This is a genomic window from Kitasatospora sp. GAS204B, assembly GCF_029892155.1.
Lineage (GTDB): Bacteria > Actinomycetota > Actinomycetes > Streptomycetales > Streptomycetaceae > Kitasatospora.
The window spans coordinates 1-115343 of sequence record NZ_JARZAG010000014.1 but is presented as its reverse complement, the minus strand read 5'-3'; the positions used below and the strand labels follow the sequence as shown (position 1 = coordinate 115343).

The window sequence follows — 115343 nt, the reverse complement described above, 5'->3', positions numbered from 1 at the left end:
CGGCACACCCGTGCCCGTCGCCCGCCGCCCCAGTGACCGCAACGGCACCAGCGCCTACGGCAGCGAAAGTGGCCGCACCGCCCTCGAAGCCCGCCCAGCCATCAGCGCCGGCCTCACCGTCGTCCATCGCGGATCCGGCCCCCTCCGCCGATGCGTCGGCGCCGGCCTCACCGTCGTCCGTCGCGGATCCGGCCCCCTCTGCCGATGCGTCGGCGCCGGCAGCCCCTTTGGAACAGCCTTCGGCGCCGGCCTCATCCTCGGCGGCGCCCGCGCCAACCGCGCCATCGCCAGGGCCGGCCGAACAGCTGTCACCGATCCCGGCGCCGGCCGTTCCCTCGCTCGAGGCCGGCGCCCTCGCCTCACTCGATCCCGGTGCCGCTCCCTCAGCGGAGGCCATTGCTGGCCCCGACGCTCCAGCGGAGCAGGTCATCGCCTCGGCGAACCCCTCGGTGGCCGCGCAGAGCCCGCTGCCATCGGCAGCGCCTACTACAGCTCCCGCGGTACCGCCCGCGGCGGTGCCCTCCGCAGCCCCGACCGCTGTGCCCCCCTCTCCCCCCGTCCCCCCCACTATGCCGACAGCACCGTCCACTTCGGCCACCACAGCGAACCCTCAGCCCATGCCCGGCGGGAGCAAGGCCACCAACGGCAGCGTCCTTGCGCGACCGGCACGGCCCCTGGTCTCCTTCGACCGGGCGGTGGTGATGCGCCGCGCGGAGGACTGGGTCCGCGAACAGGTCCCCTACAGCCAGACCAAGTGGTGGACCGACGCCAACGGCACCTACCGCCAGGACTGCTCCGGCTACGTGTCCATGGCCTGGGGACTCGATCCCGCGGCGAACGACTGGACCGGCTCCCTGCCGACCGTCGCGTACAAGATCCCCAACTCGTGGCTGCAGCCGGGCGACATCCTGCTGTCCAAGGAGCACGTGGTCCTCTTTGCAGGATGGGCCGATCCGCTGCGCCGCACGTTCAACCTCTTCGAAGAGGCCCACACCGGTACCACGGCACGCTACGTCACGGGCGCCTCACTGCAGGATTTCAGCGACGGCGGCTTCCTGGCATACCGCTACGAGGGCGCCTCGGCCGTGTTGCTGCCGTACTCGCCCTTCACTTCGGGCACGGCCGCTGGGACGGCGCCGACCATGGCGCCGTTCGGCACCCCGCCTCCCATGATGTTCCCCCTCACCCCTACGCCTCCCGCAACGTCCCCCCTCGCGGCTAAGCCTGCCGCACCGGGAACTTCACTCCTCCCGTCCAGCCCGCCGAAGACGCCCTTCGCGCGTCCCCAGAGCGCCGTCGAGCAGAAGCCGGAGTATGCGGCTGCGCAGCTGGTGCGCGACGACGTTGCGAACAAGCCCGGCGACGACCGATCGGAGTTGGACACCGCCCTGCTCCTGGCGGTGGCCGCGCTCTGCGGCGGAAACGCCTACCGGGTTCTCGCCGGCAGAGCGCGTCGAGGCACCGGGTCGGCGAATCGTCGGTGATTTCGGGGGATGCCCCGATTACCGTGCCCCCTGCGGTTGCCAGACTTTTGGCCACGATGGAGCCACCATAGGGGCGGTCGCGCGCGGAGCCATGACACATCCCCTCCCACTACTCCGGGGAGGGGCCCCGCACAGCCGCTCCCGCCTTCGAAGCTGGCCGGTGCGTGCTCGTCACGGTGCCGAATTGCCCAGGGCCGGGCCCGCCTTGGAATCGGGAGCACCCTGGGCAAGCGTGCCGGAGGTTCGACAGGCTGTGCGCTGCGTCGCGGCCGCAGGGGACCTCGTCGGCGTGGGTTTCCTGCACCGGTGAGCGTATTCGACGGCGCCCTGGCGTCACGATCTGGAAAGCACGTCATGTCATGGAATGAACAGCAGAGGCGGCGGGAGCTCCGGGAGCTCGAGGAGCGCCGCGTGACGCAGCATCGGCTGGAGCAGCAGCGAGAGCGGGAACAGCTCCACCAGCACGAGTTGAGAAGACGCGAGCACGAGGAACTTCAAAGGGAGGGAGCTCGCAGGCGCCACGAGGAGGCAGCGCGCCAGGAGACAGCTCGCCTGGAGGCGCAACGCGATCAGGAGGAGCGCTTTCGCCTGAGCGAGGAGCGGACACGACGGCGCCACGGCGGGTATGACGGCGAGCGCGGGTACGGCTACTACGGCGACACCTATGACGGGAGCGAGGGCTACGGCTACCCGGACGATGGCTACGGCGGTGGGTATTCGGGCATGGGGGCCTGGGCCTACCGGCAGATGCGGGAGCAACGCCACGCCGAACAGCCGGAGTTGTTCAGGCAGGAGCAGCACAAGCAGGAGCTGTTCCGGCAGGAACAATGGGAGCAGCAGCAGCTCCTGGAGCAGGAGGAGCGGCTACAGCGGTTCTTGAACGCCCAGAGCCAGGAGGGCGGCCTGAGCGAGGAGTGGGAGCGCAGAGCCACCCAGTTGCAGCGGGAGATCTCTCAGCGGCAGGCGCAGCTGGACCAGGACGCCGCCCTGCCCGGCGCCTCGTCTGAGCGCAGCTATGACGGATATCTGCTCGAAGCGGTGCCGCAGTTCGCCGCACCTCCGGACCCCCTGGGCCTGCCGGATCCCAATCAGTTCACCCCCGTGCCCCTCGTGGTGGACATCGAGCGCGCGCCGCAGATGCTCTCCACGGACCGGAGGTCCGCGCCGCAGGACTCGCAGAATACGGCGGAGAACTGGAACCAGGAAGAGCAGCTCAGGATCCAGAGGGCCGCGGCCGGGCTGGACGTCCTGGACGAAGAGGACCGCCGGCAGCACGATATCGGGCGCCGCAGGTCGCCCGACAGAAGAGTGAGCGAGGCGGAGGCGGAGAGCAGGAAGGCCGAGCAGATGGCCGCCGAGGCCGAAAGCGCCCAGCGGGAGGAGGCCGCGCGTGCCCGGCGGGAGGAACTGGAGGAGTCCGTACGCCAGCAGCGCCTGGCGGAGACATTCTGGGGCGAGGCGGCGCAGAAGATCGGGCAGAAGAAGGAGGCCGTGCGCCTGGCCGAGCAGGAGGCCGCCGCCAGGGATCTGGATCGGCAGGAGAAGGAGATGTGGCTGAAGGAGAACGCTCTGCGGGAGGAGGCCGAGCAGATCCGCGCGAACCTGCAACGCCAGCTCGCCGACCTCGAGAACGAACTCCGTCTGCTGCTCAACGCGCTCGAACTGGAGCGGCCGGGCTCCGACATGCACGGCAAACTCGAGCAGAAGGTGCATGAGCGGGAAGAGGCCAGAGGCGTCCTCGAAAGTGAACTCGAGCAGTGGAGCCGCCCGATTCCCGACAGGCAGTCCCTGGAACTCCAACTGATGGGCGGGCAGTCCCAGGACGACACCCGGGCCTCGGCCGGCACCGGAGCCCCCGACGCCGACTGACCGCGACAGAAGGGCAAGCCTGTGGAACCGTTTCTCATCCCGTTCATCGTCTTGCTCGTGGTGGCGGTCGGCGTGCTGTTCAGGGCAATCCGCGTGGTTCCGCAGGCGAGTGCGGTGATCGTGGAGCGGTTCGGCCGATACACCCGCACGCTGAACGCGGGCCTGCACCTTCTCACGCCGTTCATGGACAACGTCCGCAACCGGATCGACCTGCGTGAGCAGGTGGTGCCGTTCCCACCGCAGCCGGTGATCACCCAGGACAACCTGGTGGTGAACATCGACACCGTCATCTACTACCAGGTGACCGACGCCCGAGCGGCCACCTACGAGGTGGCCAGTTTCATCCAGGCCATCGAGCAGCTCACGGTCACCACGTTGCGCAACATCATCGGCTCGATGGACCTGGAGTTCACCCTGACTTCCCGTGAGGTGATCAACGCGGGGCTGCGCGGGGTGCTGGACGAGGCCACCGGCAAGTGGGGGATCCGGGTCAACCGGGTCGAGCTGAAGGCGATCGATCCGCCGACCTCCATCCAGGACTCGATGGAGAAGCAGATGCGTGCCGAGCGGGACAAGCGCGCGGCCGTGCTCACCGCCGAGGGCCAGCGGCAGGCGGCGATCCTGCGCGCCGAGGGTGAGAAGCAGGCCGCGGTGCTCAGTGCCGAAGGTGAGGCGCAGGCCGCGGTGCTCAAGGCCGATGGTGAGGCGGCGGCGATCCGCACCGTCTTCGAGGCGATCCACGACGGCGAGGTGGACCAGAAGTTGCTCGCCTACCAGTACCTGCAGACGCTGCCGCAGCTGGCCCAGGGCGACGCCAACAAGCTCTGGATCATCCCCAATGAGGTGGGTGATGCGCTCAGGGGCATCGGCGCCGCCTTCGGCACGATGGCCGACGCCCCCCCGCCCGCCGCCCGGCTGCCGGTGTCGGGCGGCAGCCCGCCCGACACACCAAGTGGTGACCATCGCGCCATCGAGCCCGAGCCCGAGCCCGAGCCCGAGCCCGAGTGAGAGCGTGAGGCCGTGGCCTGTCTTCCTCACGCGCAGTTCGGCAACACCGTGCCCTCCTCCATGGCCCAGTCGAGAGCGCACAACTGATCCAGAGTCAGAGGAACATTGACTGCGTCGACATCCTCTTCGAGGTGGTCGACGCGTGTGGTCCCCGGGATCGGCACGATGTCCTCGCCCTGGGCCAGCAGCCAGGCCAGGGCCAGTTGAACAGGCGTGCACCCCGCGTTCTGGGCCGCGCTGCTCACCCGGGTGGCGAGCCGCAGGTTGAGTTCCAGGTTCGCCGCGCGCAGCCGGCCATCCTCGTCCCGGCTGCCGCCTGCGGCCAGCTCCTGCCAGTTGGTGACCGCCCCAGTGAGGACGCCACGCCCCAGCGGTGAGTGCGCCACGATGCCTACGCCCAGTTCCCGGGCCGCTGACATCACCTCCAGCACCGATCGCTGCTCCCACAGGGAGAACTCGCTCTGCACAGCAGCGATCGGATGGACGGCGCAGGCGGTGCGCAGCCCTGCCGCAGTGGCCTGCGACAAGCCCAGGTGGCGGACCTTGCCCTGGGTGACCAGCTCGGCCATGGCGTGGACGATGTCCTCGATGAAGGCGCCGTGGGGTTCGTGGTAGTAGAACAGGTCGATGGCTTCCACGTTGAGCCGGCGCAGACTCGCCTCGCACGCGAGCCGCGGATGTGTCATCACGAGGCCGAGCGCCGGTGAACCGCCAGGCCGAAAGCTGAACTTGGTCGTGATCACCGCTTGATCGCGCCGGTCGGCCACCGCCTTGCCGATCAGTTTCTCGTTGTGGCCCGCCCCGTAGCCCTCGGAGGTGTCCAGCAGGTTGATGCCCAGCTCCAGGGCGCGCTGGATGGTCGCGATCGACTCCTGCTCATCGCGGCGCCCGTCCTGGCTCGACATCCCCATGCAACCCAGCCCGAGGGCGGAGACCTCAGGGCCGCCCAGGCCCAGCCGGCGTGTCTTCATCGCGGACATGTCTTCACTCCTTTTTCCAATCAGAGAGGGGGACTGCGCGGAGACCGTCGGCCACCCTGAAGCGCAAGTCGTGTCGAAACCGATGCGATCGGGGTGAGAAGGCTGGCGGGTGCTCGTCTCTCGGTTGAAGAGGCCCTGCGGCGGCCCTCATGACGTCCGGTGCCACGCCTTGGGCGGCAAGGCCGGCCGCTGGTACTTCGATCGAACGACAACGCGCCGACATGCGGACCAACGGGCATCAGGCCCGGGGGGCAGGGCCGTCAGAAAGCGTGAGGGCGGCGCCCTCCGGATGCCACAGACACAGTGGGGTCCGAATACGAATGGAGCAGTCATGAAGACGATTCTCAGGACCGTGGCACTGTCGGCGGGTGCGGCGGGCATGTTCGTGTTTGCCGGCGCCGGCCTCGCGGCCGCCGACGCGCAGGCCGACGGGCTGGCGTCGAACTCGCCCGGCATCCTCTCCGGCAACGTGATCCAGGTGCCCATCCACCTTCCGATCAACGCGTGCGGCAACTCGGTCGACATCATCGGCTTGCTCAACCCGGCCCTCGGTAACACCTGTGTCAACGGCGCCGCCGCGTCCTGAGGGAGCCGTGGGCACAGGTCGTCTTCCCCAAAGCGCCGATCACGGGCTTTCGGCTGTCGACCGCCTCCTGCTTGCCCCTGTCGTCCCCGGCCGGGTTCCCCTGGACGAACTAAGCCCTGCCCCGCAGCGTCATCGGCCGGCACCGGAGCGCTCTTCTTCCTATGGAGGGCCCGCAACCGGTCAGTGCAAGACACCCGGGGACGCCTCTGTGACAGGTCCTTGCGCTCGCGAACCGTCGGCTCCGCTCAGGAAGTTCCGGCAGGCATGATCTCGCCCTGAAAACGGTGATTCAGACCGGAGCTGCCTTGGCTTCACAACGGCAGCCGCAGACAGGTGAGAATCAGAATTTCCGAGCGCACACGTGCAATGAAAAGAAAAGGAAGGCGCAAATGTCCAAGCTGATCAAGCGGGGCTTGCTGGGCCTGGCAACGACTGCCATGGCTGCCTCGGCGGTCGTCGCCGGCTCCGGGAACGCCATGGCTTCCAACGGGGACTGGGGTTTCTCCTACACGGGAAACTTCCAGGCGGCTCACGGCGTCACCGGCGTAGACCCCGCCCATGGCGCAACGCTGAACTGCCTCACGCAGCCTGGCTGCACCTACACCCCCGGCATGACCTTCGTCGCCACCGCGGTCACGGGAGGCACGTTCGCACTGCCCGGAGGTAGCGCTCCCTTCCAGGTGGTCGACGCCTTGGGGAACTTCGGAGCGGTGGCGGGAACCTGTGTCGGCACCACCGTAGTCACCTGCACCGTGTCCTCGACGGGAAACGCTCCGGTCAACGGCGGACTTCGCATCAACGCCAACTACACCCTCACCGTGCCGACCTACGTCCCCATCGGAGCGGTGGCAGTCGACTACACCTGGCACGACCCCTCGGGCATGGCCCAGAACAACGACAGCAACGACCACTTCTACACCTACGTGGCGCCCTGACCCGCACTCGCAGTACAGAGCGGATGATTCCCGCAGCTCCACCCGGCCCGCCCCCACGCTCCGGCTCGACGGTACTTGACGACACCTGGCACGACCCCTCGGGGACGGCCCAGAACGTCGAGAGCAACGACCACATCTCCAGCTGAATGGCGAACCGGCCGGTCAATAGTGCACAGCGGCACCGGTACTGCCGGACGGCCCAGGGTTAAGGCCCTGAGCCGTCCGGCAGTTCGCATGTGCGGGGCCTGGCGGGCGGTGGCCGGGACTCCTCGCTCCGGCGGATAGCGGCGCGACGCGACCTGGGCGGTGGGTTCCGGCCGTAGTCGGGTGTCCGGTTCGATGCGGTGGCGTTGCCGCGAACGGGCTCGGTGGTGTGCGAGCGGCGGCGGACAGGGGGGCTGTGCTCCCGGGTGGGGCCGCACGGTTCTCGTGGGGCCCCACCCGCACAGAGGCCGCGAGCCAGGAAGCCTCAAAGCCAGCCGTTTGGCATGCACAAACCATGCCCAGTTGCTGTAGGCCCGGGCTGCGCGCCGAGGGCGGAGGTGCCATTGTCTCCACCGGCACCGTCCGACCGTTCGGTTGCCCCCGACGACAAAGGAGTAGCCATGGGTCGCTTCGTCTCACTGCCGGCTGCCGCAACCGCTCTGGCCGCCGTGGCCTGCACGGTCGCACTGGCCGGACCCCAGGCGCAGGCCGCCGCCCCCTCAGCGGGCCAGTCCGCGCCCTCGGTCCTGGTCATGACCGTGACGGAGGGCGCCTGGAACCCGCAGGCCCCGGTCGATCGCGCGGTCGACCTGCGCTGCGCCCCGGTCCCCGGAGGTGACCACCCGGCAGCTGCGGCCAGCTGCGCCAGTCTGCGCGTCACCGACGGTTCGATCAGCGCCCAGCCCACCCTCCAGACCTTCTGCGCCGATACCTACCAGCCGGTGACCGTCACGGCCCAGGGGATCTGGCAGGGGCAGCCGATCTCCTACCTGCACACCTTCCCCAACCGCTGCATGCTGCACCGTGCCACCGGCGAACTGTTCGACTTCTGACCGCCGCTCCACCCCCATGTGCCTTGCGATGATCTCCCGGCGATGAGCGGGCCAGGCTGGGCCGGCCGAGCACGCGACCCGTGCCGGCAGTGCCCGCAGGACGGTCACACCCCCTGTCCTGCCAGACTCAGTCAGCTGGGGCGCCGAGCCTCACCGGCCCAGGCGCCCGCGCGGTCGCCAGAGCTCAATTGACACACGGGATTCCGCCCATCGTGACCGGTGGGCCCTGCATGGCAGGCATCGAGGCCGACGAAGGCGCGCCAGGGTCGTCCTCGACACCGGCGGGCGGGCTGTAGTTGCTCCCGAGAGTGACCACGATGTGCCCGGCCACCACCCGCGAGGAGGGCTCGGCGGCGGCCCCGTAGCGGGCGGCGATGTCCTTGGCGCCCTCCTGCGCGCCGGAACCGTAGGCCACGGTGGTCCTCGAGCGCGGGCTAGCGGTGCCGACCCGCCCGCCTTGGTAGCCCGCCGCCACCAGGGCTTGGGACTCCCGCGAGGCGGCCCCGGCAACAGCGGAGGCGTTGTAGACGTCCACTGTGTCCGAGGTGGTGCGGGTGATGGGCGCGGTGGTCGGCGCAGCCGTGGGGGAGGCGCCGACCACCGGCGCGGAAGCGGGGGCACGGCCGAAGAGCCCGCGCACGATCTCCTGGACCTGAGCGGTGTCAACGGTGTTGACGTCCTCCTTGCCGATGGTGGCAAAGCCGGTGATCGGCAAGGTGTTGAACTCGACGTTACCGCCGGTCAGGTCACTCGCCCGCAGGGCGAAGTCCAGGACGTCCCACCGGTTGTCGATGACCACGTCCTTCTTCATGACGCCGAGCAGCGACTGCATCCTGTTCAGATCGTTGAAGACACCCTCGTGCTTGAGCTTGTCCTCGACCGAGGCGAGGAACGCCTGCTGGCGGTGGGTTCGATCCAGGTCGCCGTCGGCGAGGTTGTGCCGCTGGCGGACGAAGGCGAGCGCCTGGGAAGCGTTGAGGGTGTTGAGGCCGGCGTGGCCCAAGAAGCCGGAGCCCTGACCCTGCACGGCCGGGTCACTGGTGGCATGGTTCAGGCAGACCTGGATGGGGCCAAGGGCCTTGGCGATGTCGTAGAAGCCGAGCAGGTTGACCTCGGCGAAGTGGTCGATCGGGATCCCGAGAAAGTTCTGCACAGTGGCCAGCGTCGCCTCCCGGCCCGCCTCCCGGCTCTGTTGCTCCAGCTGTCCCTGGTCCAGGCCTGTGTCGGCGAGCCGGTCCTCGGCGGCAGCCTTGGCGTAGCCGTAGGCCTCCTTGATCTTGTGCTTCCTGCCGTCGGCACCGTAGGTCCGGACGTAGTCGTCGCGCGGAATGGACAGCGCGCTGACCTTGCCGCCGCCTGCCGGGATGTGCAGCACGATCAGGGTGTTGGTGTTGTACCCGCCTACCTCACTGCTGGCGCCGGCGTGCAGCTCGTCCTGGACGAACTGCGGCGGCAGATCATTGCCGTCCATGTCCTTGCGGCTGTCCAGGCCGATCAGCAGCACGTTCACCGAACTGTCCAGAGGCATCGCCGTGCTGCTGCGGGCGTGGTCCAGGGCGTTGGAGGTGCTCAGCCCGGCGGCCAGCGAATGGTATTCGTACCAGCCTAAGCCGCTGGTGGCGAGCACCGCCAGACCGCTGCCGCAGGCGAGCAGGCGCCCGGCGGCGGCCAGCACCCCCAGGCGCACGCCACGCTCAGCCACGGCGCCTCCTTCCGCCGTGCGCCAGCCGCACGACCACGACTGCCGCGGCGCAGCTGAGCGCCATCACCATCACGGGAAATCCGGTGACGCTCCATCGCAGCGCACTGACGGCTAGTGCCTTGGAGTTCTGGTACCCGGCGGGATCGCTGAGCGCGGTGCCGAGGGCCGACGCGGCCAGTACGACGGTTGGCGTCACCGGCATGACCCACCACCAGTCCGAGCGGTTGGCCATGGCAGCCGCACAGGCCGCACCGAGGGCGGTGGAGAAGGTGAAGGCCATGCCCAGCCCCGGGCCGGTCGCCTCGTCGACGCACACGCCGATCAGCGGCAGCCCGAGTAATAACAGGGCGACTGTGGCGGCGTGGCGCCGGGATCCGGCCGGCGGGTGTCGCTGGTGCGGCCCGCGGCCACTGCCGCCCGGTGCCTGCTGGCCCTCGGATCCCTCAACTCCCGCACGCGCGGGGGGAACAGTCCGGTCCCGCCACATTTCAAGCTCCTCGTCGGGCGCGAACGCCCACTGCTGCTCTGCCATGCGCTTGCCTCACAGGTCGGCCGGAAAGGGTCCGGAGATCTCGGGTCCGGCGGTCCGCTCGACGGGGCTGTCCCCACAGCCACGAAGATGGGTGCGGACGTCAACAGATCCCGGGTGAACGCAATTTAGCAATTATACGTGGGATTGCAATGACCGGTCGACCCTCGGCGACGCTGATGCGGAAAATGCAATGGCGTGGGAGCAGCTGGAATTGCCGCTTTCCTCTGCCGTCTTCGGGAAGGCGAGGCCGGGATGGAGATCTATTGCGGGTCGAGGACGATCCACACCTGGCCGGGGTGGAACCTCATGGCCCCGCCCTGGTAGGTGAAGGTGGTGCCGCTGCCGGCGTCGGTGCGCGACCAGGACCCTTGGTAGGCCTTCCCATCGCGCAGGAACACCGCATCGCCGCTGCCGATGGTCGGCGCGTACGGCGAGGGGACTCCGGGGGAGTCCATGAATCCTCTGGGCGATGTCGTCTCCGCTACCTTCTGGATCACGATCGTCGCAGCTCCGATCGGCCCCTCGTCCGTGGTGTCGGCGGGCGTGCCGTCCATCGCCACCAGGTACTTGCCCTGCTCGGCGGACCACGTGAAGGTGAAGGAGGCGGAGGGCATCGTTGCCGTGTAGGAATCCGTCGGGTCGCCGCCGTCGGGTGCGTCGCCGAACCGGAAGCCCACGTCCTGCGCGGGGGCCGAGCCGGGAAAATCACGCAGGATGTCCGAGGGCGTGGTGTATAGGTTGGAGGGCGGTGCGTTGGACGTTCCTCGGAAGAAGGAGCCGTCCTGGTCCGGGGAGCAGTTGAACACGTTGGCGTCGGCCAGCACCGGCAGGAACTTGCTCAGCGCACCCGAGTACACGAAGTCGACCTTCCCGTACTGCTGGAGGATCGGCAGGTCGCTCTCCCGGGCGCTGCGTACGGGGCCGATAGCGTCGCCTTGGGGCAGGTGGTTCGAGTCGTAGATCGCCAGGAATCGGGACAGGCCCCCCTCGACCTCGATCGCGTAGACCACGTCTGCGGAGTTCACCCCGGTCTGGGGCCGCGCGGTGACGATGTTGTCGATCTTGACGGCGAGGATGCGACCCGCGGCGCCGGGAAGGCCGGTCAGCGGCGAGATGGGACCCTGGGGCCCCCGTGCCGGGGAGGCGACGGACGACGGAGTCGTATGCGCTGTCGGCCTGGGCGGGGAAGGCACCGGCGTGGGGGATGCGGGCGCCGTAGTCGGAGTTGGGGGAGTGGGGATGGCGGGCGGACGAGATGTGGCTGGTGGCCGCATGGTCGTTGCAGGCGCCGGCACCTGTATGGAGGCGGGGCTGGGCCTGGCCGAGGCCAAGGGGGCGAAGAGCCCGGCGTTGGCCGCTGTTGCGGCAAGGAGTCCGGCGAGGGCGCATGAAGGGATGGCGACAGCGGCCACCTTGGCGGTCGGCGAGGAAGCCCTCCACCGCGCGCGTAATCGTTCAACTGGTCGCATGGACACGAGAATTCCTCCGCATCTGCTCGGGTCTTCCTGCTGGCAGTGTCCCAGAGACAGTTGGATCCTGCGGAGCCCCAGGCATCAAGCCCCAAGCTCGACGGCCGCGGTGGGAAGGTTCACGCCCAGTACCTGGGGCCGGAAGCAGACACCTCCGCTCGCCCCGTGAAGCGCCGCAGGAGCGGCAGGGACATTCCCCCATTCGGTGGATGCTCTCGCTGAAGCGCCCCGCGGGGCCCTGAGTGTGAGGTCGTGGGTCAGTGTGGGTGGGGAGTGCAGGTCGCATGGTTGCCCGTACTTCTACGGACGCGGCGCTCGCGTGGCCAGAGCGAGCATGGGTGCGAGGTGAGGCGGTGGCCTTCGGTGTCGGCCACCCTTAGCCCTTGGCAGGGGGCGATGCACACTGGCGAGTCCTTGGGTGGTGACATCGCAGGTGGATGGCTCAGGGCCGGGCTCATCTTGGCGGCGGCCGGGCGGGGCTTCTGGCCGCCGCGCCGCCCTCCTGCCAACGGTGCACCGACAGGGAACACCGCCACAGCAGTTGGGCCAACGCCACAACCGCGGCCAAGAGAGCTCACAGGCAAGAGCCGCCTCAGACAAGGACGAGCCGATGATCGAAGCGCGTCAACTGACCAAGCTCTACGGGGACAAGACAGCGGTCGACCACTTGGACTTCACGATCCGCCCGGGCACGGTCACCGGATTTCTTGGCCCCAACGGTGCCGGCAAGTCCACGACCATGCGTCTGATCGTGGGCCTGGACACCCCCACCAGCGGTACCGTCACCGTCAACGGCCGCCGCTACGCCCAGCACACCGCGCCCTTGCAGGAGGTCGGCACGCTGCTGGAAGCCACATCGGTCCATCCCGGACGCTCCGCCTACAACCACCTGATGGCCCAGGCCTACACTCACGGCATCCCGCGCCGGCGGGTGGAGGAGGTCATCGAGCTGACCGGGCTCCAGGCGGTGGCGAGGAAACGCGCCGGTGCCTTCTCCCTTGGCATGGGCCAGCGCCTGGGCATCGCCGCGGCGCTGCTCGGCGATCCGGCCACACTCATGCTCGACGAGCCTGTCAACGGCCTCGATCCCGAAGGTGTCCTGTGGATCCGCAACCTGCTCACCGCCCTGGCGGCCGAAGGCCGCACCATCTTCATCTCCTCGCACCTGATGAGCGAGATGGCCCAGGTCGCCGACCACCTCGTGATCATCGGCAGGGGAAAGCTGCTCGCGGACACCACCGTCCACGACCTGGTCCACCGAGTCGGCGGCGACACTGTGAAGGTCGCCTGCGCCGACCCCGCCCGGCTGCGCGAGCTCCTGGGTCCCGACGTCCAGGTTGCCGCCGGGCCCGGCCCCGAGGACCTGCAGGTGACCGGCGTGTCAGCGCGCTCCATCGGGCTGGCGGCGGCCGCGGCGGGAATCGCCTTGTTCGAGCTCACCACCACCGCGCTTCCCCTGGAGGCGGTGTTCCTGGACCTCACCCGGGAGACCGTCGAGTACCACGGCTCCGTCTCCCTGGGCGAGAGCGCAGTCGAGAGGACCGGAGCATGACTCCCGCTGCCCAAACCCCCGCCCCCCGCGCGACCTTCGCCAGGCCCGCGCGCCCCGTGTACCGCGTGACCGCACGGCGGGTCCTGCGCTCGGAGTGGGCCAAGCTCTGGTCCCTGCGCTCCACCTGGATCACTCTGGGCCTGGCGGCGCTCTTCGTGGTGGCCTTTGGCCTGATCGCATCGTTCCGATACAAAACCATGATCGATTCGGGGCGCGGAGTGGACCTGGAGTTTGCGGACGCCACCGCGGTCAGCCTCTCCGCGTTTGGGACCGCCCCCGGCCTGCTGGCCGTCGGCGTCCTTGGCGTCCTGGTCACCGGGGGCGAATACTCCACCGGCATGATCCGCTCGACACTGACCGCGGTCCCCCGCCGCCTGCCAGTGCTGTGGTCCAAAGTCGCGGTCTACGGCCTGGTGGCCTTCACCGTGGGCACAGGTGCCGTCTTCATCACGTTCGTGTTCGCCAGCGCCATCGTCTCCTCCACCCCCGCAGCGCTTTCGCTCTCCAGCGCCGGCGTCGTGCGCAGCCTGCTGGGGGCAGGGCTCTACCTCGCCCTGGTCGGTGTCATCGGCACCGCGCTGGGGGCACTGCTGCGCTCGATCGCCGGCGGTATCGCCATGCTGGTCGGCGTGATGATGCTGGTGCCGGGACTGGCGCTGCTGCTGCCGACGTCCTGGCACAACGACATCGGACCGTTTCTGCCCAGCAACGCCGGAGCGTCGATGTTCGCTGTGGACCGCCAACCGCACACCCTGTCACCTGGGATCGGCCTCGCCGTGATCGTCGGTTGGACCGCGCTGGTGCTGGCCGCGGCCGCCTACCGGCTGGTGCGAAGCGATGCCTGACCAGGAGCGCTCACCCGTGGCCGTGGGCTTGTGAGGCCAGCACATGGACGTCCACGGAGCCCAGCAGCAGGGCCTGGGCGACTTCGGTGAGCCCCCGGCCGGTTTCGTGGGCGTGCCGTCGGATCCCAGAGAAGGCCTCATCCATATCCAGGCCGCCGGCCTCGGCCAGCATCCCTTTCGCCCGTTCGATCGCCGACCTGCTCTGCAGGGCCCGGGTGATGCGCTCTGCGACGGTGCGACGTCCCGGCGCCTGGTCCTGAAGCACCGCCAGGATCGCCAGGTCGGCAAAGATCTGAGCTGCGCTCAGGGCGTCAGGGGTAGGGGAGAGGGGAGCGCTGCTGAACAGGCTCAGGACGCCGACCGTCGCCTGCCGCACGCGAAGTGGCAGTGCCCGCACGGATGTGTAGCCGGCCAGCCGGGCATGCGGCGCGAATCGGGGCCAGCGCGTGCCGGCGCCGGTGAGATCAGTCTCGCCCACCGCCCGGCCCTCGCGCACACACTCCACGCAAGGCCCTTCATTCCAGCTGAGTTGTGCACTTCCGAGCTGCCGCACGCCCTCGTCCGAATAGGCGAGGTCGCGCAGCGAGCCTCGCGAGTCGGCGATCACCAGGCCGGCACCGTCTGCCACGCCGAGGATGATGCAGTACTCGGTGATCCGGTGCAGCAGATCGGCCAGGTCGTAGTCCCCGATCAGCGATTCGGTAAGGCTCGCGTACGCCTCGTTCAGCTCTGCCTGGCCGCGGCTCATGGCACTTCTCCTTGTCCGATGCCCGCAACACCGCGCCGTTCATACCTTAGCTCTCGCGCGCCATCAGTCCTCGCTGAAGCGTAGCCGTCTGGCGATCACGTCACGGGCGACCGCCGTCATCGGCCGACCCTGGGCGAAAGCGTGACCACGGAGCCTGGACAGCGCGACATCGGCCGGGGCGCGCAGTTGCACCATGACCATGCCGATCGCCTGATCCACCTCGATGCCGTCCACGTCGAGTTGCTCGAGCCACGACGGTAGGCGATCCGCAGCGCCCTCGGCACCGACCTCACCATGAAACGAGGCGATCAGCGCCAGCCGGATCGCGTCTAACGCCACACCCACCCGAGTCATCGCCGCCGGCTCAAGGTGCCCAGGACGGGACCGGTAGACCGTCAGCATGCCCAAAGGCAGCTCACCGATCCGCAAGGGGAAGGAGAAGACTCCGCGGACGGGGCCCAGCCCGTGCGCCGTCGACGACAGAACAGGCCACCGCTCCCCCTCCGGCCCGGTCAGATCACCGACTGGCACAGGCTGGCCCGTGGCGAACGCGTCCAGGGCCGGGCCCTCGCCCAAGGTGTGCTGGAGCTCCTCCAGTTCCGCAGCTGTGTTGTCGCTCGCATAGGAGACCGCTCGGTACTTCGGATCCCCCATCAAGGTCATCGCCGCGCCGTGGACCTCCAGGGCCTCGACGCAAGCCAGGCACAGCAGCTGCGGCAGCCTGCTGGAGTCATGGCCCGCCTCCTGCACCGCCTGGGCCATGAGCTGCGCCACTCGGGCCAGATCATGCATGCGATCGCCCCGTCCTACCGCTCGCGGATGCTCTGCCCTGGAGCCGCACGGGGAATGCTAACGCGGCTGACGGCAGGTCACCTACCGTTGCCGCTACGTACGTCGCCCCTGCGGGTCCCAGGGGATCCGTGCCGTCCTGCCGCCGGTGCACTGGTCCACCAGTGCGGGGCGCTCCCGGCGCACCGCTACCTGGTGGGCAGCTGCTGCCCTTCCTCGGACCGGCCCGAAGATCGCCAGCCCGCTTTCGGAATCGGCTCGTTGGATAGAATGTGATCGAGGGAAGGGGCAGCCGTGGCCGATAACGCGCAATCGAGAATGCCTGAGGGCCAAGAGCTGCCGGACAATACCATGCACCCCGCTCAGCCCTGCGGTACCGACGAGGCCTCCACAAGTCGTCGTCTGGCGGAGGCGCTGACCGAGCGTCATCATGTGGCGCGTGCTACTGGCTACCTGGCCGAGTATCTTGGCTCCACGCTCCCCATGGCGCGGGAGGCGCTCAGCCGTGCTGCCGACGCACGCATAACCGAGCCTCGTGAGCTGGCTGAGCTGATTTTGCCGCCGTCGGGTTCTTCGGTGTGCGAGACGACAGCTCTTGATGGCGCCGCCGCACTGCTCCACGTCCTGGACGAGCACATCCGGCAACTCGAGACCGGTCTCGTTGGCCAGGTCACGACGATGGCTTCCAAAGACTGGGCCGTACAGCACCTGGAGCACCTCGACCATTGCGTTGTCCTGCGACGACGTCTGAGCGGCAGCTTTGCCAGGCAGGCGTACACCTGCCTGGCAAAGGTCCTAGGCGATACGGGAGAGGCCGGAAACGAGGCAGGAGGACCGTTTTGGCGCACGCCTCCGGCGGTTCGCACGGGCTGTTCCCGCGCCGACGGCCTCCTGGATGCCGCGCGTCGTGATGTCCTGCGCGCCGTGCGCGCCCAGGATCACCTGTCGGGCCCGACCGCGATCGCCTGTCAGCAGGAGGCCGACGACGAAGTCGAGTTGGAGGAGCTGGCATGGCAACTGCCCGCGCGGTTACGCGCTTACGGAGACACCGTCCGTGCTGTCCTGCGCGAGCGCTCGGTCCGGTCGGCGCAGCCAGCCACGCGGCACTGCTGACCTCTGCTGAGATACGCGCACCGTTCCACGCCGCACTGGTCCGGCCGCCGTCAACCCGGGGGATCGTCCACTGTGCTGCCGCCCGGCTCGGTTTCGTCCTCGGGCTCCGTGCCGCGCATGCGGCGCATGCTGCGCAGGCTGGCGGCCAGGGACAGCTTGGCGGGAACTGCTTGCCCACGGCTGCTTCGCAGCCGGCGGTGGCGCCGCGCCCAGGACGACCAGTCGCTCGCGTCCGCCAGCGATGCAGCCAACGTCTGGATGACGAGGATGACGATTTCATGGTACCGGTCGGAGCGATGTGGCCGAGTGGTGTTTTTCACGGGTCTGATGCGTGTGCCGAATCCAGGCAAAGGTCCTCCAGTCCATGTGGCGCCCTCGGGCCGGGCGGCTCTTGGAGAATGCGGCCTTCCACCACTGGCTCGACGGTCAGTGGTGGAAGGCCGGCGACTGCTCCGTGGTTGTGGGCGGTGAGGGATGCGGGTGCTTGAGCAGCGTCGAGGTGTGAAGACGCAGATGTTCGACGAGCATCTCGGCAAGGTCGGTCGTGAAGCCATGGCGCACCACGATGCGGCAGATGGGCAGCTCCTCCCGGCCGAGGTGGAGCGGATACGCGGGGATCTGCCAGCCGTTGGCGCGCAGCCTGTCGGTGAGGTCGTAGACGCTGAAGTTCGTGATGTCTTCGCGCAGGGTGAAAGCGACGACGGGAAGGTCGCTCCCGTCGGAGAGCAGTTCGAAGGCGCTCATGGCGTCGATCTCACGGGCGAGGTACCGCGCGACGTCCTGGCAGTTCTGCTGGATCATGCGGTAGCCGTTGTGCCCCAGACGCAGCAGGTTGTAGTACTGCGCGGCGATGGGTGCCCCGGAACGGGAGAAGTTGAGGGTGAAGGTCTCGAGCTCCCCGCCCAGGTAGTTGACCCGGAAGACCAGGTCATCGGGAAGGTGCAGGCTGTCGCGCCAGATCATCCATCCGATGTTGGGATACACCAGGCCGTACTTGTGCCCCGATGTGTTGATCGACCCCACCCGCGGAAGGCGGAAGTCCCATAGGGTGTCGGGCTGCAGGAAGGGGGCGACGAATCCCCCGGACGCCCCGTCCACGTGAATGGGGATGTTGAGCCCGGTCTCCGCCTGCAGCATGTCGAGTCTTGCGGCGATCTCCGCGATGGGGTCGTAGCGGCCGTCCTCGGTGGAGCCCATGACGGCGACGACACCGATGGTGTTGGAATCGCAAGCCTCCGCGACCAGATCAGGGTCCAGAGTGGTGCGGTTGCGGCTCATCGGGATCACACGGTGCTTGACGTCCCAGTAACGGCAGAACTTCGGCCAGCAGACATGGACATTGCCGCCGGTGACGAGATTGGGCCGCTCAACGCCCGGCGCACCGCCGTGCGCCCCCATTCGCTGGCGCCAGCGCCACTTGAGGGCCAGGCCGGCCAGCATGGCTGCCTCACTGGAACCAGCCGTGGAGCAGCCGGTGGCCTCCGGTCGCGCATGCCACAGATGGGCGAGGATGTTCACACAGCGGTGCTCGAGTTCAGTGGTCTGCGGATACTCATCCTTGTCGATCATGTTGCGATCGATGCAATCGGCCATCAGCTCACGGGCCTGTGGTTCCATCCAACTGGTGCAGAACGTGGCCAGGTTCTGGCGAGCGTTGCCGTCCAGGAGCAGTTCGTCACGGATCACCGCCAAGGCGGTGTCGGGCGGCATCGGATGCTGGCCGAGCTGATACCGCGGAACCACGGTGGAGTCCAGGGTCTGCGCGTACAGGGGCCGTACACACAGCTCCTGCTCGACGTCTTCGTCATCGACCTTGCGGTGGAGTACTGACATTTGTGACCTGCCTTCTGAGCGGACCGTGCCGTACGAGAGGGCGGCGCACCATGCACCTCCGGCAGTCCCGGGGCAGATGGGCCTGGGACGCCACACCTTCGATGTCTGAGAAGAAGGGGGAGGACGCTGGTCGTGATGCGGTATCGGCCAGCCTGTTCGAACGAGGCCTAGCAGGCCACGCCGCCACAGGCCGCATCGAACTGGGCGAGTCGGTGGACCGCCACGGACCGACCGCAACGCTGACACTGCTGCGCACACCTGGAGCGCGGCAGAACCTCCCAGTTGGCCGGCGGGCTGACACCAGCGGGCTGACCCCCGGCACCTTTCGGCCGCCGAGAGCACACACCCCCCGGCAGGAGACGCAAGGAAGGAGCCCGCGTCACCGGGTCCTATGCTCAACACTCCTGCCCCGGCGTCGTCTGGCGAACCGGACCTTCCTGGGCTGGCACCACGGGCAGGAATGGACCTTCACGGTCATGGGCCACGTGCTGTGAGCCCTCGAGGTCGATCTCACCGTGGGCAGGATTCGGCTCACGGGCCTTGATATCTTCGCTTTCCGCATGTTCAGATCCAGGCTTCTGCTCTTTCGCCCGCGATAGCTCGCTCCTCCCCTCGCTTGCGGGCCGTTCGCCCAGCTGTGGGACATCCAGCGGACGGCCCGTGCCCGTGTACCAGCACATGCCGAATATCTGGCCGAAGCAACGGCCCAACTACCGAAAGCGCTGCGTAGGTTGGCCCGTGAGCTCGTTCCCTGATGCGGTCGGGCGCGACCGGGAGCAGCCAACTGGGGGATCTGGAGCGTCACGTCGTGCAGCCACCGCCCTCCTCAAGGTCAGCCGGTCTCGCCGCTGGCTAGCCCTCCGGCGTTGGACGCATTTGGAGGGTCGTCGGACGCCTTCCGGGCCGTGCCCTTGTGGGCGCTGGGTCGCGGTTCGGAAGGGGTTCGGGGGGCTGCGAGCGGGGCGCCCTCGCGTGCGTGGGTGCCCCGGAGCCACCAGCCGTAGTTCTGATTCGTGGTCCGCGCGAATCCATCGGCACCGCGTGTTGTGAGCGCAGAAACGAGAGGAGAACGGTGGCGAACCCGCGGCCACAACCGGGCGGACAGCGTGGTGCTAGGTACTGGAGGTTCACCGGTGGATGATGGCCTGCGGCCCGATGGCCGTGGTCGCGCGCCACGGCGACCCCCACGAGTACGCGGGGCTCACTTCGCTGCATCGAGCCGACGAATCGTGCTCGGCCCAGGCCGGCACCCTGACGCGCTACCAGTCGTGCCTGGGTTGGCGCTGGCGGCGGGGTACGCGTGGCGCCTGCTGGTCATCAGTCTGTGCGGCTATGTCGCACTTGTGATCCTGGAACGCCTGCAGCTCATCGCGATCGCCCTGTTTCTGGCCCTCGTCGTGACCTCCGTCTTGCGCCCCGCGGCTGAACTCGTGGCGCGGGTGTTGCCTCGCGGGGTGGCGGTGTCGATCACCGTCCTGGGCGCGCTGCTGCTTCTGGTGGGCCTCCTGAGCCTGGTAGGCGAGGCGGTGATGGGCGAATCGGCCACGCTGAAGAGCCAGTTCCACGACGGCCTGATCCATGTCGAGCATTGGCTGGAGGGAACTCCGCTCCACCTCAGGTCGGCCAAGCTCACGAACCTGCAGGGCAGGATCGGGTCCTTCCTGTCCACGCACCGCTCCGCACTCATCAGCACGGCCCTGAACGGGGCAGGCCACCTGGTGGTGGTGGTCGCGGTAGCTGCGCTGGCGCTGTTCTGCTCGATCTTCTTCATCCACTCGGGGGACAGCATGTGGCACTGGCTGCGGCGGCAACTGCCCCGCAGCGCCCGCTCACGATGGGACCGCGCCGGTCACGCGGCTTGGCGTACGTTCGCCGGCTACACCCGCGGGATCGTGATCGTCGCCGCCAGCAACGCAGTCCTGGTCGGCATCGCCCTGGTCGTGCTGCGCGTGCCGCTGGCCCTGCCGCTGACGCTACTGGAGTTCTTCGCCACGCTGGTGCCCCTGGTCGGCTCGCCCATCGCGATGGGCATCGCATCGGTGGTGGCACTGGCGGCCCGCGGTCCTCTCACTGCTCTGGTCATCTTGGTGCTCATCGTGGTCATCGGGCAGGTTGAGGGCCACATCCTGCATCCCTTCGTCATGGGCTGGGCGGTTCGAGTCCATCCCGTGGCGGTGGCCCTCTCGGTCACTGCCGGCGAGATCGTCGCAGGAGTGATCGGCGCCGTCGTGGCTGTGCCGATGGTGGCGGTGGCGTGGTCGGTGATCTGCGACCTGCGCGCTTCGGGGACGAAGCAGCCCGCCGCCTCGGGCACGGACGCGGTGTCGTGAGCCGCGCCGTGCTGCCGGAACGCGCATGCTCCCGCGGCAGCGCACCGGTGGTTGCGCCGGCCGAGCGTTCACCCATTCGAGCTGCTCAACCCGCTCTCCCGCCAGGACCGTGGCTTCCGGCGCTCTTCGCTGGTGCCGGGACCGCCCAAAAGGTGGCTCCCTCGAACCGAGAGGAAAAAGAGATGGCGTCGAGGTCAATGATCCGGAAGTCCCTGCTGGTGGCCTGTGCCGCGGTGACGTTGGTCGCGAGCCCTGCTTGGGCCGCCACACGCTCGCACTCCGATCTCGAAGCGCTCCCTGATGTGGTGACCGCCAAGCCTGGCGGCACCACCACGGTGCACGGGACGGTCGCCAACACCGGGCCTGACAGGACCACGTCGCCGTTCACCGTGACCGTCACCCTGCCGGCGGGCGTCACCGCTGAGGGGCCGTTCTTCCCGACCTCCTGCGTGGTCGGCTTCGCCGGGCACATGGTGCGTTGCCAGTACCCGGCCGGGCTCGGCCTGCACACTGCCACTGCGCTGGTGCCCGTGCGGATCGCTAAGAGCCTCAGGGTCTCGGTAGACCTGGTGGGCTGGGTCACAGTCACGAGCCCCGATGACTCGAATCCGAAGAACAACATGGCCACCGTGACGATCCACGTGCGGCCGTGAGCGCTGCTCAGCCGAAGACCCGGATGTAGTCGACGGAGAACGTGATCGGGCTGTTGCCCTGCGGCGCCGGGTGGTAATGCCCGGCGCTGATCGACAGGTTGAGGATGAGGTAGGCCGACCAGTTCGCCCCCACGCCCTGGCCGTCCGAGAAGACCTTCGCACCGTTGACGTACCAGTCAACTGAGGTGGCGCCGTAGTGGGTGCCGATGGTCACCCACTGGCCCGGCGCCACATCCGCCGGGTCGGAGAGGTAGCGCTGGGCGGGCAGGACGTGGTTGGTCATCTCCAGCAGGCTCGGATTGTCGGGGTGGTATTCGAAGGAGTCGACCTCGTTGTTGCCGTTCTTCCAGGTCCACAGGGCGGGCCAGGCGCCGAGGGCATTAGGCATCTGGACCCGGGTCTCCACATAGTCACCCGTCTTCACCTGGAAGCCTTCTTGGGAACCCTCTGTCGTCAGGAACCCGGTGGTCCAGGCCTGCAGTCCGTTCTCGAGGATGTGTGCGCTGGGCTGGGCAGTGAAGGTCGCCGCCCCGTTGGAGACGCTGACGTTGCTGTCGCTGAGCCAGTCGAGCTTGTCGTCATTCGGGTTGTGGTTGCCGTACTGGTACGCGCTGGTCTTGTCGCCCACCCACCGTGTGCCCCAGGCGATGGGGCCGTTGAACTCGTCGGACCAGATCAGGCTCTGCCCCGGCACGGGCGAGGCCGGGGTGGACGGTGCTGGTGGCTGCGCGGCGGCGACCTGCAGCGTCAGGGATGTCAGGTTGTGCCACTGGCCGGACTGGTCCTGGTAGAAGCCGAACTCGGTGTACGTGCCGGCCGCGAACGCGCGCGCCCCGGTCGTGATCGTTAGACCGGTTGGGCAGATCTGGACCTGGTGGGCCTCGCCAGGGAAGTCGAGATTGTCTCCGAAGGCGTCGCGGACGCCGACCCCAAGAGCCTGCGCGGTGAAGCAGGACGAGGATCTCACTGTCAGTGAGGCCGTACCGGCGACACCCGCGGTCATCGAGACAGGGCTGAGCCTGAGCTCACCCACCGTGGGAGTGCCGCCCACCGGCCAACCGATCAGGGCTGGAACGCCGAGGATCCCTGCAGTGACTGCCGCAACTGCGCGATTAGGGTAGATCATAGTGGCCCCAGGGGAGTAGCAAACTCATCCCGTTCAGTGCACACCGGCGTCCGGGAGGCAGCGTCGTGAGAACCTCGTATCTCGCTGCGGCCGACCCCACTGCCGTCCAGCAACCCACGGACATGCACGCGTGCGCCCGAGCCACGAGCAGCCCCCGCCGTTCGGGTCGTCTCAGCACCGTCCGTCGTCATGACGAATCGCGTCCGCTATCTCATCACATGAGCGTGTTCGTGGCTCGGCGATGGGTACCAGTTTCCGCGGCGCCTAGAAGAGCGGCACGCATTCCTGCCAGGACTCGCATACCCTGGCAGGCCAGCCGGTCAGGGAAAGACAGCACCTTTCCCTGACCGGCTCTCTCGCACCGACGGGTGGTTTCGCCCCCGGGCGGCGCCAGAAAGAGTATGGGCGGGAGCCGAGCGGCGCGTCGCCGAATGAACGGCCAAGCACCACCTCTCCCGCAAGGAAGTCCGAGACATCATCGGTCTCGGCAAACTCCGCTACGTCATCGGGCAGACTTCCGCCCAGCTCCACCGGAGCTGTACCGGAATACTCGGCGTCAGTTCTGGGAAGGTCCCGCATGGGAGGAGTGCGGGGGAGTGTTGTGCTGTTCATACGACGGGATACCGTTTCGCCTCGGCGACTGACCGAGGCCCGGCGATGCGGCTTGTCCAGCCAGTTTGGCCAGTTCGGCTAGGCGCAATTCGTTTTCAGCCGTTATGCCGCCTCGACTTCGGTTGGCTCGATAGTCAAGCATATCCTTCTTCTGTGCCACTGTCCCCAGTTCAGATAGTTGGCTGAACGTGTCCACTCTTCCCCTCCTGTCATTTCTCCATGCTCCGACATCCTGCGCCGTGGGTCCCTTATCGGCGGCGATGCTGGCAGTAGTGTCTTCCCGTCTAAAGTTTGTCAGATCCGCTGTGATCTTACTTTCCTCCACCCGGTGAGACGCTGCGGAGCGGTCGGCTAAAGTCTTTTTGATCTCCGGAAAAGGATCCTTTTGCAATGCCGTCAAGAAGGCATAAGAAAGGCTTCCATCGTCCCCTGCAGTCCTGATTGCCAGCTTGGTGCGCAGGCGGGTGATTCCGCCGCGCTCGGCCGTCTTTTTCGGATTCTTCTCTGCTGCGGCTGTGAGCTTTTCGTATTTTTCGTCGTATTCCTTTATTCGGCTGCTCTTGCTTCCTGGGACTCTGGCCTTCAAGTCGACATGCAGAGAGTTGAATTTCGTTGTCACGTAGTCTGCGGTCGCCTCCACTTCACTGAAGCCGTAGAAAGATTCTTTCGCGATCGGAATCCTGTTGCCCCCCTGGGTCAGATCGCGGTAGTCGGCCTTGCCTTCTATTGGCCTGCTGAAAAGTTGATCTGCGGCCTGTACGACTTTGGAGAGCAGGTTACTGTTCACTGGCACGCCCTGCTCGACGGCGGTTCGGAGGGATGTATTTGCTAGTTGAAGCTTTAAAATTTGCGTTCGCTCGTACTGGTCGCCTTTCAGATTTTCCATGCTTTGTCTGAGGATTTCTCCATCTGGCGCCGGGTACTGCTTCAAGAGTTCCCTGTTTTCTGTGATAAGCTGATCCGGCTTGGGCATTTGAGGCTCCAGGGGTCGGTATGATCGGCGCCTCGGAAGAGAACGCTCCTGAAAGAAGCCTCCGCCCGAAGTGAGAAGCCTGCTTCGGGAACAATGCCGAGACGTGTACTGAGATGGCACTTGTGGGTCTGTGCAGCCAGATCGGTGACGGGCAGGTATGTAGACGCACTGAGTTGGGGCCGTGTTGTGGGGGGTGCCTGCGGGCGCAGATGGTATTGAGTGGGATGGGGTAACGGATAACGGCACTGGGGAACGTGCCGGCGCCGTTGCCGGTTTACAGTCGGGTGGTTGCTGCCGTAATCAGGGCGGAAATGCCGGTCTGAAGGGTCAGACGCATGTGGGGGCGGAAGGCGGGGGAGTGGTTGGGGGGCAGAGCGGCTAGTTTCTCAGCCGTGCTGCGGCCGGGGGCGGCGGCCCACTGTGCTGGGCCGACCATGCCGAGCATCCAGTACGCGGTCCGGATGCCGGGCACTCCGTGGATGTCTGCTCCGGCTTCGCCGAAGAGCGGGAAGTCCTCGGTGGCCAGGGAGGGTGGCCAGAGGGCGACCCGCTCGGTACCAAAGGCGATCTGGTGGGCGCGGCGTACCGCTGTGGTGATGTCCCGCTCGGGAGTGTTCACGCCGGAGAGGGAGAGGGTCCTGATCGAAGGCTCCCGGGGACATCCCGAGGCCTGCGATTCCGCGCGGGCGATGCGCTCCACCGCCGCGACGGCCCGGTCCAGCACATGCTGGGAGAAGCCGCGCACAGTGACCCGCACGGTGGCGTGCTCGGGGATGAGATTGCCCGGGCCCGCGCTTCCCGCCTCCAGCGATCCGACCGTGACGGTCACGTGCTCCCATGGGCTGGTCTCCTGGGACACGATCGTCTGCACGCGCAGGGCTGTGGCGGCTGCGGCTCCTATCGGGTCCACGGCCAGGTGGGGGGTTGCGGCGTGCCCGCCACGGCCGTGGATCACGATCTCCAAGGTCGTGCTCGCGGCAGTCACCGGGCCCTCGGCGTGGGCGACCATTCCGGCGGGCAACGGTGCGGTGTGCTGGGCGAGGACGATCGCGGGCGGTTCGAACCGGTGGTAAAGCCCGTCCTCCAGCATGGCCCGCGCTCCCCGTAGGGTCTCCTCGGCCGGCTGGCCCACCACCAGGACGGTTCCTCGCCACTGCGCGGTGTTCTGGGCCAGGGCGCTGGCGGCGCCGGCCGCGCAGGCCAGGTGGATGTCGTGCCCGCAGGCGTGCATCACCGCCACCGTGGCACCGCCAGGTGCGGTGGCAGTCTTGGTACTGGCGTAGGGCAGGCCGGTCTGCTCCCGGACGGGAAGCGCGTCCAGTTCCGCGCGCAGCATCACCACCGGACCGGGGCCGTTGGACAGCACACCGGCCACGCCGTGGCCGCCGATTCCTGTCTCCACGCGGTAGCCCGCAGCGGTCAGCCAGCGGGCCAGCCGGGCCGCGGTGCGCTCCTCGGCACCGGAGAGTTCGGGGTTGCGGTGCAGGTCCAGGTAGAACTCGGCGGCCTGGCGCAGGATGCTGTCCTGCGGGGGGCCGCCGAATACCGGGGATAAGGACGGGGACATCGGGGACTCCTGATTCTGAGGACGGCGGGCAGGTGCGGCGCAAGCCGCCGGCCGGTGGGTGCAGGGCATCCGACCTGCGGTGTCGGTGAGACGCAGGTGGGTAGCAGGGTAAACGGCCAGCGCTGCGCCGTAGAACTGGTCGGGCAGGCGGAGCACGGCGCCTCCCGAGCGCCGTGCTCCGCCTGACGGGCGGCCGCCGTGGCTGCTCGTTGGCCCAGCGCAAAAGGAGAGACGCCATGGCCGTGCCCGACAGCCCCGCGCACCCCCTCGCCTCCCTGGCCCAGGAGATCCTGGACCTGGAGTCGGAGACCTTCGAGATCAGCGACTACTCGGACGCCAGTGAGGTCATGCTGGGTTCGTCCACCAGCTGCTCCAGCACCAGCACGTGCTCCAGCACCACCAGCACCACCAGTTGCTGCGCCTGATCTGGTTGGGGGCCGGCTGCCTTGCTGCTCGTCATCGGACGGCAAGGCAGCCGGCCCCAAACCGCGGGCTCTCGGCGGTTGCGGCCATCAGGGGAAGGGATGCGGGACCCAGCGCAGTTCCTGACCTCGACCTCGCGGGAGCAGCCCGCCGCGCCGAAGCGCAGTGTGAAGCCGCGGCATGTGCAGGGCCCGCTGGCGTGACCAGCCGAAGTCGATCGGCAGGAGCCCGGGGACCAGGGTGCAGACGGTGCGCAGTCCCAACTGCCGCTGCTCGGGCGTGCTCTGGTCGATGGCAATGACATCGAATCCGGCCTGGACCAGTTCGTCGCGGCAGAACAGCAGGTCGTCGAGCAGGTTGTGCGAGCGCGGCCGCGCCTGCTGCCAGCCGTTGTAGAGAGCGCTGAGCGGGCGCACAGCGACCGGGTTCAGATAGCTTTCGGCGTGCCGAGCCATCTGGGGCAGGCCGAACAGAGCCGCGTGGTCGGGCAGGCGGCGTACCAGGGTGTAGTCCTCGGCCATGGCGGCCAGTTCGTCAGGGCGCTCGTTGACCTGACGGGGCAGGTGGGGCAGGTAGGTAAGGATCTCGCACAGCGCCGACTCGACGGCGGCTTCGGGGTCGAAACCGGCGCCTGCCGCGAAGGCCAGGGTGCCCGGCCCGTTGTCGCGTCGTACCGCCAGTGCGGTGACGACAGGGACGCGGAGATCCACCCGATTGTCGAACGCGTGGACGGCGTAGCCCTGTAGGGCGGCGCGTGCGGTCATGGACCGCACCGCGGGACTCGCGCATGACGCGAGATCGATCTCGATGAGCTGGGCGTTGCCGTACCAGCCGAGCAGGAACGCGTCACGTTCGATCAGTTCGAGCAGGCCGAAGAGGATCGCCTCCTCCAGGCAGCTGCCGGTGGCGCAGCCGTTGGAGCAGGCGAAGATGAAGTTGTCGGCCGCGGTGCCGGCGCCGTAGTGGCACAGGCGGGCCGGGACCAGGATTGGCCGGTCATCGCGCAGCGAGTGGCCTTGCACCCAGGGGATTGGCGTTCGGGGGTCGAAGGGGCTCAGCATCGGGTCGTCCCGGTAAGTCTGGGCCGGATAGAGACCGCAGTCGCGGGGATCCAGTGCGCCGGGGGCCAGGTTCTCGTAGGAGTCCACCAGCAGGCCTGTGGGGTGGCGGCGGTGCACACCGGCATAGCGCTCCAAGCCTTCCAGGAAGGCCAGGGCCCGGCTCGTGCCGAAGGAGTTGGCCTGGCCGCTCCAGGTCACGTCGTTGAGGCCGGCGCTGCCGCGCACGAAGACGCTGCCGGCCACCGGGGCGGTGGTCGGTGAGGTGATGTCGGCCCAGGTGCCGGTGCCGAGCACACCACAGACGGGGTTGGCCAGCGCCGCCACCGGCAGCTCGTAGGATTCGGGCGGGCGCAGCCGGTAGCGGTCGAGGGCGGGTTTGGCGCGGGCGGCCAGTACCAGGGGCGGTTGGGGTGAGGGCACGCCGGGCGGGGCGCAGTGCGGGCACAGCGGTTCGGCCAGTAACGGCACCGTGTCGATCTGGAGGGTCTCCAGGTCGATGCGCGATACGCGCGGCAGGTGGATGTCGCCAGTGCCGTGCGCGCTGCTGGGGTGCTGGGTGGGGCGGGTGGTGTCGGCGCCGGCGGTGAGCTGGTACAGGGACCAGACGCTGTCCATGAGGTGGTCGCTGAGCGGCGGCCAGTTGATGTTCACCGCAGTGGGGGCGCCACCGGTCTCCAGCGCCTCGCGTTCGGTGCGGCTGCGCAACCGCTGCCAGCGCATGGCCAGGCACAGTCCGCAGGCCGCCGCGGCCTGCGGGCCTGCGCCCCAGGGGCCGATCAGGACGGCTTGCGCGGTTAGGTGGATGGTGGCCCGGGTCTGCGGCCGGTTGCCGAGGCTCTGGGCGCCGCTGAGCAGGTTGGTGGTCCCCAGGGTGGCGACACGGGGCGGGCGGGTGCCGGCGGTGGCGGCTTGTCGGGCCAGGTGGCGCTCCAGGCATTGCCGGGCCGCTTCCAGGGGTAGTGAGTCCGCTAGCTGGGCGGGTGGGGCGGTAGTGGTCACGTGAGTCCTTTCGTGGATGCCCCTGGCTTCAGCCGGGGGAGGAAATGAACTCCCGCGATGGGGGTAAGGCGGACTGCTGGCCCTGGGTGATCAGCTGGTGGATCGTGCTGCACCGCTGGAAGTGGAAGGACGTCCGTCGACGCTTCACCGACCACAACGGCCGGTGGCTCAGACCGTCGGTGGACGGGATCGAACTGTTTGACCTCCAGGCGGTGACGGCCACCCGTTACCGCTACCGAGGGAACACAATGTCCCATCCTTGGAGCCTCCTTAACCACGTTTGAACGGCAGAGCCGTGGAGAGCCCGGTGCGGTGAGAGCCGCACGCCAGGGTTCGGCGAGTGGCACGGAGAGACGGACCGGTGGCAACACCGGCACCGCGCTCCGTGCCGACTCAACAGACCTCGACGGAGCACTCCGGGCGGGCGGTCGTCGGTGAAGCAGGAAGTTGTCCCAGCGCCGCGCTCACGCGCAGCGGCTCGGCCGCGAGGCTGAGGGGAATCCCCCTCGTCCACGAGGGGAGGAAGTCAAGGCCGGTTGCTCCAGCGGAAGAACCGGGCGGCCGTCAAGGCGAACAGGACTGCGAAGACGCTCAGCGCGGCGCAGGCCAGGAGCGGGCCGGCGGAGCCGTGGCGCCCGCCGAAGGCGTCGGTCAGCCCCTCGTCGAAGTAGCGCAGCGGCAGCACCTGGGAAACGGTCCGCAGCCAGCCCGGCATCAGGTCGATGGGGTAGAAGGCTCCGGAGAGGAAGGCCATCGGGATCATCACGCAGTTAGCGGTGGCGGCCACCGCCTCCGGTGTGTCCGCCAGGCAGCCCACCAACAGGCCCAGCGCGGCGAAGGAGGTGATCCCGAAGAGCAGGACCGGCAGCGCCAAGGGCCAGGAGGAGGCGATGTGCAGGCCGAACACGGGCAGCAGGGCGACGGTGGTGAACAGCGCGGCCTGCAGGAGGCCGGTGAGCAGGGCCACCGCGTAGCGGGAGGTGAGGACGGCCATGAGCGGGGTGGGGGTGCGCCGGATGAGCCGCAGCAGGTCGTCACGGCGCCAGTGCATCAGGGTGAAGGCGACGCCGAACACGGTCGCGTTGCCGATGCCCCAGGCGAGCACGCCCGGGGCGGTGTAGTTGATGTAGGCCATCGCGCCGTTGACGGACTGGCCGCGAAAGAGGAGCCCGAAGACGACGAGGAACAGCAGCGGGAAGGCGAAGGTGAAGAAGACCGAGGTTCGGTCACGAAAGTAGGCCACGGCGGCGGCCCGGGCCATGGCGGTGTAGGGACTCATGGTTGGCGCTCCGTTGCGGTCAGGTGCAGGTAGGCGTCCTCGAGGGTCGGGTTGCGGGTGCGCACGAGGGCCAGGTCGAGCGTGGCGGCGAGGGCGAGGAACACCTTGCTGATCTGCCTGGTCTCGATCATCACTTCGCCGTCCTGGAAGTCGGCCTTGTCAATGCCTTCCAGAGCGCGGGCCTGCTCGAGTGACAGCAGGCGGGCGGGGACAAACAGCTGCGTCGGTGCACCCATGGACCGGATCAGGTTGGCGGGGCTGTCCATGGCGATCAGCCTGCCGTGTTCGAGGATGGCCACCCGATCGCACAACAGCTCGGCCTCGTCCATGTGGTGGGTGGTGCAGATGATCGTCAGACCTTTGCGGCGCAGCGTGAGCAGCAGGCCCCAGAGCTCGTGCCGGGCCTGGGGGTCGAGGGCGGCAGTCGGTTCGTCGAGGAACACCAGGCTGGGTCCGTGGACGAGCGCTCCGGCCACGGCGAGTCGTTGCCGCTGCCCTCCTGACAGCGTGTCGACCCGGCTACGGGCCTTGTGCGACAGACCGACCAGCTCCAGGGCGAGCTGGGCCGCGGCGCGGTCCAGGCCGTAGAGAGCGGCGACGGTCTCCAGGTGCTCGCCGGCGGTCAGGCGGGTGAAGAAGGACGACGCCTGGCTCTGGACGCCCAGGCGGCGCAGCAGGGCGGTGTTGCGGGGCCATGAGCGCTGGCCCAGGACGGTGACGGTGCCGCTGTCCGGCTGGCGCAGCCCTTCCGCGATCTCGACCAGGGTGGTCTTGCCGGCGCCGTTGGGACCCAGGACCGCGAAGAACTCGCCCCGGCCGACAGTCAAGGACACCTGGTCCAGTGCCTGCACCGCCCCGTATCGCTTGCTCACGTTCCTGAACTCCACGGCGGGATCCGTGGTGGTTGCTACTGGTTTCAACTCGCTCTCCTCACTTCGCTGTGTTCACGCTTGTGGTGGGCCGGGGCCGGGGCCGGGGCCGGGGCCGGCGGCTCCTCGGCTCTGGGCGTCGAGGGACGCCGGTGGGTCCTGAGGCGTCGGCCGGCCGCCCGCAGGACCAGTGCGGCCGCGGCCGCCACCGTGGGCGACCAGAGAGCGGCAAAGGCGTAGCGGCCCGGCAGGAGGTGGGTGGCCAGCAGGCCGCACGCCGCCAGTGCCGCTGCCGCCAGCGCCGCGCAGCCCAGTGCGTAGCCGCCGTAGAGCAGGCGAAGCCGCACGGGGTAGGCGTGCAGGGCGCTGTTGTCGCGCCGGCGCACCGCTTTGGCCGCCAGGGCGGCGAAACGGCGGCTGTCGGTGGCCAGTTGGAGGCAGCCGGCCGCGTGGCCGAGGATCTTGTAGCCGTCCAGCGGTGGCAGCGGCACCAGGTTGGCCAGGGCGGTTGCGCTGCCGAGCAGCAGCAGGGCGGCCAGGAAGGGGCGGGCCTGGGCGTGGTCGGGCAGCAGCGCCCACACGGGGTAGCAGGGTAGGAGTAGGACGAGATTCATGAACGCTCCCGCAGCCGCTGTGGCGATCTGCTGGCGGCGTCGTGCGAAGAACTGGAGGCCCTCCACCTGGCAGTAGAGGTAGGTGATCGGCAGCCGCCAGCGCAGGCCGATCTCGGTGGTGTGACCGCCGTAGGCCTGGGCGGCCAGTCCGTGCGCCAGCTCGTGCAGGGCCAGGCTCACCCACAGCAGTGAGCCGACCGCCAGCAGCGCCACCGGCTCGTGCAGGAGCTGGGCGCTCTGCTCACGCAGCGGGCCCAGCTCGGCGCCGATGGCGCCGAGCAGCGCTGCCACCAGCGCTGACAGGAGCACCAGGAACCAGGGGCGGCGTGCGAAGCCGGTGGCACGGTGCAGTCGCTCCAGCAGGGCAGGCGCGTCGGCGACCAGTCGGATCCGGCCGCTGAGCAGGCTCGGTGCGGCGCCGGGCGGTGCACTGGCGCATCGCCCGGCGCCGGCGTCCGGGGGGCTGGCTCGTTCGAGCAGGCCCCGGGCGTGCAGCAGGTGGAGCAACTGCCGCCAGTGTGTCTGCCCTAGCCGTACCCCGTAGTGCTGCGCGTACTGCTCCCCGATCTCCTGGAGCGATCGCGTGCCGTCCAGACGGGCGATGACGAAGTGTTCCTTCACGCCGATCTCGAGCAGCTTGTCGCTGCCGGGAGCCTTGAGCAGGTGGACCGGGGCGGTGCCGCGCAGCAGCGGGCGGCTGATCCGAAGGCCGGGAAGCAGTCTCGGGCGCAGGCCCGACAGGGCGGTGGCCATCACGGCCTGTCTTCCCTACGTGCTGGCTCGCGCAGGGCGCGGGCCAGCACGTAGGACAGGTAGGCCTCGTCCCCTACGGTCACCCCGAGCCGGTTGTTGGTCATGTGCGCGTATGGGGAGAGCAGCATGGGCAGTGCCTGGGAAGGATCGGTGACCCGCAGGTCGCGCTTGCCGTCCTGCGAGCGAAAGAGTAGTTCGCCGCGATCGGTGAGCTCCAGAACCCGCGCGCGCAGTTCCAGGCAGTGCCGTGCCCAGAGGCCCAGCAGGCCCGGCAGCCGCTCCAGGGCGTCGGCGGCGACGGCTTCGCGGATCATCTGGAAGCGCTTGGGCAGCGAGGCGTCGGTGGCCTGGTAGGCGCGGTCGTAGCCGTCGCGAGCCGTGTAGTTGGTTCCCTCGAACGCCCCGTTCCAGAAGGCGTGGTAGCGATCGAGGAAGGCCAGCAGGTCCTCGCGCTCGGGCAGGAAGCAGCTTGCCGTGGTCATCATCAGCTGCCCGGCCAGACCCAGCACCACCGTGCGAAGGTGCAGGTTCATGGCCTGGGCGACCTCGATGACCAGGTTGCTGGAGTGCTGGAAGTGCCACTGTGCCAGGGCGACGCCGCTGGGCCCCCCGTATTTGCCGAACTCCGGCTCGTACGGCTCAAGGCTGAAGGAGTTGTTCTTCCGCAGTCGCATCCGCCCGTGCGCGTCCAGCAGGTGGGCGGGCCGTTCACCGGGGTACTCGAATGCGAACAGCGTGTCGTAGAGCTCGGCGAGGAAGCCGCCTTTCACCTCGTAGAGGGCGGGGCGCCGGGCGAGGAAGGCGCTGATCGCCTCCTCGGCGCGCAGGCGCACCTGCGGGGCCGCCTGGGGGCGTGCGGGCCGCAGCCGCAGCCGCAGGTGCGGGCCTTCGAGCCAGTAGTTGATGAAGAAGTAGCCGGCCAGCAGGCCTTCGTCGGTCAGTGCCTCGGTCAGCGGCCGCACGCACTGCGTCAGCAGGGGACGGGGACTGGCGGCGTAGAAGATGTGGAAGGCCAGCCAGGCCTCGGGGTCGGCCTCGGCGGGGTCGGGCAGGGCATGGGCCGCCTGGGAGCAGGTGCTGGTGTCGGTCACGGCCTTGTGCTCCTAGCTTGGGCTGGGGTGCGTGCGTGCTCGCTCGCGCGGGGGATGAGTTCGATTGCCAGCTCGGCGACGTGGTGCCCGCGTACGGAGCGCACGTGCAGCGCCTGCTCGCCCGGCAGCATCTCCTCGAAGACGACCTGGCCGGTGGGGTGGGTGAGCATGTGGTCCAGGGCGAGCAGGGACAACGGGCTGTCGAAGTCCACGTAGTGGGGTTTGGCCGGGCCGGTCCAGGTGTTTGCCTCGTCGCTGGGGGAGTGTGGGTGGATGCGGGCGAAGACCTGGTCGGGCAGGGCGTGGCGGCGCCGCCAGCGCTGCCATCGCAGATAGTGCTCGCCCTGGCTGTCCCCGGGGCGGGGCACGGGCAGTGAGGTGGCGTCGGCGCACCAGCTGCGCCGGCTGAGGACCAGGGCGCCATGGCGTACCCGCGGGCGCCGGGTGACGCCCTGGAGGGCGGGGGCGGCCGGGATGCCGCGCCACGGGTCGGGGGTGATCCGGGAGGTGGGGGAGAACAGCAGCAGGGTGCGGGGGACCTCGGGCAGCAGCATCGGGACCAGGTAGCCCAGGTAGAGGGGGATCACCTCGCGGCCCAGCCGCCGTGAGCGCAGGGTCAGGCGGTCCGTCTTGATGTCGTGCTCCACGCACAGGTCCTCGAGAGGGATGCGGGCGGAGTGGGCAGCGGTGCTGCTCTCGCCCGGGCAGACGATCTCGTAGTCCGTCAGCCGGGAGTGCAGGTTGAGGTTGGTGGTGGCTGCGCCCGCTGTGACCTCGGCGAAGACCGCTCCGGGCGGTTGCGCGTCGCGCAGGCTGTCGCGCAGGTCCTCGCCGAGGCCGGGGCCGTCGGCGGCCTCGAAGCAGTGGGTGAAGCGGGTGAAGGGGAAGCAGAGGCCGCCGTAGGAGTTGTTGAGTACCGCCAGGGGGCCGCTTGCTCCGTCGGCCAGTTGCAGGAAGTGGCTGCTTGGCTCGAACCGGCCGCCCAGTGGCGCCAGTTCGCTGGCCACTGAACGCAGGGCCGCGGCGTCCAGCTCCAGCTCCTCGGCGCCGTGCGGCAGGGCCTGCCACAGCCGGTGCATCCGCCGGGTGAACCGGGCCCGGGCGCGGTCCAGCGCGGTGACCTCCGCCAGACCCAGCCAGTTCTCCTCCGGGAGCCAGCTGCGGTCCTCGCCGTGGGTCGGTGCCTTCGCGGTGAACTCCACGTACTGGCGGAAGATGTCCTCGTGGAAGTCGTGGACCAGACGCAGCAGGTCCTGGCAGCGTCCGCCGCGGCCGTAGCGAATGAGGAAGAAGCCTTTCAGGGTCAGGCGCTGAGCCAGTGCCACGTCGAAGATCGGCAGGACGGCGGCCAGCTGGCGCAGTGGTTCGACGGCGCACTCCAGCCACACCCGCGGGTCGGCCTGTACTGGCTTCGTGGTGACGTCTTCGTACAGCAGGGTCTGGGGAAGCGAGGGCGCCTGTGCGCCCAATTCGCTTTGGAGGGACAGTAGTTCTTGGCGCAGATGGGCCAGCAGGGCGCGCCGGGTCGGCACGTCGGCCCCGGGATAGGCGGCCAGGCATGCGGCCGGCGCTTGGAGTCGGTCAGCGATCTGCTCGGCCCACGCGGCCCCCAGACGGCGCAAGGCGTCCTGGAAGGAGCGCAGCGGGTCGGGGCTGTGCACATCGGTGGCCAGGTGGTCCAGTTGCAGGATGTCAAGGCCTAGCAGCACGCTCAGGTAGTGCTCGGCCTCTGCGGGCGTGGCGTTCGTTGCCCGGCACAGCAGGGCCGTCAGCTCCCGGTAGCGGATCGGCGCAGTGGTGTCGACCAGTTCCAGGAGGTGCTCCAGCGCATTGCTGAGCCGTAGGAAGAAGATCCGGTCCTGGACGGCGTCGAAGCTCACCGCGGCGCTGTCGTCGCCGGCGGACACCGAACGCCGCACGTAACGCACACGGTTCTCCTCCAGCACCCAGCCGCCGGCCAGGGTGACCGGCAGGTCCTGGCGGCGCTGGGGGTCGGTGGTGATCAGTTCGGCCAGCCGTGCCAGCACGACGACATTCAGGCGTGGGTGGCTGCGCTGGCCCTGACCGAGTACGAGGTCTGCGCTGGCACCCCGGCTGTGCGTCACCTTCGGGTGCGCCTCGACTGGTTGTCCGTCGTGCGGTGTTGCGCCGAACGTGCCGGCCGCCACCGTGGTCAGGGTGCTGAACGGGCTGGTCTTGCTGGCCGTGCGGTACACGTAGGACAGCAGTGCGCGTTCCAGCTTGCGGGTGCGCTTGTCCGGTGCGCCGGGTGCGCAGGCGGCGTCGAGTCTGCTGTCCAGGGTTGCGGAGGCCAGCAGCAGACCGTGGCGCAGTTCTGGGCGCTCGGCCAGGTGGCGCAGTGCGCTGCGGGTCCTGCGCAGTTCGCTGTCGAAGGTAGCGGTGCCCGCCTGGTGCAGGTGGGCGAGCCTGCTGTGGGCGTGCAGCCATTGTGTGAGCAGGGTTGCGGTGGCGTTGTCGAGCGTCGCGGCAAGTTTCAGGACCGGCTGGGGGTCGTGGGGCAGCCGGTTGTTGAAGACGTCCCTGCGTAGGGCGAGCGCCCGGTGTCGTGCGCTCGCGGGCGCGGCGCTCTTGACCAGCGCCGCCAGCGGCTCACTGAGCAGGGCTCCCAGGTCGGCCAACCGCTCCTGCTCGTCCAGGAGTTCATCGGCCCAGCGGCGCAGGTCGGTACTGCGCAGGGCGTGGATGGCCTCGAGGGGCAGGCCTGCTGCCCTGAGGACGAACCGGGGGGCCAGGTCGAGGGCCGGCGCTTGTGCGCTGCCCGTGCGCTGCCCGGGGCTGTTGGCGGATTTCTTCATGTTCACGGTTCCCCCGGGGCTTCAGACGATCTGGTACTGGAAGTCGGCGGGGTGGGGCCGTTCGTGACCGACCATCATGATCAGCAGCGGCACCTCGCCGGTTTCCGCAAGCCCGAGCTTTTCGGCGTAGGCGACGCAGTCGAAGCCGAGTGCCACGCCGCAGCCCAGGCCGGCCGCGGCCGAGGAGGTGTAGAACGCCTGGGAGGCCGCCCCGACTGCGGCGTTGACCAGCCGCAAGCCCCGGTCGCCGACGGCGTCCAGGACGGCGTGCGTGGGGGCGGCAACCATGATCACCGCGCCGGCTTGCTCCAGGTTGTAGTTGGACAGGAAGTAGGCCTCCTGCAGGAACGCCCCCGGCGCCTCGGTGCTGATCAGCTCCAGCGAGCCGGCCTCGTGGTCGTAGGCGTAGGTCCCGGCGGGCACGTCGTCGACGTGGTTGGCGAAGACGTACAGCCGGGTCAGCGCCGGCCCGTCGGGGAGTTCGACATCGCTGTCCAGGTGTGCGGCCGAGGCAGTTGCCGCAAGGACGGTCGACAACTGCTCGGCGCGCAGCGGGGGCTGGGCCGAGAACCGGCCGAAGCTGCTGCGCCGGGCCCGCAGGGCCTGACCTATACCGGTGGCCAGTGGCTGCGGCCGGGGCAGGAGCACCTTCTTGGCGACCGTGCGTGCCGGTGCGCTGGAGGTCAGGGCCGCGGCCAGCGCGGCGGGCGCCGGCCGCCGCGCGCTGTGACGTGCGGTCGCCGCGTGGACACGCTGGACCGTTTTGAAGGTGAGCACGCGTTGGGAGCGTTCCTCGTCCGCTATGCGTACTCGCGCCGGCGCTGCGGTGTCGGCGGGGCCCGCAGGCGGGGTGGGTGCGCCGGTGGCCGCGGGTTGCCAGGGCAGCGGGACGACGGCGAAGACCCCCTCCTGCTCGGGCTGGAAGCCGAGCAGTCGGCCCAGTCGCTCCTCGTCGAACCACAGGGCGGCACTGATGTGCAGGCCGTGGGCGCGGGCCCAGATCCGCCAGGTCTGCAGGAGCGCGCCGATGTCCATGGTGACGACGTGGTAGGAGAAGCTGTTGTACTTGAACGCGTTCTGCCAGAAATTGACGCCGAGGATCAGGAACTGGTCGGTGTCACCCAGCAGGGCGTCGTCGCCCACCGCTGCCCGGACCTGGGCGCTGACGTCTCCGGTCAGCAGCCGCTGCATCGTGTGGTGGCCCGTCGCGTAATGGTAGACACCTGGGGTGAGGGGGGTGGCGGGGCCGCTGATCCAGTGGATGCCGATCGGGTAGAGGCCGCCGCCGGAGGCGGTGCCGCGTGACCAGTTGGCCTGCGTGTAGTGCGGCAGAGCGGGCAGGTCGGAGTTGGCCTGCACCGCCAGTCGGCGCCCGGTCAGGCCGTAGGAGTCCTGGAGCATGGCGCCCAGCAGCGCGAGGTCGAAGGTGCCGTCACCGCGGGGCCCGGTCAGACCGCGTTGCGTGGTGGCTGCCGCCTGCGTGTGGCCGGTCGGCAGCGGGAAGTGCTCCGCGTGGGGGAAGAACTTGCCTTTCCTGGGCCGGTCCTGCCAGTTGGGGACGAAGTCCGCCGGTTCCATCGGGACCCGGCCACGGCGCATCACCGCGGTCGCATAGAGGTGGGCGTAGCTCATGGTGTCCCTACCTTCTTGATCGGGTTGTGCCGGGGCGCCGCGCGGATGGGCAGGCAGTGAGCGGTGGTCAAGGGAAGGGGTGCGGGGCCTGGTTGAGTTCGTCGTCCCTCAGGTCGTGCTCACGCAGACCTGCGAGCCGGGGCGCGGCGCGCAGCCGGGGCATGGCCAGGGCGCGCTGGCGGCGCCAGCCGAAGTCCAGGGGGAGTAGACCCGGGACGATCACCTTCGCCGTGCGCAGGCCGAGGGCACGCTGCTCGGGTGTGCTCTGGTCGACCACGACGACATCGAATCCGGCGCCGGTCACCGCCTGCACGCAGCGGTCGAGGTCCTCGCGCAGGTCGCCGCAGGTCGCCGAAGCCCACGGCCCGTGGCCACGGCCGCCTGCGGCGAGCGTGCTCAGCGGCCGGCGCGGGCCGCTGTCCGCGGCGCGCAGCAGGAAGTCGGCATGGCGGGCCATCTCGGGTAGCCCGTACACCATGGGATGGTCGTGCAGGACTTTGATCCGCTCGAAGTCGGTTGCCATCGCCCGCAGCCGCTCCAACTGGCGCGCGGTGCGCCGGCGCAGGTGCACCGCGTCGGTGGCGATCTCGCACAGGCCGGCCCGCAGAGCCGTTTCGGCATCCAGGCTCGCCCCCGCGCCGAAGCACAGCCGGCCCAGGGCGCCGTCCGTACGCTCGGCGACGGCGGCCACCACCGGGATGGGGAAGGTGATCCGCAGGTCGAAGAAGCGGGCCCGGTAGCCGTACATCTCAAGCCTCTCGACCATGCTGCGGGTCTCACGGCCGGTGCCCTGGTGCGGGTCGAGTTCGGGCAGGGCGAGCTGGCCGTACCAGGCGATCAGGAATGCATCACGTTCGATGACCTCCATCAGCGCGAAGTAGATGGCCTCCTCCAGGCAACTGCCCGACGCACAGCCGTTGGAGCTCTCCTGGACGAACCTGTTCCCCACCCCGCCGGGTGCGTGGTAATAGGCCAGGACCTCGGGCACCAGGATCGGCTCCTGGTCGCGCAGCGAGTGGCCCCACACCCAGGGGATCGCCCGCCTTGGGCAGAAGGGGCGCACCGTCGGGTCGGCGCGGTGGAAATCCTCGCTGTACAGTCCGCAGACGCGCGGGTCCACCGCCCGATCGAGGTCCGCGAAGGCGGCCACCAGGCGGGTGCGCCGTGCGCGTGGCCGCATCCCGGCGAAACGCTCCAGGCCTTCCAGCAGGCCCACCCGGGCACTGCTGCGGTAGCTGCTGGTGTGCCCGCCCCAGAAGCACTCGCGCAGGTACGTGCCCGAGCGCATCGTGAAGCAGCCGGTGGTGGAAGACGTGGAGGTGGAGGTGAGGTCGGGCACCACCCCGGGACCCAGCATCCCGGCGACCGGGTTCACCAGCGCCTGCAGGGGCAGGTCGTAGTCTTCGACGGTGCGCAGCCGAAACGTCCCCGGCGCCGGCTTGGGCCGGCTCCCCAGGACGATCCGCGCCTGCTCGGCGTTGTCGTCCTCGCGGCGTCCGCACTGCGGGCACTGCGCGTCCGCCAGCAGAGGAAAGCCGCTGACCCGCAGCGTCTCCAGGTCGAGCAGGTGGACGGTGGCAGAGCGCAGCGAACCGGCGCCGCCATGGCTGTCCTTGGCCTGGCGACGGGCGGCGAGCAGCGCGGCGAGGGCGTCGGTGACGAACGGCATGGCCCATGGCGGGCTGCCCGCCGCCGCGGTGCCCGAGCCCAGCTCCAAGGCCTCCCGCAGTCCGCGCGGGCGCACTGCCTGCCAGCGCCGGGCCAGGCAGCGCGCGCACGGGGCCCCGGGGCAGGTGCCGGGGTCGCCCGGGCCGACGATCGCGTGGTGCCCGTACAGATGTAGCGCAGTAGCCTGCGCACGCGGGTCTGCTGCGGTGGTGGTGAGTTCGTCGTGTACGCCCAGCACCGACACCCGCACGTCGGGGACGGCGCCTTGGGCTGGCCGGTGGCGCTCCAGGCTCTGCGTCAACTGTGCCGCCAGGCTGTGGCAGGCCTTCGCCCAGGGGCCGGCGTACCCGAGAGCCACACGTGGCCCCGGTCTGTGGTGGCGGCCCGGGGCAGAGGCCAAGACGTCACTGGACATCCGGGTCTCCGTTCGCCAGCAGCACCCGCACCGCGTGGATCCGCCCTGCCTGCAGGTCGGCGGCAGCCACCGGCACCACCAGGACATCGCGCCCCTGGGCGTGCAGCCGCTCCAGGACTGTGCGCGGACCCAACGGCCTTCCTGTGCCCACGGTTGCGGCCCGGGCCGCCGCCAGGGTGCTCGCCTCCAGCGCCCCAAGGACAGGGTCGCCCGTATCGACGCGGCGGCCCTGCTCGCGGCCCAGTTGGACCTGGCCCAGCAGGTCGCGCACGGCCTCCAGCGCGGCCTGGCGCCGGTGCAGTGCGCCGGCGAGCGCCCAGTGGCCCAGGCCTGTCTCCGGGTCGGTGGTGCGGGCCAGGACCACCGGGAGCGGCTGCTGGAGGGTGTCGCCCAACTCCAGGAGCTCCAGGCCCAGGCCGAGGTTCTCGGCCGAGCGGGCGAGGAAGGTGAGTTCGGGATCGTCCCCGAAGATGTCCAGGGCGAACAGCGCCGCATCGCCCTGGCCTCGCAGGTTCTGGCGCAGCGCGTCGAAGGCCAGCGCCGACTGCAGCCCCCGCACGGTTGCCTCCTGCATCGATGCTCCAGCCGCCATGCCTGTGCTGGTGGCTTCGAAGGTCCGCTGATGGTTGTACGGGCCGAAGGGGCGCGCTGCGCCGGCGGGGATCAGGGCCGTGCCGCCCGTGCGAAGGCAGGTGGCGGCACACCAGGTGCGGACCTGGGCCGGGGAGGCCTCGGTGCCGCTCCAGGTGCTCAGCTGCGCGGGGCCGATCCGCATCTCGCCCTGGGACCACGTCAGCGAAGCCGCGACGCGCACGTCGCTCAGCGGTACGACGTGCTCGGCATAGACCTCGGCGGCCCGGTACAGCGCGCGCAGTCGCGCACCGGCGACGTGGTGCACATCGAATGCGGAGATCTCCCGCCGGATCCCATGGGCGACCCCCAGCTTCACCGTGGCGATCTTGAGGGGTGTCTGGGTCCAGCCGTCGTCGGCGAAGCCCGCGAAGACCCCGGTGTGCGGCTGGAGCAGGACCGAGCGCGTCTCTAAGGCCAAGAGCGCCGCCTGCGCGGCCTCCTCTTCCTCGATCCCGGAGCCGCCCAGTGGCGGCTGGTGGGCGGGTGCGATGGAGGAGGCGGGGTCGCTGCCTTGCGGGAGCAGGTCGCTCACCGGGCCCACCGGCTCCTCGTCCAGGCGGGCACAGCGCAGGCAACACGGATGGGGGAGCAGCGGTTCGCAGACGGTGTCCAGCGAGTTCAGGTCCTGGATGACCAGGCGCCCTGCTGTCTCGGCCGGCAGCGCTCCGGTGGTGAGACGGAAGACCTCGAAGCCGAGCAGGTTACCCAGCATCGCGGCCAGCGGGCTGCTCAGCGGCTGCCCGCCTGGGTGTGCCGGCGCGAACGCTGTCATACCGCTCCACAGGTCCGCCAAGGCGCCCGGGTCCGTGTTGGCGCCCAGACGAAGCGCGGCGCACACCCAGCATCCGGTCGAGTCCGCGGTCATGACCGGCCCGATCACCTGGCGCTCACCCAGGCGCCAGGCGGGCAGCACGTGCTGCCCTGGCGGTATGCCCGCCTCCAGCAGTTGGAGCACCTGCTGATCGCGGGTGGCCACGACCAGGTCGAATCCCTCGAGATCCGCCCAGGTGAGCCCGCTGCCGCTCTGGGCGGCACCGGTCAGCCAGCGCACCGACACCGGGCAGCCGCTGTCGGCCAGTGCCCGCTCCTCTGCAGCGACCTCGGCCAGGCTGTCACCGCGCCAGTCCAGACTCGGCAGGACCCCGATGGCGCAGCAGCCGTTGCGTATCAAGCTCAGAACGCACCACAACGCGAGCGGATCGTCACCGAGCACCGCCACCCGGGTCTGCCGGAACCGCTGAAAGCGTTCCTCGGCGTCTCCCACGTAGTGGTCGATGTACTCCAGTTGGGCGGCGAATCGCGTGGCGACCTGCGCGGGCAGGGCTGAGACGCCCACCGCGGGGGGACCGGCGTCGCGGGCGAAACCGCGCTTGTACAGCGCCGCGATGAGTTCCACCACCATGCTCTGCTGCCGCTCGGTGAGTCCCAGGCAGAGCTCGGCCACACTGCGGTCCCCGTTCAGGTGAGGGACGATCAGTGAGGCGAACCGGTAGGCGTCCTTGGTGGCCAGGGTGAAACCGCCGTGCGCGTTGTGGAAGAGCACCCCGGCCGGCGCGCTGGTGAACAGCACGTCCCCTCGGATCCGCGGACGGGTGTCGGCGATCTCCTCGTACACTGCCATGTCTCACACCCTTGTTTTCTGCCGCGCGGCGGCTGTGTGCCGGAGCGAACGCACCGGCCGCTCCATAGGGCTCTGGCCGCACGCCGCTTGCTGGCGCTCACCTGCCGCGCAGGTGAAAACGCGCAGCAGTGCGTGCATGCGGTACGAACCCCGTTGCTCCTCCTGCAGGAGCCCGGCGCGTACCAGGGCGGCCAGGACCAGTTCCCCGCTGACACGGTCACCGGGCGGCAGCTGGCCCGCCTCAGCTTCGTACCGCCCATCGGGCGGATCGTCATATGTCTCGGGCGAGAACACCGGTGACCGGTCGGCCGTGTTGGACTCGCCACGCAGGATGGCCATCTCCAGCCGCTGCAGACCCAGCCCAGGATCGACACCGAGCTCCTCCAGCAGGTGCTTCTTCACCCGGCGGTACTCGCACAGCGCCTCCGCACGCCTTCCAGCTCCCCACAGCGCCTCGATGAGCTGCTCCCAGAACCGCTCGTGCATTGGGTACGCGCGCGCGACCGGCCGCAGCTCGACCACCGCCTCGCGGTAATGGCCCAGGGAGAGTTCGATGTCGAAGACGCGTTCCGCGGTCTGCAGCCACTCATCCTCGAGCTGGGGCACCTCGTCCCGGTGCAGTACCGCGGAGCCGACGTTGACCAGCAGCGGGAACTGCCACAGATCCAGGGCCGAGTGCAGCAGCTCCAACTCGGTGTCCACGTCGTCCGCGGCCGCCGCCCGGTCCCGTATCTCGCGAAACCGCAGCAGATCCAGGCCTTGCGCATCGGTGAGCAGCCGGTAGCCGCCCGGTACCGCCTCGATGACCGTGCCGGAGATCCCGTAGGTGCCGAAGAGCCTGCGCAGGCGTACGACACAGCTCTGCAGCGCGGCCTTCGCGCTCGCCGGGTGCTCTTGGCCCCAGATGACCTGCTGCAGGCGCTCGAGGGACACCACAGCGTTGGGGCGGACCAGGAGCGCGGCCAGCAGGACGGCTGGTTTCGAGGGCTGGAGCACCGCCACGCCCTCGGCGTCCGTGATGGACAGCAGGCCCAGTACCGTGAACCGTGCCGTGCCTGCGTCGTGGGACGGCCGGACCGCCATGGCGGGTGCGCTGTGATTCTCCTCGGACTCGCTCACAGTTACCTCCTCGTACTGAAGACGAGCTGCAAGATTCGGCCTGGACACCTCGGCCCGATGGACACAGTCACGCTAAGAGGCACGGGATACGTCCGTATACCTACGAAAGACGGTCATCGTCAGCGACCTTTGTCGTAGACGGCGACTTGCGATCCACCACCCGCAGCTTCGGCGCGTTCGGGCTCCGTTGGGGGGCGTGTTCGCGTGAACGGTGTCATCCCCTGGGCAGTCGGCTGTCTCCCCCAGGAGGGCACGCCGGTGCAGAACCGGTCGTTCACGACAGCGACGATGCGAGGCGGAACATGGAGCCCACGAGCCCGGAGCCGACCGGCGCGAGCCCAAGCCAAGAGCCCGCGGCCCAGGAACTGGACCGCCTGACGGTTCCTCAGGGCCTGGCCGCGCTCTCGCTGGACGCGCTCGCCTCGGTCGCCTACGGGCCGGAGGCGATCGTGGTGGTGCTGGCCGCGGCAGGCAGCCACGGGCTGGGCTTCACCTTGCCAGTGACACTCGCCATCGTGCTGTTGCTGGCGGCGCTCACCTTCTCCTACCGGCAGGTCATCGCGGCCTTCCCCAGCGGCGGCGGCGCCTACGCGGTGGCCGCTCGGCACCTGGGCCGGCGGGTGAGCCTGGTCGCCGCGGCCTCGCTGATCATCGACTACGTGCTGAACGTCGCGGTCTCGGTCTCCGCCGGGATCGCCGCGCTCACCTCCGCCTTCCCCTCGCTGTACCCAGAGCGGGTCTGGCTCTGCGTGCTGGTTCTCGCGCTGATCACCGGCGTCAACCTGTACGGCGTCGCCGAGTCCGCCAAGGTACTGATCCTGCCGACCGTGCTCTTCGTGATCGCGGTCCTCACCGTGATCGTGGTCGGCCTGCTGCGAGCCCACCCGGTCACCGAGCCGACCCACGCGGCGACCGCCACCGAGAGCGTGGGGCTCCTGCTCCTCCTCAAGGCCTTCGCCTCCGGCTGCTCAGCGCTCACCGGTGTGGAGGCCATCGCCAACGCCGTGCCGACCTTCCGCAAGCCCCGGGTGCGCCGCGCCCAGCGCACCGAGATCGCGCTGGGCGCCCTGCTCGGCACGATGCTGATCGGACTGTCGGTCCTGATCGGCCGCTTCCACGTCGCCCCGAACAACACCAAGACCGTGCTGGCCCAGCTCACCGAAGCCGCGCTCGGCCACAACGCCGGCTTCTACATCGTGCAGTTCACCACCATGGCACTGCTGGCCCTGGCGGCGAACACCTCGTTCGGCGGCATGCCCGTGCTGACCTCGCTGCTGGCCCGAGACCACCACGTGCCGCACGTCTTCGCACTGCGCGCGGACCGGCAGGTCTACCGGCACGGCGTCCTGGTACTGGCCGGCGCCGCGCTGGTGCTGCTGATCGGCGCCCAGGGCGACACTCAGGCCTTGGTGCCGGTCTTCGCGATCGGCGTCTTCATCGGCTTCTCCATCTCCCAGATCGGCATGGTCCGGCACTGGCGGATCGAACGCGGGCCCAGCTGGCGGGCGCGCGCCCTGCTGAACGGATTCGGAGCGGCGCTGACGACGGTGGCGACCGTGATCGAGCTGATCGCGAAGTTCGGCGAGGGCGGCTGGCTGGTGTTCCTCGCTGTCGCCGTGTTGGTCGCCCTGTTCGAGGCGATCCACCGCACCTATCAGCGGATCGGCCAAGGTCTGCACATCGGTGAGGTGCCCGCACCACCCCAGCAGAGGCGCTCGCTGGTCGTCGTCCCGGTCGGCGCGGTCAACCGGCTCACCCAGGAGGCGATCGGCGCCGCCCTCTCGCTGGGCGACGAGGTGCGGGCGGTCACCGTCGCCAACCCGGAGGACCAGGACACGCCCGGCGAGGACGAGATCCAGGAGGCGTGGAGCGCCTGGAACCCGCACGTCCCGCTGACCGTGCTCACCAGCCCGTCGCGGTCGCTGACCCGGCCCATCGTCGACCACCTGCGCGTGCTGGCCGCTGAGGAGGGGCACGACCGGCTGGTGGTCCTGATCCCCGAGATGTACCTGCCCAGGCCCTGGCAGCGGCTGCTGCAGAACCAGCGCGGCGCGATCCTCGACCTGGCGATCCGCCGCTACACCGACGCGGTGATCTGCCGCCTGCGCTTTCGCATCGAGATCCCGCGCTGAGTGCGGTTCCCGCGAGACGGGTGAAGCCTGCCGCCGGCCGGCGCACCGGCCGGTGCGCCGGGGGCGGCGACTGGGCGCGGCTTGGTGCACTGCTGTTCCCCGGGGCTCGGGGCAGCACTGTCCTACGCGCACGGGCTGCCGCGTGGGAGCGTGTACTCGCCCGTGACGCGGTAGCGCCCTGCGTGGTGTGTGCGCAGGGTGGTCCACTCGCCGGCGGGGGCCAGGCAGGCCCCGGCGGTGCCCGCGGGGCTGTGGACCTTGAGCCAGGGTGACCAGTGGACGCGCAGGAGGATCGTTGCGGGCCCAGGGGCGTCCAGGGTCATGGAGGCGGGGTCCAGGTCCTGGACCGTCGCCGGCGGTTGGGCCAAGGGTTGGGCGTCTGCGACGCGAAACAGGCGCCATGCGCCGGACTGCCAGACCGGCGTGAGCCAGGGCTGGGGTTGGGCGAGGACCAGGTACTCGTCCACGCCCGCGTAGTCGGGCGGGGCGGCGGCCACTGCGACGTAGGCGACCGCGTTCTGCAGCAGCCAGGAGTGGTAGCCCGCCGAGGTGAAGGGCTGCCTGCTGGCATAGGCGAAGGGCTGCCCGCTGTAGAAGAGGGCGCCGTAGCCCACGTCGAGCTGCCGGTTCCAGCCGCGTGCCAGGCTCATGAAGCGGCCGACCCCCCAGGCCTCCCAGTGGTTGCGCAGCGGGACGACTTCCACACGCTCGCGCTGGGCCCCCAGCGATCGCAGTTCCGCGACCAGCGGCGTGACGTCGCGCACGGCCCGGGAGGGCCCGCCTGTGACATCGATGGTCGGCTCGGCCACCAGCCAGACCCCGGCGGCCATCAGGAAGGCCGCCCCCGCGAGCAGCCGACGGCCCCCCTCGCGCGCTCGCGCGCCTTCCCGGTCAGGAACCGTGCCGAGCGCGGCGGCGGCCAGTACGGTGGCAGCGCCGATTCTCGGCAGGCGGCCGATGTTGGAGCCCACCGGTGTCGCAACCAGGATGGCCGCCACGACGGCGCCTGCCAGCACGATCACGCTCAGGCGCAACACACGCCAGCGGGCGGGTACGGCGAAGCCTGTGGCCACCACGATCTCGAGGGTCAACGCCACGTCGCCAGGAAAGTAAGGCTGGAAGCCGTGCAAGGGAAACAACACGCCGACGGCGGCGATCACCAGGCCCGGCCCGGCGGCCAGGCAGCACGCCTCCCGGCGGCGGCCGGTGATGAGCAGGGCAGCCGCGGGAATGCCAAGGAAGGCGCCGGCCAGCGGGCTGCACAGGGCCGACACCGCGGACAGGACGAAGACAGCGGCGCCGGTGCGCGTCATGAACCGCGAGGCGGGCAGGAGCAGAGCCAGCGCGGCCAGCGCGAAGCACGTCCCCAGAGCGAAGGTGATACGTCCCGACAGGATTTCCTCCCACAGGGAGAACGTGAGCACCAGCGCGAGGATGAGCGGATGCCGCAGCGGCATGCGTGTCAGCCACCAGGCGCCAAGGACGGCGGAGGCCAAGAAGGCCAGAACACCGGTGGGGCGGATGCCCAGGTATCCCATGATGTAGGGCGACAACACGCTGTAGGAGGCAGGGGTGCACCCGCCGTACCAGGAGAAGTCGTAGGCGTGCCCCGGATAGTGGCGGCCGAAGCCCGCCCACATGGACTGCGCCGCGGCATCCCCGAGGTCGATGGTCAGAAGCAGCACCCATAGCACGCTCAGGACCGCCGCCAACAGCGCCGAGGCGACGACCGCGGGGTGGGTGAGTCCATGCTCCCGGCACGCGCGCACAAAGGCGGCCATGGGCTGCGAGCGGATGCCGCCCCGCCTTGCTGTACGGGCCATGCACCGCTCCTTCCGTGCGACAGCAGCCCGGGCCGGCGCAGCGGCCCTGGACACACCGGCGCAGGGGCGCTCCTGCCGTTGGAGAGGGGGAACAGGCGCTGTCATGACGGGGCGTGACGGCCCCTCACCTGCCGGACGATCACAGGATCACGCGCCGGTTACGCAGACATCTGCGTAGTTACACCGATTCGCTCCGGCACTCGCGCCTGTGAGCCTTGGGGCTCATGTGCCGGCGCGGGATGCCGGCTGGACACGAGGCCCCGACCAGGCCGTGGCCGAAGGCAGGGGAAGGATCCGCCATGTCCGACTGCGACGATTCCAGGCCCGCCCGACACCGACAGTCGCAACCCACCCCTCCGCAGCCCTCCCCGCCGCGGCCCCATCGCCGCCAGGACCTCGCCGCACAGCAGACCAGCGTTCCCCGCGCGGCACCGAGGCGGATCGTCCTGATCTCCGCGAGCATCGGGGCCGGGCACGACGGAGCAGCCCGCGAACTGGCTCGGCGCCTGGGCGCCAGGGGATTCGCCGTCGAATGCCACGACTTCCTCGACCTGCTCCCGCGCGGCTGGGGGCACCTGCTGAAGGAGGGCTACGCCCAGGATCTGCGCTTCGCGCCCTGGGCGTGGGGTTGGGGCCTGGGGCATCTGGAGCGCCACCCGTGGTCAATTGCGCTGGAGCGCGCCCTGTTTGGGCGCACAGCAGGGACACGGGTCCTGCAGGCCATCGGGCCCGACCCGGCCGCCGTGGTGTCGACGTTCCCGCTGGCCAGTCAGACCCTGGGCAGGCTGCGGCGGCTGGGCAGGCTGGCGGCACCGGTGGCCACGTTCCTGACGGACATGTCCGTCCATCCGATCTGGGTGGAGCCCGGAGTCGACCTGCACATGGCCCTGCACGCGATTCCCGCCGCACAGGCACGCGCGCATGGGGCCGCCACGGCCCTGGTATGCGGGGCCGCGGTCGATCCGGCGTTTCGGCCCGCCAGATCCGCTGCCGAACGATCCGCCGAACGGGCGAGCTTCGGCCTGCCCCTCGACCGACCGGTGGCGCTGGTAGTGGCCGGCTCCTGGGGAGCAGGCCAGGCAGAAGCCACCGCACGGGAGATCGCCGCATCCGCCCTGGCGGTACCGGTCACTGTGTGCGGCCGCAACCAGGCACTGCGGCGACGCCTGGCCTCGGCCGGCCTGGGCGTGGCCATGGGATGGGTGGACAACATGCCCGCACTCATCCGCGCCAGCGATGTGGTGGTCCAGAACGCCGGCGGACTCACCTCACTGGAGGCGCTGACGACCGGCGTTCCCGTCGTCAGCTACCGGTGCCTGCCCGGCCACGGGACCACCAACGCCGCCGCACTCGAGCAGGCGGCAATAGCCGCCTGGATTCGGACAGCCGATCAGCTCGAACCCACACTCAGGACAGTCCTACAAACCGGCAGCGCGAGCTGCGCCATACCCGCGGCCGACATCCCGCCCGAGCAGATCATCGAAACGCTGGCCTGTACGCCGCAGCCCTGGCACGCGATGCCCCCGTCAGCCGCGCCACCGCCCCTGAGACGGCCCCGGCCGCGCCTTGGCACGGAGACGGTCCAGTGAGACGGGCGCTTCCTCCGCCGGACCGGACACAGCCGGGCGGGCCACCCGGCACCTCGGCGCTGCTTGCCTCGATCCGGCTACTGCAGGCAAAGCTGACGCTGCCTGAGGTCAACGGCCGGGGAGACCCCACCCATGTCGCCCTCACCTTCGACGACGGCCCCGACCCGGCGTCGACACCCCGGTTCCTGCGGGTACTGGACAGAGCGGGGATCCGGGCTACCTTCTTCATGCTCGGTCAGATGGTCGTACAGCAGCCCGCTCTCGCGAAGGAAATGGTCGCCGCCGGCCATGAGGTCGCGGTGCACGGCTACCGGCACCGTCTGTTGGTCACTCGGACACCCGGGGCCGTGCGCGACGACATCGCCCGCGCCCGCGACGTGATCGCTGACCTGACCGGCTCGCAGCCGCGCTGGTACCGCCCGCCGTACGGCGTCTTGACGATCAGTGCGGTCGCCACGGCGACGGAGCTTGGTCTCGTACCGGTTCTCTGGTCCAGCTGGGGCCGTGACTGGAGCGCCAGGGCAACGCCCGGCTCGGTGCACCGGAGCGTGATCAGGTCACTGGACGGCGGAGGGACCGTGCTGCTTCACGACTCGGACTGCACCTCGGACCCCGGCGCCTGGCTCTCCGCGCTCGGAGCACTGCCCTACATCATCGACAACTGCCGCACCCGAGGCCTTCGCATCGGACCGTTGCGCGACCACAACTGCCGGTCAGCAGCGAGTTGGCCGAGCAGCCCAGCAGCAGGTTTCCGCGGCCTGGGGACGAGCACCAGATCGGTCGCAGACCCAGCCGACTGACTGCGGCCGAGGCACGCCGGTCCACGGGGCGACGCAAGGCGAACCGGGAGGACGGGGCAGGGCTGCGCCCGCTGCGGGCGGGTCAGCCGGGTGGTCCGCCACCCGGGGCCCTGCCCTTGTGGGGGCTCCCGCTGCCGCCTGAGATGTCCGTGCGCAGCTGCTTGATCAGCTCGTCGTGGCCTGCGACTTCCTGTCGCAGCCTGGCGTTCTCATCCGCGAGACGTGCGATCTGCTGTTCGAGGTGCGCGACCTGCGCCAGACGCGGATCGACGATCTCCCCCGCCTCCTGGAGCTCCTTCAGGCGGTGCTCGAACTCCTCGGCCAGATGCTGGTAGGCGCCAGGATGCACGGAGCCGTCACGGGCCCGCCTGGAATAGAAGCCGGTGCGGGCAACCCCTGCCATGGAGGCGAGCGTCGTGAGGTCGTACTTGCCGTCCAGGGGCAGGTCGCCCTGCAGCAGCTGCTCTATCGCCGCGCGAACGGCGGCCACGTTGCGGGCTTTGTCCTTTCCGGTGAGCCGGGACATCTCACTCTCCTCGGGAACCCTACGGATGCCAGTAGCGAAAACGCCGACAAGCCTGGCGCAGGCAGGCCGCAGCCTCCGCAAAGCTCCGGTCCGCAACAGCGCTACGGATTGCCTTGGAATAGGCCCCGTGGCCAGTCACATGACGTTGAACCGCTCGGCCTGTCATTGTTTGAGCGGCGGTGGGATTGGTGTTCCTTTATCGGCTCGGCGCACTTTACGGCTTTCCCCGACGGCGTGACATCTGGCTCGCTGCTTGTTCTCTCGAGCCGGGGCCGCCCGAGGTCAGGAGCGCATTGCGGGGGACGGCCGCTTGCAGGCCAGAACAGCTGCCAAAGCCTTGGAGAATTCTTGGTAAGCCCTGGATTGGCGAGGTGCTTGATTTCGGTGGGCGTATTCCGGGTGGTGGGGTCGGACGGTTTCGGGGTACTCGTGCGTCCCATTAGCTTTCCCAGGCATCCAGCCAGCCACGCCATCCGTTTATGGTGGGGCTTATCTCCTGATGGTACCGATGCAACCCCCTTCTTGAACCCCGCGAGCGCCTCGGCCGATTTGACAATGCCTTTGTCTTTAGGGCCGAATTCCATGGCTTTCAGTTCTCCATCGAGCCTGCCGAGGAGTCGCTCCATTTCCGCTCCCGGCTTCGCCTTCTCGGCGTTTTGCATAAGTTTTGACTGCGTTTTCGATTCCATTTTTCCGGTCGTCATTGAAGACGTACTCGTTGGGATTTTTGCCTTGTTTTGCGATGCTTGCTTTGGTGAAGTCGAAGACTTTCGCATGAGGGTCGAAAGTCTTGTCACGTCTGGCGGAACTGATAGCATTCCGCGTCGGTTTCGTCAGTTTGGCGTGGGCGAAGGTGGCCCTGATGGCGATATCAGCGAGGGTCTCTTCTCTTGCTTTTGGCTTTGGTGAGATGTCCTTACCGGCTGGCGAGGTGAAATTTGACTCTGCGCTTCCCTATCATTGAGGTGGCCATCGCCATTGTCATCCTTGCTCGTATCATCGGGGGCGGGGTAAACGCTAACGCGAGTACGTAAGAAGTAGCGGTCCGGAGTGGGGCCTGGCAGAGGCGGCGGCGCAACGTTTGCCCACGGCACCGGGAGACCGAGGCCGCAATCCGCGGCGTCGGGGGTACAGTTCGGCGTCCGGGTACTGGTCAGGGCTGATTCAAAGTCCTGGTGATCATGCAGAGTCGCAGGTCCTGGCGGTGTGAGGGTCGGTCGGGTTGGGCCGTTACACAGACATCGAGGCTCCGGTTGGAGTGGGTGACCGTCCAAGTCGCCCTGTCGAGCCGGAACCGCGATGTGCCGCCGGTCTGCCACCGTCTGTCTGGTCAAGTCGCCCACATCCCAGTAGCGCGTGATCACGCGACTGCCGCGGCGCCTTGAGGCCCTGGCTGATCCGAGCGGCCGGCGTGGCAGGCGTCACCCGCTCGTGGGTGTGCTGCTGGTGGCCTGCTCGGTGGTGGTGGCCGGTGCTCGCTCGTTGGCCGCGATCGGCCAGCGGGCGAGGTCGGCGCCGCAGGACACGTTGGCCCGGCTCGAGATCACCTGCTTCGCCGCCCAACTCGCCCCCTACGACCGTGGGAGACAAGCGGGCGCACTACGTCTTCACTGAGCCGTTTCAGGGTGGCCACCGATCGAGTGACGGCTGGGCGGTCGGGGGCGAGGAAGATACGGACAGGATCCCAGGCAGTTGAGTGAGGTATCTGACGTCTCAACTCTGTCTCCTCGCCCGCTGTGCCCCTGGCCTGACCCAAGCCCCGGGGTCGGCGACGGCCGCGCTGACTACTCGGGCAAGCACCGCCGCCACGGCGTGAACCTCCAGGTCATCACCAGCACCGAAGGCAAGCTCGCATGGGTCTCGCGAGCCCTGCCCGGCGCACCCACGACCTGACCGCAGCCCGCATGCACCGCATCGTGAAGACCTGCGCCAGGCTCCGCATCGCCGTTCTGGCCTACACCGGCGCGGGCGGCACGTTCGCGGTACCGATGAGGCGCAAGCCCAGCCAGGAAACCACCGCTGGGCAAAGTTCGTTGAACCGGGCCCACACCCGACTCCGCTCCCCGGACGAACGCAGCGTGGCCACCATCAAGCAATGGCAGATCTTCCGCCGAGCCCGTTGCAGTGCCGACAAGCCGGGTGTCCTCATCGGCCCCATCACCTGATCGGTGGCCGCCCTGAAAAGCTCACTGATCGCCTCTGGTGAGCTTTAAGTACTGAAATCCCACTCACGGATGAAGCCGTGATGGAGATGCTCGGTATCGGCCTCCGGGAAGCGGGAAAGGGAGTCATCACGATTCCGGGGGTGGCGTATCGTGATGACTCCCAGCTTCCCAGTCGGGGGAGAGCTGAGAAGCAATAGAAAGATAAAGCTCACAAAATGCTGCAGTCAAGTCATGGGCTTATCTTTTAACATTATTTATGCCTGAAGGGAGTGGTGCGGGGTGGGTGGCAGTTGTGCACGCTCGGCCTGCCGCTCGGGCCCGTTGCCGGAAGCGGGAGCCGCCAGCATCGCAGCTGCGCCGCCAGGAGGCGGGTCAGGGTGAGCGCGGACTTCCTGGTCGGCTGGGTCCCACCGGGAACAGGCAACTGCGAGGCCTCACCCGAGTTCCTCACTCTGCAGGCGCAGCAGTTCCCTGTCCGCCGTGCCGGCGTCGGTCAGCGGCAGGATGTCGCGGAACTCGATACGGGTGGGCTCGTGCGACACGCCCAATCGCTCGCGCACCATGGCCCGCAGCTCGTTCTCGTCAATTCCGCTGTCAGCCAGGGGCACGACAGCGGCGTGAACGAGCTCGCTGCCGTGGGCGTCCCGGACCCCGAAGACGGCGCTCTCCTGGATACGGGGATGGCAGGTGAGCAGGTTCTCCACATCGCAGCGGAGGACCGGGCCGGCACCTGTGGCGATCACGTCCGACCGGCCGACGACGGTCAGGTAGCCCTCGCTGTCCAGACAGCCCAAGTCGCCGGTGCGCAACCAGCCGTCCCGCAGCACCTCGGCGGTCAGTTCGGGCTGTTGCCAGTATCCCTGCATGAGCCCTGTGGAGCGCACGCAGATCTCACCCCGTTCTCCCGCGGGCAAATCGCGGCCGGACGCGTCGCGAATCGTGACCTCTACGCCGGGTAGCGCCTGCCCGGCGGACCGCAGCCGCTCGGATCGATGCAGGTCATGGCTGTCGGTGTCCAGGACGCTGATGATCCCTGCCTCCCGTTGCCCGTAGAGCTGGACCAGCACCGGCCCGAACTGTCGCAGCGCGTCGGCGATCCGCGCCGGTGAAGCCGGGCAGCCCCCGTAGAGGAGGCGACGCAGGTGCGAGGTGTCGGCACGCTTGGCCTGCGGATGGCCCATCAGCTGATAGAGCAGGGAGGGCGGCAGGAACAGATCGGTGATCACTTCACGTTCGATCACATCGAGAACGGCCACGGCATCGAAGCCTTCCATCAGCACAACGCATCCGCCCACACGTAAAATGCTGTCGGCCAGGGGGCCTGCGGTGTGCGCGAGAGTGGTGCACACCAGCAGACGGGGCGCACCCTGTGACTCCGTCGGCATCCATGGGCCGAACTGCCGTATCTGCTCGTAGGTATGGCACACGCCCTGCACGCGCCTGCCGCGGGAGTAGCTGATGGTCCTTACGTCCTGCGGTTGTGCCTGGCTGGGCACGGACACAGCCGGGTAGTCAGCGGCCATCTCCAGGAGATCCGCACCGATCGGGGCAGGGCCCAGTGTGAGAACAGTCTCCAGCCGGACCCGCTCGGCGATGCTCTTGGCCTGCTCGGTGCACCGGGGGTCGACGATCAGCACACGGGTCTTCCCGTCGCGGACTGCCTCGGCCTGCGCCGCGGAAGGCAGGTTGTTGTACAAGTGGCTGACCCTGCAGCCGAGGAGGCTCGCGGCATAGCGCACGGCCAGGGTCTGCGGCAGGTTTCCGCTGAGCAACGTCACAGTGTCACCGCGCCTCAGTCCTTCGACTCGCAGAGCCCAGGCCAGGCGGTAGACGAGGTCGCGCAACTCGCCGGCAGTGATACGCCGCCCCTGGTGCACCAGCGTCTCCCGCTCAGGAGCGGCGCCCAGGACATCAAGGATCTCCTGCACCTCCGTGCGGAACCCTTTTGCTGCTATGGGCATTGCGTATTCCTTTCCCCTGGGGCGGTTACGGCCGCACGGTATGCGGGCGGGTGGATCCTTGGGAGCGCCGGCGGCGCTGCGCTGCCGGGCATCTGGGGCTGCCGATCGTCGGGCGCCAGGGGATGCGCCGGCGCTCGGCGGAGCATGCCGAGGGAGCTGTCCGCGCGCCCCGAGGCCCTGGCGCATCCTGTGCCGTCTCGAGGCGGCATCGGGGTGTGGCGGTAGGAAGACTCGGCCGGCATGTTGTTCGGGCACCGGTTCATGGCCTGCGCGGGTGGCAGAGAGCACCCTTCGAGACAGGACTTCGGGAGCGGGTTGGGCTGTCTACCGGCTCCCAATGCCTGGGCTTGTGGCTTCCAGCGAACGCATGTGGTGATGCGTCACATCGGTCGGAAGGCAGACGATGGCCGCCCCTCGCGGACGGGAGGGCTTCCCGCAGCCCAGCAGCGCGACAGCGCCGTGGGGTCGGTGTTGGCCCGGCGGGGGAGCACCAGAACGAGGCGAGGGAGCTCGAGCAGCGAGGGTGGCCCGACCTGGGAGCTCAGGGCACCACCTGCCACCAACCTGCCACGGGGATGCTGACCCGGTGGCCTGACCGAGCTGGTCGGGCCACCGAGCCGAGCGCACGCCCTGGGGCATTGGAGAAAGGACGCGTGGAGCCGATCATGTCATGAGGCGACGGCATCCGTTGGACTGTCGCCTCATAATTCCTTTCTGCGACAGGCAGTCGGGGGCAGGACCTTTTGCCTGTCTGCCTACCACCTGGGGCCGGGGGGAGTTGTGCGGGGCGGCGGGGGTGGCGGTACGCGGGGCGGTACGGTGCTGGACACAGTCGATCCGGAGCTGGACGCGGTGGGCTGGACGGTTTGTGCGGGCGGCAACGAACCCGACAGCTCGCGCACCCGGGCGGTCGACGTGGTTGACGACATATGAGTCTGCCGACGCATGAGCGTGGGCCGCGGCGGCGCCTCCATTTGTGTGGATGGCTGCTCCATGAGCGCCCGCGAAAGCTTGTCGAAGGTCAGAAGCTTGGGCTTTTCAGGGACGCGGACCGGCGGGATTCCAAGTTTCGTCAACAGCTTGTTCTCTGCAGTGTAGGCACGGATTTCAGTAGGGGACTTGTAGTACTGCTCGTATGCCTCCGCATAGGTAGTGTGCTCTGCATGGAAGAGTTCGGGGAGGTGCTCTTTCACCAGGCTTCTATAGAGCTTCGGATTCCCCACCTCCTCGCACATTTCCTCGAAATCAGCACTCAACTTTTCGTTCCCGATCGCCCTCAGATGATCGGGGAATTCATCCCGGTAGGGGCGCAGGTTTTTTCGGGGGACGCGGGCGTCCGGGGCCTCCACAAATGCGATAAGCGCCCCTGCGCTCTCCTTGAAGTCAGTAAAGATCGGGTCGCGGGTTTTATAGTGCTCACTCGGTCCGGCCGTGGCGTGCAGCCCGATGGCTTCGGAGACTTCTGCTGGCGAGGACCGGGGGACCGGTGCGGGGAACTTCTTCCTCAGCTTGGCAAAGTCGGCTTGGTACAGCTCTATTCCGCTCCTCAGGTCATCTCTGGATGCCGTAGGAAGCGAGATTCGGGCTTGGTCTATGGCTTCGGCGTAGACGAATTCATCTCTGTTTGTCGTGACAGCGAACGCGTGCTGGACAGCGGTATTGTCCGCCTGGGGGTTTTGGGACAGGTGGCCCTGTAGCTCCTGGAACAGGTTCCAGGTATGGGTGGACTCATGAAGCTCTACGGCGGCTGCCAGTGCTGCTTGCTGCCAGTTCATCTCTTTGGGGTCCGTGCGGTCAATATTGAAGTTTGTGGTCCATGTGTTCTGATGGAATGCGGCATCGGCCCGCGCTCCTGCTGTTGGCCTGAAGGTGAGTTTTGCCGGGAGGCAGCCGTTTTCGCTCAGACGGTCGCCGATGAAGTCGTGGCAGCCCTTGATGAATTCTATGGTTCTTTCTGGTGGAATGACGGGAGGATTGCCGACCGCCTTCTGAATGAACTTATCCGCTGTGAACTCGGCAAAGTCGTCGATGAATTCGTTCGTCTCGATGTTGGGTCGCATGCGCCATCCCCAGGTCGCCGTATCCGCCGTGTGGGTATATTGTCCTTTCTGTGTGTTCGGGGGAATCGGTCGTAGTACCACTGTTCCTGCGTAGCGGAGCCGCCACGAGCGTTGCTTCACTTCCCGGGTCCGCTGTGCGGTGAGCACCCGGCGGTGCGGGTTGCGTCCTTTTCCGACGCGATGCTTCGGTGGTATTGGGTCGGTGAGGCCGCGAGGCTGCCGGGCGGTCCGCACAGGCGGACCTGTCGCGAGCGTGAAGTGGTCCGCCCGGACCGTTTCACGCCCACCGCGGCACCCGCCGTTGCTCCTGCGCAGCGCGGCGCAGACAGGCGCCACCGGCGAGCAGTACTGCGCTCGCGGCCCAGGTGGCAAGGACCCACCAGGCCAAGGTGGTGCCGTTACCGTGGAAGTAGGCGGTGTTGCGGACGAGGGTCGTGGCCGCTCCCGGAGGGAGGGACTGGCCGATCGCGCTCCAGAAGGGCGGCAGGAGCGGTGCGGTATAGACACCGCCGGCACTGGGGTTGCCGAGAACGACGAAGAACAGCAGTGTGAAGCCGACACCGAGTTGGCCGAACAGGCTCTGCAATGCCGTGCTCACGGCGGCAGCGGTGAAAGCGATGAGTGCGCCGATGGCCCACAGAGCGGCGAAGTGCCCGGTGAGCGCCCCGTAGATGGGGCCCACGATGACGGCCCCGGCCAGTCCCAGGGTGATCGACTGGATGGCCAGGGCAGCGAGCCGGATGAGCGTGCGCCGCAGGTTGGCCGGTCGGTAGCCGCCGGACATGGCCAGAGCGGTGGTGGACAGGTAGCCGCCGATGACCAGCCCCACGACGAGGTAGAACGAGGACATGCCGCGTCCGTCCTTGGGGTTGGGTGCCTGGACGTCGGTGACGGAGACTTGTCGGCCTTGCGTCCTCTCGATTTGCTGGGTGAGCTGGACAATGCTCTGGGAGACGGCCGATCCCGCGGCGGAGGCCACCAGGAGGACGTCCGGGGCCGCCCCATCGTGAAGGATGAGTGCCGCGTCCGCATCCCGATTCATGATCCGCTCACGCGCGGTCTCGGCGTTCGGGGCGGCGTCGGCTTTGAGCGGCTCACCCGTCAGGGAATTGAGCTCGTCGACCAACTGGGCGGGCGCCACCACGGCAACCGGAATGCGGTGCGGGACGGGAGCATGAAAAGCCCCCACGTACGAGACCATGAACGCCACCGCGACGACCCAGGCTCCCAGAACCAGGGCAACGGCACGGGGGGTGACCGCGTCCTTGAGCTCGGTGGCCAGGCTCCCGGCGTACTGGGCTGGTGCGTCTGTCAGGACGGCCGTTGGGGCAGCGTTCACCTGGCATCTCCAAGGAGGCCCAGGGCTTCAGCACTGGGAGGAATTGGTCCTCGAGTCGTGGGCGCGGAGTGCCGGGGTTCGTTTCGTAGCTGGCCAGCGCGCACTGTCAGTGCCTCCTGTTAGTTTGCTGGTCGTGAAGATCGTCATGCAGGTCAAGCTCCTGCCGTCGCCTGAGCAGGCATCGGCTCCGGGGGCTACCCTGCGTGCGGGCAACCGGGCCGCTGACGTGGTGTCGGTCGCGGCGTTCTAGAGCCAGGTGTTCTCCCGCAACGAGTTGCAGACGATGGCGCACGGCACGGTCAAGGCGGAGTTCGGCCTCTCCGCTCAGTCCGCGGTTCGGGCGGTCAAGAAGGTCGTGGACGACTACGCCACGCTGAGGGCCAACATCCGGGCCGGGAATCTCGGCCGGCCGGGCTCCAGGCACCGGGCCAGCGAGGACGTCAATGCTCGAAGCAGTACCCTTTGCCATACTTGGTGATCAAGTGCCGAGGGTGGGCCGGGTCGGCCTCCAGCTTGCGACGCAGCTGGGACATGTAGACCCGCAGGTAGTTGGTCTCCGTGCTGTAGGACGGCCCCCAGACCTCCTGGAGCAGACGCTTCTTGCTGACCAGAGACCCACCGCTGCGGACCAGGACCTCAAGGATCTGCCACTCGGTGCGCGTAAGTTGGACGGGCATCCCGTCGCGACGGACCTGCCTGGCATGCAGGTCGATGGTGAAGGACGCGGTGTTGACGATGGCTTCTTCCAGGCAGTTGCTCAGCGTCTTGGCCCGACGTCTGAGCGCACGCAGCCGCGCAAGCAGCTCGCCCATGTCGAAGGGCTTGGTGACGTAGTCGTCCGCGCCCGCGTCCAAGGCCTTGATCTTCTCCTCCGTACCGTGCTCTTCCGACAGGACGATCACCGGAGCCTGGGTCCAGCTGCGCAGACTGCGGAGAGCTTGGGCGCCGTCTGCTGTGGGCAGAGCGGGAACCAGAACCACCACATCCGGCTGGCAGCCGGAGGACAGCTCCAGCGCGGTGACCTCGTCAAGGGCCGCATCGGCCTGGTAGCCGCTGGCGTTCAGGTAAGTCACCAATGACCGGGCGGTCTGCTGCTCCTTCTCGACCACCAGGACCCGGGGTACGTCGTTCATACCGAGCCACCTTTCGTACTCAGTTCGCCCGCTGCCCGAAGGAAGGGCCGGACAGCGGCGAACCCCATGAACCAGAGCACCCGTCAGGGCGCTGCCGGCGCAATGCCGTCGTTCTCGCGGATCGCTCCGCAGAAAGGGACTAGGAAAGCCCCGCGCTCTTACGCGCAGAGATGCAGCATGTCCACGGGTTGTCTAAGCGACCCTCATGCCACGAAGCAGAGCCAGCGGATCATCCACCGGAGGCTCCACGCCGCTGCTTCCACAGGCCGGCCCCAGCCAAGAGCGCCAGCAGCACCGCAGAGGGGACCAACTGCTCCGTTCCGCCCTTGGAGGTGGCCAGCAGGACGAACACCGCGGCGATCGCACTCAGCGCGGTCCAGGTGAGGTAGGGGTAGCACCACATCCGCACGGTCAGCAGCTGCGGGGCCTCGCGCTCCAGCCGAGCTCGCATCCGCAGCTGGGAGACGCAGATGAACACCCACACCACCAGCACAGCGATGCCCGTGGTGTCCATCAGCCAGGTGAACACCGTGGTCGGCCAGATGACCCCGGCGACGACGGCGAAGAACCCGAACCCGCAGGACGCGAGGACCGCGCGCCACGGCACGCCGTTGTGGATTCGGTTGAGCCAGCCCGGCCCCTGGCCGCGTTCGACCAGGGAGTAGGCCATCCGCGAGGCACCGTAGATGTTGGCGTTGATCGCGGACAGCAGCGCGATCAGGACGACGGTCTCCATGATGTCGGCCGCGCCCGGGATGCCCAGGCGCTGCAGGACCGCGACGTACGGACCCCCGGAGAGGAGTCGGGGGTCGTTCCACGGCACCAGGGTCACGATCAGCGCCATCGAGCCGATGTAGAAGACCGAGATCCGGTACATCGCCGTGCGCACCGCGCTGGCGACGTTGCGGCTCGGCTGGTCGGACTCGGCGGCGGCGATGGTGACGGTCTCCAGGCCGCCGTATGCGAACACGGAGCTGAGCAACCCGGCGACCAGGCCCCCGCCGCCCGTGGGGAAGAAGCCGCCGTGGCCGGTGAGGTTGCTCGTACCAGGTGCGCCGCCGTGGCCCAGCACGCCGCACACCCCCAGGACGGCCACCGCCAGGAAAGCCACGATCGCGGATATTTTGATCGTGGCGAACCAGAACTCGAACTCGCCGAAGTTCTTTACCGCCGAGAGGTTCATGGCGCAGAAGAGCGCCATGAAGGCCGCCACCCAGCCGTATGCAGGGACGTCCGGAATCCAGCTGTGCATGATCCTGCCGGCGGCGGTGGCCTCCGCGGCGACAGCGCAGCAGAGCATCACCCAGTACGTCCACCCCGAGGTGATTCCGGCCCACACCCCGACCTCGTTCTCGGCGTGCACCGAGAACGAGCCCGAGACCGGGCGAGCGGCGGACATCTCGCCCAGCATCCGCATCACCAGCATGACGATCGTTCCTGCGGCGGCAAAGGCCAGCACGATCGCGGGGCCCGCAGCGGCGATACCCGCACCGGAACCCACGAAGAGCCCGGCGCCGATGACGCCGCCCAAGGCGATCATCGACAGATGACGCTGCTTCAGACCGTGCGAGAGCGAGGGGGAAGGGCCTTCGGCGGGCTTCTCCAACTGCGGGGACGCGGAACTGTCGAGCATCATACGGATCCAGACTGTTGGGGAGAGCTGCGCAAGATCTGACACACACGGGAGCGGTTCCCAGACGGCGACGTGGGCGGTTCCAGGCGAGCACCCGGCCTCACCCTGCCGGCGCCGTCACCACCCACGTCCTCATAAGTTGTCGCCGCGCCCTGCGCTTTGGTTCCCGACCATGTCGCACGTGATACGAGATACCGAACGGCAGGCCGGGGGATCGAAGGCCTTTCGACCTCGCCGACGTGAAAGAACCCCGTCTCGGCAGATGCCCTTCGGTGCTCCCGGACACCTCGTCCCGCAGCCCTCACGGGAGCGGAGCCTTCGCGCTCGCCAGTGCCTGCATCGCAGGCCCGTAGGCCCACCTTGGCGGGCAACGGGTCCCTGGTGCTCGACAACGGTCAGCGCCTCGCCGCCACGCAGGCGCTCGCGGCAGCCTTCACCAAGGCCACCGGGGCGAAGGTCGAGATCCGCTCTGCGGCGACGTCCAACTGGCGGGCGGAGCGAGTAGGAAGGCAACCGCTCCCCTCCTCGTGGCCGCGGCCCGCACTGGTGGCGGCCCTCGCCCTCCTGTCCAGTCCTCTCCTCAGCGACCAGGCCGCCGGCGTGGGACGGCACCAGGTGTGGCATCTGCTGACGGGCAGTCAATTCACGACGCCGATATGGATGAGCGCGATAATCGTGACCGCCTCGGCAGGGCTATCGGGCCCTGACGGGGACCGTCACGGCCTGGCTTGTCGAGGCGGTCACCTTGCCCGGGCGCCGGATGCGGTGGATCCTGCCCGCCACACCGTTCCTGAACAGTGATTAGGAGTGACCGTGGTGGTCATCCGGATGACTGCGCGTGTCCCGAACGGTGTTGGGTGCGCTGGTCGCCCGCTGTTCGTTAGCCTCGCTGTTTCGGTTCGCGTCGGCTGCTCTGGGGTGATCCCTGTGTCGGAGGTCGCGGGGCTGCCGTCGGTCGTTGGGCATGCCGAGGGCCCCGCGCGATGGCCGGGTGCTCCTGGGTCCTCGGGTTGTGGTGGTCAAGGGCGGCTTCGTCTGTCAGGTGGCCGGTCGGGGCAGTGTCAACAGGTGGTCGAACGCCGTGGTCAGTTCGTGGTGCCAGGGCCAGGTGGCGGCACGATGCCCGAGTCGAGCGGACTCCGTGACGTAGTGGGCCAGGCGGCTGCAGCCGGTACCGCCCGCTGAGAAGCCCGCCGTATCCTCTGGTGCGCCGTCACCGGCCTGACGTGGATATTTGGGCCCCGCAGGGCGCCACACACGTGCCATCGGCGGCCTTCCCGTCGCGCGTCGGGAGCGAGCAAGACGGGCATAGAACCTTGCACCATTGACCGAAAGGAATTCCCATGAGCGCCGCACCGAGAGTCCTGGTGGTGGACGGCGACCCGGCGATACGAGCGTCTCTGATGCACGCCCTCGCCGTTGAGGGATACGTCGTGCGAGGCGCGCCAAACGGCCTGACGGGACTGCGGGAGTCGGTAACCTGGCAACCGCGCGCGCTGGTCCTGGGGACGAGCGTCGCGACCTTGGACGGCCTGACGGTCTGCCGCAGGCTGCGAGCACTCGGCAGCCGGCTGCCGATCCTGCTTCTCACCAGCGGCGACTCGGTCAGCGACCGGGTGGCGGGGCTGGACGCGGGCGCCGACGACTGCCTGGTCGAGCCGTTCGCGCTGGCGGAGCTGACCGCCCGCCTGCGCGCCCTGCTGCGCCGCACGGCAGCCGCCGACCCCGCGCATGTCTACACCTTCGGTGATCTCACACTCGACCCGGACAGTCGCACTGGCACCCGGGCCGGGCGGGCACTGAAGTTCTCACGCACTGAGTTCACGCTGTTGGAACTGCTCGTTCTGCATCCCGGGCAGGTGCTGACACGCGAGCTGATCATGGACCACGTATGGGGCCCGGACTTAGCCGCGCACTCCAGTGTCCTCGCCGTATACATCAGGTACCTGCGTCGCAAGTTGGAGGCCGACGGCGAACCGCGGCTCGTTCACACCGTCCACGGGGTCGGCTATCGACTGGACTCGAATTGACTGCGCCCCGCGGGCTGGAGTCGGGGGATTCCGGCTTCAGCCCGCGCCACCTTTTCTACACAATCAGGGCAACATCAAAGAGGCCTACGAGGCGCTACATGCGGGTTATCGCACCAGTGGCCTGGGGGACCCTCAGTTCAAGAATATGACTGCAAATTCCGGCCGCCTCGGAACCGATCCGCAGTATTCCTCGTCCAGCGGGCGGGATAACGCCGTAGGTATTGCCCGAATGCTCGGAGCAGTACTTAGAGCTGGTGGCAGCAGTCTGGCTGAGGCCCACGATGCCCACACTGCCGGAGACACTTCTGGTGCCAAGGTTCAGGTGGGCTACGCGGTTCGCGCGATGACAGGGTTTTTCAGGAGGTGAACAAGGGGGCATCGCTATGACTTGAAGTCAGTGCCTATGCAAAAATCGTCCTGCGGAGCAGCCGTTAGGTCATCTATAAACCACGCCATCTAAATCTAAGGCATCGCAGCCAAATCAAGCCGGCAGGCACTCGCCGCCAAATAGACCCCTCCCTCAAGCTCCGAGCCCGCCTTCGCCGTGATCACGGTTCGGCATGAACGAGTTGTTGCCCGACCGGTTGTCGCACAGCGGGTCCGGATCCGGGGAGCCCGGACCGTCGGTACTGTCCGGACGGTCTGGGCTCCCCGGCGACGCTCGCAATCGTGCTGCTGGTGGCCTCCTGCTCCAGCAGCACGAGCAGTTCCTCGCCGTCGAGCTCCGAGCCACCGGCTAGCACCGCGGCCGTGTCCCCGTCAGCGCCCGCCTCGACCGCCGGCATCGTCCCCAGCGACGTCGCGGCGGCCACCAGCGAAGATGACGGGATGGACCGCGTCACGCACGCACCACTCGGCCGCCAGGCCCGCAGGTGCGGTGGCTGACACGTGCATCCGGTAGGTGTACCGGATGCACGTGTCAGCCACCGCAATGGTTTCCTCAAGCCTCGTACAGGGCATCGGACGATCTCGCGCGGGTGCTCCGCACGTTCGCACGGAGCACCCGGTCACCTGGTCACTGGAAGGCCGTGACGTTTCCGTCCACGAGACCCACGGCGGTGTGGCTGCCGTCGGGGAAGTTGAAGATGTAGTAGGGCTCGGTGTGCTTCGGGCCCAGCGGCGCCCGCATCGTCACGCTGCTGTACGCGCTGACGTATCCGGCCTTCTTCAGGATCGCGTCGGCAGCGGTGATGTCCAGGTAACTCTGAGGTGTCCAGTCGATGACGTAATCCTCGGTCCAGGGCCGGTTGATGACGACCGGGGGAGCGAACGTGCCCCACCCGGTGGACTCGATTATCGCGGTCTTGTTACCGGGCAGCTGGAAGACGAACTTCCAGCTGGTGATCTTGTTCACGTCATCGGTGGGACCGCTCGCCGAGAAACCGCTGCTCTCCAGCAGCTTGGCGAGCGGGTAGCTGGACTGGACGCGCTGTACCGCAATGGTGGCTACGTCGAGATAGGACAACGTGGAGTCCTGCGTTGCGGCGCTGAGGCTTACTGCGCCGGGTTGCGTCGCCGGGGTCGCGGCCATCGCGCTCCCTACACCACCGAACGTGCAGGCCGCCGTCGCCGCCACGGCGACGATCAGACGGACCACGGGCTTCTTCATTGCTCTCCCTGTGTTGTCTTCCAAAGGCGGTGACGAGAGTCCCCGCACTGCCGCAAAGGTCGCCTGGCGCGGGACTGGGTCCGCGCCTTCTTCGAGGCCTGGCGCCGGCAACGGGTCCAGAACCCCCGGAGCCCGAAAGCGACCCGAACGGCAAGTGGCCACAGGTTAAAAGCCCACGCTGGACGGCGGGAATCAACAAAGGTTGATCATAAAACCCTACTAAAGATGCACCTATGCCTCACCGAAAGCCCAGGTCCTCGGGAGCGGTATTCCCGATAGAGTCGGTATCGTGTAGGGCGGTTAGCTCTCACTGTACCCAGGGGCGCGGGTGAAGTACCGCACGCGCAGGGCGGACGGAAGTCATGGGAGCTGTGCGAGGCGGCGCGGCCGCCGGCTGAGCCCTGCGTTCTGTGGCGTCCCCCGGGCAGTCGCTCGAGTTGTTTCCAAGCGGCCCCGCGACCTCCACGTATCCGGTCAGTTCTTTATGGGAGAAGACATGGAACACCGCGCACTCGGCAGCCAAGGCCTGACCGTGGCCGTTCAAGGCCTTGGCTGTATGGGCATGAGCGCCTTCTACGGCGCTACCGACGAGGCCGAGGCGCTGGCCACGATCGATCGCGCCCTCGAACTGGGCGTCACCCTGTTGGACACCGCGGAGAGCTACGGCCCCTTTCTCAACGAGCGCCTGCTCGGCAAGGCTCTCGCCGGACGTCGGGACCAGGCTGTCCTTGCCACCAAGACCGGGATCGAATTCACCGACGATGGTGTGCTCGTGGGACACAACGGGCGACCCGACTACATCCGCCGCTCCGCCGAGCGCTCCCTGCGCCACCTGGGGACCGATCACATCGACCTGTACTACCTGCACCGCGTGGATCCGCAGGTGCCGGTCGAGGAGAGCATCGGTGCGATGGCGGAACTGGTCAGCGAAGGCAAGGTGCGCCATCTCGGTCTGTGCGAGGTAGCGCCTGCCACCATCCGTCGCGCACACGCCGTCCATCCGCTCACTGCCGTCCAGAGCGAGTACTCGCTGTTCGAGCGGAGTGTTGAGCAGGACGGCGTCATGGATGCCCTGAGGGCGCTGGGCATCGGGCTAGTGGCCTACTCGCCGCTGGGCCGAGGGTTTCTCTCGGGTGCCATCACCAGCCCCGAGCACTTCGCCGCGGACGACTTCCGTCGCACAGACCCCCGCTTCCAGGGCGAGAACTTCGAGCGCAACCTTGCTGTTGTCGCCGAGGTGCGCCGACTCGCCGACGACAAGGGCATCACAGCGTCACAACTCGCCCTCGCCTGGGTGTTCCACCAGGGGGGTGTGGCGATCCCCGGCACCAAGCGGCGGCGCTACCTCGAGGAGAACATCGCCGCCCTCAAGGCGACCGTCACTGCTGACGACCTCGCGGCCATCGAGGCGGTGGCACCCCGCGGCATCGTCTCGGGAGAGCGCTACTCTCCCGAGCTCATGCGCAACCTCAACGGCTGAACCACTGGCCTGCAAGGTTGGCAGAGCCCGAACCTAAAGAGGCCCGTGGAGGTCCCTCTGGTGAGAAACCGCGGCCGGCTGTCAGATGACCAGGGCGGTCGCGCCTTTGATCTCGACAACATCCACCTGCTGACCGGGCTCGTACACCTGGTTGGGGAACAGAGCGCGCGCCGACCAGATCTCGCCGTTCAGCTTGATCCTCCCGCCGTCGTGGTCCACCCGTTCTTGCACGACCGCGGTGGCGCCTTGAAGCGCTTCGATGCCCATCCGCACCTGGGGACTCTTCCGCAGCATCCGGTAGGCGAGGGGACGGACACCGACCAGCATGACGATCGAGACTCCCACGAACGTCAGGATCTGCCAAGTCGCTCCGGCACCGAGACCGGCAGCTACCATGGCGCTGGCCGCGCCGATCGCCAGCAACCCGAACTCCGGGAGTGACGTGATCACCAGCGGCACTCCCAGCAGCGTGGCGAATAACCACCACAACGCGCTGTCCATGGATCCATGCTACGGGGAGAGGGGACGAAAGGGGCCGCTGCGGTTTCCGCAGACGAATGCTCTGGGGCGCCGGACGCGTCGTGTTCTGCCGTAGCGCCGGGGGAGCGGACCTGCGCCGCGCCGCCGGTTTGTGGGGCCGGGCTCGTGCCGGGTACCCGCTTGATCCAGTGCCGAGCTGACTTTCCGACACGGGCGCGGGCACCGCGAAGCGGACGCCGCGGCGTCGTAAAGTCCGGGGATGGATCAGCGGGAGTTGTTTGAGGGCGTGTGTGCCCTGTTGGAGAAGACGGGATTGGTCATCCCCGCGCCTGGAGCGCCAGGTTTGCGGGTGCGCCTTGGTCGTGAGGGTGTGGCGGTGGGGTGGAGGCCGGTGAGTCGGCAGGCGGGAGCGGTGGCACCGCTCTCCTTGACAGCCGCGCCGGGTCGTCGCACGGACAGGGATCCCCAGGGGCTGGGGAAGACGGTGACCTCCGCGGTGTCGATGATCCTGGAGCGAGCCGGCTACCTGGTGGTCAGCCATGATGGCGACCTGCTTGTCACCGGACGGCTCGCCCCTGCAGATGAACTCCGCCTGTCGGGGCAGTGGGCCACTGCTGAGCGTTGCTCAGCGCCCGGGTCCGGTGTGGGTGGCGCGGAAGCGGAACCAGCGTGCACAAGTGCGCACCCTGGTCCTGGCGGCTGCTGAAACGCTTCCGCACAACGCTCCGCGGACCGGGCACAGTGCCGTGTCGTTCTACGAACCCGCCCTGGCATCTTAGTAGGGCTGCTTGTGGTGCATGGCCCCGCGAAGCGAGGGGGCCAACAGTTGATGCATGAATCATCAGTCGGGTTCAAGGTAAGAGGTGAATGCGTCGGCGATGCCTTGGGCGGCCAACTGGCGCCATTGGGGGTCCGTCAGTTTCCGCGCATCCTCGGGGTTGGGCATGTTGGCGCACTCGATGAACACCTTGGGCACGGTGGAGAGGTTGAGTCCGCCGAGGTCCGATGCCGTGACCAGACCCTGCTCGGCGTAGTAGTCGGCGTACGGTTCTGCGGTCGCCGCGTGGAAGTGGTCGCGCAGTTGCTCACCGAGTCGCCGTGAGGGGGCGAGGATGGATGTGGTGTCGGCGGGGCCGGCCACTACCTCGCCGGGCAGGATCACGTAGAAGCCGCTGTTGGTGGCGGGCGCGCCGTCGGCGTGGATCGAGAGGGCGGCGTCGGCGTGGGCGGCGTTGCCGATCGCAGCGCGTTCGGTGATGCAGGGGCCCCAGGGCCTCTCGCCGTCGTGGGTGAGCACGACGTTCGCGCCGCGGTTCTGGAGGATCTCCCGGGCCCGGTGCGCGACATCGAGGGAGAACGCCGCCTCGGGGTAGCCGGTGGCGGTCATGGTGCCGGTGGTGTCGCACTCCTTGCGGCCGTTGCCGATATCCACCTGCTGGTCGATCTCGTCGAGGTGTTCGAGGTTGCCGGCATTGTGGCCCGGGTCGAGTACGACGGTGCGGCCCGTCAGCGGCCCGCCCAGCGGGGCCGATGGTGCACGTTGCTCCTGGAGCCCGCCGGGACCAGGGCCGTTCTCCGTCGATGGCAGGGGAACCAGGCTGTCCCGGGTGGATGCCGGAGCAGCCAGAGTCAGCGCGAGCCCCAGAGCAGCGCTGCCGAGAAGGGCGTGGCGTGTGCGCATCCGCGGTCCTTGGGTGGCTGATTCGGATGACTGTCGCGTATTCAGTCTTGGCCTTGGTCGGCACGGGGCGGAGCATTGACCCACCGGTGGGGGTGTCCCAGCTGCCCCGTTCTTCGCCGCTGATCGCGCACCGCCCTGCTGCTGCCCGCCGATGTCGCCCCCTTCGGACGACCCGGCCGCGGTATCGCGCCTACTTTGGTCGGGGCCGAGCGTGGACGGTCGATTGACGCGCCCGGCTCCTCGACCCGCCTAGCTTCGATGCTGGTGATCGTTGTGCCTCGTGTAGTGCTGCCCGACCTGGCAGTTGAGCTCGACACGGAAATTACCACCGCACGCCGCCCGACGCTCCAAGAATTGATAGGCCGCCCATGACCATGACGGAACCAGCCCCTGCCAACGAGACAGCTTCCTCCAAGGCGTCGGCGGCGCGCGCAGTGGGACTGAGCAAGGTCTACGGCGCGGGGGAGACCCGGGTGGTCGCGCTGGACGAGATCTCCATTGACTTCGCTCGTGGCGAGTTCACCGCCGTCATGGGGCCTTCGGGATGCGGCAAATCCACCCTGCTGCACTGCATGGCCGGCCTGGACACCCTCTCCGCGGGAACCACCTGGATCGGCGACACGGACCTGACCGACCTCAAGGACAAGGCCCTCACGAAGCTGCGCCGGGACCGGGTCGGGTTCGTCTTCCAGGCATTCAACCTGCTCCCGGTCCTGACGGCCCTTGAGAACATCACCCTTCCCATGGATATCGCCGGCCGCAAGCCCGACCGGCAGTGGCTGGAGGAGGTCGTACGGGCCACGGGCCTGGCCGGGCGCCTGGCGCACCGCCCCGCACAGCTCTCCGGTGGCCAGCAGCAACGCGTGGCCTGCGCCCGCGCGATGGCTTCCCGACCCGAGATCATCTTCGCCGACGAGCCCACCGGCAACCTCGACTCGCGTTCCAGCGGCGAGGTCCTCTCCTTCCTGCGCGACTCGGTGCGCGAACTGGGCCAGACGGTCGCCATGGTGACCCACGACCCGGTCGCCGCCTCCTACGCGAACCGGGTGGTCTTCCTCGCCGACGGACGAGTCGTCAAGGACATCCGCCACCCCACCACCGACACCGTCCTGGAAGGCCTTCGCTCCACCACGCCTGGAACGTCCACCCATCGGCCAACGCCGCAGACCTGAGCCCGGCCGCCCTAAATCCCGTCTTCCCACGACTCTCACTGGACTGCTCGTGCTCCGTACCGTCCTGCGCAACGCCCTGGCGCACAAGGCCCGACTGCTCATGACAGCGCTCGCGGTCCTTCTTGGTGTGGCCTTCCTCTCCGCCACCTTGACGTTCGCCGGCACCGTCTCCGGCGCCTACCAGAACAGCCTCAGCAACAGCGTGGACAACAACGCGGTGGCGATCACCCTCACCCCGGGCCAGTATCGCCAGGCCCAGGGAAGCCTCGACGCCGGCCTGCTGCAAAAGGTCGCGGCGCTTCCGGGCGTCGCCTTCGCCAGCGGTAGTGTCTTCGGGTTCGCCGCCGTGGCAGACCAGGCCGGCAGGCCGATCACTCCCCCACGGTCCTCCATCGGAGCCAACTACATCCCAGGCGGCAACGGAACCGACGCGAGGTACCACATGACCGACGGTCGCGGTCCGCAGAGCGCTGAGGAGATCGCGCTGGACCGCTCCAGCGCCGGCAAAGCCCACTACCGGGTCGGCGACACGGTCCCCGTATCGGTCAACGGCCCCGTGCTGCAGGAGAAGCTGGTCGGCACCTTCACCACCGATGATCCCAAGGTCTCCGCCGGCGGGTCCCTCGTCCTGTTCGACACCCCGACAGCGCAGAGTCTCTACCTGTCACCCGGCCACTTCTCGCAGATCACCCTCAGCCCTGCCGCCGGCGCCTCCCGCACCCAGCTCCTCACCGATGTCCAGCCGCTGCTCCCACCCGACGGCAGCGCCACGGCGCAGAGCGGTCAGAGCCTCGCCAACCAGCAGAGCGCCATAACAGCCTCCAGCACCGAGGCCGTCAGGAACGCGCTGCTCGCATTCGCTGGGATCGCGCTATTCGTCGGCGTCTTCGGCATCGCCAACACCTTCAACTTGTCGGCTGTCCGGCGTACTCGGGAACTGGCCCTGGTCCGCGCGATCGGTGCCACCCGCGCCCAGGTCACCGCTTCGATCATGGCCGAGGCGTTCTTGGTCGGTACCGTTGCCTCGATCCTCGGTGCTCTGCTCGGCGTCGCCATCGCCTCCGCCGTCCGTGCCGGTCTTGACGCCACCGGCAGCCACCTGCCCTCCGGTCCTCTGGTCGTCAGCCCTGGCGGCGTAGCGGCCTCACTGGTCCTTGGCGTGCTGGTCAGCATGCTCGCGGCGTGGCTGTCCGCCCGACGCGCCGCCACCATCGCGCCCGTGGCCGCCATGCGCGGCGCGCAAGCCCAGGCGACGCGCAAAAGCCGCGTCCTACGTGGTTCGGCCAGCGCCGCACTCACCACCTTCGGTGTGCTGACCACGCTCTTCGGCGCGTGGACCGGAAACAGAAGCGGCATGGGGGTCCTCGCCGTGGGAGCCCCGTTCACCATGATGGGTGTCATCGTGCTGACACCGATCCTCACCCGCCCCGTGACGGCGCTGGCCGCACGGCCGCTGACCCGCCTGTGGGGGCCGAGCGGCACCCTGGCGCGGCGCAACGCCGCCCGCAACCCCCGGCGGACCGCCGCCACCGCATCCGCCCTGTCCATCGGGCTGGCCCTGGTCTGCGCCCTGGCCGTGGTCGGCGTCTCCCTGACCCACGAAATCGACCGACGCTCCACGCAAGGTCTCAGGGCCGACTACCAGATCGGCATGGCCACACCCACGCCGCTGGACCCGTCCGTGGCCCCAGCCCTGGCCCGCACACCAGCGGTCACCGCCGTCAGCGCCCTACAGAGCACTGACCTCCACGTCGCAGACCAGACCCGCAGCGTCACCGCGGTCGACCCCACCACCATCGCCGGTCTGCTCGACCTGACCACCACCAGCGGAACCGCAAGCACCCTCCAGACACCGAACACGGTCCTGGTGAAGCAGAGCACGGCAGCAGCGAACGGCTGGACCACCGGATCACAGATCCCTGCCATCTACCCGGATGGCACCCGGGCGACGCTCACGGTGGGCGGTGTCGTCGCGCCCAACCGCCTGCTCTCCGACCTTGTCCTCTCCCACGCCTCGCTGGCCGCACACGGCGTCGAACTCACCGACCAGGCGGTTCTACTCAGCACGAAGGACGGGGCGAACACGAAGAATCGGCAAGCTCTCCTCAACGCGCTTGGCAACAACCCGATCATCCAGGTCAAGGACCATGAACAACTCCGCATGGACAACGAAGAACAACTCTCCCTGCTCCTCGACACCGTCTACGGGATGCTGGCCCTGACCGCGATCATCGCGATCCTGGGACTCGTCAACACACTGACTCTCTCCGTCTTCGAGCACCCGCGCGAGATCGGGCTGCTTCGCGCCATCGGCCTGGAGAAGGCCAACGCCGCCCAGATGATCCGGCTCGAATCCGCGCTCACCACCCTGCTCGGCGCCGGCCTGGGCCTGGGCCTGGGCATCTTCCTCGCGTGGGCGATCTGCCGGGCCGCACCGATGACGCTGATCCTGCCGTGGGGATCGCTCGCCCTGATACTCGCCACCACCGCCCTGGTGTGCCTGAGCGCCGCACTGTGGCCCGCACGCCGGGCCGCGCGACTGCACACGCTGCTGCCGTGAAGAGTCAATAGCCTCAGGTATTCAGCCGGGCGGCTCTGACGCAGAGTCACAGGCCCGCACCCGGGGCTACCGCTGCGCGCCGCAGCCGGCTATCTGCTCGCGCACATTGCCCCGACCGCGAACCTCGGCCCCGACACCGGTCGCTGAGACCAACACAGCCCGCCCCCTTTCGATCGTGGCACAAGCCCTGAGAACCGAAACCGGCGCGGACCACAGCGGGGTTCACCCGCGAAGGTGAAACCATTCCTGACGCCGTGTCGGAAAACCATGGCGCCCCTCTCGTAGAGGGTGGTCTTCGACTCACCACTGCGGGCCGGGGCTGTCTGCTTCGATCGCGGCCACAGACGCCCCAGGCATTGTCCGGGGGTGGTGGGCAGCGGCCGAAGGGAATGACGGTGGCCCGCCTCGGCGATAGTCGCCGTGTCGCCCTGTCGGAGCGTCAGGATCGTTTGGGTCTGCGGGAATCGGGTGCTTGATGAGACGTGAAGCGGGGGAGCAGGGCTGGGAGGCCGGCCGGTCCGTGGTGGGGATGACCACTCGGGCGTTCCTGGCGCGAGCACCAAAGGGAACGGTCCGCAAGTCCTGCACCCCGGTGCCGGTACGCCGGCACCAGGGGCGTGGTGCAGGAGGGCTCACCGGGCGGCTGTGCTGGGCTGGGGTGGTGTTTCTGTTGGCGGTGAGCGTGACGCTTTCCCCCTTGCCGTGGGCGGCACGGGTGATGGCGGCCGGTACACCGGTGAGCAAAACGGGGACGGATGTCGCGACCGGGAGTACGACGGTGGCGGGCCACGGCGACACGGTGCGATGGGTGACGTCGTACGCGAATCCGAGTCCTTCGCCGGCGGGGGCGGTCATCGCCGATCCGATCCAGGGGGCCGGGGTGAGCCAGACGTATGTCCCGGGCTCGCTGCGGGTGCCGCCGGGCTTCGTGGGGCAGTGGTCGACGGACGGGGGGAACAGTTTCTCCTCCACGGATCCGGGGACGGCCACGGATGTCGTCCAGGCGAGGAGCGCGGCGGTCCTCTCGCCGGCGACAGCGACCTCCACCCTGCTCACCGCGCCGGCGTCGCCTGTCAACACCTTCACGGGGGGCGACGGATTCATCCCGATCGTGTACACGGCGACGATCAACGGCGTGTCCACACCAGAGATCTGGAACCTCTACCACTTCGTGGCGACCGGGCCGAACGTGGCGTGCACGAACCGCCTGACGAACGGCCCCTGCCCCTCGCCCACCGGTGCGGCCCGCAACTGGCCCCAGCCGATGAACTCCTCCGCAGTCGGCGCCCTGACCGGAGACGTCGGCAGCAGCCTTGACCCGAAATTCGTGGTGATCGGCTCGAAGCTGTACTACCCGGGTGTCTCCAGCGCCTCGGGGTCCACGAAGATCGGTGTCGGCTGTCTGGACCTGCAGGCCCAGCAGAGCTGCGGGTTCACCCCGTTGCAGACCGCGGTGGCCGGTGCGGGCGGCAACGCGGTCTCGGGTGTGGTCCAGACCCCGAACGGCAAGATGTACGTGTTCTCCTCCAACGGCCAGATCCTGTGCTTCGACCCGTCGTCGAATGGTGCCTGCGGGGTGTTCGGCATCGGCATGCCCGCGGACAGGACAGCATCGACCTCGCCGACACCCACCGGCTTGGCCGGGACGCTGGATGCCATCGCCGGCAAGGTCTACGTCACCGAGGTGAACGCGACGTCCACGGGCGCGCTCATCGGGTGCTTCGATCCGGCGGCCGGCGGAGCATGCGCAGGCTGGACCACCCCGAAGACCATCTCCACCGGGCCGATCGGGTCGGTCTTCTCCGCGTACAGTCTCTTCACCGCTTACAGCCCGGCAGGCACCGCCACCTCGGTGTGCTCGACCGTGGCGGGCGATAGCGGCACCCCGCCGACCGGTACCGCCGTCTGCTTCGACTTCGCTGGCAATCCGGTGGCCGCACCACCGGGACTCAGCACGCTCCTGGCAGCCAACAACTTCGGCGCCAGCACCGTTTACATGCCCCCCGCGGTGCTTACCCCGCCGGGCCACCACCTGGAGTCGCTGTTCCCGGTGTGGGGGGGCGCGTCGAACAACATCTGCTACGACTGGGTGGCCCAGGCGGCCTGCTCTTCCTTCGGCACGGGCGGCAGCCTGCAGGGGCCGGCCAATGTACACGGCGGTGACACCCGGCCCTACGGCTACGCCTTCGACGGGCAGTGCGCCTTCGGTCTCGGCGACGCCGGCTACCTGTGGTCCATGGATCCCATTACCGGCCAATCCCCCTGCGTCAAGACAAAGGCGACAACGACCCTGGACCCGCGGCAGTTCTACTGCGACGGCGCGACGGGCCATTACAGCGCCTACGGAACCCTGCAACTGGCCGGCCTGACCGCCGCCAACGTCGACTACGCCAGCTCCTTCGTGACAGTCACCGACTCCGCCAACAACCCGATCGCGACCCTCCCCATCAACCCCGCCACCCAGAGCACCGATCTATCGGCCGTACCCGTCACCACCACGGCCCCCATCACCGTCAGAGCGGACATCGCCCTGAACAACACCAGCGACTTCACCACCAACACTCCGAGCATGACGGTCACATTCGTAGGCGACCCCGTCCAGATGTGTTTCCAGACCATCGTCGCCAACGACTGCACCATCACCTCGATCGCAGACCAGTCCACCCAGAGCACCACCGGATTCCCCCCCACCACCTCCAACACCGTCACCCTTCAGGTCCCACCCGGCCCCACCTGCCGCTCCGTCCCGTCCACCACCAGTCCCCCCGCCGTCCCTACCGGCGGAACAACCTCCGCCACCACCGGCGGAACAACCTCCGCCCCCACCGGCGGAACAACCTCCGCCACCACGGCAACCAGCACAGGACCGGCAAACACACCCATCTCCCCACCCCTGCTCACCTTGCCCCCCAGCCCCGCACTTGCGGCCGTCCCACCCCCCGGACCGGTGGGCGGGACGACCGCCACCGGTATCCCCCTGGCAGGAACCCAGCCCACATCCCCAATCACGCCAGCCGCGCCGCCGCTGGTGTCGTTGTCGGCACCCTCTCCTGCTACGTCGCTTTCGACGACCCCGCCCTCGCCCTCTTCCTCGCCTCCCTTGCCGTCTCCGACTCGGTCGCGTGCACCTGGTCCAAGTCCCAGCGCGAGGGTGTCTGGGAGTAGGAAGAGTTCGCCACCGACTGCCTCGCCAAGCAGCACGAAGGGCGGCGCGCCCTTCTTCTCGGACCCCATCGTTGGCGCTATCGACAACAAACCGGGCTTCGACGAATCAGCGCCACTCGCGTTCGTCGTGCTGATTCCAGCGTTCATGGCCGCGGTGGCCGTAGCCGCTGCCGCCATCCGCCGCAGATCGCGGTAGCGGGGTTGCGCTTCCCGACAGTGGAGAATCGAGCCGCAACGAGGGTCTGTACGTTGAGTGGCTCCATCGCAGATTCGGATCACCACAACCACCACCACATGACCACGGACAGCCAAGATCACGATCTACAGCTGCTGTGAGGATTCGCAGGTCCACCGCGATGTCGCCGCCGCAGCGCATCACCTGGAGGTCGTGCGCATGCGGGCCTGGTCCGGGATGACGAAGGCGTCCTTTGCGTCCGTCTTCCCGACCCCGGCGTGCAGCCATTCGCATCCGGCTTCGCTGGCTTGCCGGGCCGCCTCGGCGATGAGTTCGGCTCCGATCCCGGGCCGGCGGCAGCTCCCCGCGACTACAGTGCCCAGGATGAACGCGTGAACGCCGCCGTCCCGCTGCCCTGAAAGAGCTCAGTGAGCTAGCCGACGACCTGTCGGACGGTGGGCACTCCAGGTCTCTTGGGCACCGGGGGCCCAGAAGGTCGCGCGGTTCGAGCCGCGCCGGATGCTGCGGTGAGGTGACCACGAGCACCCGCTGGACAGGAACGTACCACCACCGTCTCGGGGCACCGAGCAGTATTTGTACCTACCCATGGAGCAGTAGGGCGCGGGAGAATCTACACGAGGAGATCGTCGCTAGCAGTGGCCAGGATGTAATTCCAGCCGATGACTCTGCGTCCTGAGCGGCGGTGACGGGAGGGCTGGAAATTCCAAATTCTGCAATCCACTTGGAGGCGGCATGTTCGCGGATCTCAATGACAAAGAATTTTTTCGCTCCTACAGCAAATTTGCAGACAACCAGTTCGTGCTGCTTGCCCAAAAGGACACGAAAGGGAACCTGGTGATACCCAAGGAGGATGCGCATGTGTACACTCGGCTGCTGGTCGATTATATAAACGCCCACCTGGGGAAGGATGGATTCCCTCCGGTCACCTTGAAGGACGAGGTCCAGAAGGATCCTGGCCACGGGGCCGATCGGACTCTTCACGCAGCCTTCGAGGCATCATCGCTTTCTGTGTCTGCTGCACCTTCCGGTCGGAATGGAATGTCGAAGACCGATTCGGATGTGCGCGCCGAATTCATGCTGCACGAACTTCGCCACTATCAGCAGGGGACCGCCCAGGCGGTATTCGTGGTGGCCGGGAACCCAGGCCTCGCCCCGAAGCAGTACCAGAAAATGTTAACCGCATGGCAGGGCCACGACTTCCCCCTGACGGTGATTGATGCCGCGATTAGCCGGATAGCACGCGGCGAGGCGACGGCTGCCGAGCTGAAACTCGGAAAAGAGCAGTACGAGGGCGAGACCGGGCTGATCAAGAAGAGTCTAGGCGTAGACCCCCTGCCACGCACGGAGAGAAACGTGTATCTGGCTGCGCAGGTTGACCCGAAAACCAGGAACGACCTGGCTCTCGATGAAGCAAAGATGGCAAGAGTAACAGCCGACCTCCTGATTTCGAAATTCAACGACGCACCTCCCAGTCCCAAAGAGGCCTTTGCCGCCGGCAGCCTCTTGGTCTTCAGCCATCTACTCCAGGCGTCGGACCCGAGAGCAGAGGAAATCAGGAGAACCTGGGATGCAATGGAGAAATACCAGAGTGGAGCGGAGAATTTTCGGCAATGGAATACTATCCAGTACAGAGGATTTGTTGACGTATATCAGGGGTATCTGAGGGCAACGGCGAGCGCGGCCTATTCAAATCTCGCGCCAGCATTTGATGCATACAGGAACAAATCTCCGAGCGAGGGTGATGCACATAAGGTCCAGTGGGCACTCAGGGAGTTTGTCGGAAGGCTTGAGGATACTGGAATTCCCGCCCCGGAGCCATTGAGGGAGTGGAAGAATGAGGAACTGGCCGCAGTGGTGAATCAACAAGCTCCGAGAATTTCGATCAGACCGAACCTGCCACAACTAGCGGATCGGCTCGCGAGCATCGAAAAGCGGCCCGAGAATACGGTGAACGGGACTAGGAATTCTTCTATCTTTAATTTGCTTCGGCGCGGTACGGTGGGCGATAGTAGTCAGCCAAAGCGCGGGGGTAAAATCTGAAACGGCTGCTGTAGGTCGTGATCCGTGACGTGTCGGGGTTGGTCAGCTGGGGCGGGGCGACTGCGGGTATGGCTACGGCCGCCACGATCGTGATCGTCTGTGGCAAACAGATCCGATGCGGCCGTGGAGGCCATGGTGGCGCACGGGTGGCGGGACGGCTCCGGGGAGGCGATGGGTCTGGTGGTGGATTGCTTCGTGTGCCGAGAGACGCGGCAGACGTTCTGCCCGGGCTCGGAAGTGGTGGAGAGCGACCTGAGGCCAGTGCTGGGGCGGACGGGCACGGGTGCCACGTCGCGGACCGTGCGAGGCTTGCGCCTGTTGAGGCAAGCGGGCGAGCGGCAGGGTCGGCGGGTTGGGCGGGCGACAGCCTGCGGCGCACCCGCATCCCGGTGACCCATGGGTGAACCTGTCGGAAGACGCTAGTTCTTTGGTAGGGGGATGTGGGCGACGTTCGTCGATTCCAGCCAATCGGCTCGTATGCCTACTATCTGCCCATCGATCAGCACCGAGAAGTTCTGCTGATCGAAATGAGGCGCCGCGCCTGTGCGCTGAATGCGAGCCGATCGCTGAAGGGCAGTCGGTGATGGTCCGACAATTTTCTGTTGTCTCTGGAGAATCAGGGGAGAGTCGTGAAGCAAACCGCCAACCGTCGAAGCCGGATCACTGCCCGGGTACTTGCAGCGGCCCGACCGGTTGACAGTGCCAGGGGGAGCGGTGGCGACGAACCCAATGGCAAAGTCCGCCGGTGGCCGGCGCGGAGCAGTGGGCTGTCCGGACCCCCATGATCGTGGAAGCCGTACTCCTGTTGCTCAGGCGGGGGCGAGCTGGTATGCCGACGCGGACCAAGTGGAATTCTGCGGGCTTGTCGGCTTTGCCGCCGGAGCGGTCACAGCGGCCGAAGGGCGCAAGCCGCGCCATCCTCCCCGGTCATGCGCGCTCTTCATGCTCAACCAGTGCGGGACAGGCTTGGCCGCTGGGAGCCACTCCTCGGCCTCTGTCCGGGGCGGCGGTGCGCTTTTCGTCCCAAGGCAGGGATCGCGTGACGTCGACAATCGGTGAGTCGGCTCCCCACAGGTCGTCATCTGCGTCGTCCGGTGGGCACGGGAACCGCGCAGTCGTCGTCGAGCGCCAGGCGTGGCGCTGGTCGATCAGGACACCACGGTCCGTCCTCACGCGGGTCAAGCCGCAGCCCGGGACAGCACACCCCGATTCTCACAGTTCTCACACACGAGCGGTGGTGACCTTGTGCAGGAAATCCCTGCGGCGATCCGCGATCCGGGCGTGTGCCCGGCCGACCTTGAGCCGGGCCTTGGCCCGGTTGTTGCTGCCCTGTGCCTTGCGGGACAGGTCCCGCTGCGCCTTCGCCAGACGTTGCCGGTCCCCGCGCTCGTGCTTCGGGTTGTGGATCTTCCCGCGCTCGTTGCTCAGCCTCTCGATCGGGAGGGAAAGGGCGAGCAGGGACGTGATGCCCGCGTCGATACCGACGGCTGCACCGGTGTCGGGCATTGGCGTGGGCCGGTCCTCGCACAGCATGGAGACGAACCAGCGGCCCGCACCGTCTTGCGTCACGCTGACTGTGGTCGGCGCGCTGCCCTCGGGAAGGGGGCGGGGCCACACGATCGCCAGCGGCTCGCTCATCTTCGCCAGCGTCAGCCAGCCGTCGCGTGGCCACGGGTCACACGATAGCCACTCACCTTGTGACCGACCGCAGGCGATCATCCACCCAGACGCCGGGCCGCCTTTACGGCGACTCGGCCTTCCCCACCCCGCCACGCGGGAAATCCAATCCCTCCCCGGCCCAAAGTCCGGGGTTTCCCTGGAGGTAACCGATGAAGCTGTCTCCGCGCGATATCGACAAGCTCACCATCTTCATGGTCGCCAACTCGGCCCGCCAGCGCCGCGAGTGCGGTGTGAAGCTCAACTATATCGAGGCCTGCGCACTGATCAGCGAGAGCATCCTGGCGGGCGCCCGCGAGGGACGTAGCGTGGCCGAGTGCATGGAGATCGGCAAGCAGGCTGTCGGCACCCAGGACGTGATGAACGGTGTCCGCGAGCTGCTGCCGTTGCTCCAGATCGAGGCGGCGTTCGTAGATGGCACCAAGCTGGTTTCGTGCCATGACCCGGTGGGAGCCTGAGCGATGACGCCCTTCGCCTTTCGAGCGTCGATGCTCCGGCTGCGACGGTGGTGATGCCGGGGGACACGAGAGCGGCGCGGGGCCACTCTGGAGCCGCTGGTGGAGGACGGCGCCGATGCGCGCGTTTCCCGCCTCTTGACCCTGGCCGCTGCCCGGGCGCGGGCGCTGTCCCCGGCGCCGGTGTGTGGCGCCGATGACCCTGGGCCCCGCATCCGCGTCTGGTCACGGATGCGGGGCGGGCGCTGCGGTGCCTCGCCGAGGACGGAGGACTGCTACGGATCGCGCTCGCCGCTCCGTTCGGTACACGGGAGCATCTGGTGGCCTGGCTGCGCGCTGCCGCACTGCGGGTGGGCCCTGCGCGGGAGGGCACGCGATGCGGTGGCCGCCCTGACGGCCGGCCCTTTCGAGGACGCCGACCTTTCCGCAGGGTCCGACAGGACGAGGTACAGCCTGTGGCGGCGGCCATTGAGCGCGGAGCCGACCTCGGCGACGACCTCGCCCGCGGCCAGACCTTGCTTGGTGGCGTCCTCGAGGACACGGGCGACTTGCCGATCGCGATCGGATTCCTGGTCCGCCGAGGAGACCCGGCAGTATGCCACGACCTGTCCAATCGTCTCGGGGTCCGGCTCGGGAACGAGCCGGCTACGGACGGGGGCTGGACGACGGGGACCGGCATTCTGCCGTCCTTCACCCAAGTCCACGCGGTCTGGTAGCGCACGCCGTTGCGCGCAGCCCACTTTGAGAGCTTCACGCGATCACGGTGGACCACCAGAAGGCTGAGGTTCCTTGATGAGACGTTCAGCCACTCGCCGCCCTGCCCACGCCACAGCTGGCCAGGCCCTCGACCCTGTGAAGCATCGATACGAGGGCTACCCGTGAGAGCGGAGACGCGGGCTCCGGCACAGCTGGAGAGCAGTGAAGACCTAGGTATTTTCCGGGATTTCTTTAAGCCCTGCCGATAGTAGCTTGGACTTCCAGTGTCTCCTTGGAGTTCGAACTGGCGGCAGACCCGATGGACGAGCCGTTCTGAAGTGCGGAGGTACGCAATCATGAGTACTCCCAGCCCGAGGTCGTCTCTGGGCGGATCGACGGATGGCCAGCAGGGGGCGACTGGCGTATCCGTGAACCTTGGTGCGGCATGGTCCGAATTCAAGGGCTCCGTCGCGGACTCGGTGTCGAAGTCGTGGGGGTGGGTCAAGAGTCATCCGCTTGCCGCGTCGATTGGCATTGCTACGCTTGGTGTCGCAGCTGCTGTTGCGGCACCTTTTTCGTTAGCTGCTGCTGGTGCTGTTGTCGCGGTCCCCGCTGCTCTGGCGGTACTGGGAGTAGTCGGAAAAGGAATCTATGATGCCAGTGATCCTTTAATGCATGCGGGTGGTGCTGGATTCAGAAAACTATCCAATGGAGTCAGAAGGCTATTTGGTGGGCCTGAGAGGGATTTGCCTGCGACGGAGTTGAAATTCGGGGGGACGCCGGTCGGAACGCCCAGGGAGTCGCGTGAGATGTCGACACACCTGCGTCAGAGTGAGACGTTCGCGCAATCACCCCGGGAAACTGTGGAGCCTGGACCAAATGTGACGGTAACGCCGGGGCCCGTTGTTGAAGCGAGTTCGTTCACGCATCCCATGGCGCCTTCATCTACTAGGGCGTCTCAATCTCAATCGGCGCCGACCACACCGCGGGAAACGCACGCTGGGGATTCGGGCCCTAGCGCTCCTCGTGCTTCCACGCAGCCAGTGGCATCGAGTAATCACCAGCAGGATTTATCTAAGCGGCAGCGCGCTCGCACGCAGCATCCGCCTGGGGGAAACCGCACGCAGCATCCTCCTGGGGGAAACCCGCAGCATTGACAGTGACCCACCGATAGAGGCGCAGCAGATTGGTTGGTGATGGGAGAGTCTGGGCCAGACTTCAGGTTCGGCTCGGGCGCCATGCAGCAGGGTGCGGCGGGTTCAGGCTCTGCAGTTCGGCGCCAAGCCGCTGGCCGCACACGGGCCTCCGGCTTGGCGCCGGCTGCAGCGTTGGCGCCCCTGAGCGGCCTCAAAGGTACTCGGAAATATGTTTGTTTCCGCCGATCGCCTACCGGCTGGTCTACCGGAAGCTGACCGCAGGGCTGGCTGGCCCGACCGCACGCCGGCGCAGCAGCATCCTGGGCGAGGTTTTTAGTAGTTTCCCGGATGCCCCGCGCCTCCCGCGAGGCACACAATTGACCATCGGAAGTTGTACCCGTTTTCCCGTGGCCGCTCGAATCGATGCGGATCCTGGGGCGCACTCGGGACATGCACTAGGAGGGCAGGATGCCGGAACCGCCACCCGAGCTGAGACCGAGCGTTAATCCGGTGAGATTTTTGGTGGCGAGGAACGAACTGGCTAGCCGTCCGGAGCTAATCGTCCAGAGGCCTAATTTTCTTCCATGGTTCTTGACGGGCCTTCGCAGCCGATATTATCAGGCGAACGGTGATCAGCTTGTCCCCGCAGAAAGGTTCCACGCCAGTACAATAGGCGTGAATTCTGCCGCTGGACCGTTGTCAGCAAACGGTGCCGGCGGTGAAAGCTATCAGGAATTTGTTAATCTCAAGCATACTGGCCCAGTGAAGCTGGTTGGAACGAAGGAGCAGCTTCTCGAGTACTTGAGGGGCAATGGAGATGTCGCCCTCGCCCTTGGAAGCCGCTACGCCGGCCATCCTATTCTTGCCGAGAAAAACGAGGAAGAGCTCAGGTCTGGTCAAGCGAAAGAGGATGAGCTCAGGTCTGGTCAAGCGGAAGGAGGGAAGCTCAAGCGAGCACGATTACATGAATTAACGGATCCTTATTTGCTGGTTCCGGAATCTGAGCAAGTGACAGAGCAAGTGACAGATCGACAAGTGACAGATCGAATCGGATGGACGGTCACCCCGTTCCGGGCGATCGACGAAAAAAGTCAGTACGGTGTCTTCCAGCCGCTCACCCAGACGGTGGTGCATTTCTTCAGGAGGAGTTCAAATGCAGCGCTGAGCGGGGCCGGAACCCTTTTGCCGTTAAATCCTACGCATGTCCCTCCGGCCAAACTCGATCAGGCGAACTCCGCCGTCGAAAAGGTCGCGGGGCAGGCAGGGTATTCGAAGCCACTTCCGCCGGCCGGTACGGCGGTCAACGAGGCGGCGCGCGCCGCCCGTGGGTTCGCCGAAGTCAATGGCATCCCCAGTGACCCCATGAGCAAGGCCGGAAAATTGATAAACGGAACCGAGGAGGGCGAGGCTGTCAAGGATAAGAGCAGCGGCCACCTCTATCAGATCGAATTCGCGCTTCACTCCCCGCCGCCGGCGGGCAGGGGGCGGCACGAGGACCTCGTCAATGCGAAAGGCATTGCCGTCGTGCGTAGAGGCGAGGATGTCGTACCGGACGAGAGACCGAACGCTGTCAGGCTCGCCGAGATCTCCGGTGCCCTCGAGGGATGCCTCAACCAAGTTGACAGTCAGCGCCGACGTGAATCTCGCCCCCATTTCTGGATCCTGCAGAAGGTAAAAGGACTTCTGGGCCTCCACCGAGAGGATGCTGAGGTGAGCATCAGTCGGGCTGCTGGTATGAGGATAGCTATCCCCCAGTCGGGGATACCGGCAACTGCGGCGACTGGTTCCGCCGTGGCGTCAACGGATGCCGCGCCGAAAGACCCGATCGCTCTGGCGGACCTGAGCAACGCGGCAAGCTCACCGGAAGTCACCCCTATGGCTCCCGGCCAGTTCCTGGACGACGGCGTGAGCGCGCAACGACGGGAGAGGGCAACACCCCTCAGCCAGCCAGAGGAGCCGGCCACGCTGTCGCAGCACCGACCAGACATCGAAGGGCCCGGTGCGGCGCCTGCTGGTCCGGTTGGCGGGGCTAAAAAAGAAGTGCTGAGGAGCATCTCTTCCCGCCCGATGATCCCTCCTGCTGGGGCCCTGCCCGCGCGCCCACAACGTTCCTCCTCGATGCGGGAACCGGGTGGAAGAGAGGGGAGGGAGAAGAAGGGGGCTCAGCGTCACCACCCATCGACCGGTTTTGACCGTCCGGGGCCTTGACTGGAGGTCGGAACGCCGTCAGGGCCCCGCCCCTGGGAGCCAGGAGCATGTCCGAAATCAGCGGCGGGTGCCGAGCAGGTACCTTCCCAGGCGCAGAGCCGCCCAGCGCGAGCAGCAGAGACTCGGACAGGATCCCAGCGCCCCGGGCGAGCGGCCGCCGCCGCTCGCCCGGGGCGGATGTCCGCCGTCCTCTACCACCTGCGTTTCAACCGATGGGGCGTCAGTTCCAGGGATTGGCAGGCTGGTCGTTGTTGGCTACCCAGAAACGGACACCCGAGGCGATGGTGCCCCTAGCCCAGAAGCTCCAGCCACCGACCTGGGTCAGGTCCGTGCCGTAGTGACCGTCGTGGAATCCGGCTTCGCGCCAGCCGGGGCCGAAGTCCGAGGCGCACAGGGCATTGGCGGTGGCGCGGCTGGTCAGCGAGTACCCGGTGATGGGCGGGGTCAGGCCCACCCAGCCGCGCGCCCAGCCGTCGTAGAAGTCGGCGTTGAGGTCGGCCGGTAACGGGCTGTTGGTGACGTCGAGGCAGAGCATCGGAAGGACCGCAGAGGCCGGAGTGTCGCCAACCCACGGGTTGGAGGTGCCGTCGAAGCCGACGTGCACTTCGCCGTTCGAGCGCTGTTGGTAGGTGATCCAGGTGAGACCGGCGTGCCCGGTCATCGGCGCGGCGGTGGCGGAGGTCGCCGAGCCGGCCGTGACGGCGGTCAGCAGCAACGCTGCGACAGCCGCGACCTTGCGGCGCCGACTGACCGAGCGGGTCCGTGCGAAGACAGCCATGCTTCTCCCTCAGGCAGGTCGCTCCGATAGGGGAGCGATGGTGCGGATGGGATGTGTGCCGGGGAACCCGCGGTCCAGGCGGCACGCGCTGGCGCCCCTGCCGCAACCTCCGGCACGTGCATCATTTCGGCTTGTCTGCTCTCGGTCAATAGGGTCATTGGGGAGCCTGTGATCTCCTCGCCAAAACAAGAAGGCGGCGCATCGGTCCTGTCCGGCGCGCACGTCTTGGGGTCGGCGGCCAGGCCAGTAAAATATCTGACGTATCATCAGAACTGGTTTCTTGTAGAGGATCTGATGAAAGCTCAGGAATTTTCATTCGACTCGGTGGTGCCCTGGCGGGGCGTGGATGATCTTGACTGTTCCGGAGGTGCTCGGGATGTGGATCTGATGGCTATCGCCGACTTTGATTGAGTATTGTCGAAGTCTGTAAAGAAAATGACAGCAAGAGATCAGGTTTGATCAGGAGTCGATCGGGCGCCCCTTTCTGCTCGCGGTCTCTGCTCTGCGCCTCGCTGCCGCACCACCCGGTACGAGAACGGTCACGCGGAGGCGATGTGAGCGACCTGCCGGGCGTGCCAGAGCTGCGCCGTCCCCACGGGTGTCCGGTTTGGTCGCGTGATGCCGAGGTGGTGAGGGGCCGTGATGCCACTGGCATGGTGGCGAAGGTCGACGGCGACGTTTGTGCGGCCGGTGAGCCGCAGTGTGCCGATGGCCAGGTTTCGCGCGGTGGCCGATGGCCCGGGGTGCGGTGCCGGTCTGCATGCGGGGGGCGTCCTCGCGGTTCGGCGTGATCAGACGCGGACCAGTGCTCGCGGATCACGGTCGAGAGCTGGGTGGCAGCCAGTGCTTTCGTCGGAGCTGGGGTCGGTGATCGGCGCAGACCGTTTCATGGCGGCCCTGCTGTGCGGCGACGCCGATCTCGGCCGCCTGGACTGGGTGGTTGTCGACGCCGTCTTGACTTGTTGAGGGCATGTCAGTTTCCTGGGGAGCCACCACGCCCCGACTGGCCCGCAGTCGACCCACGCGTGGCCCCGACCTTACTGACAAGGGGAACATGAAGCCGGACAAGACTCGACACGCCCGCAACGCCCGTACCTGGCACAGGTCATCCACCTCAAGGCCCGCATCACGCGCACGCCGTCTGCTCCTCGCTCTGCTCATCGGCACAGCCCTCAGCCTTGCAGTCACCCCAGCCGCCTCCCACACACAGGGCGCCGCCCTGCGCCTCGGCTCGGTCCAACTAACCCCCTGCACCGACCACCACGCCTACTGGTGCGCACAAGTGCCCCTACCTCTGGACCGCACCGACCCGCACAGCCCCGCCATCGCCATCGGCTTCGAATGGATCCCAGCCCTCGGCCCGGCCACAGGCACTACCGTCGCCGTCGAAGGCGGCCCCGGCTGGGCCTCCACCCGCTCACACAGCGCTTACCTGGCCATGCTCGGCCCCTTGCGGGCAGGCCACAACCTGCTCCTGTTCGACCTGCGCGGCACCGGCAGCTCACAGGCCCTCAACTGCCCCGGCCTGCAGTCCTACCCGCACCACTCCTCAGGGCCCGACTTCGCCCAAGCTGTCGCCGCCTGCGGCGAGAAGCTGAACCACACCTGGCAGCACCCTGACGGCACCTGGATCCACGCCTCCGACCTTTTCGCCACCGCCAACGCCACCCGCGACCTGGCGGACACACTGCACCTGCTCAATCTGCCCCGCATCGACCTCTACGGCGACTCCTACGGCACCTGGTTCGCTCAGGCCTACGCCTCCCGCTACCCCGCGACTCTGCGCTCACTAACCCTCGACGCCAGCTACGAAGTCCTCGGCCTCAACCCCTGGTACCCCGACACCGCATCCACCGCCCACACTGCCTTCGACCTGGCCTGCCAACGAGCCCCCGCCTGCACCCGACAAGCACTCGCGCCTGCCTGGGCCACCATCTCCCAACTCGCCACCCGCCTACGTGCATTCACGCTGACCGGCCCCACCACCGACCTGAAGGGAGGAACCGTCAACGAGACCGTCGACCTGACAACCCTGGTCGACCTCGTCAACAACGCCGGAAGCGACCCGGCCATCTACCAGAGCCTGCAAGCTGCCGCCCAGGCCCTGCTCACCGCCGACGACCCCGCCCCGCTGCTGCGCCTGGCCTACCAGTCCACCACCTACGACGGCACCACACCGCTGCCGCCGGACTACTCCGACGCCCTGTACTTCGCCGTGGCCTGCACCGACTACCCACAGCTGTTCTCCATGACCGCCTCGCCCGCTCAACGCGCCCGGCAGTTGCAGCAGAACACGGTGGAAGAGCCCTCAGCCCCGTTCGCCCCCTTCACCCCCGCCGAGTGGATCACGGTCAACGCCTACACCAACGCCTATGACGCCTGCCTGGACTGGCCGGCCCCGATCCGCACCGATCCGCCCATCACGGCTACCCCGCCCTTGGTACCCGCCACGGTCCCCGTCCTCGTCCTGGGCGGCGACCTCGACTCGCTCACCCCCTTGGCCGGAGGAGAGCAGGTAGCCCGGCAACTGGGACCCTCCGCACGGCTCATCGCCGTGCCCAACCTTACCCACATCACGGCGATGCCCAACACGGCCTGGCCGGGCCCGGAAGCCTGCGGGCAGAACCTGTACCGGCAGTTCGTCGACGCCCCGGGCCGCCTCGGCACCCTCGACACTTCCTGCACCACACAAACTCCGCCCATCCCCGCCCTCGGCGCCTTCCCACAGCACCTGGCCGACGCACTGCCGGCCACACCGAGCTCGGGCAACTTCGCCGATGGGCGGGCGCTACGAGCGGCCTCCGTCGGCGCCTCCACGGTCGGCGACGCGATCGCCCGCAACGGGTACCTCGACAAGAAGCGCGACCGCGGACTGCGGGGCGGGTCATGGACCTCCACCAGCGGCACCCCAACCACCTTCACCTTCCACGACGTGCGCTGGGTCGAGGACGCCACCGTCAACGGCACCGCCCGGTGGGACCCCACCAGCGGAGACGTCAGCGCACACCTCAAGGTGCACTGCGACGGAGTCCGCGACACGAAGGTCGAAGTCACCTGGAACACCACGACTACCCAGGTGCCGGCCGTCGTGACCGGGACAACCGGCCACACACCCCTGCGCGCCACTGTCCCCGCACCCTAACCTCAATACCAGTGACCTACTGATCATTTCAGAAGGGTGCGGCTCCTTTTGAGGGAAGGTTGTTGATCGGGTGCCGAGTTGGTAGTCGTGCTGGTCGGGGTAGGTGCGCTGGTGCCCACGGGGGTGATGGTAGTCAAGGTCGCTGTCGGTGTGCACGACACAGAGTTTGAGGACGGCTTCGGCGCCGGTCAGGCACTGATCGAAGCCGATCGGCGAGGCGCCGACCGGTGCGGGGTGCGGTCCGGCAGAGGGGCCGGACCTGGGCAGAGGGGGTCTGGTCGGGGCGGACGTGGAGGCGCTGGGCACGGCGGCCCCCGACCAGTTGATCCGGCTGTTCAGTTCACGCAGCTGGGCACCAGGACTGCGCTGCCAGCGCAGTTGGTGGGCCTGTTGTGCTCCACCGCGCTGTATTTCAGCGCCACCGTGCCGGCGTTGTTGTTGATCCCGCCGGGACGGGTGCTGGCAGTGTTGTGCTCGAGCACGGTGCCGGTGAGCGTGACGGTCCCACCGTTGTTGGTCAGGCCACCACCCTGGGCGCCCGTGCCGGTGGAGGTGTTGCGTTCGATCAACAGCCCCTTGGTGCTCAACGTACCCTCGTTGTAGACACCACCGCCCTGGGCATCGGTCCCCTCCGCCGAGTTACGTCCGATCACTCCACCGTCCATCGTCACCCTGGCGGCTGCTCCCTGGTTCGCGATGCCCCCGCCCACTCCCGGCGTGCTCCCCTTCGCTGTGGCCGTGTTGTGTTCCACCCGGGTGTTGTGCAGGTTCACCGTGCCGGGGTTGAGGTTGTAGATCCCTCCGCCGCCTCTGAAGCCACCGGTGCTGGCTGCGGTGTTCGAGAAGATCTTGGAATTATCGATCGTCGCCGGGCCGCTGTTGGCGAGTCCGCCACCGACACCGTCGGTGGTGTTACCGCTGATCGTGCTGTCGTCGGTGATGGTCAGGTTGCCCCTGCTCGAGATTCCGGCGCCGAATGCTGCCGAGGTGTTGTCGAGGATGGAACTGTGACGGATCCGCAGGGTGCCAGAGGCGAGGATGAAGAAGCCGCCGCCATCGAAGGCGGTACCGTTCCTCACGACGCTGCGGTTGAGGTCGATGGTCCCACCCGCATTGGCGAAGATGTTGCCGCCATCGGTGGCGGTACCGCTCGTCACGACGCTGCGGTTCAGGTCGAGGGTCCCACCCGGATCGACGAAGATGTTGCCACCAGGACCGCCCGGGGCGCTGCCGTTGCGGACGGTGACATCGTCAAGCGCCAGGTTCCCGGGGGCGGCGATTTCGAAGATGCGGAATTGGGCTGCTGTCGTTGGGTCCCGTTGGATGGTGGCGCCGCGTCCTTCAATGGTGAGTTTCTTGGTGATCACCGGCAGAGCGTCGCTGCCGCTTTCCGGCGTGGCGTAGCTGTAGACGCATTTGTGCGCCAGCACCAGGGTGTCCCCGGGGCTGGCAGCAGTGATCGCGTTCTTCAGTGCGGTCGGGTCGCAGGGCACGTGGGTGGTCGCGGCATGGGCCGTCGCAGGGATGGCCACCAAGCCCGCCACCACGCTGGCCACAGCGGTCACGCCGCGCAGACGGGCTCCTCGAAACACTGCCATAGGGATTCCTTCCTATCGGGCCGAGTCCGTGCGCCCGGACACATCTGTTGGCTCCCGGATATCACTCACAGTGAGGGCACGGTGATGGCCTGCCCTTCTGCGGCACGCCGATCTCCACCTAACGGATCAAAATCCCAAGCGCGACACCGCTCCACGCAGGCAGAGCGGCGGTTGAGCCGGCTGTTCGGGATCTCCAGGGGGTGCGGTTCGTTTCGAGTGCAGCTTTTGATCACGCGGTGAGGGTGTAGAGGCGTTGGTGCTCGCGGGTGGCGTGGAAGGGCCGGTAGGTGTCGAGGTCGCCGTTGGAGACGAGGGCGCGTAGTCGTAGGACGGCTTCGGCTCCGGGCAGGCCCCAGCGGGCGCCGGTGATGTCGAGGCGGTCGGCGATCAGGTGGCGGCAGGCTCCTTCGACTGCTCCTGTGGCGATCGGCCACCCTTGTCGAGGGCGGTGTCGTAGTGGAGTTGGTCGAGGTGGCCAGTGGGGTAGCGGTGGCAGGCGTCGACGGCCTCGCGCCGGGTGGCTGACAGGTGCTCGCGCTCCGCCTCGGCGGTGACTTCGACGGCGATGCGGGCCGCGTGGCCTGCCAGGATCGCGGTCAGATGGCCTGCCGCCCAGGCCTCGGCCTCGGTGGTGCCGGGTTTGTGGAAGGCGCGGGCGAGCTCCCCGGGATAACTCGGCGACGTGGATGAAGTCCAGCAGTATGTGCACGGTGACGCCGCGTCGGTGGGCCTCGGCGGTGATCAGGTCGAGTTGGTGGCGGGATCCGTCGACCAGGACGATCCAGGGTCGCAGATGCTTCGGGTCGCGGGCTTCGGCCTGGTCGAAGGCGTCGGCGATGACCTGTTCGGGCGGGCGGAGAAGGGAGGCGGTGCACCACTTGTTCTCGGCCTTCGGTCCGGGGCGGGGGCGGCGGGTCTCGCTGCGGCCTCCGGGTGGGTGGATCACGTCGTGGGGACGCCTGGGGGCGGGGCGGGTGTCGAAGACGCAGGCGACGGTGGCCATCCGCTTGCGGTTGGGTTTCTCGCCCGGGGCGAGTCGTGTGCGGTGGGCGCCTGCGGTTTTCGCGGCGGCCCGGCGGGTGGCCTCGCGCAGGGCCTCCGGGCGCATGACCACGCCCTTGCCGTCGACTTGGAGGACCAGCGGCATGTCCGTGCTGCACGGCAGCGGGATCCTGACGCGGTAGAAGGCGTCGAGCCGCTTCAGCTTCGACCGCGTGCCCTCGATCTTCGCGGTCTCGGCCGGCAGCCCGATCCTCGGCACGATCTGCTTGGCGTGGACGGGCCCCGAGGCATCGGCCACCGCCTCCACAATGTCCCGGTACACCGACGGCAGCACCTCCGTCCCTATCCCGGGCTGCCAGTTCGGCACCGTCAGCACCCCCGATGACCTGCTGCTCGGCCCCCGCATACGCGTCCGCCACCCCCGCGGTGGACACCTCACCGGGCCCCACCGGCACCCGGGAGTTCTCCGGCGCCATCTCGGCGAGCACTTCGGCGACCGTCTCCCGCGCGATCCGCAACCGCTCCAGCACCTCCCGAGCCGCACCCAACCTCCCGGACAACTCGGCGAGTTCGGCCTCCAACCCCTCCACACGCACCCGGGCAGCCGCCTCGCGGGCCTCCAACTCCTCGAACAGCGAGCCCATCCCGCACTCCTCTCCCGCTCCCACGGTAGAGACGAACGCTCCCGCGGACAGCCCCGATCAGCGTTCCCCCATCTCAGAACTTCCCTTCAGAGGAACCGCACCCGATGTCGTTGGCCCGCTTGAGTTCGGCGATCTCCTTCTTCATCGCCTTGATCTGCGCGGACTCCTCCGTGGTCGTCCCCGGACGCTGCCTGGAGTCGACCTGGTCCCGACGCACCCAGTTGCGCGGCGTCTCGGCGGAGCCGATGCCCAGCTTCTGCGCGACGGCCCGCGATGCGGCCGACTCGTTCGGGTAGTCACCGAGGACCTCGGCGACCATGCGCACCGCACGACAGCGCAGCCAAGGCGGGTAGGAGGAAGGACGTGCCATGACTCGAAGTCCATACACGAAATCGAGTCCCCACCGAACCCGGGGCGGTTCACTTCGAAGCTCGACACTCCTAAGGATCACGGGCGGCCGTTGCTGTTGTCAGCCAAACGACGAACCTCACCAAGAAACGATCTTGCCGAGGTCAAACGCCAAGCTAAGGGCTTGGGGGAGCTTCCGATCAGAGGTGTGGGCCGTGCTGGGACTGGTTCAGGGACTGGGGCTGAGGGTGTTGCTGAACGTGCTGATCGGTTGCCTGATCGTGCTTCATATTGTGTAGGCGTGCCTGAAGTTGGGTGATTCGTAGATCTGCTAGGCGCTGCGAGCTAGCCTGATTCTGCGACAAAGCCGTGGCTTGCTTCAGCAGGTCGGTGCCGTCCTTCTGGATTTCCCGCTGGGTTGCTTTAGCTGCCACGTAGTCCAGCGGCACCTTGACCGCCGCGTTGGCGACCAAGCCGGCGCCCGGGACAGCGTGCCCCGCAGCGGAGGCAGCGTGACCCGCGAGGGAGGCAAGGCGCCCTGTAAGGGCGGAGGCGGCCTGACTTACACCGTCGGAGGCTAGGTGACTCACAACGTTGGAAACAAGGTCAGTGCTTCCCTGGTCTCCCTGGCCCAGCGCCCCAGCGCCCTGTTGAGTCCCCTGGCCCACGGCCCCAACGCCATGCAGAGCACCCCGGACGATGGCCTCGCCCACAGCCCCGACGACCCCGTGGTCCTGATTCATGGCACCAGTGCCTTCAAAAGCCCCCAGGGCCGTGGTCCCAGCGCTCTGCAGACCCTCCTGACTGATGTTCTGGACCACGTCCTGGGCCACGGTCTGGCTTATGGCCCCAGAGCCGTCCTTAATCGCCTTCGACGCGGCCTTTGCACCCACGGTCCCGGCGACCCCCGCCACTGCGGGCGGCGTCACTGCCCCGGCAGCGACATTCCTAGCCTTGGCGGCCAACGCTGACGCTGAGAGCCTTTTTGTCTTGTTCGCCTCGGGCTTGTCTATCTCAGGGTTGCGCCCAGTGTAGGTTCTCCCGGCCAGGACGGACCCTTCTGGCCCTTGAGGCCTCTGCCTCACATCGGCTTCGCCGCGCTCTGTGCCTGGCAGCTTCTTTATGTCTGCATGCAGCTGCAGCATCTTGCTCTGCATGATTTCCATGCTCGCGGTTTGCGAGTGCTCGAGGGCAGAGGTGATTTGTTGGACCGTGAGGAGGTCCTCAGTGAGCTGCCTGCGAGCCGCCGAGGACTGCTTAGCGCCAGCTATTGGTTTGACGAAGAGGCCAACCCCCGGGATTGCACTCAACAGGCCGATTTTCGCCTGCTCGGTCACTTTTTTTTGGACCTTTTCGTACCGGGGATCAAGCTCCGCGCCACTCAACGCCGAAGTGCTTCTGAAGGTGGTGTAGTTCCCAGGGCTGGCCTGATCGGTTTGCACGCCTGGTGGCGGCGCCCCTCCCTGCTCCGCGAGCGTGACGGAGTGTTCCATTTCGTCGAGGACGCTATGAAGCCAGCCGTGCATCTTCTCGGAATGTTTCTCCAAATTTGTGAGTGCTTTCGTGACATCATTTTTCAGCTCGCTGATGGGCTGTCGGGCGTACTTTTTCCCGGCCCAGTCAACTCCAACGGAGGAAAGCTTCAAGGTCGCGCCTGTTACCACCATCGGAAGACCCGCAACGGCCCCCACCCCGGACAGCGACACGGCTGCGCCGGCGAGCGTGGTGACGTCTCCGCACGTCTTGAGGAGTCCGGAAGCACCGGCGGTCCACCGCTCCGTCTTCTCCATCCGGTCGACCATCTTCGCGACCCGCTGCTCCTCCGCGCCGCTCCGTAGCGCGTCCTGGGTCATCCGTCTCGCAGCCCGCTCGCCAGGCGTTCCCCTTCTATCGTCCTTGACGAGCGTTTCCGGTCTATCGTCCATGACGACCTCCACCACCCTGGGCTTCCTCCCCGAATAGCCTGAGGCTAGGCGAACTTCAGGGGGCCGAGCGTCGGCGAAAGGGGGAGGCACATAGTGAGACTATGTTAGCGCAAACCTAACTGCCGCCGTCAGCTGGGCATCGGGAGATCTACCGTTCACCATGTGCGAATTTGGCCCTCGTGACTGGCGAGAGGCTGTCCTGCATGCTTGCGTCGGCAGTTCTACCGATGCGCCCCCCGGTAGCGGCACATAGGCTCGTTCGGAGATTGGAGGATCCCATGCCCCCGCAAACCTCCGTGCCCCTCGTCCTCCCCATCGGTCAGGACCTGGGACCCGCCTACGAACCGGGGGACACAGAGTCGGAAAGCCCCATCTACGGCGTACGCATCGGAGTGAAACGGCTCGAGCTCACAGAACCCCTGTACGTGGCCTGGCGGTATGCTCACGGGGTCGGTCCGCTGAACGAGACTCCCTGGACGGAGGAAACGTACCGGCAAGCCCTCCAAGAAAGCGCTGTCGACTTCCCGGAAGACGTGGCTGGCCTGTTAAAGGACCTCGGCCTTGTGCAGACCGTAGCACCCGGCGGCATAGAGGCCGCCCGCTTTGCGCGTGCATACCGCTGCAATCCGCAGATGGTGGGTCTGGGAAATGTCCCGGACAGGCCCGAAGTGTTCTACCTTGGCCTTCCAGAGCAACCCGTGCTCGCCGTGCCAGCGGCCGTCTACGCGTTATGGGTTAACGCTCCCCTGGAACCTAGCCTCTGGTCCGGGTGTGCTGCTATGGCCGCGGAACTCAATGGTTATCTTGACGCAACACCCCCAAATGATGGCGTGGTCAGACCGGAAACCTTACTGGCCCTGTTCTTGGCAACCATGCCTCACATGCTGCTGACCCGCACCATGTACCTGGACGTCTCCTGGATGACCGGGGGCTGAGGTGTTCTCAGCGAATCCCACTGTCGGATGGGGCGGACGTAGCCAACTGGGCGCCAGGCCCGCAGGGCAGGGGTGTTGCAAAGCGCAGCCCAGGGTCGGGCAGACCCCGCGAAGCGAGGCGGAGGCGACGCGTCGGCCCAGACCGCAACGCCACAGCTCGGACAGCACCGATCACCAAGGATAGAGGGACTACGTCATGGCCAAGAGCAGCGGCCGGCCCGACCGTCCGGGAGCGCGAGCCGAGGGCGGAGCCCATCCCGCCGCGGAAGGACGTGTCCGCCACCGCCGGCGGCTGCTGTTCACGGTCGGCGGCGTCATCGCCGTCGCGATCGCCGTTGCCCTCGTGGTCGGCCTTCCCCGCACGACTTCCCCGGCCAATACCGGGCCCGAAGGCATCAGCCTGGAGCCAGCGGCCGCCCTCGCGTCCGCGAGCACCGCAGCGAGCGGGCAGAGCCTCGACGGAATTGCGTGCAGCACCACCGAACAGGTGGCCTACCACATCCATGCGCACCTGACCGTCTACGTCGGCGGCCAAGCGCGCAGCATCCCGTACGGCATAGGTGTGGTCACACCCGTTCCGGCCACCACGCCGAACGGGGTCTTCGTCCAGGCCAGCAATTGCTACTACTGGCTGCACACCCACGCCTCCGACGGCATCATCCACATCGAATCGCCCACCCAGACTCGCTACACTCTGGGCCAGTTCTTCGACATCTGGCAGCAGCCGCTCTCGGCCACCCAAGTCGGCCCAGCCGTCGGTCCCGTCACCGCCTACGTCAACGGCGAGCCCGCCACGGGCAACCCGCGCGACATCGTTCTTCAACCGCACGAAGACATCCAGCTCGACGTCGGCACCCCCGCCACCGCGCCCCAGCCGGTCGACTGGTCCCGTTCCCAGCTCTGAACCGGCGCGGGCCCACCAGGATGCGCCGCTGCCCTCCGTCAGACACCGGTCAACGCCGCCCGGCCCACCACTTCAGTGCCTCCGCGCCTGACCGCAACTCCCCTCCTCCGACGGCGACCTCGCTACTGAACTTGAACGGGTGATGTCCGGGCCGTTCGCCTGACAGCGGTCTGGCTGGTCCGGTAGCCCTTGACCGTGAGATATGCACAGGGTGGCGGGCTGACCGACACACAGAGGGCCGCGCGGGAGCGGATTCGGCGGCAGGCCGTGGAACGCTTCGAGGGCGGGGAGAAGAATCGGGACATCGCGGCCGCGCTGCGGGTGAGCGTGCGTTCGGTGGAGCGCTGGCGCCGGCAGTGGCGCGAGGGCGGTGCGGCGGGAATCGCCTCGAGGGGCTCGCCGGGTCGTCCGAAGCTGTCCGATGCCCAGGTGGGGCGGCTGGAGCGGGAGTTGGAACGCGGGCCGCTGGCCCACGGCTGGGAGGACCAGCGGTGGACCCTCGCGCGAGTGAAGACGTTGATCGGTCAGCTGTTCCACGTCTCCTACACCGTGGAGGGCACGTGGGTCCTGCTCAAGCGGCACGGCTGGTCCTGGCAGGAGCCGGCTCGCCGGGCCATCGAGCGCGATGACGCGGCCGTCGAGTTGTGGCGGAAGGAGACGTGGCCGCAGGTAAAAGCGCCGCGGCGGCCCGCGGGGCCTGGCTTGTCTTCGAGGACGAAGCCGGGCAGTCGATGAGGCCGCCGCGCGCCAGGACCTGGGGGGCCGGGTCGGCTGCACGCCGGTCGTGCGGGTGCGCGGCCGAGGAGCCAGCCGGGTCTCCATGGCAGGGCTGAGCTGCTACAAGCCCGGTCAGCGCTCCCGGATGTTCTACAGCTTCCACGTCCACCGCGGCCGCAAGGGCGAGAAGAAGGGCCTGACCTGGCAGGACTACCCGGACCTGCTCATCCGCGCACACATCCAGCTCGGCGGTCCGATCGTGCTGGTCTGGGACAACTGTGAGCATCTGGTCGAGCCGCTGCGGGAGTTCATCGCTGACCACGCCGACTGGCTCACCGTCTTCCAACTGCCGAGCTATGCACCGGATCTGAACCCGCAGGAGGGGATCTGGTCGCTGGTCAAGCGCGACATCGGCAACCTCGCCGCAGCTGACCTCGGCCAGATCACCCGAGCCGTCAAACGAAAGCTCAAGCAGATCCAGTACTGCCCGGACGTCATCGACGGCTGCCTGGCCGGCACCGGCCTGATCATGGACGACTGACCGACATCACGAATTCAAGTTCAGTAGCCTCGCGCTTTCACAGAGCTGACTGTTCAACGATTGGTCAGAGAAACAGAACGAGCCTCTGGCCTGGGACGATAGGACTTGTCGAGGGTCCAGTACGTCGCCGAGCAAGAGGCACCTTTCAAGTGAAGAATCGTAGCGGGTCCTACCCGCGTGTGCGGATATCGGGTGGCTCCACCGGGGTGGTCTCACAGGCCGGTGGGGTGCTGCTGGTCGAGACCGCCCGTAAAAGCGGGCTGGATGCGGCACTGTCGGCGTCACTCACACCGTGGCGCAAGGCCCGGGCGGTGCACGATCCGGGCACGGTCCTGTTGGACCTTGCCCTCGCGGTCGCTCTGGGCGGGGACTGCCTGGCGGACATCAGCATGCTGCGGGCCAAGCCCGGCGTCTTCGGGCTCCTCGCCTCCGACCCGACCGTTTCCCGGCTCATCGACATCCTGGCCGCCGCTGGGCCGAAAGCGCTGGAGGCGATCCGCTCCGCCCGTGCCACGGCTCGCGATGGAGTGAGCTCAGCCGGTTATTGATCTGCGAGCCCTTTGCTGCACCGATCAACGCGGTCGTCCAGCGAGTCACGTTCTTCTCGCGGCGGCTGGTGCTGCTGACGAGATGCCAGAATATTTACCAGCCTTTACGCATGCCGGGAGATCGGTCCGTGGGCCGCGCGCGGTGGGGAGATGGTGTGGACGGCGGCGTCGAGCGCTGGTGATTGAGGGCGGCGCGGCCGTCGTCCGCCACGGCAGACTTGGCCTCGGCTACCTGCCCGTGCGGATCGCCCAGCCCCAACCGCCTGAGTCGCTCCGTCCCGGCCTGTGCCGCATCCCGCGCCACACTCTTGCCAACATTTTCGCGTGAAACGGCTTGTGCCGCCTCGAGGAGGAGGTTGAGTATGCCTGGGTCGGGCATGGGGGATTTTGGCCACGCGCCGTCTGCATCGGGATCGACTGTTTTCTCGTACCACGGATCTACCGTGCTCAGCCGGCTCCCGGTTCTCATGCCTACCACACGGTCGTAGGACACTTGGTGGGCGTGTGCGTCGTTCTCTTTCGGGTCTTCGGTGACGTATTCATTGTGGGCGATGGCACGCTGCTGCTGCCAGAATACCTTCATTGTCCCCAGGTAGTTGTCGCATAGTTCGCGGTAGCCGTCGTTATATCCCCAGCCGGGCTGCCTGCCTTGATCTCTAATCTCCTGATACCTGACCTTGAGGCTCTTGTACAGTTCTCCTGCATGTTCTTTCTGATCGTCTGGCAGTTGCTCCGCCGGGAGCTCATTCACGAGCCCTCGGGTTCTTTTGAAGCTTTCCATCTCGTCGACTACCATATTATATCCCCAATCGGCGGTCCGCTGTTTTAGCTCGATCCGATAATGGGGGTCCTCCATATAGCTTTCATCTCCCTCATCGAGGAGAGATTCTTCCCTGCCTTTCTTGGCTTTTCCGAGGGTCTCGGTGTAGAGCTTTTCACCGTGGGTTACCATCTCCGCGGTGGCGCTGGGCTCCTGCTCTCTCGCCGCCCGGATCGCTGTCTCAGGAAATAGAGCCTCTTCCCAGTAGCTGAGTCTTCTCTGGAGTTGATCGTCACTGAGGTCTGGATTGGTTCGGATTGCGTACAGAGCCATATCTTGACTTTGGGTGAGATGGCGATTCTCGTGAAGGATTATGCTCGAGATCTTCCAGGAATCCACAACCGACAGATTTTCGCGATCCTTGATGCTGATCGACCAGTCCGGCGAAAGGAAATGCGCCTCGAATCCGCCCGTCCGGGCTGCCTCATCTTCAGATGCGAATTTTATATCAGGCTTCAGGTAGCCGTACCGCTCGAGCTCACCACTGATGAAACCCTGAAGAGCTGTCGCGAAAGGGCGGAAATTTTCTTCCGGAATGATAACCTCAGGGACTTTCAATGGGGTGACGGTTTCTCCGGTTGCGATGCCGAAGACGCCGATCTGCGCCGCCGTAAAGGCTCGGTAGCGATCGATAAAATTCCGCCCCTGGTCGCTCAGAATCAGCTCGGTTAAGTCGGTTCGGTAGCGCAGATCAGCTCGACGGTCCTCAGAGGACTTCTGCTCCTGATTGCTCTGGTCGGTCATGATAGCCTCTCGAACGGATTTACGCGGCGCGGACGCCATGCGCTCAAACTCATGCATCGTTTCCTATATAGCGTCCCCCGGCGGCAGTCCTTTTGGTTCAATGAACCAGGAATGCCGTACGTAAGTCAGTGCAACTCCCGAGGCGCTCGGGGCCTGGTTGGCCGCCTGCCCGGCGGCAACGGGCTTCCGTTCGAGAGATACGCGCAGGACAGCGGGTTGACCGGTGCTGGAAGGGCGGCGAGGTAGCGGGTCGGCTGCAGGCCGGGGAACGCTTCAAGGGCGGGCAGAAGAATCCGGAAATCGCTGTCGCCTTTCCGTTCAGCGAGCGGTCCGTGGAGCGGTGGCGTCGGCGAGTTTCGGAGCCATCCTGTCTGGGGCTTGTGGGTAGGGTGCGGCTGGCAGTCGCGTGGCCTCGCATGGCTGAGCCACCGGGGAGCGGAAGTCAAATCGGAGGGTTTCCATGCTTCCGGCCGGCCAGGTCGGCCTGCTTGGTGCGGAGCATGGACAGGGCCGAGGCGAGGACCTGGCGGGTTTCGGCAGGGTCGATGACATCGTCGACGAGGCCGCGTTCGGCCGCGTAGTACGGGTGCATTAATTCGCTCTTGTACTCCTCGATCTTCTGCGCGCGCATTGCCTCCGGATCCTCAGCCTCCGCGATGTCGCGGCGGAAGATCACGTTAGCGGCGCCCTCCGCACCCATCACGGCAATTTCGTTGGTTGGCCAGGCATAGGAGAGGTCCGCGCCAATCGAGCGGGAGTCCATCACGATATACGCCCCGCCGTAGGCTTTGCGCAGGATCAGCGAGATCCGCGGGACGGTGGCGTTGCAGTAGGCATACAACAGCTTGGCGCCGTGCCGGATGATGCCGCCATGTTCCTGGCCCACACCCGGTAGGAACCCGGGCACGTCCAGCAGCGTGACCAGCGGGATATTGAAGGCATCGCACATCTGAACGAAGCGGGCGGCTTTCTCGCTCGCGGTGATGTCCAGCACACCGGCCAGGCACTGCGGCTGGTTGGCGACGATGCCCACCACGTGCCCGTCGATCCGGGACAGTGCGCAGATCACGTTGGGAGCCCAGCACTCGTGGATTTCGAGGTACTCGCCGTAGTCGACGATCTCCTCGATCACTTTGCACATGTCATACGGGCGGTGGCCATCGGCGGGCACCAGGTCCAGCAGCGACTCGTTGCGGCGGTCGAAGGGGTCGCCTCCCGACTGGACGGGGGGCGTCTCTCGGCTGTTCTGCGGCAGCAGCGATAGCAGGTACCGCACGTCCTCGATGCACGACTGCTCATCGTTGTACGCGAAGTGCGACACGCCCGACACCCCGGCGTGCACGTCCGCACCACCCAGACCGTTATGCGAGATCTCCTCCCCAGTCACCGCCTGCACCACATCCGGACCGGTGATGAACATCTGGCTGGTCTCGCGGATCATGAACACGAAGTCCGTCAGCGCCGGCGAGTACGCCGCACCACCCGCACACGGCCCCAGCATCACGCTGATCTGTGGGATGACCCCTGACGCTCTCGTATTACGCCGGAAGATCCCGCCGTAACCGGCAAGCGCTGTGACACCTTCCTGGATCCGCGCCCCCGCCCCGTCGTTCAAGGAGACCAGCGGCGCACCCGCGGCGAATGCCAGGTCCATGATCTTATGAATCTTCTGCGCATGCGCCTCGCCCAGCGCACCGCCGAAAATCCGAAAATCATGCGCGTATGTGAACACCGTCCGCCCGTACGCCGTCCCCCACCCAGTAATCACACCATCGGTGTGCGGCCGCTTCGCCTCTAGTCCGAAACCCGTCGCCCGATGCCGCCGCAGCGGCTCCACCTCACGGAACGACCCCTCGTCCAGTAGTAATCCGATCCGCTCACGAGCCGTCAGCTTCCCCTTCGCATGCTGTGTCTCGGTGGCCTTCTCGCCTGGCCCACGCCGGACCCGTTCGCGGACTGCCTGCAGTTCGGCAACTCGCTCACGAGCGTCGCTCGAGGCCGCTCGGACCTCTCCGGCCGGACCTCCCAGAACTGTCATCGAATCCACTCCAAGTGCGAGAGAGCTGTTCGACAGCCGCCTGCCGTCTGGCGGCTACTGCTTCGAACACCTCTTCACTGGTGCTCCCGAGGCCTATAGAATTGTGATAATGATGGTCTCTGATAGTTGAGCTGGAGGCCTGACTCTGCGCCTCGTTCGTTTACTGATGCAGCTAATATGGCTGCGTCAATTTCGCTTCCGGTGTAAGCATTTGCAACTTGCCGTTCGGAGTTCTGTTCATGGCGCAAAGAAGTCCTTGTGGCGGAATGATTCAGCTAGCGGGGGCGGCTTGGATTGCTGTCGCCAAGGGGCTGCTGCTTCTTCCGGCTACCGATTCGACCGGCCTGCCGCAGGGGCCCGAGAGTCAGTCTCACGGGACGGTAGGAGTACTAGGACGGGACGTGCCCCGAGCGGCATACGTATCTTCAGTCGACCTCGACTCGTCCGGGTAAAGAGTCGTGCAGGTAGGTGTGTGTTCATGGCGGCGGCTCGGGCGTTGGTCCCCGCGGTGGGTCGTCCATGTCCGACGGATCAGGCTGGGTCAGGCGGCTGCGATCCGCAGGTGCAGTCGGCAGGCGCAGCGGGCGGCAGCGTGTAGTAGCCGGTAGCGGAGTTTCTTCAGCTCAGCGCTGGCTAACTCGCCGTCCAGGAGGAGTGTTTGGGTCCAGGCGAGTAGATCGATGGCTGCCAGCGGGAGTTCCAGCCAGACCGCGGTGATCTGGAAGTAGAGGGAGGGGAAGCGGCCGAAGCCGGTGGTCTTGCCGCAGCATGAGCCAGGGCGGCGTCGCTACTCACCAGCGATCGCCCAGTTTGACGATCATCTTTCCGGCATTTTGGCCGTGCAGCATGCCGAGGAAGGCGTCCACACTGTTCTCGATGCCCTCGACGATGGTCTCGCGGTAACGCAGCCTGCCCTCGCGGATCCACCCGCCTACGTCCTGGACAAACTGCTCCTTGAGGTCATCGTGGTCGGCCACTACCAGGCCTTCGAGGCGCAGCCGCTTGCCGATGACCTGGACCAGGTTGCGCGGTGCGGCAGGCGACTCAATGGCGTTGTACAGGGCGATCATGCCGCAGATGGCAGCACGGCCGCGAACGTGCAGCGACGCGATGGCCGCCTCCAAGTGCTCGCCGCCGACGTTGTCAAAGTAGACGTCGACGCCATCGGGTGCGGCGCGCTTGAGTTGCCGGGCCACCGGCCCGTTCTTGTAGTTGAAGGCCGCGTCGAAGCCGTACTCCTCCAACAGCACCTTGACCTTTTCGTCGGAGCCTGCTGAACCGACCACCCGCGACGCGGACTTGATCTTGGCGATCTGGCCGACCTGGCTGCCCACCGCGCCGGCGGCGCCGGAGACGAAGACAGCGTCACCCTCCTTGAAGGCGGCAACTCGTAGCAGCCCGGCGTAGGCGGTCAGCCCCGTCATGCCGAGCACACCGAGGTAGGCGGAGAGCGGTGCCAGCTCGGGATCGACCTTGGTGGCATCCTGATAGTCCAGCAGGGCATACTCACGCCAGCCGAGTTCGTGCAGCACGTGCTCGCCGACGGACAGTTGTTTGGCTCTCGAGGCGATGACCACGCCGACGGCGCCGCCGTCCATCGGCCGGTCGAGCTGGAAGGGCGGCACGTAAGACTCCACGTTGTTCATGCGCCCCCGCATGTACGGGTCTACCGAGATGTAGAGGTTGCCGACCAGCACCTGGCCTGGGGCGAGCTCGGGCATCACAACCTCGCGCAGCGCGAAGTTGTGAGCCGTCGGCCACCCCTGGGGGCGGGTGATCAGGTTCCATTCGCGGCTGGTCGTGGGCAGCGCAGACATAGGCACTGTGGTCTCCTTTCGCCGTGGCGCCCCCTTGAGGACACGTCATCCCCGTCCCAAGCCAGGATTTCCACCTCCGGGGGAGGAGAGAGGTGGCTGGCGGGTGTTCACGCGGGGGCACTCAGTCGAGCATGCCTCCCCGCGGCATGTCGGTTGAGTTCCTCAACCGCTGTTCGCTGTCACATGACGAAATCGACTAAGTGATTGATCGTCGTGCTCGAGATGGGCTCAAGCGCGATCGTGAGGCCATGCCGGATGCCGCCGGCCCACGCCGGCCGCCGTAACAGCAGTTCCGGCCGAGCCGTGGCGATTACGAGAACAGGCAGTGATCCCAGTGACATCGCCAAGTTCTCCACGAAGTCCACCAGCACATCGTCGGCCCAGTGCAGGCCCTCGAAAACCACCACGACAGGGCCACGCGCCGTGACTTCGCCCAGCAACTGCCTTGACGCTGCTAGGACGTCTCCCACCGCGACCGGGGACGCGCAATCGTCAGAGGCGAGGAGCGGGCTCAGCCGCGACAGCAGCCGCTGGCGTTCCACCTCGGACTCCACCAATCGCTGGACGGCGCTGGCGAGCTTGGCCGTCGCGGTTCGGCCCGAGTCACCGGACACGATCCCGCAGCAGGAGGACAGGAAGTCACGCAGCGCGGCCAACGGGTTCGCTTCACCGCGTGGTCGGATGCGCCCCACCAACAACCGAACATCATCCGGATCGGCTGCGACCCGACGCTCGAACTCCCTGATGAACCTGGTCTTACCGATGCCAGGATCCCCCAAGACCGTGACCAGGTGTGCCGTCGCCTGCTGTCGGGTCCGTCGCAGCAGGCCGCGCAGCAGCTCGAGGTCATCCTCTCGGCCTATCACCGGTACGGCGTCCAACGCCGCATACGCCTGACGGTAACTCTCGACCTGCCAGCCGGAGAACGAGTCGCCGTGGTAGTAGGAGATCGCATCGGTGGACTGCCGGGTGTTGTCACAGACCCGGATCTCGCCGGCCGGGGTGAGCGACAGTAGGGTGTGACACTCATTTAGCAGCGCTCCGTCAACCGATGGTGGGATACCGCTGTGATCGGACGGGGACCGGATGAGCGCCTCGCCCGTGGCTACGGCGACCCGCACGGAGACTCCCCTGGCAGCAGGCGTCGGGCTGGGTGGGCCCGCCCTTGTGCCGAAGCGATCGCGAATGGCCAATGCCGCGCGTACCGCTCGCTCCGCGTCGTCCTCGCCCGCGTGGGGCAAACCGAACACCGCCAGCCAGATCGAGCCGATCGATGCTGTGACGGTCCCGCCGAGGCACTCCACCCCCTCGCGGATCACCGCCGCCGCGTTCTCGACCGCTTCGTCGATCTTCTGGGGATCCACGTCGCCCAACTCGGCTCGCGCGATCAGAACGCTGACATCCTTGCGCTCCGCGACCATCGACCGCCCTGTCGCAAGGGCATCACCGCGCGTCTCGTAGAGCGGTGTGCCCTCACTGCTGCTGCGCTCTGGGTGGGCCGCGGTGCCGCACGTGTCCATCGGCAAGGCCTCGCCGTATGGGCGAGCCTGGCCTGAGTGGTCTCTGTTGGACCCGGTGACCAGACCGATCTGCTGCTGGAGGCCGACCGGCATCAGCGCCGGGTCATGGACGAGGATCGCCTGCTGCAAATCCTTCAAAGCTGGGCCGGGTTCGAGGCCAAAGCCTTCGACCATCGCGGTCCGCGCGTGATGGTAGACGTCCAGCGCGTCCTTCTGCCGTCCGGCGCGGTACAGCGCAAGCATGAGTTGGCTGAGCACCCGTTCCCTCAGAGGTTCGGCGGCGGCGATCCCTTCCAGTTCGGCGAGCACCCGATGGTGGCGCCCGCAGGCCAACTCCGCGTCGAAGTAGTCCTCCATGGCGTCCAGGCGCGCGCTCTGCACGGCGGTCAGCTCGGGCCAGTCGACACCCGCCTCCATCAAGTCCGCCAGTACCGGCCCCCGCCACAGAGCCAGAGCGTCACGCAGCAACGGCGTCGCGGCCTCTGGCGACCCCGCTGCGAGTTGCGCGTGCCCCCGCTCAGCCAATCGCTGGAAGTTATGCAGATCAGTCAGGTCAGGGCCAACGCGCAGCATATATCCGGGAACCTGAGTCAACAGTGCCGCCGAGCCGAGAGCACCATCCTCCAAAGACAGTGTCCGGCGCAGCCTCCAGACCGAGTTCTGCAGAATCTTCCGCGCCGACTGCGGAGTTTTACCAACCGACCATAGAGCTTCTATCAAATTGCTGCTGGCCACGACCTGGTTGGCGTGCAGCAACAGGAAGCCCAGGGTGGCACGTTCCCTCGTCCCTCCAAGCCCGACCAAATGGTCGCTGTCAACGACTTCCAGTGGACCAAGAATTCGAAACTGCATCGTTCCATCCATTAGAGATCACTAGACGGACTCTGTCTGCCCACCGCTCAAAGCGGACCCGCACCGCCTCCCAAGGACCGGACGCCACGAGCTTTCGCGCCACATACTGGTAGCTGAGCTCCGCAGCCACATCGGGAGAACTAGGCCGCCGCCTACGTACTGCACAGACCCGGATGAAGAAAGAGCGGGGCACGCCATCCTGAAATCGGCCGCAATACCTCCATGCCTACATAGCCCGCCCCGGCGAGTCACCAGCCCACGGCCGCCCGTCACCCTGTGCAACCACAGGCAAGCGGAACCACCTCGAGCGACCAGAAGCCCACATGGACATGTGCTCATATAAGCATTTTCCCCGACATGGACTTCCGTCTTCTCGCCCATGATTGAGGTTGCCTTGGCGTCACGTTTTCAATGGCTCTGACAGCTGGCAATCCCGGGATGATCTGTCAATGAGACGGGTATGACGCTCGGTACATTCGCCGAATCCGACCATCATGACTCATGAGTGCTTGCGAAGGCTGGCTCCGGGCCGATCCGTGTTCGACGCCGATGGATCACTCTCAGGTATACACCCCAGTAGCTAAGGAGCCTGGAATGAGAAGAATTCGAGCGGTCGTATACGGTGCCGGCAGCATGGGCAGCATCGCGACCAGGCTCATGACCGACAAGGGCATCGAGATCGTCGGGGCCATCGCGCGCAATCCCAGCAAGGTCGGCCGCGATCTCGGGGAGTTCGCGGGTCTGGGCCATCGGCTCAATGTGCCGATTGAGGCGGACGCCGCGCATGTGCTGGCCACCAGCAGGCCGGACGTCGTGCTGCACGCGACCCGGAGCTTTCTGCCGGAGATCCAGGAGCAGCTGGCGCTCTGCGTGCGCAACGGTGCTAACGTCGTGACACTCTCGGAGGAGTCCCTCTATCCCTGGTACACGTCTCCCATCATCGCGGCCGAATTGCACACGCTGGCCAAGCAGCACGGTGTGACGATCACCGGTGGAGGCCACCAGGACGCCTTCTGGCTTGGCATGGTCAGCACACTGATGGGCGCCGCGCACCGCATCGACTCCGTCTACGGCAAGTGCACTTGTAATGCCGACGACTATGGCGCCGACATCATCCAGGACAATCACGTCGGAGAGACTCTGGAGCAGTTCCAGAAGTCCATCAGCTCGGAGTCCCGTCCGCCCACGTTCGGGCGCAACCTGTTAGGGGTGCTGGCTCAGGCGTCAGGTCTGAGACCCAAGGAGTGGAAGTCCGAGGTGAGCCCTGTCGTCGCGGATGATGACCGGCCGTCACAGAGCATCGGGGTCACCTTCCCGAAGGGCACCGTGGTGGGTTTCTCGGACATCGACGTTCTGCACACATTCGAAGGCATCACCTTCACCTTCGAGATGTCGGGCTACGTCTACGGAAGCGGGGAGAGTGACGTCAACAAGTGGGTCGTCCGGGGCGAGCCCGACCTGTACTTGGACAACACTCCGGTCCATGGCCGCACGACGACGTGCACGCAGTGGGTGAACCGGATCCCTGATGTCATCAACGCTCCTGCTGGCTTCGTCACGTTGGACCAGCTGCCGCCGCTCCGGTACCGGCCGGGGCCGTTCCATAATTATGTGTCCGTCGGAACTCTCGCTTGACTTCCTCCCTCGGCTAAAGGACTCCGTTGGGAAATCCGTAAACCGGCTGTCTGGCGGTGCTCTGCTCCACCAGTTCAAGCGCCTCGCCGTCCGCTGGGAACGCCGCCTCGAACTGCACGACTCCCTCATCTCGCTTGCGTGTGCACTCATCTGCTGGAGAAGGCTCAACAAGCCGACGGCGTGATCGTGTTATGAGCTTTAAAGCTGGGGGATTTCGGTGCGGAGCAGCGACAGACCGCGCCCGTCTGTGGCCCCAGGGTCTCGGGCGCCAGGTTCGCCCCCTACCACGGTTCCTTGCGTACAGAGCGCCGCTCCCGACACCGGGCTCATTCTGGCCTGCGGTCCGTCAGACTATCGGCAGGCAGGGCCCGATCAGTCGGCGACGACGTTGATCTTGAGGTGGAACGGCAGGATGACCTGGGCGGGTGCGCAGCTCAGGTCCGCAGTGACCTCACTGGTGCCGACCTGGTCGGTGAGGAACGACACTACGGAGGTGCCGTCCGGCTGGGCGCTGCTCGCCTGCAGGTGCAGGACGGAGGGGTCGGAGATGGCGGGAGCGCTCCACCTGCCGCCAGGCAGGCCGGTTCGACAGCCGCCGGCCAGGTCGACGGAGACGTCGACGCCCTGGCCAATGGTGATGGTGCGACTGTTGTCGGCCTGGGTGAACGAGAGATGGGGGTGGGTGGTAATCGGGCCGGTCGACGACCCCCGCGGCACAGTCGAGGCGTAAGCCGGCCCACTGACGGCTATCGCCAAGCCGGCGATAGCCGTGGCAGCTAAAAGCTTCTTCGCAGATGTCACGAGTGTCTCCTTGAGGACGAGAAAAGGCCCCCTTCGACCTCCAACCGCCACCCCGATGTGCGGAATCAAAGGGGTCAATCGGATCAAGCAGACGAAGGGGGGTGGAGCGAGCCTGCCCCAAACGGCCAGACCGCGGAACCCATCTGAGGAAAAATTGAGGTCCCGGCTCCTGCGCGGTCCAACCTCTTCGCGTACAGGATCGTCCAGGAGTTCGGCCCGCGCAAGGGGCGTAGCTGGCGGCGAACATGCCACTCCGGAACTCGATAAGGCTTCACCACAGTAAAATTGACGATCCGTCACTCCTCCTGGCGGCCGACTTACGTTTGGTGGGTCCACAAGCGGCAAAAGCACGATGTCGAAATGTTAGAAATATTTTGACGGTGCATCCGATCAATAGCAGGGATGGCCCTCCATCACGGGAGGGCTCGTGCCTGGATCGGCCGATCGACTGGCTCCAGGAACGGACCACTGGCGGTGGCGTCGTCCTGGACGCGGACGTCACCCTCGACCTCGCCAAGTCCAAGCGCGCGTTCCTCGCCTACGCGCCCGAGGAGATCGCCGCCCAGGTCGAAGGCATCTACACCGCCGCCGGCCGCGAGTCCATCAGCGCTCTGGAGCGGTGGACCGCCTACGCCATGCGCGGTCGGCACGGTGACGGCGCCGAGGCAGAGACCGTGCCCACCAGCGGCTTCTCCGGCTGGATGATGGTCCACCGCGCCGCCCGGCCCGTGAACGGAGCACCCTACGGCGATCCTCACTTCCACCTGCACTTCACCCTGGCCAACATGGTCAAGAGCACCACTGACGGCCAGTGGTCCACCGTGGCTGGCGGAGGCCGCGACCTGCACCGGCACGCCCGCGCGACGCAGTCCCTCATGAACGCCCGCATCCGCCGGGAGCTGACCGACACCTTCGGCATCAGCTTCCGCCGCGAAGAGCGAACCGGCGCGTGGGAGATCGCGGCGATCCCCGAAGCCACGATCAAGCTATTCAGCAAGCGCGACAGCCAGGTGCGAGACCTGCTCAGCAAGCTGGGCATCGACTACGACAGCGCCACCACCCGCGAACGCACCGCCGCATCCTCCGCGTCCAAAACCGCGAAGAACGGCGAAGCCGCCGGAGTCGAGGACGACGTCTTGCGTGCCTACTGGCAGGCCGAAGGCCGCGCCGCCGGTGACGACCCCGACGCCATCGCGGCTAGCGCCATGCAGCAGGACCAGGCAGACCAGAACCCCGACCTGGACCAGCTGTGCGCTCAGGTCTTCGACCCCAAGACCGGCCTGACCAGCCACTCCAAGGACTTCACGCACGCCGCCGCCATCGCCGCCGTCCTGGACGCCCTCCCGTACGGTGTCGCCGACGCCGCCGAAGCCGAACAGCTCACCACCGCCGTCCTGCGGCACGCCGGATACGCGGTCAAGCTGAACCCCAAGGGTGCCCAGCACTTCGCCCACGCCGACCGGTACACCACGGCCGATGTGGTCGCCGCCGAAGCGCTCATCGCCACCGAGGCAACCAACCGCCTCAACGAGCAGGCAGCCGTCGTCAGCCACGACACCGTCGCCATGACCCTGTCCGCGGTCGAGGCCCAGTACGGCGAAGGCTTCGAGTTCTCCGCCGAACAGCGCGCCGTCCTCGAACGGCTGCTGACCGCAGGCCACGGCATCGACGGCGTCGCGGGAGCGGGCAAGACGACGATCATGAACACCGCGAGGGTCGCGTGGGAGGCCAACGGACTCGTCATCGCCGGAGTCCGCACTGTGCGTACCCCGAGTGCCGCGATGATGACCCACCCGGGGAAGAGCCGGGCAAACAAAATGCGCCTGCGATACATCAGCAGGCGCACACAAAGTTCATGGGAACCACTACTGCAACTAAGAGGACTCTAGCAGGCCCCGGCCTTCTGCGGTGGATTATTTCTTCCCCGGTTTCGCAGGGGCCTCCCTGGAGGCCCGCCGCCGCCGAGCCGCCAGGAGTGTCAACACGCCTTGTGAACAGGCTGGTTGACAGCATCGCGCTCTGCCCGGGGTGGCGGCTCCACCGGCAGTGCAACGCGAACGAGCCCCGCCGCGCGCCGCGCGGACTCCCACCGCTGTGGCCCGGGGGCAGCCCCGTCAACGGCACCGGCGGAGACGGTGGACGGCACGATTCGAATTCCGACCCGTCCACATTCGAGTGCCGCCAAAAGGGCCCGCCCCCGCGATTTCCGGCGCATACTCGAAGGAATGACGAAATCAGCAGCAGTTCGCCGGCCCCTGCCCACCAGTCCCTTCAAGGCCCGGGTCCAGGCGCCGCTCAAGCGGTTCGCCGTGGGCGACCGCGTCACCCACGACAGGTACGGCCTCGGCCGGGCCATCGGCGTCGAAGGCGACAGTGACATCGCCGTACTCGTCGACTTCGGATCACGGCAGGAACGCATCACCCAGCCGTACGCCGAGATGTTCAAGCTCTGACCCCGGGCGCCCCGGAGCAGGCCAGGGTCACTCTGCCAACCGCAATGCACCGGTAGCGGGCGGACCCTGTACCGAGGTGACGGCGCACCATCGCCTCGGTGCACCAGCCAGGGGCTCGCGCCCCGGCCATTGGTCCCGACGGCTATGCCGAAGGGCCCTGCTGGCCTCAGTCCGGCGCGGTACCGGCGATAGCCGGAACGGCACATGACGATCAGTCAACGTCGCCTGTACGCCGGTTATGTGGGCGCTAGAATCGTCACGTGGATGACAAACATCTGTTTGAGTCCGTCTGTGAAGTGCTCTCGCTCCGAGGATTCGAGCTGGCACCGCCGCAGGCAGCCGGTCTCTCCGTACGGCTGCGTCCGGGAGGCGGCCTGGTGCTGGGATGGCGGCCGGGCGAGGATCTGATCGGGCCGACGCTCCACGCCTCCCCGCATCCAGCCGACGCCGCCGGGCGCACCGAGTTCCGCGGCATCCGCGACGCACTCACCCTGGCTCTGTCGGAGGTCCTCGGTGCCGGGGGCTTCACCGTCGTCGCCCTTGGAACCGAGTTGCTCGTCACCGCGGGTCGGCGCGGTCCCGGCACCACCCCAGCCCTCGTGGGCCTGGCGTCCTGCCGTGCGCCGAGTCGCAGTCGGCCGGTGCTCGCGGCAGCAGGCGCCGGTCGAAGCCCGGCCTCGTAGACCGGGGGCACCCCCGCACACGTCGCGGTCACTGCCCCGGGTGGACTCCCGGACCCCGACCGCCGTGTCCTAATCTGGGCGTCATGTCGAACCCTGACGGGCTGCTCGTCGACATCGCCGCGATGGTCGAGTCCGAGCACAGCAACCAGATGTCCTTGACCGTGGTGGTCCCCGGCGCGGTGATCACCGGCAGGCTGGCGCCGGTGTCCCTGTGGTGGGAGCGGGTGGCGGAGGTCCTCCAGGCCTCGGATCACCTCAAGCCGTTCGCCGCCCTCTTCGCGCCGCCCGCCGTCGGCCCGCACGCACGGCCCACCCACCTCCACCTCCACCGCGCGAAAATCCTGCAGGGCGACTTCGCGCTGCCCCACACGGGCGGCATGTACCGCATCGCCATCGAGGACATCAGCAGTTGGACCATCGGCGACCTCGGCTACTCCGACACCTGAGGCGGTGAGTAGGAGGCCGGTTGCCTGCTTCGGGGTTGGAATCGGACCGGCCTGGTCGCGAGTCCGATCGCCGGGCCATAGCCGGGGTGGGAATCCGGGCTGAGGCGGGTTGGGGCCTGGATGCATCTGGTGAGGCAGTTCCCGAGCGTGGAGCGGGCCCCGGAGTCCGCCTGCGTTCTGTGCCCGCTGGTCGGTGCCGTGGGCGGGCGGCGTTGGGGGCGGAGGCACGCTGGGAAGCGCACCGGCCGCAGGTGGTCTGACTGACCGCCCGCGGCCCGGTCTCACCAGCGCCGGACGGAAGCCGGCCGGTGGAGCGTCGCTCCCGGCTCCAGGTCGATCCAGGGGTGCGATGAGGCTGACGGGCGGCTCTCGTGGCGCAACCTGCCGTTGTTCCTTCGCTAGGCGGCGGCGGTGAGGTCGGCGCGGCCGTAGAGGAGGGCGTAGCCGTGGGGGAGTTGGGTCAGGACACGGCCGGTCAGGGGCTCGTCGGCGAGGTTGGTGAGGGCGGCGAGGACGGCGCCGGTGTGCCAGCGGGCGGCGTCGGTGGTGGCGTCCAGGGTGCTCGCGACGGTGTCAACGAAGGCGTGAGGGTCCAGGGGCTGGGTGAGGGGGATCTGTGAGGCGAAGGTGGTGCGGGCGGGTTCGGGCAGGGCGGCGGCCAGGTCGCAGCGTTCCTCGCCGATGAGCTGGCCGCCGAGTGTGGCCAGGACGGCGTGCACGACGCGTTCGGCTTCCTGGTTGGTGTGGTAGCGGCCGAGGTCGCGGACCTGCTGGAGGAGGATGTGCCAAGTCATGGCAGGAACCTTCCGGGCGTGCCGTGCCCCGCCGGAGGCTGGGCGGCATGGGTGGTTAGGGGCGTCGGCCGGGGGCGGGTCGGCCGAAGAGGAGGTCGTAGCCGGGGGGTAGTTGGAGCAGGACGTGCTCGGTGAGGTCGTCGCCGGCGGCGTCGGCGGTGGTGGAGAGGACGGCGCCGATGTCCCACAGGGCGCTCTGTTCGGTGGCGCCTTCGATCCAGGCGGCGGTGGCGCGGACGAACCGTTCGGGGCTGAGCGGTTCGGCGGCCTGCAGGGGGTTGAGCAGGATCAGGGCGAGGGTTTCGGGCAGACGGGCGGCCAGGTGGGCGCGGACGTCGCCGACCAGGTGGGCGCCGAGCAGGGCCAGGATGACGCGGGCCGCTCGTTCGGCGTCCTGGGGTGTGTCGTATTCGCCGCGTTCCTGGACCTCGGCCAGGAACGTCTCCCATCGAAGAGTCACTGTCGGTCTCCCTTCGCGCCGGGATGTGCGCGACCGGCCGGTGGTCAGGGCTCGGTGGTCGAAGGCCGGTTGGGCGGTGAGTTTCCGCAGCCGGACCACTGGGCGCCCGGCCCCCGCGGTATCGGCCGACCACCCGACCTGGCGCAGGTGACGTTCAGGGACCGCTCGGGCCTGAGCTTTTTCCTGGAGGCCCACAACCGGCCTGGCCGGAGTTGCCGGTGGCGACTGCCGGTCGAGGGGTGACCGTCCCGCACGGCCGAAGGGGGAGGCGGTGCGGGACGGTGGTCCGGGAGCGGTCAGGCCCGGATCTGCTTGCGGTCGCCGCTGTGGCTGATGGCGACCTTGCGGGGCTTGGCCTTCTCGGCGACCGGGATGCGCAGGGTCAACACGCCGGCGTCGTAGTCCGCCGTGATCCCGTCGGGGTCGAGGGTGTCGGAGAGCATGACCTGGCGGGAGAAGACGCCCAGCGGCCGTTCGGACAGCTCCATGCGCGCTCCGTCGGCCTCGGGGCGCGGGCGGCGTTCGGCCTTGACGGTCAGCATGTTCCGCTCGACGTCGATGTCGATCGCCTGCGGGTCCACCCCGGGCAGGTCGAAGCAGATCACGTACTCGTCGCCGGTGCGGTAGGCGTCCAGCGGCATCGGGGTGGGACGGGTCCAGGTGCCGGTGGTGGCGAGGAACTGCTGGGTGAGCCGGTCCAGCTCACGGAAGGGGTCGGTGCGCATCAACATCAGGGAACACCTCCAGTGGTCCAGGCAACAGGGCCAATGCGTTTCACCTGAATCCGTTCTAACATGTCATCCATCCAATGACAACTCCTGAAGTCGCCCGGAGAGTGACAATGATGCGTGACAAGCCGAAGCCGCCTCCGACGTGCGGCACCCCGCCCACCGGCCCCGCCTCCTTCCTCGCAGCAGCCAGCGCGCTGGCCGCCATCGACGACGCCGTCCGCACCGCCCAGACCCGGGCCCCGGAAGAAGGCACCACGCCCGGCCCCGACGCACAGGCCGGCCCCGAACCAGCCCTGGCCGCCCTGATGCTGCTGCGCGAACTGCGCACCGAACTCGCCGGCTGGGAGGCGAGCCTCGTGGAGAGCGCCCGCGCCACCGGCGCCACCTGGGCCGACCTCGCCCACCCCATGGGCGTCGCCAGCCGCCAGGCCGCCGAAAACCGCTACCTGCGCCTCAAGCCCCCCATAACCAGCACCACCAGCGAGGCGAGCACCGGCGTCGAGCGCGTCAAAGCCGTCCGCGACCGCCGGGCAGCGGAGCGCACCGTCACGACCTGGGCCCGCGACAACGCCGCCGAGCTACGCGTCCTCGCCGCCCAGATCACCGCCCTCACCGACCTCACCCCGCAGGCCCGCCCCGCCCAGGCCGCCCTGCGCAGCGCCCTCGCCACCCCGGATGCCGCCGACCTCATGACACCCCTCACCGACGCGCGCCCCCACCTCGGCGCCGGCCACCCCGACCTCGCCACCCGCCTCGACGCCCTCACCGCCCACACCGCCCAGCTCCGCCATGACAGCAACCGCCGCCGCACCTGACACCAACGCCGAGGAACGCTGGCAGCAACTCGACGACCAGCTCGAAAGGGTCCGCGAACGCCTCCGGCTCGAAACAGGGGCCGCCATCGCCGCCATCGACACCTGCCTGGCCCGACTCGGCACCCTGCGCCAAGACCTCGCCGACCACCCCTGGACGCCGAATGCGAGCGCCATCGCCGCCGAAGCCGCGATCGCGCATCACGGGACCCGGCAGCCAGGACGGCCCCCGCCTCCTCCGGCTCCCGCCATGCACGGCGGGGCGATCCGCCGGCCCGAAGGCGACCTTGCCAGGGATGCCCGACCTCCTGACCTGCGACCTTTGCCAAGTCGCGTCCACCAGGCTCCCTAAAGTTGAGTGCCAGCTTGTCAAGAAAGCTTGGCTGGCGCTATAACTTTCTCGTCGAGGTGCCCAGCGGGAGTAAAGCTGGGAAGGTCCGGCGCCATGCCGTCCGTGGGCACCCGTGACCGTTCACGACTGTGAGGAGCTGATCCCCTTGTTGATGCGCACTGATTCCCTGCGCGGACTTCGCGACCTCGACCGGCTCACCCAGCAGCTGGTCGGCACCGCGTCCCAGCCGGCGGGGATGCCGCTGGTCGCCTACCGCGACGGCGAGGTGTTCGTGCTGCGCCTGGACCTGCCGGGCATCGACCCGCAGACCGTCGACCTGGACGTGGAGCGCAACGTGCTGACCGTGCGCGCCGAGCGCGCGTCCCAGCTGCCGCAGGGAGCTGAGGTGCTGGCGGACGAGCGGGTGCTGGGCCGGTTCTCCCGGCAGGTGTTCCTGGGCGACGCACTGGACACCGACCGGATCGAGGCCGACTACGACCAGGGCGTGCTGAGCGTGCGCGTGCCGATCAGCGAGAAGGCCCGCCCCCGCAAGATCACCATCACGGCCAAGGGCGAACGCGAGGCCATCACCGCCTGACATCCGCGGGGCCGCGGACGCGAGCCCCGCCCCCGTGTCGGCCTCACCCATTGGCCCGCAGTGGCGGATCGCCGGTGGGCGCGGCTCCGTCCGCCCTGCCCGGACGTACCCCTGGCCCGGGCTCCGGCGGAGGCCCGCAAAACGGGGTGGCCGGCATGGTCCGCTGCCCGCCGCTCCCGCACCCGCGTGCAGGGACGGGCACGACCGCGCACGGTTGGCCCATGGGCATCGTGGTGGTGTTGGAACTGATCGAGCCGCTGGACGCGTGCGTCCAGCGGGTGGGAGAGGAGCCTGTCGACGCCTTGGCGGTGCGCTGGGTCCACGCCTCGCCCTCCGATTCGGATGGCCCGGACGATCCGGGGTCGCGGACCCTCTGCGGCATGGACACCGCGGCCATGGTGCCCGACCGCTGGCAGCCGGACCGCCTGGGGCAGCGCTGGTTCCCGGCGCGCTGGGCCGGGAACACTGCCTGGCCTGTGACGCCGCCTTGCGCGCCGACTGACACTCAGGGCCGCGCTGGTGGTGGTTCCACGGTGATACCGACGCCCCGTCACGTGTCGGCTACGGGGAGCCTGACCGTCGGCTTCGGCGAGGGTCGAGCGCATCGCGCAGGGCGTGTAGGTCGGTGATGGTGACCTGTTCGGCGAAGCGGGCCAGCAGCCGCCGCAGGCTGCGCTGGTCCCGGTCACGGACGGCTTCGGCGAGGGCAGCCAGTACGGACGCCCCCGTGGCCGGGTCGGGCGTGCGCACCGGCCGCGTCGTCTGTGGCCCCTCCACCGTCGCCTCCCGTCCGTGGTGCCGCTCGTTGTCCCGGGCCGCGGGTGCGGACCGCCCTTCTGCGGAGCGAAGACTACCTTCCCTTCGAACACCGAAAAATCTGTGCTGGCTGGAGTAGACATTGCCGTCGGCTGTGGTTAGTGTTTCTCTCGTAGACGCAGTCAAGCGGTACCCGCCAGACACGAACTGGCGGGCAGCATTACAGAAGTTCGCAGGTCGGCACGGTTGTGGGGTCCTGAAGCCAGAGCAGGTGCAGTAAGGCGACAGGACCGGCGGCCGGGCCAGGTGACCCGCAGGTATCAGGGGTCACCGATCAGCGGTACCGCGGTAGTTGTAGGTGCAGTACCAGCAGGTGAAGTTGAGTCAAGCGGTACAAGCAGTCGCGGTTCGAGGTATCCCAGTGAAGGCGCCAGGCTGCGGGCGCGCGTGCTGGGAGTCCGGGCAGTGGGGTTCCAAGCCGAGCAGGTGAGCAGGACGGGCGACGGGGCTGGCTGTCGGACCAGGTGGCCCGTCAGGGCCGTAGCAGTACTCAGGTGGTTGAAGTTCAGCAGTACCGAGAAGTACCCGTGTGCGCAGCACCAGTGGTTGGCAGTACTCGCAGTTCGCAGTATCAGTCCGTACAGAGGATGAACGGAGGGACAGAGCACCATCAGGATCGCCCGGCCCGTGAGGTATTCAGCCGGGCGGACACCGCAGACCCCCTTTTGAGTACGAGGACGGTGGTTTCCGGTCACGCATACGCGATCCCCGCACACCCCCATCCCTGGGGAGTTGCGGAACAAGGAACCCGGCCCAGGCCGGTAGATGGTGTTGTTCCCTTTCGGGGCCCCGGAGCCGCTATGGCGCCGGGGCCCCTCGACGCGTTCCCCAGGAACCAAGAGAGGTGCAGGGACTACGACGACCGACAGGCCCCACACCCCCGACTCCCTCGACGACGACTACCCCGCCTACACCATGGGCCGCGCCGCCGAGATGACCAGTACCACCCCCGGCTTCCTGCGCTCCCTCGGCGAACAGGGCCTCATCACCCCCCTGCGCTCGGAGGGCGGCCACCGCCGCTACTCCCGCTACCAACTGCGCATCGCCATGTGAGCCCGCGACCTCGTCGACCAGGGCACTGCCATCGACGCCGCCTGCCGCATCGTCATCCTCGAAGACCAACTCGAAGAAGCCCTGCGCATCAACGAGCAACTCCGCCGCTCCCGGCACGGCCAGGAACCCGCCGCCGACACCTGACCCACCTACCCACCTACCCAACGAATCGGCGCGCGGTGAGTGGTAGACGGTCACCGCAGGCCACCCGAGGAAACCGTCGCCGGTCGGGGGCCGATCTCCTGGGGTCCGGTAACGGCAGTACGCCGCCGCGCCGTGACCTAGCCTCGCGCTTTCACGGATGACGGAGACTGCTAGCAGGCGGTGAGGTGGGTTATCCCGCTGACCTGGCACGATGTGCTCCCGCTTCGAGAC

General features: G+C 67.7%; 83 protein-coding genes and 7 pseudogenes. 42 read left to right on the top strand and 48 right to left on the bottom strand.

Annotation, left to right across the window (positions count from 1 at the left end; translation table 11 throughout):
- Positions 1 to 617 precede the first annotated feature (617 nt).
- The 3 genes from P3T41_RS20500 to P3T41_RS20490 all read left to right on the top strand — a co-directional run bounded on the left by P3T41_RS20500 (position 618) and on the right by P3T41_RS20490 (position 4361).
- A complete protein-coding gene (locus tag P3T41_RS20500; protein ID WP_280691415.1) occupies positions 618 to 1484 on the top strand; it encodes a hypothetical protein in 867 nt (288 codons plus the stop codon).
- 306 nt (positions 1485 to 1790) lie between these two features.
- Positions 1791 to 3353 (top strand): hypothetical protein, encoded by a 1563-nt coding sequence (locus P3T41_RS20495; RefSeq protein WP_280691414.1) that lies wholly within the window; start codon positions 1791 to 1793, stop codon positions 3351 to 3353.
- 21 nt (positions 3354 to 3374) lie between these two features.
- Complete coding sequence (locus tag P3T41_RS20490) at positions 3375 to 4361, top strand: SPFH domain-containing protein (protein WP_280691413.1); 987 nt, start codon at positions 3375 to 3377, stop codon at positions 4359 to 4361.
- Between the two features lie 26 nt (positions 4362 to 4387).
- Here the strand turns inward: P3T41_RS20490 and P3T41_RS20485 are convergent, their stop codons facing one another.
- Complete coding sequence (locus P3T41_RS20485; RefSeq protein WP_280691412.1) at positions 4388 to 5341, bottom strand: aldo/keto reductase; 954 nt, start codon at positions 5339 to 5341, stop codon at positions 4388 to 4390.
- Positions 5342 to 5681: 340 nt separating this feature from the next.
- Between P3T41_RS20485 and P3T41_RS20480 the strand changes: the two genes are divergently transcribed.
- From P3T41_RS20480 to P3T41_RS20470, 3 genes are all read left to right on the top strand, one after another.
- Entirely contained in the window at positions 5682 to 5927 is a 246-nt protein-coding gene (locus tag P3T41_RS20480) for a chaplin (RefSeq protein WP_280691482.1), read from the top strand.
- Between the two features lie 389 nt (positions 5928 to 6316).
- On the top strand, positions 6317 to 6862 hold the full coding sequence (locus P3T41_RS20475) for a hypothetical protein (protein WP_280691411.1): 546 nt from the start codon (positions 6317 to 6319) through the stop codon (positions 6860 to 6862).
- Between the two features lie 605 nt (positions 6863 to 7467).
- Positions 7468 to 7899 carry a subtilase-type protease inhibitor gene (locus P3T41_RS20470; protein WP_280691410.1) on the top strand — a complete coding sequence of 144 codons (432 nt, stop codon included), beginning with the start codon at positions 7468 to 7470 and terminating at the stop codon, positions 7897 to 7899.
- A 184-nt stretch (positions 7900 to 8083) separates the two neighbouring features.
- Here the strand turns inward: P3T41_RS20470 and P3T41_RS20465 are convergent, their stop codons facing one another.
- The 3 genes from P3T41_RS20465 to P3T41_RS20455 form a co-directional block, all read right to left on the bottom strand.
- Positions 8084 to 9601 (bottom strand): LCP family protein, encoded by a 1518-nt coding sequence (locus tag P3T41_RS20465; RefSeq protein ID WP_280691409.1) that lies wholly within the window; start codon positions 9599 to 9601, stop codon positions 8084 to 8086.
- Complete coding sequence (locus tag P3T41_RS20460) at positions 9594 to 10133, bottom strand: DUF6542 domain-containing protein (protein WP_280691408.1); 540 nt, start codon at positions 10131 to 10133, stop codon at positions 9594 to 9596. Before P3T41_RS20460 ends, P3T41_RS20465 begins: the two co-directional genes overlap by 8 nt.
- Before the next feature lie 260 nt (positions 10134 to 10393).
- A complete protein-coding gene (locus tag P3T41_RS20455; protein ID WP_280691407.1) occupies positions 10394 to 11407 on the bottom strand; it encodes a DUF3048 domain-containing protein in 1014 nt (337 codons plus the stop codon).
- A gap of 805 nt (positions 11408 to 12212) precedes the next feature.
- On the opposite strand from P3T41_RS20455, the gene P3T41_RS20450 reads away from it, so the two are divergent.
- Together P3T41_RS20450 and P3T41_RS20445 are read left to right on the top strand one after the other, a co-directional pair.
- Positions 12213 to 13154: an ATP-binding cassette domain-containing protein gene (locus P3T41_RS20450; protein WP_280691406.1), complete on the top strand. Its 942-nt coding sequence runs from the start codon at positions 12213 to 12215 to the stop codon at positions 13152 to 13154.
- Positions 13151 to 13999, top strand: coding sequence for an ABC transporter permease (locus tag P3T41_RS20445; protein ID WP_280691405.1), 849 nt, complete (start codon positions 13151 to 13153; stop codon positions 13997 to 13999). Before P3T41_RS20450 ends, P3T41_RS20445 begins: the two co-directional genes overlap by 4 nt.
- 10 nt (positions 14000 to 14009) lie before the next feature.
- On the opposite strand, the gene P3T41_RS20440 is transcribed toward P3T41_RS20445, so the two are convergent.
- Both P3T41_RS20440 and P3T41_RS20435 read right to left on the bottom strand, forming a co-directional pair.
- Entirely contained in the window at positions 14010 to 14747 is a 738-nt protein-coding gene (locus P3T41_RS20440) for a GAF and ANTAR domain-containing protein (RefSeq protein WP_280691404.1), read from the bottom strand.
- A gap of 63 nt (positions 14748 to 14810) precedes the next feature.
- Positions 14811 to 15539, bottom strand: a complete 729-nt coding sequence (locus P3T41_RS20435) for a GAF and ANTAR domain-containing protein (protein ID WP_280691403.1) — start codon at positions 15537 to 15539, stop codon at positions 14811 to 14813.
- A gap of 291 nt (positions 15540 to 15830) precedes the next feature.
- Here P3T41_RS20435 and P3T41_RS20430 point away from each other — a divergent pair, with 291 nt between their 5' ends.
- Positions 15831 to 16649: a hypothetical protein gene (locus tag P3T41_RS20430; protein WP_280691402.1), complete on the top strand. Its 819-nt coding sequence runs from the start codon at positions 15831 to 15833 to the stop codon at positions 16647 to 16649.
- A 50-nt stretch (positions 16650 to 16699) separates the two neighbouring features.
- Here the strand turns inward: P3T41_RS20430 and P3T41_RS20425 are convergent, their stop codons facing one another.
- Together P3T41_RS20425 and P3T41_RS20420 are read right to left on the bottom strand one after the other, a co-directional pair.
- Entirely contained in the window at positions 16700 to 16969 is a 270-nt protein-coding gene (locus tag P3T41_RS20425; RefSeq protein ID WP_280691401.1) for a hypothetical protein, read from the bottom strand.
- 106 nt (positions 16970 to 17075) lie between these two features.
- Positions 17076 to 18482, bottom strand: a complete 1407-nt coding sequence (locus P3T41_RS20420; RefSeq protein ID WP_280691400.1) for a glutamate decarboxylase — start codon at positions 18480 to 18482, stop codon at positions 17076 to 17078.
- A gap of 1268 nt (positions 18483 to 19750) precedes the next feature.
- Here P3T41_RS20420 and P3T41_RS20415 point away from each other — a divergent pair.
- Both P3T41_RS20415 and P3T41_RS20410 read left to right on the top strand, forming a co-directional pair.
- A complete protein-coding gene (locus P3T41_RS20415; RefSeq protein ID WP_348533677.1) occupies positions 19751 to 20812 on the top strand; it encodes an AI-2E family transporter in 1062 nt (353 codons plus the stop codon).
- Between the two features lie 152 nt (positions 20813 to 20964).
- Positions 20965 to 21465 (top strand): hypothetical protein, encoded by a 501-nt coding sequence (locus P3T41_RS20410; RefSeq protein WP_280691399.1) that lies wholly within the window; start codon positions 20965 to 20967, stop codon positions 21463 to 21465.
- A 7-nt stretch (positions 21466 to 21472) separates the two neighbouring features.
- On the opposite strand, the gene P3T41_RS20405 is transcribed toward P3T41_RS20410, so the two are convergent.
- The 3 genes from P3T41_RS20405 to P3T41_RS20395 all read right to left on the bottom strand — a co-directional run bounded on the left by P3T41_RS20405 (position 21473) and on the right by P3T41_RS20395 (position 25743).
- Positions 21473 to 22432 carry a family 16 glycosylhydrolase gene (locus P3T41_RS20405; protein WP_280691398.1) on the bottom strand — a complete coding sequence of 320 codons (960 nt, stop codon included), beginning with the start codon at positions 22430 to 22432 and terminating at the stop codon, positions 21473 to 21475.
- A gap of 715 nt (positions 22433 to 23147) precedes the next feature.
- Positions 23148 to 24176 carry a hypothetical protein gene (locus P3T41_RS20400; RefSeq protein ID WP_280691397.1) on the bottom strand — a complete coding sequence of 343 codons (1029 nt, stop codon included), beginning with the start codon at positions 24174 to 24176 and terminating at the stop codon, positions 23148 to 23150.
- A gap of 274 nt (positions 24177 to 24450) precedes the next feature.
- Positions 24451 to 25743, bottom strand: coding sequence for an amidohydrolase (locus P3T41_RS20395; RefSeq protein WP_280691396.1), 1293 nt, complete (start codon positions 25741 to 25743; stop codon positions 24451 to 24453).
- Between the two features lie 236 nt (positions 25744 to 25979).
- Here P3T41_RS20395 and P3T41_RS20390 point away from each other — a divergent pair, with 236 nt between their 5' ends.
- Positions 25980 to 26168, top strand: coding sequence for a thiazolylpeptide-type bacteriocin (locus P3T41_RS20390; protein ID WP_280691395.1), 189 nt, complete (start codon positions 25980 to 25982; stop codon positions 26166 to 26168).
- Between the two features lie 87 nt (positions 26169 to 26255).
- Here the strand turns inward: P3T41_RS20390 and P3T41_RS20385 are convergent, their stop codons facing one another.
- The 10 genes from P3T41_RS20385 to P3T41_RS20340 form a co-directional block, all read right to left on the bottom strand.
- Complete coding sequence (locus P3T41_RS20385) at positions 26256 to 28226, bottom strand: TOMM precursor leader peptide-binding protein (protein WP_280691394.1); 1971 nt, start codon at positions 28224 to 28226, stop codon at positions 26256 to 26258.
- Positions 28227 to 28752: 526 nt separating this feature from the next.
- The gene (locus P3T41_RS20380; protein WP_280691393.1) at positions 28753 to 29505 is read right to left on the bottom strand and encodes an ABC transporter permease; all 753 of its coding nucleotides are present in this window, start codon (positions 29503 to 29505) and stop codon (positions 28753 to 28755) included.
- Positions 29502 to 30377: an ABC transporter ATP-binding protein gene (locus tag P3T41_RS20375; protein WP_348533676.1), complete on the bottom strand. Its 876-nt coding sequence runs from the start codon at positions 30375 to 30377 to the stop codon at positions 29502 to 29504. The genes P3T41_RS20380 and P3T41_RS20375 overlap by 4 nt, the downstream gene beginning before the upstream one ends.
- Positions 30378 to 30421: 44 nt before the next feature.
- Complete coding sequence (locus tag P3T41_RS20370) at positions 30422 to 31741, bottom strand: M50 family metallopeptidase (RefSeq protein WP_280691391.1); 1320 nt, start codon at positions 31739 to 31741, stop codon at positions 30422 to 30424.
- A complete protein-coding gene (locus P3T41_RS20365) occupies positions 31741 to 32793 on the bottom strand; it encodes a lantibiotic dehydratase C-terminal domain-containing protein (protein WP_280691480.1) in 1053 nt (350 codons plus the stop codon). Before P3T41_RS20365 ends, P3T41_RS20370 begins: the two co-directional genes overlap by 1 nt.
- Before the next feature lie 35 nt (positions 32794 to 32828).
- On the bottom strand, positions 32829 to 35648 hold the full coding sequence (locus tag P3T41_RS20360) for a lantibiotic dehydratase (protein WP_280691390.1): 2820 nt from the start codon (positions 35646 to 35648) through the stop codon (positions 32829 to 32831).
- Between the two features lie 21 nt (positions 35649 to 35669).
- Positions 35670 to 37280 (bottom strand): SagB family peptide dehydrogenase, encoded by a 1611-nt coding sequence (locus P3T41_RS20355; RefSeq protein ID WP_280691389.1) that lies wholly within the window; start codon positions 37278 to 37280, stop codon positions 35670 to 35672.
- Positions 37281 to 37347: 67 nt separating this feature from the next.
- On the bottom strand, positions 37348 to 39363 hold the full coding sequence (locus P3T41_RS20350) for a TOMM precursor leader peptide-binding protein (protein ID WP_280691388.1): 2016 nt from the start codon (positions 39361 to 39363) through the stop codon (positions 37348 to 37350).
- A complete protein-coding gene (locus tag P3T41_RS20345; RefSeq protein WP_280691387.1) occupies positions 39353 to 41617 on the bottom strand; it encodes a TOMM precursor leader peptide-binding protein in 2265 nt (754 codons plus the stop codon). Before P3T41_RS20345 ends, P3T41_RS20350 begins: the two co-directional genes overlap by 11 nt.
- Before the next feature lie 3 nt (positions 41618 to 41620).
- Positions 41621 to 42736 carry an AfsR/SARP family transcriptional regulator gene (locus P3T41_RS20340; protein ID WP_280691386.1) on the bottom strand — a complete coding sequence of 372 codons (1116 nt, stop codon included), beginning with the start codon at positions 42734 to 42736 and terminating at the stop codon, positions 41621 to 41623.
- 302 nt (positions 42737 to 43038) lie between these two features.
- On the opposite strand from P3T41_RS20340, the gene P3T41_RS20335 reads away from it, so the two are divergent.
- Entirely contained in the window at positions 43039 to 44868 is a 1830-nt protein-coding gene (locus P3T41_RS20335; RefSeq protein WP_280691385.1) for an APC family permease, read from the top strand.
- 122 nt (positions 44869 to 44990) lie between these two features.
- On the opposite strand, the gene P3T41_RS20330 is transcribed toward P3T41_RS20335, so the two are convergent.
- Positions 44991 to 46691, bottom strand: coding sequence for an MFS transporter (locus P3T41_RS20330; protein WP_280691384.1), 1701 nt, complete (start codon positions 46689 to 46691; stop codon positions 44991 to 44993).
- A gap of 299 nt (positions 46692 to 46990) precedes the next feature.
- Here P3T41_RS20330 and P3T41_RS20325 point away from each other — a divergent pair, with 299 nt between their 5' ends.
- Both P3T41_RS20325 and P3T41_RS20320 read left to right on the top strand, forming a co-directional pair.
- A complete protein-coding gene (locus tag P3T41_RS20325; RefSeq protein ID WP_280691383.1) occupies positions 46991 to 48280 on the top strand; it encodes a glycosyltransferase in 1290 nt (429 codons plus the stop codon).
- On the top strand, positions 48277 to 49080 hold the full coding sequence (locus P3T41_RS20320) for a polysaccharide deacetylase family protein (RefSeq protein ID WP_280691382.1): 804 nt from the start codon (positions 48277 to 48279) through the stop codon (positions 49078 to 49080). Before P3T41_RS20325 ends, P3T41_RS20320 begins: the two co-directional genes overlap by 4 nt.
- Positions 49081 to 49162: 82 nt before the next feature.
- Here P3T41_RS20320 and P3T41_RS20315 read toward each other — a convergent pair whose 3' ends face one another.
- Positions 49163 to 49606 (bottom strand): hypothetical protein, encoded by a 444-nt coding sequence (locus P3T41_RS20315; protein WP_280691381.1) that lies wholly within the window; start codon positions 49604 to 49606, stop codon positions 49163 to 49165.
- Between the two features lie 384 nt (positions 49607 to 49990).
- Between P3T41_RS20315 and P3T41_RS20310 the strand changes: the two genes are divergently transcribed.
- From P3T41_RS20310 to P3T41_RS20300, 3 genes are all read left to right on the top strand, one after another.
- Positions 49991 to 50515 carry a hypothetical protein gene (locus tag P3T41_RS20310; RefSeq protein ID WP_280691380.1) on the top strand — a complete coding sequence of 175 codons (525 nt, stop codon included), beginning with the start codon at positions 49991 to 49993 and terminating at the stop codon, positions 50513 to 50515.
- Positions 50516 to 50962: 447 nt separating this feature from the next.
- Positions 50963 to 51220, top strand: a complete 258-nt coding sequence (locus tag P3T41_RS20305; RefSeq protein ID WP_348533675.1) for a transposase family protein — start codon at positions 50963 to 50965, stop codon at positions 51218 to 51220.
- Between the two features lie 239 nt (positions 51221 to 51459).
- On the top strand, positions 51460 to 51771 hold the full coding sequence (locus P3T41_RS20300; protein ID WP_280691379.1) for a hypothetical protein: 312 nt from the start codon (positions 51460 to 51462) through the stop codon (positions 51769 to 51771).
- Positions 51772 to 52205: 434 nt separating this feature from the next.
- Here P3T41_RS20300 and P3T41_RS20295 read toward each other — a convergent pair whose 3' ends face one another.
- From P3T41_RS20295 to P3T41_RS20275, 5 genes are all read right to left on the bottom strand, one after another.
- Entirely contained in the window at positions 52206 to 53732 is a 1527-nt protein-coding gene (locus P3T41_RS20295) for an AMP-binding protein (protein WP_280691378.1), read from the bottom strand.
- Between the two features lie 755 nt (positions 53733 to 54487).
- Positions 54488 to 55792 carry a hypothetical protein gene (locus P3T41_RS20290; RefSeq protein WP_280691377.1) on the bottom strand — a complete coding sequence of 435 codons (1305 nt, stop codon included), beginning with the start codon at positions 55790 to 55792 and terminating at the stop codon, positions 54488 to 54490.
- 277 nt (positions 55793 to 56069) lie between these two features.
- Complete coding sequence (locus P3T41_RS20285; protein WP_280691376.1) at positions 56070 to 57131, bottom strand: DUF3533 domain-containing protein; 1062 nt, start codon at positions 57129 to 57131, stop codon at positions 56070 to 56072.
- A gap of 440 nt (positions 57132 to 57571) precedes the next feature.
- A complete protein-coding gene (locus P3T41_RS20280; RefSeq protein ID WP_280691375.1) occupies positions 57572 to 58264 on the bottom strand; it encodes a response regulator transcription factor in 693 nt (230 codons plus the stop codon).
- A gap of 229 nt (positions 58265 to 58493) precedes the next feature.
- Positions 58494 to 59897, bottom strand: coding sequence for an amino acid permease (locus tag P3T41_RS20275; RefSeq protein WP_280691478.1), 1404 nt, complete (start codon positions 59895 to 59897; stop codon positions 58494 to 58496).
- Between the two features lie 1343 nt (positions 59898 to 61240).
- On the opposite strand from P3T41_RS20275, the gene P3T41_RS20270 reads away from it, so the two are divergent.
- The gene (locus P3T41_RS20270; RefSeq protein WP_280691374.1) at positions 61241 to 61927 is read left to right on the top strand and encodes a response regulator transcription factor; all 687 of its coding nucleotides are present in this window, start codon (positions 61241 to 61243) and stop codon (positions 61925 to 61927) included.
- A gap of 1015 nt (positions 61928 to 62942) precedes the next feature.
- On the opposite strand, the gene P3T41_RS20265 is transcribed toward P3T41_RS20270, so the two are convergent.
- Entirely contained in the window at positions 62943 to 63536 is a 594-nt protein-coding gene (locus tag P3T41_RS20265; RefSeq protein ID WP_280691373.1) for a hypothetical protein, read from the bottom strand.
- 496 nt (positions 63537 to 64032) lie between these two features.
- On the opposite strand from P3T41_RS20265, the gene P3T41_RS20260 reads away from it, so the two are divergent.
- Positions 64033 to 65016, top strand: coding sequence for an aldo/keto reductase (locus P3T41_RS20260; protein WP_280691372.1), 984 nt, complete (start codon positions 64033 to 64035; stop codon positions 65014 to 65016).
- Between the two features lie 81 nt (positions 65017 to 65097).
- On the opposite strand, the gene P3T41_RS20255 is transcribed toward P3T41_RS20260, so the two are convergent.
- Both P3T41_RS20255 and P3T41_RS20250 read right to left on the bottom strand, forming a co-directional pair.
- Positions 65098 to 65517: an NfeD family protein gene (locus P3T41_RS20255; protein WP_280691371.1), complete on the bottom strand. Its 420-nt coding sequence runs from the start codon at positions 65515 to 65517 to the stop codon at positions 65098 to 65100.
- Positions 65518 to 66337: 820 nt separating this feature from the next.
- Entirely contained in the window at positions 66338 to 67177 is an 840-nt protein-coding gene (locus P3T41_RS20250) for an N-acetylmuramoyl-L-alanine amidase (protein ID WP_280691370.1), read from the bottom strand.
- A gap of 368 nt (positions 67178 to 67545) precedes the next feature.
- Between P3T41_RS20250 and P3T41_RS20245 the strand changes: the two genes are divergently transcribed.
- The 3 genes from P3T41_RS20245 (at position 67546) to P3T41_RS20235 (ending at position 74270) form a co-directional block, all read left to right on the top strand.
- Complete coding sequence (locus P3T41_RS20245) at positions 67546 to 68349, top strand: ABC transporter ATP-binding protein (protein WP_280691369.1); 804 nt, start codon at positions 67546 to 67548, stop codon at positions 68347 to 68349.
- A gap of 49 nt (positions 68350 to 68398) precedes the next feature.
- Entirely contained in the window at positions 68399 to 70909 is a 2511-nt protein-coding gene (locus P3T41_RS20240; RefSeq protein WP_280691368.1) for an ABC transporter permease, read from the top strand.
- Between the two features lie 658 nt (positions 70910 to 71567).
- The gene (locus tag P3T41_RS20235) at positions 71568 to 74270 is read left to right on the top strand and encodes a hypothetical protein (RefSeq protein WP_280691367.1); all 2703 of its coding nucleotides are present in this window, start codon (positions 71568 to 71570) and stop codon (positions 74268 to 74270) included.
- Between the two features lie 257 nt (positions 74271 to 74527).
- On the opposite strand, the pseudogene P3T41_RS20230 reads toward P3T41_RS20235, so the two are convergent.
- Positions 74528 to 74656: pseudogene (locus tag P3T41_RS20230) on the bottom strand (GNAT family N-acetyltransferase); the annotation flags it as partial.
- Positions 74657 to 75002: 346 nt separating this feature from the next.
- Between P3T41_RS20230 and P3T41_RS20225 the strand changes: the two are divergent.
- Positions 75003 to 76310 carry a hypothetical protein gene (locus P3T41_RS20225; protein ID WP_280691366.1) on the top strand — a complete coding sequence of 436 codons (1308 nt, stop codon included), beginning with the start codon at positions 75003 to 75005 and terminating at the stop codon, positions 76308 to 76310.
- 1233 nt (positions 76311 to 77543) lie between these two features.
- Here P3T41_RS20225 and P3T41_RS20220 read toward each other — a convergent pair.
- Positions 77544 to 77975 (bottom strand): annotated as a pseudogene (locus tag P3T41_RS20220) (transposase); the annotation flags it as partial.
- A 164-nt stretch (positions 77976 to 78139) separates the two neighbouring features.
- Here P3T41_RS20220 and ureA point away from each other — a divergent pair.
- From ureA to P3T41_RS20205, 3 genes are all read left to right on the top strand, one after another.
- Positions 78140 to 78445, top strand: a complete 306-nt coding sequence (ureA, locus tag P3T41_RS20215; RefSeq protein WP_280691365.1) for an urease subunit gamma — start codon at positions 78140 to 78142, stop codon at positions 78443 to 78445.
- Positions 78446 to 78897: 452 nt separating this feature from the next.
- A complete protein-coding gene (locus P3T41_RS20210) occupies positions 78898 to 79158 on the top strand; it encodes a hypothetical protein (RefSeq protein ID WP_280691364.1) in 261 nt (86 codons plus the stop codon).
- A gap of 1791 nt (positions 79159 to 80949) precedes the next feature.
- A complete protein-coding gene (locus P3T41_RS20205; RefSeq protein WP_280691363.1) occupies positions 80950 to 82482 on the top strand; it encodes a hypothetical protein in 1533 nt (510 codons plus the stop codon).
- A gap of 220 nt (positions 82483 to 82702) precedes the next feature.
- On the opposite strand, the gene P3T41_RS20200 is transcribed toward P3T41_RS20205, so the two are convergent.
- Positions 82703 to 83260, bottom strand: coding sequence for a hypothetical protein (locus tag P3T41_RS20200; protein WP_280691362.1), 558 nt, complete (start codon positions 83258 to 83260; stop codon positions 82703 to 82705).
- Positions 83261 to 83428: 168 nt separating this feature from the next.
- Here P3T41_RS20200 and P3T41_RS20195 point away from each other — a divergent pair, with 168 nt between their 5' ends.
- Both P3T41_RS20195 and P3T41_RS20190 read left to right on the top strand, forming a co-directional pair.
- On the top strand, positions 83429 to 83671 hold the full coding sequence (locus tag P3T41_RS20195) for a hypothetical protein (protein ID WP_280691361.1): 243 nt from the start codon (positions 83429 to 83431) through the stop codon (positions 83669 to 83671).
- Between the two features lie 871 nt (positions 83672 to 84542).
- A complete protein-coding gene (locus P3T41_RS20190; protein WP_280691360.1) occupies positions 84543 to 86402 on the top strand; it encodes an alpha/beta hydrolase in 1860 nt (619 codons plus the stop codon).
- Between the two features lie 335 nt (positions 86403 to 86737).
- Here P3T41_RS20190 and P3T41_RS20185 read toward each other — a convergent pair whose 3' ends face one another.
- From P3T41_RS20185 to P3T41_RS20170, 4 genes and pseudogenes are all read right to left on the bottom strand, one after another.
- The gene (locus P3T41_RS20185; protein ID WP_280691359.1) at positions 86738 to 87967 is read right to left on the bottom strand and encodes a hypothetical protein; all 1230 of its coding nucleotides are present in this window, start codon (positions 87965 to 87967) and stop codon (positions 86738 to 86740) included.
- 262 nt (positions 87968 to 88229) lie between these two features.
- Positions 88230 to 89195, bottom strand: a pseudogene (locus P3T41_RS20180) (ISKra4 family transposase); the annotation flags it as partial.
- A 524-nt stretch (positions 89196 to 89719) separates the two neighbouring features.
- Complete coding sequence (locus P3T41_RS20175) at positions 89720 to 90016, bottom strand: hypothetical protein (protein ID WP_280691358.1); 297 nt, start codon at positions 90014 to 90016, stop codon at positions 89720 to 89722.
- A 178-nt stretch (positions 90017 to 90194) separates the two neighbouring features.
- Positions 90195 to 91934 carry a hypothetical protein gene (locus P3T41_RS20170; protein ID WP_280691357.1) on the bottom strand — a complete coding sequence of 580 codons (1740 nt, stop codon included), beginning with the start codon at positions 91932 to 91934 and terminating at the stop codon, positions 90195 to 90197.
- Between the two features lie 263 nt (positions 91935 to 92197).
- Here P3T41_RS20170 and P3T41_RS20165 point away from each other — a divergent pair, with 263 nt between their 5' ends.
- From P3T41_RS20165 to P3T41_RS20145, 5 genes and pseudogenes are all read left to right on the top strand, one after another.
- Positions 92198 to 92854 (top strand): hypothetical protein, encoded by a 657-nt coding sequence (locus tag P3T41_RS20165; RefSeq protein WP_280691356.1) that lies wholly within the window; start codon positions 92198 to 92200, stop codon positions 92852 to 92854.
- A gap of 196 nt (positions 92855 to 93050) precedes the next feature.
- A complete protein-coding gene (locus tag P3T41_RS20160; protein WP_280691355.1) occupies positions 93051 to 93758 on the top strand; it encodes a hypothetical protein in 708 nt (235 codons plus the stop codon).
- A gap of 195 nt (positions 93759 to 93953) precedes the next feature.
- A complete protein-coding gene (locus tag P3T41_RS20155) occupies positions 93954 to 94493 on the top strand; it encodes a winged helix-turn-helix domain-containing protein (protein WP_280691354.1) in 540 nt (179 codons plus the stop codon).
- A 49-nt stretch (positions 94494 to 94542) separates the two neighbouring features.
- Positions 94543 to 95016, top strand: coding sequence for a transposase (locus P3T41_RS20150; RefSeq protein WP_348533674.1), 474 nt, complete (start codon positions 94543 to 94545; stop codon positions 95014 to 95016).
- Between the two features lie 149 nt (positions 95017 to 95165).
- Positions 95166 to 95537 (top strand): annotated as a pseudogene (locus P3T41_RS20145) (transposase); the annotation flags it as partial.
- Positions 95538 to 95658: 121 nt separating this feature from the next.
- On the opposite strand, the gene P3T41_RS20140 reads toward P3T41_RS20145, so the two are convergent.
- The 5 genes and pseudogenes from P3T41_RS20140 to P3T41_RS20120 all read right to left on the bottom strand — a co-directional run bounded on the left by P3T41_RS20140 (position 95659) and on the right by P3T41_RS20120 (position 103355).
- A complete protein-coding gene (locus tag P3T41_RS20140; RefSeq protein WP_280691353.1) occupies positions 95659 to 97128 on the bottom strand; it encodes a hypothetical protein in 1470 nt (489 codons plus the stop codon).
- Between the two features lie 442 nt (positions 97129 to 97570).
- Positions 97571 to 99166 carry an acyl-CoA carboxylase subunit beta gene (locus tag P3T41_RS20135; protein ID WP_280691352.1) on the bottom strand — a complete coding sequence of 532 codons (1596 nt, stop codon included), beginning with the start codon at positions 99164 to 99166 and terminating at the stop codon, positions 97571 to 97573.
- A gap of 583 nt (positions 99167 to 99749) precedes the next feature.
- Positions 99750 to 99932: pseudogene (locus P3T41_RS20130) on the bottom strand (IS1380 family transposase); the annotation flags it as partial.
- A 25-nt stretch (positions 99933 to 99957) separates the two neighbouring features.
- Complete coding sequence (locus tag P3T41_RS20125; protein WP_280691351.1) at positions 99958 to 100983, bottom strand: NADP-dependent oxidoreductase; 1026 nt, start codon at positions 100981 to 100983, stop codon at positions 99958 to 99960.
- Between the two features lie 179 nt (positions 100984 to 101162).
- Positions 101163 to 103355 (bottom strand): BTAD domain-containing putative transcriptional regulator, encoded by a 2193-nt coding sequence (locus P3T41_RS20120; protein WP_280691350.1) that lies wholly within the window; start codon positions 103353 to 103355, stop codon positions 101163 to 101165.
- A 594-nt stretch (positions 103356 to 103949) separates the two neighbouring features.
- Here P3T41_RS20120 and P3T41_RS20115 point away from each other — a divergent pair.
- Positions 103950 to 104990 (top strand): dihydrodipicolinate reductase, encoded by a 1041-nt coding sequence (locus P3T41_RS20115; protein ID WP_280691349.1) that lies wholly within the window; start codon positions 103950 to 103952, stop codon positions 104988 to 104990.
- 58 nt (positions 104991 to 105048) lie between these two features.
- Positions 105049 to 105174, top strand: a pseudogene (locus P3T41_RS20110) (IS5/IS1182 family transposase); the annotation flags it as partial.
- A gap of 188 nt (positions 105175 to 105362) precedes the next feature.
- Here the strand turns inward: P3T41_RS20110 and P3T41_RS20105 are convergent.
- Positions 105363 to 105791 carry a hypothetical protein gene (locus P3T41_RS20105; protein WP_280691348.1) on the bottom strand — a complete coding sequence of 143 codons (429 nt, stop codon included), beginning with the start codon at positions 105789 to 105791 and terminating at the stop codon, positions 105363 to 105365.
- Between the two features lie 380 nt (positions 105792 to 106171).
- Here P3T41_RS20105 and P3T41_RS20100 point away from each other — a divergent pair, with 380 nt between their 5' ends.
- The 3 genes from P3T41_RS20100 to P3T41_RS20090 all read left to right on the top strand — a co-directional run bounded on the left by P3T41_RS20100 (position 106172) and on the right by P3T41_RS20090 (position 109373).
- Positions 106172 to 107680, top strand: a complete 1509-nt coding sequence (locus P3T41_RS20100; RefSeq protein WP_280691347.1) for a relaxase domain-containing protein — start codon at positions 106172 to 106174, stop codon at positions 107678 to 107680.
- Positions 107681 to 108016: 336 nt separating this feature from the next.
- On the top strand, positions 108017 to 108244 hold the full coding sequence (locus P3T41_RS20095) for a hypothetical protein (RefSeq protein ID WP_280691346.1): 228 nt from the start codon (positions 108017 to 108019) through the stop codon (positions 108242 to 108244).
- Positions 108245 to 109010: 766 nt separating this feature from the next.
- A complete protein-coding gene (locus P3T41_RS20090; RefSeq protein WP_280691345.1) occupies positions 109011 to 109373 on the top strand; it encodes a hypothetical protein in 363 nt (120 codons plus the stop codon).
- 398 nt (positions 109374 to 109771) lie between these two features.
- On the opposite strand, the gene P3T41_RS20085 is transcribed toward P3T41_RS20090, so the two are convergent.
- The 3 genes from P3T41_RS20085 to P3T41_RS20075 form a co-directional block, all read right to left on the bottom strand.
- The gene (locus P3T41_RS20085; RefSeq protein WP_280691344.1) at positions 109772 to 110167 is read right to left on the bottom strand and encodes a DUF2267 domain-containing protein; all 396 of its coding nucleotides are present in this window, start codon (positions 110165 to 110167) and stop codon (positions 109772 to 109774) included.
- Positions 110168 to 110222: 55 nt separating this feature from the next.
- Positions 110223 to 110627, bottom strand: coding sequence for a DUF2267 domain-containing protein (locus tag P3T41_RS20080; protein WP_280691343.1), 405 nt, complete (start codon positions 110625 to 110627; stop codon positions 110223 to 110225).
- A 296-nt stretch (positions 110628 to 110923) separates the two neighbouring features.
- Positions 110924 to 111358: an Hsp20/alpha crystallin family protein gene (locus P3T41_RS20075; protein ID WP_280691342.1), complete on the bottom strand. Its 435-nt coding sequence runs from the start codon at positions 111356 to 111358 to the stop codon at positions 110924 to 110926.
- A 113-nt stretch (positions 111359 to 111471) separates the two neighbouring features.
- On the opposite strand from P3T41_RS20075, the gene P3T41_RS20070 reads away from it, so the two are divergent.
- Positions 111472 to 112173, top strand: coding sequence for a hypothetical protein (locus tag P3T41_RS20070; protein ID WP_280691341.1), 702 nt, complete (start codon positions 111472 to 111474; stop codon positions 112171 to 112173).
- Between the two features lie 500 nt (positions 112174 to 112673).
- A complete protein-coding gene (locus P3T41_RS20065; protein WP_280691340.1) occupies positions 112674 to 113099 on the top strand; it encodes an Hsp20/alpha crystallin family protein in 426 nt (141 codons plus the stop codon).
- Positions 113100 to 113660: 561 nt separating this feature from the next.
- Here the strand turns inward: P3T41_RS20065 and P3T41_RS20060 are convergent.
- Positions 113661 to 113849 (bottom strand): hypothetical protein, encoded by a 189-nt coding sequence (locus P3T41_RS20060; RefSeq protein WP_280691339.1) that lies wholly within the window; start codon positions 113847 to 113849, stop codon positions 113661 to 113663.
- Between the two features lie 981 nt (positions 113850 to 114830).
- Between P3T41_RS20060 and P3T41_RS20055 the strand changes: the two are divergent.
- Positions 114831 to 115112 (top strand): annotated as a pseudogene (locus P3T41_RS20055) (MerR family transcriptional regulator).
- Positions 115113 to 115343 lie beyond the last annotated feature (231 nt).

What these genes read in the sequence shown, in the direction of transcription:
- P3T41_RS20270 (WP_280691374.1), top strand. Translation starts at nt 61,241, where the DNA reads ATGAGCGCCGCACCGAGAGTCCTGGTGGTGGACGGCGACCCGGCGATA.
- P3T41_RS20275 (WP_280691478.1), bottom strand. Translation starts at nt 59,897, where the DNA reads ATGCTCGACAGTTCCGCGTCCCCGCAGTTGGAGAAGCCCGCCGAAGGC.
- P3T41_RS20115 (WP_280691349.1), top strand. Translation starts at nt 103,950, where the DNA reads ATGAGAAGAATTCGAGCGGTCGTATACGGTGCCGGCAGCATGGGCAGC.
- P3T41_RS20460 (WP_280691408.1), bottom strand. Translation starts at nt 10,133, where the DNA reads ATGGCAGAGCAGCAGTGGGCGTTCGCGCCCGACGAGGAGCTTGAAATG.
- P3T41_RS20400 (WP_280691397.1), bottom strand. Translation starts at nt 24,176, where the DNA reads ATGCCCAAGCCGGATCAGCTTATCACAGAAAACAGGGAACTCTTGAAG.
- P3T41_RS20475 (WP_280691411.1), top strand. Translation starts at nt 6,317, where the DNA reads ATGTCCAAGCTGATCAAGCGGGGCTTGCTGGGCCTGGCAACGACTGCC.
- P3T41_RS20335 (WP_280691385.1), top strand. Translation starts at nt 43,039, where the DNA reads ATGGAGCCCACGAGCCCGGAGCCGACCGGCGCGAGCCCAAGCCAAGAG.
- P3T41_RS20330 (WP_280691384.1), bottom strand. Translation starts at nt 46,691, where the DNA reads ATGGCCCGTACAGCAAGGCGGGGCGGCATCCGCTCGCAGCCCATGGCC.
- P3T41_RS20470 (WP_280691410.1), top strand. Translation starts at nt 7,468, where the DNA reads ATGGGTCGCTTCGTCTCACTGCCGGCTGCCGCAACCGCTCTGGCCGCC.
- P3T41_RS20175 (WP_280691358.1), bottom strand. Translation starts at nt 90,016, where the DNA reads ATGGCACGTCCTTCCTCCTACCCGCCTTGGCTGCGCTGTCGTGCGGTG.
- P3T41_RS20445 (WP_280691405.1), top strand. Translation starts at nt 13,151, where the DNA reads ATGACTCCCGCTGCCCAAACCCCCGCCCCCCGCGCGACCTTCGCCAGG.
- P3T41_RS20420 (WP_280691400.1), bottom strand. Translation starts at nt 18,482, where the DNA reads ATGTCAGTACTCCACCGCAAGGTCGATGACGAAGACGTCGAGCAGGAG.
- P3T41_RS20295 (WP_280691378.1), bottom strand. Translation starts at nt 53,732, where the DNA reads ATGCCCATAGCAGCAAAAGGGTTCCGCACGGAGGTGCAGGAGATCCTT.
- P3T41_RS20370 (WP_280691391.1), bottom strand. Translation starts at nt 31,741, where the DNA reads ATGGCCACCGCCCTGTCGGGCCTGCGCCCGAGACTGCTTCCCGGCCTT.
- P3T41_RS20075 (WP_280691342.1), bottom strand. Translation starts at nt 111,358, where the DNA reads ATGTTGATGCGCACCGACCCCTTCCGTGAGCTGGACCGGCTCACCCAG.
- P3T41_RS20225 (WP_280691366.1), top strand. Translation starts at nt 75,003, where the DNA reads ATGTTCGCGGATCTCAATGACAAAGAATTTTTTCGCTCCTACAGCAAA.
- P3T41_RS20255 (WP_280691371.1), bottom strand. Translation starts at nt 65,517, where the DNA reads ATGGACAGCGCGTTGTGGTGGTTATTCGCCACGCTGCTGGGAGTGCCG.
- P3T41_RS20450 (WP_280691406.1), top strand. Translation starts at nt 12,213, where the DNA reads ATGATCGAAGCGCGTCAACTGACCAAGCTCTACGGGGACAAGACAGCG.
- P3T41_RS20135 (WP_280691352.1), bottom strand. Translation starts at nt 99,166, where the DNA reads ATGACAGTTCTGGGAGGTCCGGCCGGAGAGGTCCGAGCGGCCTCGAGC.
- P3T41_RS20200 (WP_280691362.1), bottom strand. Translation starts at nt 83,260, where the DNA reads ATGGCTGTCTTCGCACGGACCCGCTCGGTCAGTCGGCGCCGCAAGGTC.
- P3T41_RS20360 (WP_280691390.1), bottom strand. Translation starts at nt 35,648, where the DNA reads ATGAAGAAATCCGCCAACAGCCCCGGGCAGCGCACGGGCAGCGCACAA.
- P3T41_RS20090 (WP_280691345.1), top strand. Translation starts at nt 109,011, where the DNA reads ATGTCGAACCCTGACGGGCTGCTCGTCGACATCGCCGCGATGGTCGAG.
- P3T41_RS20265 (WP_280691373.1), bottom strand. Translation starts at nt 63,536, where the DNA reads ATGAAGAAGCCCGTGGTCCGTCTGATCGTCGCCGTGGCGGCGACGGCG.
- P3T41_RS20315 (WP_280691381.1), bottom strand. Translation starts at nt 49,606, where the DNA reads ATGTCCCGGCTCACCGGAAAGGACAAAGCCCGCAACGTGGCCGCCGTT.
- P3T41_RS20350 (WP_280691388.1), bottom strand. Translation starts at nt 39,363, where the DNA reads ATGTCCAGTGACGTCTTGGCCTCTGCCCCGGGCCGCCACCACAGACCG.
- ureA (WP_280691365.1), top strand. Translation starts at nt 78,140, where the DNA reads ATGAAGCTGTCTCCGCGCGATATCGACAAGCTCACCATCTTCATGGTC.
- P3T41_RS20120 (WP_280691350.1), bottom strand. Translation starts at nt 103,355, where the DNA reads ATGCAGTTTCGAATTCTTGGTCCACTGGAAGTCGTTGACAGCGACCAT.
- P3T41_RS20160 (WP_280691355.1), top strand. Translation starts at nt 93,051, where the DNA reads ATGGCCAAGAGCAGCGGCCGGCCCGACCGTCCGGGAGCGCGAGCCGAG.
- P3T41_RS20345 (WP_280691387.1), bottom strand. Translation starts at nt 41,617, where the DNA reads ATGGCAGTGTACGAGGAGATCGCCGACACCCGTCCGCGGATCCGAGGG.
- P3T41_RS20440 (WP_280691404.1), bottom strand. Translation starts at nt 14,747, where the DNA reads ATGAGCCGCGGCCAGGCAGAGCTGAACGAGGCGTACGCGAGCCTTACC.
- P3T41_RS20355 (WP_280691389.1), bottom strand. Translation starts at nt 37,280, where the DNA reads ATGAGCTACGCCCACCTCTATGCGACCGCGGTGATGCGCCGTGGCCGG.
- P3T41_RS20085 (WP_280691344.1), bottom strand. Translation starts at nt 110,167, where the DNA reads ATGACTTGGCACATCCTCCTCCAGCAGGTCCGCGACCTCGGCCGCTAC.
- P3T41_RS20325 (WP_280691383.1), top strand. Translation starts at nt 46,991, where the DNA reads ATGTCCGACTGCGACGATTCCAGGCCCGCCCGACACCGACAGTCGCAA.
- P3T41_RS20485 (WP_280691412.1), bottom strand. Translation starts at nt 5,341, where the DNA reads ATGTCCGCGATGAAGACACGCCGGCTGGGCCTGGGCGGCCCTGAGGTC.
- P3T41_RS20500 (WP_280691415.1), top strand. Translation starts at nt 618, where the DNA reads ATGCCCGGCGGGAGCAAGGCCACCAACGGCAGCGTCCTTGCGCGACCG.
- P3T41_RS20095 (WP_280691346.1), top strand. Translation starts at nt 108,017, where the DNA reads ATGACGAAATCAGCAGCAGTTCGCCGGCCCCTGCCCACCAGTCCCTTC.
- P3T41_RS20065 (WP_280691340.1), top strand. Translation starts at nt 112,674, where the DNA reads ATGCGCACTGATTCCCTGCGCGGACTTCGCGACCTCGACCGGCTCACC.
- P3T41_RS20165 (WP_280691356.1), top strand. Translation starts at nt 92,198, where the DNA reads ATGCCCCCGCAAACCTCCGTGCCCCTCGTCCTCCCCATCGGTCAGGAC.
- P3T41_RS20260 (WP_280691372.1), top strand. Translation starts at nt 64,033, where the DNA reads ATGGAACACCGCGCACTCGGCAGCCAAGGCCTGACCGTGGCCGTTCAA.
- P3T41_RS20125 (WP_280691351.1), bottom strand. Translation starts at nt 100,983, where the DNA reads ATGTCTGCGCTGCCCACGACCAGCCGCGAATGGAACCTGATCACCCGC.
- P3T41_RS20245 (WP_280691369.1), top strand. Translation starts at nt 67,546, where the DNA reads ATGACCATGACGGAACCAGCCCCTGCCAACGAGACAGCTTCCTCCAAG.
- P3T41_RS20380 (WP_280691393.1), bottom strand. Translation starts at nt 29,505, where the DNA reads ATGAGTCCCTACACCGCCATGGCCCGGGCCGCCGCCGTGGCCTACTTT.
- P3T41_RS20070 (WP_280691341.1), top strand. Translation starts at nt 111,472, where the DNA reads ATGCGTGACAAGCCGAAGCCGCCTCCGACGTGCGGCACCCCGCCCACC.
- P3T41_RS20290 (WP_280691377.1), bottom strand. Translation starts at nt 55,792, where the DNA reads ATGCGACCCAACATCGAGACGAACGAATTCATCGACGACTTTGCCGAG.
- P3T41_RS20280 (WP_280691375.1), bottom strand. Translation starts at nt 58,264, where the DNA reads ATGAACGACGTACCCCGGGTCCTGGTGGTCGAGAAGGAGCAGCAGACC.
- P3T41_RS20435 (WP_280691403.1), bottom strand. Translation starts at nt 15,539, where the DNA reads ATGCATGATCTGGCCCGAGTGGCGCAGCTCATGGCCCAGGCGGTGCAG.
- P3T41_RS20300 (WP_280691379.1), top strand. Translation starts at nt 51,460, where the DNA reads ATGGGTCTCGCGAGCCCTGCCCGGCGCACCCACGACCTGACCGCAGCC.
- P3T41_RS20395 (WP_280691396.1), bottom strand. Translation starts at nt 25,743, where the DNA reads ATGTCCCCGTCCTTATCCCCGGTATTCGGCGGCCCCCCGCAGGACAGC.
- P3T41_RS20250 (WP_280691370.1), bottom strand. Translation starts at nt 67,177, where the DNA reads ATGCGCACACGCCACGCCCTTCTCGGCAGCGCTGCTCTGGGGCTCGCG.
- P3T41_RS20140 (WP_280691353.1), bottom strand. Translation starts at nt 97,128, where the DNA reads ATGACCGACCAGAGCAATCAGGAGCAGAAGTCCTCTGAGGACCGTCGA.
- P3T41_RS20455 (WP_280691407.1), bottom strand. Translation starts at nt 11,407, where the DNA reads ATGCGGCCACCAGCCACATCTCGTCCGCCCGCCATCCCCACTCCCCCA.
- P3T41_RS20390 (WP_280691395.1), top strand. Translation starts at nt 25,980, where the DNA reads ATGGCCGTGCCCGACAGCCCCGCGCACCCCCTCGCCTCCCTGGCCCAG.